Raw genomic sequence first — 104891 nt, 5'->3', positions numbered from 1 at the left:
ACCTCGAACCGGAGACTAAATTAGTAGATGCACCCTGATTAATTAACTCCCGACCAATTTTGGCCGGGTTTTTTTTGGCGATCGCACCCCAAACCACGAATTTCCCCAAATTTTCCCAAAATGTCCCGAACAGGTGCACCTCGAACCGGAGACTAAATTAGTAGATGCACCCTGATTAATTAACTCCCGACCAATTTTGGCCGGGTTTTTTTTTCGTATTGCAGTCAAAACCACAAAATTTCAATAAATCAATAATTATCCGCGTTAATCTGCGTACATCGGCGGTTAAAAATCAAATTGATCCCGAACATCGTCCTAGCCACTGGAAAGTAAATAAAGATGCACCCTGATTAATAAACCCCAGCCAATTTTGGCCGGGGTTTTTTTTGCTCGAAAGCTGGATTAGTCGATCGACCTACAACACATCAAAAGACTGCACCTCAAGCACCGGGCCGATCATAGCAAAAGTCATCACATCCTTGCGGACTTCACCTTTGACACTGACTTTCAAATCAGCTTTTTTCAACTCAGAAGGAGCATTCTTAAGTTCGTAAGTTTCCCCATCTTCGCCAACCAAAGCCCAAGTGCCCGGGCCTAATCCTTTGCGTTCAATTTTGCCTTTGACAGTAATACTCATGCCGATCGCACCTCTGTTTTAATTGCTAAACGCGCCAGTCCGAAACACAGAAAAGCATTGACAATCAAGAATGTTTGTGATAATAAACCTGTGCCCAATCCCCAGACTGCGGGAGACACAAAAGCATTCACCGCTAAACTGCTAGCAAAGCCGATCGAAATTGCGATCGCGATCCACTTCCACTGTTGATGTCCCAACAGCAAAGCAATCAAAAACCCAGGAATCAAAACGCTAGCAAAAAAGGGATTCAGCATACTGCTGCCATTAATTGCGCCGCCGAGTTCGGGAATAGAACTGCCCATCACCCGCAGCGGCCACTGCGGCAAGTCAAATACAAACAGATTTCGCAGCCCAAAGAACCCAGAACTGCCAGCAATCAAGCCGCCGGAAAAGCCCCAAGTCCACTGGAACGGAAAATAATTCCGCATAAAAAAAGCCAGCAGGTAAGAACCGAGCACCATTGCAATTTTAGGCAACAGGGCGACTGCACCGCCGTCAATCCAAAAGCGGGGGTTGAGATAGCCGTTATCGCGCAGCCAGCGGAAGAAATCGCGGAAGTTGATTTGTCCGCGCTGGGCTAGCTGAACTGCTGCGGCTGCGTCTAGGTGTCCTGAACCAAAATGGTTTAACGGATCTTCAGTGACACTTCGCGAGGATTGCAAGAGTACGCTGCGAATTTCGTCTGGTTCTGTGATGCCGGAAGCCTTGACAAGGGCTGCAACGGCTGCAACGTGGGGAGAAGCCATGCTAGTGCCTTGGTAGCCTTCAAAGACTTCGGCGCCGGTTTCCGGGTCGATCGTACTTTGCAGGATCTTGCCCATTTCAGAACCGCCGGGGGCTGCAATGTCAACCCCTGCGCCGAAATTGGAGTAAGAGGCTTTTTCGTCGTCGGGGCCGAGGGCGGAAACGCCGATGACGTGGGGATAGCGGGCGGGATAGGAAGCGGAACTGTCGCCGGAGTTGCCGGCGGCTGCGATGATGACAACGCCTTTAGAGTGGGCGTAGTCGATCGCCTCGGACATTAACTGACTTTCACCGCCGCCACCGAGACTCATGTTGATGACATCTGCGCCGTTGTCAGCAGCAAATTTAATTGCTTCGGCGATGTCGGAAACCGTGCCGCCACCGCTGCCGCTTAACACTTTTAGCGGCATTAAAGCTGCTTCGTAGGCGATGCCCGCAACGCCGTAATTGTTGTTAGTTGATTGGGCGACAGTACCAGCGACGTGAGTACCGTGGCCGTTGTCATCGTAGGCTTCGGCGCGATCGTTTACAAAGTCGTAGCCCGGTACAAATTTGGTTTCTTTTAAGTCAGCGACTGGAGTAATACCCGTGTCAATTATCGCTACTGTTGTGCCGCTGCCTTTGGTTTCGTTCCAGGCAGATTCTACATTGATACTGCGGAGATTCCACTGCTTGGTATACATGGGGTCGTTGGGAATCTCGAAAGCGCTGTAGACGTAGTTCGGTTCAATGTATTCGGTATCTTTAGCCAAATTTGATTTTCTCAGGGCGTTTAGCAAAGTGCGATCGCCCTTAACTACATATACATTGTCTGCCGCTGAGAATTCGCTGTTGAGTTGCGGTGCGACTTGGTACTGTTGGGCGATCGCATTTACTTCTTTCGCAATCTCAGCAGCACCCAAATCTTCGCGGAAATCCAGCACAATCGAGTCGTAAGTGCCTTGAGTAGCAAGTCCTGGGAAATTAGAAATCGCCCAGCCGAGCCCGATTAAAAATAAGCACAGAAGGAAAAACTTTTTCATTGCCGATCGTCCGTTTAGGGAAGGCGTGTTCACCACAATAACCCAATTTTCACTGCCCGCGCCAGTTTTCCTTGCTGTGGCTTGTGGATATCTCGCACGCGGGCGTTTGGTATTTTTCGGCTGTGGCTGTTGCTCGATCAAAAATTGCTCTAATTTCTAGTTTAAATTGCAGAGCAAGTTTTAGGAGTTCAATTAATTGTATCATTAGAGAAGATGAGAAACAGAACAAGCGAGTATTTTCAACAAGGGTATTGCATGGAAAGAGGTTTAATGTGGCTGCCCCTGCTGGCAATCTTTATCGGGCTGGCTTGGGCAGGGTGGAACGAGTATCAAAAGCTGGAAGCGTATCGCGTCTGGGCAGAACAATTCGCTAAAGCCAAGTACGATATTTATGCTGTACTCGGTCAGCAAGAAGACTGTTTAACTTGGGGAAAACCTACTCGCAGCGGGCCTGTAAATTTGCAAACTTTTTCTTTAAAAGACGTGCAGTCGCTGCGGTTGTTAGTCAACTCTCAGGCAGTTGATTTAGAGTCGCCGCCGAATTCGGGAAGTCCAATCGCCCTCGAATTTTTGTTGAAAGATGCTGCTGCGGTGCAGGTTCCTTTTACAGAAATTCCTCTAGCGACTAAATGGGGAAAACACTTACAGCAAGAATTGCAGCGCTTTAGGTAAAAACACTCTCCGGCGGGGCAGTGTATGGGGAGCATCTCAATGAAAGCAACCAAGCCCAAAATTGGAGTTTGGAGGCAGGAGTTTGGAGGCAGGAGGCAGAAGAAAACAGGAAGAAGGAAGGAGCCAGAAGAAGTATTTTTCCAAATATAAGATGCTCCCAGCGTATTAGATATGAACTCGGCTACTTGAAGTTACAAAAGTCTGTAAAACTGGTAGTAGAAATAGAAGTTACGCACCAAATCCTTTGAACTGCCATCTATAGGGGTAAAGTACGCACTGATCGCCCGGAGGACATGAGTTATTACAGTAAGTAGTAGGAGTAGTGTTCCCGTGCTTAGCCCGCTCGTGTTCCGTGCGTACCTTACAGTTCAAGTTATTGACCCCCTCGCATCCAGGATACCCGCCACGTGATTCATCCGTCCAGAAATAAAAAACCTGTATCCGATGAAAATTGGCGAACGTATTTATCTGTGGGGTCAATGCTTTAATCTAAAATCTAAAATCTAAAATCTAAAATCGATTGACCCGCGCGTCCTAAAACAGCTAAATTGCCAGCCCCCCAATCTGCGGAATGCAAACACAAGAATTTTTACAGCGCTATCAACAGGGAGAGCGCAACTTTGGTCACATTGACCTTAGCGGCGCTAGTTTAAGCGGTGTTAACCTGCGAGAAATAGACCTCACTGGTGCTAACTTGACCGGTGCTAATTTGAGCTGGTCTTTTTTGAGCAATGCCAAGTTGATAGGGGCTTGTTTGCGGCGCGCGGATCTCCGCAGTGTGGGGCTGGCTGGGGCGAATCTGAGCGGGGCAAATTTGAGCGGGGCAAATCTTGCTAAAGCGGATTTGCGCCTTGCTTGTTTGGAAGCCGCAGAACTCAATTGGGCCGCGTTCCCCGAAGCGGATTTGGGCGGTGCTAATCTTCAAGGAGTTAAATCTGACCAAATTAATTTGGCTGGGGCTAAACTCGACGGCGCGAAGTTGATGGAGGCGGAATTGATGGAGGCGAATCTCAACCGCGCCAGTCTTGTTGGTGCTAATTTAACGGGTGCTAATTTGCGGGAAGCGCATTTGGTGGAAGCGAATTTGCGATCGGCAATTTTGAGCGGTGTAAATTTGATTGAAGCTGACTTGAATGGCGCTCAAATGCGATCGGCAAATCTGACGGGCGCTGACTTGCACCGAGCTGTGCTGGCGGGGGCGGATTTGACTGAGGCGGTGCTGGATAACGCTGATTTGAGTCGAGCTAATCTGGCGGGTTCTTATTTATTGAAAGCGAGTTTTAAGAAGGCGCTTTTGCTGCGAGCTAACCTGCAAGGAGTGTATTTACTGCGAGCTGATTTGAGCGAAGCTAATTTGCGAAGTGCTGATTTGCGGAAAGCTGATTTGAGTGGCGCTTATTTGATGGATGCGATGTTGAGTGAGGCGGATTTAAGAGAAGCTTGTTTGATTGAGTGCCGTTTGATTCGGACGAATTTGGAGGGGGCGCAGCTTACGGGTTGCTGCATTCAAAATTGGCAAGTTCAAGATGTCGATCTGTCGAGAGTTGACTGCAGCTATGTTTTTACTGAGTTTGATTATACTGCCAAAGTTGCGGCCAATCGCTTTCCGGTCGATCGCGATTTTGAGTCGGGGGAATTGGGGCGGCAGCATCAAGAGGACAGTTCTATTGTCAAGGTGTGTTTTGATGAATCTCCTAATTGGGAGGCTTTGGTTTTTACGCTGCGTCGGGTGGAGTTGGAAAGCCACGAACTCAAATTCAACGTTCAATTTTTTGATTCTGCGGGAGAACAAAGTTTACTGCGGCTGAGCGCGAACCGTTTGGTAAACGGCAAGATTTTGGGCGATCGCATTTTGGAGCTTTATCCAGATATGTTGGAAAAGGTTTTAGCCAAAGGTGCTGAAATTTTGAGTTTGCTCGACTTGGCTGTTCCTAGTAACAATGCGGAGGCGAGTCACAAGGAGGCTTTGCTCAGAAGACAGGAAATCTACCAGCGAATGGTGCGCCAAATTTCGTTTATTTTGATGTCTCAGACGCCGGATAAATTCTCCGAAAGCGTGCAGCGGCTGTTGGATTATTTGAAGCAGCAAGGTATCCCGACAGAGCAGATTCAAAAGAAAGTCATCAGTCAGGCGATCGTGCAGCGCGCCAAGCAAGACCCAGTTTTTCGCGAACAGTTGCTCGCGTGGGAGAAAACGGCGTCCGATCGCGTTCGCGGTTCGATGATGGGGGAAGCGGTGCGGTTTGCGATCGCTCTTTTGCTCAATTATTAACAGTTAATTGTGAACACTTAAAGCCGGAGAGCGACTAATACCCGCACTTGCTCGTCGGTGTCGGAAACTGCCAGCGATCGTGCATTACTGCCAAGCAATACCAAGTTTTTCGGGAACATTTGCTCAGGTGGGAGAAAACGGCTTCGGAGTGCGATCGCTCTTCGGTAATGGGGGAAGCCGTGCGGTTTGGGATGCCCTTTTGTGGGCATGAATACACACAAAATCTTACCCCCATTAAAAATCCTCCAACCGGATCTCGATTTAACTGTCCGGTTGATTAGAATATAGTTCAGTTTCCTCCTTCAAAAGATTACACAACTCATTCAAATCTTTCTTACTGTGTTCAATCAGTTTTTCACCTCGCTCCTCAAGGTGATCGATATTACTGGGACTTGCGTTGTCCATTTGGTCTTGACCATTATCGCTACTCAATTGAAGTTGAAAACGATAGTAGTTTCGGTTATTATCTTTGTCTCCTTTACTCACCATTAGCTGCTGAAGCTGAAACGCAACAGATTCGCTTTGACCATCTAAAACAACGTTAAGTAAGGGAAGCGCCCATTTGATTTGTCCCCAATTTTTGGCGTCTCTATACTTATACCTCCTGGTGACTGAGCCAGTACCCAAAGAAACAACAAGGGTATCCTTACGGTGTAGTTCTTCATCAGTCTTTTTCTTGTAAGAAATCATTGCCTCCATCATTGCAATTGAAGCAGGATTATTTGCAAAAACTCCACCGTCTACCAAAGCGTAATGTCCCTCATCGGTAGTATGTGCCGTTTCGAGTTCGTAGGGTGGAAAGAATGTCGGTGCAGCAGAAGTTGCCATGGCTGCCTCCCACATTTTGAATCCACTACATAGTTTGCGGCTATGAATACTGTCGCATTCCTCTGCGTCCGGATTGCTTGTAAAAAAAACTGGTGCTCTCAGTTCGATATCATAGCTGGGGATGAAAATTTCTCGTAAGGCATCTTCAACCTTAGCTTCACCTAGAATATCCTTTAAAACTTGTTGCTTACCTTTTGGGTTGTGCTTGGGTTGTAGCAACTCGTCAAAAGACATTGGAATATTCTGATTAAAAACCTTTTGTCCATACTTGCGATAGAAATTTACAAGTTCGGCAGCGGTATACTCTGGCTCACGATTGATGCTAGAGTCTGAGTTCTTTCTAGTTAAACCCAGTGCTAAAATTCCTCCTGTTGAAGTGCCTGCAATAAAATCAAACATTGTTGCTATGCGTTTTCCTGTGCGCTCTTCAATGTAGTTGAGAACGATCGCAGGAATAATACCTCGGATACCGCCACCATCAATTGAGAGAATTCTTCTCTTGAATTTAGTAGCCATCACATTTACTCCTTTAGATATTGCTTAAGTTGTCAAGATAAATGAAACAAACTCAGGATCGCGAATTAAATAACTTACAATTTTAATTGTTATTGTGGGATGGGCGTCCCGCCCGTCCAAAAAGAATGGGCGTCCCGCCCATCCCACTTTCAAGAGTGGAAGTTATTTAATTCTCATTCCTCATACAGGATCAAAATACCAATAACCAACGTCATCTTATAGTTTGCGGTTGCCTCGAAATAAGAAAATCGAGTCAATAGTTAACACTCAAACATTGAGTTTTTGGCTTCCGACTAAACAGTCAACAGTCAACAATTCCGGAGGAGTGCAACCGGAATTGATATGAATCCAACCCGTTATTAGTGCGGTAACTTGCTGAGGGCGTGCCAAGTTCTATAGCCGACAATTCCATCTTGCGGTAAAGCCTTGCTCAGTTGCAATTGTCGCACGGCTACATCGGTCATCGGCCCGAAGAATCCGTCAATAAATCCGAAATAGTATCCATTGATTTTCAAGACATTCTGAACTATTTTAACAGCATTACCAGAACTGCCCTTCATGACGACCGGCATATTCACAGGTGCACCAGAGTATAGTGCTTCCCAAGTGATAGGGCCGACAATCCCATCTTCTTTTAAAAAGACGCGGTGTTGATAGCCTTTGACGGCGTTTTGAACTTGGACACCGAAGATACCGTCAATCGGGCCAAAATAATAACCCCAATGATATAGAAGCTGTTGTAGTTCCTTGACAGCTTGACCTGTTGAACCCATTTGTAAAGTGGGTTTGTTTACTCCCGTGGTTTCAGCAAATGCCAGAGTTGATTGAGCAGTATTATCGGCGACGAGAGCCATAGTTTCATTGTTCAAGCTTCTTTCTTCGGTGTACATAATGTGCTTCCTCTCAACAGTTAAGTTTTGGTGTTTGATATTTCAGGTATAACTGGTGGGATTTGTGGATGCACAGTCACTTTTTCGAGTGTCACTCATTTGAGTGTCACTCGTTTGAGTTAGTCCCAGTGTTAACTGTTAATATCTCTTCCGGCTGCGGCGGAATGATATACTGAAACAATGTTAAGAGTGCAACGAAGACAAGTTATGCACTAAACGCCTAAAGTTGGAGCCTCCTCAAACTCCAGAAAGAAGAGCAGGCATGATGAATTTTCCGAGGTGTCTAAAGGATTGTTTCTACTTACCAGTCTTGGCTGCGTAGCCGGCGACCCGCTAAGGCCCGCACTTGCTCTTCTGCGTCGGAAACTGCAAGCGATCGCAACAAGGGCACAACTCCCGGATTTTCGGGATAATGTTCGATAATAGCTTCGAGTGCTGTAAATCTGGGATTGTAAGGAAAAGAACCGTTTTGATTGTCAGGATCGCTCAAAGTTCGATCGCGCAAAAACTCAAACATTCCCGGCTCATCTTTCCATCCCCGCATTAACTCTACCAGGGCGATCGCCCGCACCTGCGAATCTTGATCTTTTTGAGCTCTAATTTTCAGCCACTCGAAAGTTTGAGACTGATTTGTCCACCCGCGCGCTAACTTTTGCAAAGCGATTTGCCTGACAGCGGGACTCTCATCGCCCTCTGCTTTAGCCTCCAGCAGCATCCAAGTTTCAGGATTGTCTGGCCAGTTGTAAGCGAGTTCAAGCACCGCCGCTTCCCGCACTAGCGCTTCCCCAGAATCGAGCTGAATTTTCAGCCAAGACAAGGTTTCCGGGGCGTCGGGCCACCCCCGCACGATCGATCGCACCAGCACGCTCAGCAGGTGAGAATCATGCTCATACTCGACCCGGCTTTTGAGGAAAGGCAGCGTCTCGCCCCGATGAGACCAGCGTTTTGCGATCTCTGCCACCGCAGTTTCTCGGACGTTCAGGTGTCTGTCAGACGCGGCGAGATTTTGCAACCAGCCAAAGATTTCGAGACTGCCTGATGCCAGTGCGGCGACAGCCTCCACTACTACTTGCCGCACAGTCCAGTAATCCTCGGAATCAGCTATTTTTTGCAGCAGGGGCAGGGTTTCTGGGTGATCGGGCCAACCTGCGGCTATCTGTTGTAGGGCTATTTCTCGCAGGTCGGCGTCGCGATCGCCCAATGCTATATTTTTCAAAAAAGTCAGAGTTTCGGGGTTCCCTGGCCAGCCAGAGGCTATTGCTTGCACTGCTGAGCGCCGGACGCTGGAACTCGCGTCGGACTCGGCTTTAGTCTTCAGCAGCGGGTAAATGTCTGGTTCGTCGGGCCAGTGCGAGGCCAATTCTTCTAAGGCTGCTGTCCGCACTTCTCTGCTGCTGTCGGATTCGGCTAGGGTTTTCAGCAGCAGGCAAAGGTCGGCTGCGGCGGGCCAGCCCGCTGCCAACTCCCGCACCGCTACGGTTCGCAGGATAGAACTTCCTGTCTGGGCAAGGTTTTTGAGCAGGGAGGCCGTGCCTAAAAGGCTGTGCCAACCTCTGGCTATTTCTTGCCACGCACAGACTCGCACTCCCAAATTTTCGTCGGATTCGGCGGCGGTTCTCAGCAGCAGCAAGGTATCTGTGCGATCGGGCCAATTAGAGGCCAACTGTTCGAGTGCTGCGGTGCGGACTGCGGGACTTTGATCTGACATAGCCAGGGCACTCAGCAGCGGCAAGGTATCGCTCGTGTCGGGCCAACCACAAGCCATTTCTCGCGCACAGGTCGATCGCACTGCCCAGCTTGGATCTGATTTGGCGAGGTTTTTGAGCATCAGGTAAATTTCTGGCTGATCTGGCCAACCACGGGCTATTGCTTCGACTGCTGTGGATCGGACTTCGCCACAGTCGGTGGAGTGAGCGAGTATTTTCAGCCAGGGCAGGGTTTGCGGGTCGTTTTTCCAAGTTTGGGCGATCGCGGCGATCGATCGATTGCGAATTTGATAAGTTTCCTGCAATTCTTGAGCGCTTTGATAAAGAATCAGGAAACCCGTGCCGTATTGCGATAACTTTTTTAAAGCGTTTAACAGTTTTTTTTCGGTTTTTTTATTAATATCATTTTCAACTTTTAACAAGCATTGCGCTGCTAAAAACAAATTAATAAATTTTTCTTGTTGACCGTTCTGATCTGTGAGATATTCTATAATTTGGCTCGCTGTTTCTTTGTCGAGCTTAGCTGCAATTTCTCTGAGGACTTCGTGCAAAGATTCGTCCCGCCAGTGCTGGCCGAAAACTTGTATGTTGAGTTCGCCCCAAGTCAGTTGACCGATTTGGAGTTGGGCATGGATTAACTCTGCTACAATCTGGGGATTATTTTCGGAAACAAGTTTTTTTAACAACATACCGATACCCTGCCCCTTAAGTTTGTTTGCATTGACCATCCTCGCATCAGCTCGGATATTAATTGAGATTTTTTTGAGCGAGCGTGGAGTATGGAGCCAATCGACTCTATTTTATACGAAAAATACTGAGTCGGGAGGGCCCTAATGCAAAATCCGCCAGCACCCACAGAAATGTTAGGTGGTGGCGGATGGCGATCGAACAATTAAGCCGCTGAATCTAACTAACAGCTACTTGGACGCGATCGGCTACAACCCGAACCGCAAAAGTAGGAATCTTTACCGTTTCATCATCCAGACATTGCCCGGTAGTCAGACTAAAGTTTTGTTTGTAAATGGGAGAAGCAACTTTGAGAGTGCCGTTGCGATCGCCCACAATTCCCCGCGACAAAACAAAAGCTTTGCTAAACGGGTCATAATTGCTAAGCGCATAAACTTCATCCCCGTTTCCCACTCGGAAAATCGCCACTTGTTCGCCTTTAACTAAAGCGCAAACTCCAGTATAAGGGGCGATCGCATCCAGAGAACACACATCTACCCAAGTAGTCACAGTATCCGAAACTTGTAATGATTGAACCATTTTCTTTTCCTGTTATTTTACTTCAATCTCGTTCCCAGTCTCCGGCTGGGAACGTAGGTTTCGAGGCTCTGCCTCGCCTCGCGGAAGGAGGCTCTGGCTTACGGTTAGAGGAGGCAGAGCCTCCGGGACTTCATTCCCAGGCTCTGCCTGGGAACGAGATTAATTTACTTCAATCTAGTGTTCTTGTTCCCCCCTTATTAAGGGGGGCTAGGGGGGATCTCCGGGTTTCCTAGGCTCTGCTTGGAAACCCGATTATATGGGTTATTCCGAAACTCCAGCCAGAGCCTTTTCATGTTCGTTAGCCGGCCGCGTTTGTCCCCGTTCCGCAACACGAACAATACTCGGATCGGGCAAATCGGAATTCACAAAATGCTGGAATCGCTGCACCTTTTGTGGGTCTTCAATCGTCGTTTTCCACTCACATTGATAAGTATTCACTAAATGTTCCATCTGCGCTTCTAATTCAGCACAAATGCCCAGAGAATCCTCAATTATTACCTGTTTCAAATATTCAATTCCGCCCTCAAGTTTGTTCAACCAAGTAGCAGTGCGTTCCAATCTGTCGGCGGTGCGGATGTAGAAAACCAAGAATCGATCGATATACTTAATCAGCGTTTCCTTATCGATATCCGTCGCCAGCAAAACCGCGTGCTGTGGCTTAATACCGCCGTTGCCACACACATACAAATTCCAACCATTCTCTGTCGCAATTATCCCAAAGTCCTTGCTTTGAGCTTCCGCGCATTCGCGAGTGCAACCAGAGACAGCAGATTTGAGCTTGTGGGGCGATCGCAAACCACGATACCGCAATTCAACTTCGATCGCCAAACTCGTTGAATCCTGCACCCCAAAGCGGCACCAAGTGCTACCAACACAAGATTTTACAGTACGCAGAGCCTTACCGTAAGCGTGTCCCGACTCAAATCCCGCATCAATCAACCGCCGCCAAATATGCGGCAATTGATCCACACGAGCTCCAAACAAATCAATCCGTTGCCCGCCAGTAATCTTAGTATAAAGCCCAAAATCCCTGGCAACTTCACCCAAAACAATCAACTTATCCGGCGTAATTTCTCCCCCCGGTATTCGTGGCACCACCGAATAAGTACCGTCGCGCTGAATGTTTGCCAAAAAGTAATCGTTCGTATCTTGCAAACCGACGTGAGACTTCTCTAAAATATGGTCATTCCAAGTAGAAGCCAGCATCGAACTAACAGCAGGCTTGCAAATTTCGCAGCCCTTACCTTTGCCGTGTCTTTCAATCAACTCCTCAAAGGTTTTAATCTCTTGAGAACGCACTAAATGGTACAATTCTTGACGAGAATATTCAAAATGTTCGCAGAGATTATTTTTGACTGCAAACCCAGCTTTCTTCATCTCCGCCTTGAAGATATCCGTCACCAAAGGCACGCAGCCGCCGCAGCCCGTCCCCGCTTGAGTGCATTTCTTGACGCTGGCAACATCGGTTAAATTATGCTCGCGAATCGCTGCACAAATCTGCCCTTTGGTAACATTATTGCAAGAACAAATTTGAGCAGAATCCGGCAAACTGTCAACTCCAAAACCCGCCGGTGCTCCCCCTTCTCGCGGTGGCATTAATAAATCTTCGGGATGCGGCGGCAGAGCAATTTCATTTTGCATGAATTGCAGCAAAGTGCCGTAACCCGAAGCATCTCCCACGAGAATTCCGCCTAAAATTCGGCTGCCGTCTTGATTTAAAACTAATTTTTTGTAAATGCCTTGGAATGTGTCAGTGACAACAATTTCTTTAGCATCGCCCGACTTGGGAAAAGGCTCTCCAAAACTAGCGACATCCACTCCCAATAATTTGAGTTTAGTGGACATATCCGCACCTGTAAAAGTGCTTGTGGGACGGGCATCTTGTCCGTCATCCGCTACACGGCTCAAAATATCTGCTGCTACGCTTGCCATTGTATACCCAGGCGCAACTAAGCCGTAGATGCGATTTTGATACAGGGCGCATTCTCCGATCGCATAAATGTCAGGATCGGAGGTTTGGCAGCTATCATTAATCAAAATGCCGCCGCGTTCACCTACTTCTATACCGCAACTTCTGGCAATTTCGTCGCGGGGCCGAATGCCAGCAGAAAACACAATCATATCTGTTGCTAATTCCGAACCGTCAGCAAACAGCATTTTAGTAACTTTGCCATCTTCACTGACAATTTCTGTGGTAGATTTGCTGATATGAACCGAAACCCCCAAATCTTCTATTTTGCTGCGGAGAATTGCCCCGCCAATTTCGTCAACTTGCACGGGCATCAGCCGCGAGGCAAACTCAACAACGTGAGTTTTCAAGCCCATATTTTGCAGAGCATTAGCACATTCTAGACCTAACAAACCGCCGCCAATTACTACACCTGTTTTGCAATTTTTAGCGTAATCGGACATCGCTTCCAGGTCGTCAATTGTCCGGTAAACAAAAGTTCCTGTAGCGTCTTTGCCTTGAATTGATGGCACAAATGGAGAGGAACCGGTCGCGAGAACAATTTTGTCGTAGGGAACTTCTAAACCGTTGGCTGAAGAGACTGTTTTTTGTTCCCGATTAATGGCGACTGCTTTGTCGCCAATGTGAATCTGGATGCCGTTTTGTTGATAAAATCCCGGTGCAACTAAAGATAAATCTCCCGCTGTTTTGCCAGAGAAAAATCCGCTGAGGTTTACGCGATCGTAAGCAACGCGCGGTTCTTCACAAAAAGTAATTAAATTCCAGTGTTTGGCAGCATCCGAGCTCACCATTAACTCCAGGAACTTGTGACCTACCATGCCATTGCCGATTACAATGAGGTTTTTTTTGGCTGTCATGAGAATCTATTTTATCCCGTTTATCAGTCGTTGGGTTAATTAATATAAGAATTTATTATAAACTTTTGTACTTATAGATACAAAAAATGGAGATTTATGCAATTGTCGAATACTTCCGATTGCATTTTTGCATGATATGTGCGATCGACCGATTTTAGATTTTAGATTTTAGATTTTAGATTTACTCCACAGTTAAGTGGGGTGCGTTAGTCGATTTTAGATTTTAGATTTTAGATTTACTCCACAGTTAAGTAGGGTGCGTCAAGTAAGTCTTTTTGACAAAACGATTAATATTTTTACTGTGACGCACCTTACAGTTTTCTAATTCTTAATTATTATTTAAGCGCCCATGCCCGAATACTGCTTCAAACCCTGCCGCCATAGCCAGCGATTCCACACAAAAAACACCGCACTCCAACCCAACATTACCAACAAACCGCGGCCTAAATCTACGGGTAATCCTATCAAGATAGAAGCGGGAAAATGAATCAAATAAGGAAACGGCGTCCACAAAACTACTTCGCGCACGGGTGCGGGAAACACTTCTAGTGGCGCGATAAGTCCCGATAAAAACAGGTAAATTAGAAACCAGAATTGCTCGATCGCACTTGCCCTTTCCAGCCAAAAAGCAAACAGCGCAAAGGTATACTGTATAATAAACCGCAAGCAAAAAGCCAAGACGATAACCAGCAAAAACAGCAAAAACCTGCCAAAACTTGGCAGCCAAAAAGCCTGCGGGTAAAGTGCAAAAAACAGCAGCACTAATCCCAATACAAACGGCAGCCTCGCAAACCTTTCGGAAATGTGAGATACGAAGTGGTGCCATACGGGATCGAGAGGCTGCAACAATTTATTAGATAGCCTGCCTTGGACTACTTCCTTTTCAAACTCCCAAATCACCCAAACTACATTTGTTTGCCTGACAATGAAAGCCGCTAGAAAATAACGAGCAAAGTCGATCGAATTCAGCCCAAATTGACCAGTTTCGGCCGCCTGCATCCAGACACCCATCAAGATAAACGGCAAAGCTCCCGACAGCGCCCACAAAAACAACTCCGCCCGGTATTCGAGCATATAAGCGTAGTAGGTAACTAGCAAAGTTTTAGCAATTCTCACAATTCTGTTCATATCAATTCTAGATTTAATTTTTCTGTTTTAGCAACGGGCAAGATGCCCGTTCCACAAAATATTGAAACTCTTGTGGAACAGGCATCTTGCCTGTTCAATTTTTCTGTTTTAGCAACGGTTTTAGCAACGGGCAAGATGCCCGTTCCACAAAATATTGAAACTCTCGTGGAACAGGCATCTTGCCTGTTCAATTTTTCTGTTTTAGCAACGGGCGAGATGCCCGTTCCACAAAACATTGAAAATCTAGTGGAACAGATATCTTGCCTGCTATGGAGAATCAACCCAGCCAAAAACATTACACTTTTCCCGTGCGAAAAACTCTACCAATTACCTCTTCAATTGGCGGATCGGTAACAGTCAAATCTATCACTTCTAACTCCGCCAAAATCTTCGCCACGCTCACCGTCAGCTCTTCCCTTTTCACCAAAAATCGTACCGATTGTCCCTCAATAGATTCTACCTCGCCGTAAGCAAAAGCACTATCTTTTTCCAGCGGCTTAGCTAATTTTACCTGAACTTCCCGATAAGGTGCAAACCTGTCGAGCAATCCGTCTAAACTGCCATCATAAACTAATTGCCCTTCATGGATTAACAAAACGCGCTTGCACAAAGCCGTAATGTCAGCCATGTAATGACTCGTCAACAGCACCGTTGCTTGATAGCGCTCGTTATATTCTCGCAGAAATTGCCTGACGCTAAACTGTGCGTTTATATCCAAACCTAAAGTCGGTTCATCTAAAAATAATACCTCCGGCTGGTGCAGCAGCGCCGCCATCAATTCAGCTTTCATGCGTTCGCCTAAAGAAAGCTTTCGTACAGGCTGATTTAACTTGCCTTCTAGTGACAGCATCTCTGTTAATTCTCCGACTCGCCGTCGATAATCTGCATCGGGAATGCCGTAGACAGCGGCATTGATTCGCAGAGAGTCAAGCACAGGTAAATCCCAAATTAACTGCTGTTTCTGCCCCATCACTAAGGTGATTTTTTGCAGAAAATCGGCTTCGCGACGGAAAGGAGTACGATCGCACACACTCACCGTACCCGCAGACGGATAAATCAAACCCGTCAGCATTTTCAGCGTAGTAGTTTTGCCCGCACCGTTAGCGCCGAGAAACCCCACGAATTCCCCCGGTTCAATACTGAAAGAGACGCCCTCAACTGCTTTGATATTGCGGTAAGTGCGACTAAAAAAGTGTCGCACTGTTCCTTTAAGTCCCGGTTCTTTAATCGCTACTGGATAAACTTTGCTCAAGTCTTCAACTAAGATAATTGGCATCGGCTCAAATTTTAACTTTTATTTTAATCTAGGGTATTTCCATCAGGCTTGTGTCAAGATGGAGCGATCGAGCTATCTAGTAGGGTGCGCCAGCCATTGCTCGATCGCGAGTCAGGAAGTAACTGTGTTCTGGCGCACCCTAATAAACTGTAGAATATTGCAAAATATCCATAATCACATCGCACAAAGTTTACAACTATGGTACTCACCCCAGATAATTCAGGCATCTCTCGTTTGGTAGGAGACAATTCTCCTGAAAATATTACACTTGCACCAGGACAACTTGCTAGTTTTCCTGGGGGACTTTGGATGGTGGGCGGCAATGATACTGTCAGGGGATCGTCAGATGCAGAACGGATTTTCGGCAACGATGGTAAAGACAGTCTGTTAGGCGGTGTCGGCAATGATTCTATTTACGCCGGCAAAGATGATGACGATGTTTTGGGAGAAACTGGCGACGATTTCTTGACAGGAGATAGAAATAGCGATTTCCTTGATGGGGGTGCGGGAAATGATTTGTTGCGCGGAGGACAAGGTGTTGATTTGTTAGTGGGCGGAGACGGTAATGATACTTTAATTGGCGACAGAGATGTGGATATTTACCAAGGTGGTGCAGGGAATGATGTATTTGTTTTTAGAGTCGATCAAGCGGGAATCCGAGTAGTTGGAATTGAAGTTCCTGACGCGGTAATTGTGGATTTTGATAAGTCTAGCGATTCGATTGGCATTAGTGTGGCATTTACCAGCAGCAATATATCATTGGAAGAGGTAAGCTATAGCTTGAACGATCCGAGACTGCTGCTGATCAATCCTGCAACTATAGCGGGGGGAACGAGTTTGTTAGCCAAGGGTGGCATTTCCCAGCGAAGTCTCGATCCCGATGGCAACGGCCGTGTGGAAGCTACTAATATTAGATTTGGTTTTACTAATGCGTTGTTGGGTACTGTTTTGAATGTGACCCCAGCCGATTTAAACGATCGTTTTATTAATGCTAATTCTTTGCTTTAATTCGTTGCTTATATATCTCTAGTAGGGTGCGACCGGGCGCACCTTACCCATTACCCATTATCTAACTCATCGTCAAAACTGCGCGATAGCGCACTTGATTGTCCCGGACTTTCTGCATTGCTTCATTCGCTTGTGCGATCGCAAAAACTTCAACAATTGGCTCAATCTCAAACTTCTCTGCAATTGCCAGCATTTCATTAATCATAGCGCGACCGCCGATGAGAGAACTCACAATTCGGCGTTGCTTTACCAGCAGCGAAAATAACGGAATGCTCAAAGGTTCGTCGGGAACTCCCACAAAAGCAAGCGCACCGTTAGAATCGAGAAAATCAATGTACGGAACCCAATCTAAAGAAGCAGGAACAGTGCTCAACAAAATATCTAATTTGCTGCTGGGGGCTTGAGGAACTTCGCCTTTTCCTACTACAATAGCTTCGTCCGCCCCCATTTTATGTGCAAATTCTGCCTTATCTTGGGAAGTAGTAAAAACTGTAACTCGGTTGCCTAATTTTTTGGCAAATTGCACCGCCATGTGTCCCAAACCGCCGATGCCAAGAATGCCAATTTCTTGCCCAGAACTCATCCCCGCATTTCGCAAACCGGCGTAAACCGTAATTCCGCCGCACAACAGCGGCCCCGCTACGTTGGAATCGATGCCTTTGGGAATAGGAAAAGCAAAGCGGGAATCTACCATCAAATAATCGGCAAAACCGCCCGGCCCTGTAACAATTAATCCCTGGTTTTCATCGCAGAGATTTTCGTTACCGCGCAAGCAGTCGTGGCACTGCAAACAAGACGACCTTTGCCAGCCGACACCAACGCGATCGCCCACTTTTAAATGAGTCACTTGCGGCCCTATTTCTGCCACTTCTCCGATAACTTCGTGGCCCGGAACGAGGGGATATTTTGATTGACCCCAGTCATTGTCAATCATGTGCAAGTCAGAGTGACAAATGCCGCAGGCTAAAACTTTGATAATACATTCATGTACTTTTGGAGGTTCGACATCGAATTTGTATTCTTCAAGCAATCCGCCTGTTTTTGTAACTGCAAGTGCTTTGATTTGCATGGTGTATTTCCTGGTTTGTTTGCCATTATAGTGCTCGATCGACTTTCACAGTCTCTTTCTTTAGTTGTATATATTCAGGTGAACATACCCCTAGAAATGATGCGCGTTACTAATAATTTGTCGGGTGCTTGTGGCGCACCTTACCAATTAGCAATTACCAATTATAGCAATCCTCGCATCAGTTGTAAAAATATTTAGGGGTAGTGCTAATAGTGCCTACCCCAGCCTGCATCGGGGCAACCACGGGGGGGTTGCCCCTACAAGAATTACACAAATCATTTAGGATTGCTATAGCAATTACCAATTAGTCTCATAACTTGCCATTTCCCATTGCCCACTGCATCAAACCGGGAAATAACCGATAAGCTTCCGATGCCAAAAAAGCAGGGCCGACGGTAACTTCTGCACGCTGATTTTTCAAAGCATCCCAGATAGCTTTAGCAATATCTTCTGGCTGAGTTGCCCACTCAGATTTCAGCATTTTGCTCATTTGCTGGCGGCGCGATTCGACTGCGGGTTCGTCTCGATCGCGAAATTGAGCTCTTTCTAAAAAATCGCTGTTAATCAGGCCCGGATGCACGGCGCAAACGTGAATACCTTGAGGCGCTAATTCCAATCGCAAAGTTTCTGTTAAACCTGTTACTGCATATTTGCTGGCACAATAAGCAGTCATTTGAGGCAAAGGCATTTTGCCACCAATTGAACCAACATTGACGATTGTCCCGGTTTTTCGTTCCAAAAAATGTGGCAACATTTCTTGAATTGTGTTAACGCATCCCCAAAAATTGGTATTCATTAATTGCTGCCAGTCTTCGGAGGTAGTGTGCTCGATCGCCCCGGTGAGACAAATGCCAGCATTGTTAACTAAAACATCGATGTTGCCGCAGGTATCTAGGGCTTTTTGGACGATCGCCCGCACTTGTTGAATGTCGCCAACATCCCCCGGAATAGCAACAGCGGAAGTGCCTTCTCGCTGCACTTGAGCCGCTGCTGCTGCCAATCTCTCTGGCTGGCGAGCTACCATAACTACATCGTAACCTTTACTTGCAAATAAAATTGCTGTTGCTTTGCCGCTTCCTTGAGAAGCGCCTGTAATCAAAACTGTAGGAGCCATAGATAGTTATAAATTGTAATATCAATTCCGGTTCAACCGGAATGACAGTTGACTGTTGACTGTTAGCTGTTGACTGTTGACTGTTAACAGTTAACTGTTTGGACATTTGAACAATACCGATGCAACCGGAAACGAGATGATTCGGACTTGTGTGATGTTAATTTTTGTAGGGGCGGGTTCGCCAACAATAATTGCCCATAATCTACAATCTCATAAACCCGCCCTGCCCATACTGCGATATTGAAACTATAACAGAGGTCAGGTAATTTTAGGCGCGCTCTAGGTTAATATTTCTTGAGTATAGCAATTTTTCATTTGGCGATCGGGCTTTTTTAACGAACCGCGAAGGCGCGTTAGCGATGCGGCGCGTTAGCGCTAAGACGCGAAGGAAGAGAGAAGAGGAGAGGAGAAGAAGAGAAGAGAAATTATTCATAATTTGTGCGAAAATTGCTTTGTAAATTTTCCCAATGCCCTGTTTAGCCAATGCCCAATGCCTAAAAAATGAATCTTCCGAAACAAACGCCTAATTGGTCGATCGCCCTAGTGTTAATTATCGGCGTTTTAGCCGTCTCAACTTCATCAATCTTAATTCGGCTGGCTAACTTTTCAGCAGGGGCGGGCGGTTTGGGTTTCAGTCTGGTACTCGCGGCCTCTCGTCTGACTTTATCTGCTTTAATTCTGCTTCCGGCTTGGCGAAAAATTCAGTGGAACACCCTGCAACCGGGAGCTCGGCGCTATGCTGCGGCTGCGGGTTTGTGTCTCGCCCTGCATTTTGCCCTCTGGATTACCTCACTTTCTTATACTTCGATCGCCGCCTCGACAGCCCTTGTCACCACTAATCCTGTCTGGGTAGCGCTTTTGTCGCGTTTCTGGTTCGGCGAAAAACTCAGCAAAATGTCGATCGCTGGTATTACTATAGCCCTGACTGGGGGAATGGCGATCGCCCTTGGAAGTGCGGGCGCAGCTAATGCTGGCAGCAGCCAACTGCTGGGCGATTTCCTGGCTCTGGCTGGTTCCTGGGCTGTCAGCTTGTATTTGCTGCTGGGCCGGGAAGCTCAGCGCCAGGGACTGGGAATTGGTGGCTATATCGCGATCGCCTATACTGTTGCTGCGATCGTCCTGCTGCCTCTCCCCTTCGCCTTCGGCACTACTTATACTAATTACCCCGACATTGTATATTTTTATATTTTGTTAACGGCAGCTTTGCCTCAGTTAGTCGGCCACACCATTTTGAACTGGGCTGTAATGCAGATTTCCCCAACTCTGGTAACTCTTGCCATCTTGTTTGAACCGGTGGCGGCGAGTTGGTTGGGTTATTTGCTGTTTGGGGAAATGCCGGCGCCGGCGGTACTCGCAGGTGCTGCGGTGCTGTTGTTGGGTGTAGCAACCGCTACCGTCGGAGCCAAAAAAATTACTGTCAACACTTAAGAGTTAAAAGTTTTCGACATTGCCACTACAGTTGCCGTGAGTCAGAATAAAACAAATCAGGGCTTAAAAACAAAAATAACTCGTCAGTTAAATATCAGTTCCAAACTATCAAATGTCTGACTAATGACTAATAATACTCGGTTGCCTTTAGGAGAATAAAATTATGCTGCCAGAACAACTACAGCGGATCATCGGCTACTTTATCGAAGAAGCCACAGAACAGATCCAAATTATCGAACCAGGCTTGCAAGATATCCAAAACACCCTGGCAGATCCCCAAAGAATACACCAGCTCATCCGAGCCTCGCACTCGATAAAAGGGGGAGCAGCTATGCTCGGATTTAGCAGCATTCAGCGCATGGCTCATCGGTTGGAGGACTATTTAAAGCTGCTGAGAGAATGTCCGATCGCCATTGATAGCAGGCTACAATCACTCTTAACCGAAGTCTTTGATATTTTAGCCGCCCTCGTGTCCAAGGTTTCTAAGGGTTTTGGGCTCAAGCACGAAGACGCAAACCAAATGCTATCCATCGCCGAACCAGTTTTTGACGAACTCGACGCTTACCTGAGATTGCGAATTCCCACTCGCCTGACGGTGAGAGCTACTACGGACGAACATATTCACGTTTTCTCCGGTTACTGCACCTCCCTGAGCGAATTTTCCTCGACTATTGCTTCGCGCGTCGGTTTGCTCGGCGGCACTATTACCCGCCACGATCGGGATAGCCAGGGCATACGCCTTTGTATTGACATTTACCTGCCGCCTTACACCAGGATCGAAAACATCCGCCAAGCTGTCGAACTCTCCGGCGCTATTATCGGGAATGTTCAGACGCAGCGGGACTTTTCGCTGCTGGCGACTGGAGATTATCCGCTTTACCAAAGTGCGATCGAACCTCCCGCAATTTGCATCGGATGCCGCTACTATTACGGCAGAAGCGACGGGGGCTACCTGCTCAACTGCACGATCCATCCCCGCGGCCCGGAAACAGATGATTGTCGCGATCGCGAACCGGAATAACCGCTGAAAACTCAGCCCTCGGAAGCACGATTTGCCTCTCGAAAAAATCTTCGGAAACCCATATTTTCCCTGATTTTTTTCACATTACCCCCTGCCATTTTTTTTAAGTTTTTAGACAACTACATCCTTCTTCCTTCGGAAATATCCCCTAACAACTGATACCGCAACTCGAATTAATTGCATCATGCTTGCAGGATGAGCGATCGCCCAGACATTGATTGTCAGACAAGTGATTGCCATAACTAGCAAGATGTATGTCGGAGGCATTACTACCCCGATCGCGAACCAGGTAAAAACGTGAAATATCATTGCTGTAGCCCAAAGGCTGGCGACAACCACAGACGCCCAAATTTGCATTCGAGGTCGGTTTAGTCCTGTCAAAATCGCTGTCTGCAAAGTAGTCAGCAAGTTTGCCGGAACTAAAAAGGCACAGATAGCTATGCAGTAGGTATGAGAAAATTCAGTAACTGTATTGAAGTCGAGCATCAGTCTAAATGTCTGGCCTGTTGGGTATACTTAAAGAGCTTAGCGTGACTTGACTTTCATATCTTGTCACCCTTACCTTAACTTAATATTTCAGTAAGTAGGCCGTTCTGGAGACGCATTTCTCTCCCCCTTTTCCAGCAGGGAAAATTTTACCACAAATATTAATTTTTTGGAAAATTATTAAACATACTTGAAGAATCGCAACAATTGCTATGATAATTAACATCGGGAAGCGATAGTATATAGGAGCCAAGTCGGTAAAATTTATAGAAAGCTGAGGCTGGTCTCACAGCAACAAATACTGCAGGCTGATTTTCGACTAAATCTTTTTTGATTCGCTGATGATCGGATGATTGATTCTTGATTGATTCTCAGTGTCCGTCCAGGGATCGATCCGTTATGCGATCGAACAATATGAGATTATCATAGAAAAGCCACTTGGCTCTCAAATCTCAAATCATTAGAACCCTCTCGACATTTTACAGCGGAAGACAAAGAAAATGGATCTACAAATCACAATTCCCGCACTCGAAGAAGTTGACTTGACAAACTGCGACAGAGAACAGATTCACATATCGGGGCTGATTCAGCCACACGGGGTGCTACTTGTTGTACGAGAACCTGAACTAGAAATACTGCAAGTCAGTGAAAATACGCAAGATTTGTTAGGAGTAGAGCCCGAAAGTGCGATCGGTCGAAATTTGAGCTTATTCTTCAATAGAGTTCAACTCAAAAAACTCAAGCTTTGTTTGTGTAATGAAAACTTAAAAACCGTTAATCCCATTAAACTCTCTGTCATAAACAAAGGTAAATATTTAGAATTTGACTGCATCCTCCACCGAGTAGAAGAAGTATTGATGGTCGAGTTGGAATTGGCCACCAGCCCAGAAAATCTTTCAGTTTTTAGTTTTTATCATTCAGTGAGATCTACTATCAGAAAAATTCAAAGCGCCAAAAATCTCAAAGAATTATCTCAAATAACTGTAGAAGAAGTCAGAAAAATATCGGGTTTTGATAGAGTTATGGTCTATCAATTTGACCACGAAGGCAACGGCGCTGTAATCGCTGAAGACAAAGCAGAAATGCTGAGTCCTTTCTTAGGATTAAACTACCCAAGTTCAGATATTCCCAAACAAGCCCGACAACTGTATGCGTTAAATTGGCTGAGGTTAATCCCAGATATTAATTATCAACCAGTCCCCCTTGTTTCAGGAAATAATGCTGTCACCACCCAGCCCACAGACCTGAGTTTCAGCGTATTGAGAAGCGTTTCTCCCATTCACATAGAATACCTGCAAAATATGGGCGTTGCAGCTTCGATGTCAATCTCGTTAATCAAAGACAAAAAACTGTGGGGATTGATTGCTTGCCACAACTATACACCAAAATACCTCAACTATGAATTGCGCGCCGCCTGCGAATTTATCGGGCAAGTAATGTCCTTAGAACTGCAATCAAAAGAAGGAAACGAAGACTACGACTACAAACTACACTTAAAATCCATTCAAACCAAGATTTTTGAAGACATATCCACGTCCGACAACTTGTCAGAAGTGTTAGTTAAATGTCAGCAGAATTTGCTAGAAGCAGTCAACGCCCAGGGAGCCGCAATAGTATTTGGAGACAAGTGCTATCAAGTAGGGCAAACACCTCAAGGAGAAGCGCTCAAATACTTAACTAATTGGGTGCAAAATAACCTCAAACAAGAAATTTTTTATACGGACTCGCTCACCAAATGCTATCCAGAAGCTGAGGAATTTAAAGACACAGCCAGCGGGTGTTTGGCCATAGCAATATCTCCGACTCAGAAAATATACGTTTTGTGGTTTCGCCCGGAAGTAATTAAGACCGTAAATTGGGCGGGCAACCCCAACAAACCAGTGGAAACCGATGAAGATGGCAACCCTCGACTGTCTCCTCGGAAATCCTTCGAGCTGTGGAAAGAAAATGTGAGGTACAAATCGTTGCCTTGGAAACAATGCGAAATAGAAGCTGCATTGGAACTGAAAAAAGCAATGATTAATATAGTGCTGTGTCAAGTCGATAAACTCGAAAAATTAAATACAGCACTAGAAGCATCAGTCGCCAGAGAACGGGAAAAAACTGCTCATTTAAAAACAGCGATGTCCGAGCTGAAGCGGGCGCAGACTCAATTGGTGCAAAGCGAAAGAATGTCAAGCTTGGGACAGTTGGTGGCGGCAGTAGCTTATGAAGTCACTAACCCGATTAACTTCATCTACGGCAATCTTAGCTATGCTAATGAATACAGTCAAAAAATGATCAATTTATTGCAGCTTTACAACCAGCACTATCCGTCGCCTTCGCCAGAAATTGAAGCACAAATAGAAGCAGTAGAATTAGAGTTCATAGTTGAAGACTTACCGAAATTGCTGGGTTCAATGAAAGTAGGAGCTAACCGCATCCGCGAGATAGTTCAGTCGCTGCGAAACTTCTCTAGAATTGACGAAGCAGAGATTAAACCAGTTGACATTCACGACGGATTGGATAGCGCTTTGTTGATTTTGAGTAATCGACTAAAACCGAAGCCCGATCGCCCCGCAATTCATCTCATCAAAGAATATGGTTCTCTGCCTTTTGTTGAGTGTTACCCAGTTCAAATCAACCAAGTATTTATGAATGTACTGGCAAATGCCATTGATGCTCTCGAAGATGCCTTTGTCAACAATAACTTATCGTCGCACGGCGGGGACAAAGAAGAGCCAGTTAAGTACGGACAAATTCGGATTGTGACTGAACTTTGTCCGGGGAAAAAAGCCGTAGCAGTTCGGATCGAGGACAACGGTTGGGGCATGGAAGAAAAAGTGCGCCAGAAAATTTTTGAGCCGTTTTTTACCACAAAACAGGTGGGCAAAGGTGCGGGGATAGGTTTGGCGATTAGCCACGAAATTGTGCTAGAACAACACGGTGGCAAATTGACTTGCATTTCTGCCCCCGGAGAGGGTACCGAGTTGATTATTGAGATTCCCTTGAGCCAAACTCACCCCACACCCATTGTCAAGTGAAAAAAAGTCCGCGCTAGCGAATCTATCCCAAAGGCTAGGAAATCGCCCCAATTCAAAAATCGAAAATTAGATTAAAATACAAAAGCAGCTAAGTAGATTTGAGCCAATTCAGAGGAAGCTAGTATGACTGAAAAAAAAACCGCCCAATGGGATGCCGGCCGGTTTCTCAAAACCTTGGCTTATTTCGGCGTCATTCCCTTCATTGGCAGCATTAGCTGGCTGCAACAACTCTTTGGAAGCAGCAGCAAAACTAAAAAAGACCAACCCAAACTGATACTGGTAGCCGGTGCTACCGGCGGCGTCGGGAAGCGAGTTGTCAAGCGGCTGCAACAGCGGGGATATAGAGTGCGAGCCCTCGTCAGAGATGCTAAAAGAGCAACAGAAATTCTCGGCAAAAATGTCGAATTAGTCGAAGGAGATATCACTCTCCCAGAAACCCTAACACCGCTAGTAACCGAGGGCATAGAAGCAGTTATCTGCTGTACTGGCACCAAAGTTCAACCAGTAGAAGGAGACACTCCAACGCGGGAAAAATATTATCAAGGCATCAAATTTTATATGCCGGAAGTTGTGGATGTTCCCGAAATAGTCGAATACAAAGGCCTCAATAATTTGGTGCAAGCTGTTCGCCGCCAGCTAATTAAAGCAGGCGAAAAAATAATTTTTGACTTCACAAAACCCAGCCAAGATTTAAAAGAAACTTGGGGTGCGCTAGACGATATCGTGATGGGCGGCACTAGCGAAAGTTCGATCGTACTTACAGACAATACAGCTATCTTCACAGGCAATGTTTCTACTGCCAACTCGGGCGGCTTTGCTTCGGTGCGTACCCGCAACTTCGATCCTCCCCTCAATCTCGCAGGATTTAGCGGTCTCCAACTACGTGTCAAAGGAGACGGCAAGCGCTACAAATTGATTGTTCGCAGCGAAGCTAAATGGGATGGAATTGGCTATTGCTATTCGTTTGATACTGTTTACAATATCTGGATTACTATCACTGTTCCCTTTGATGAGTTAATCCCAGTATTCCGCGCCAAAACTGTCAAAGATGGCTCTAAATTTGATGCCAGCACTATTTTTTCTTTTCAGTTAATGTTGAGCAAGTTTGAATATGATGGCGCGCTCAACCCGAAATTTACACCGGGTATTTTTCAACTGGAGTTAGAATCTATTAAAGCTGATGGGGGACAGACTTTGCCGCGATTTGTGATGGTGAGTTCGGCAGGAGTTACCCGCCCTGGCCGACCGGGAATTAACTTGGAAGAAGAACCGCCTGCTGTCAGGATGAATGATATGTTGGGGGGGATTTTGACTTGGAAGTTGAAAGGGGAGGATTGCGTGCGATCGAGCGGCATACCTTATACTGTTGTCAGACCTTGCGCTTTGACAGAAGAAGCGGGAGGCAAAGCTTTAATATTTGAGCAAGGAGACAATATTAGGGGCAAAGTCAGTCGGGAAGATATTGCAGAATTGTGCGTGGAGGCTTTGGAACAACCGCAAGCTTGCAACGTTACTTTTGAGGTGAAAGAGGGGGAAAATGGCAGTTCTCCCGGAGACTGGCAGGGTTTGTTTTCTGGAGTTAAATAAGTGTTAATCCCTTATTACTCGGCGGTTGAAACCGCGTCTACACAAACGAAGTCTGCCTCCGCAGACTAAGAGATAACTGGTTCCCAGGCTCGGCCTGGGAACGAGTAATAACTAATAACTAATAACTAATTTATGCCTTTGACTTTTTTGCGACGAAACCTGACTCCTTATTTGTTTTTGCTACCTGCTTTATTTATTTTGAGTTTGACTGTTTTGTGGCCTGCGGTACAAGCTTTTTATTTGAGTTTTACCAACTACGAATATGATTTAACTCAAATGCCGCAGTGGGTGGGTTTAAAGAATTTTGAGAGGTTGTGGGGCGATCGCACATTTTGGCAAACTTTGACGAATACGCTGCTGTATCTCACCTGCGTTGTGCCTGTATTGGTTGTTCTACCGTTGGGAATGGCGATTTTGTGCAACCAAAAACTTAAGGGGATGAACTGGTTTCGAGCCGCATACTACACGCCGGCGGTGATTTCAATGGTTGTCGCCGGGATTGCTTGGAAGTGGCTGTTTGCTGAGACTGGACTGCTGAATCAGTTGGGGGAATTGTTGGGTTTACCTCCTGTTTCTTGGCTGGCTAATCCGAAGTTAGCAATCTTTAGCGTCATGGCAGTTACTATCTGGAAAGGATTGGGCTATTACATGGTAATTTATTTGGCAGGGCTGCAAGCTATTCCGGCAGAACTTTATGAGGCGGCTGCTATTGATGGTTCTGATGGTTTGGGAAAGCACTGGGATATTACTGTGCCCCTGATGAAGCCTTATTTAGTTTTGGTAGCAGTGATTTCGGCGATTTCTGCTACTAAGGTTTTTGAAGAAGTTTATATTATGACTCAGGGCGGGCCTCGCAATAGTTCTAAGACTGTTGTTTATTATCTTTACGAACGGGCTTTTAAGGATTTGGAAATTGGCTATGCTTGTACGATCGGGCTGGTTTTGTTTTTGCTAATTTTGGGTTTGTCGATTTTGCAAGTTAGCCTTCAGGGTTTGGCTCGCAATGATTAAGATTGGTGACTGATTAGGAGTGACTGAGATATTGCACCATTCTGATCTCAAGAACAGGCAAGATGCCTGTTCCACAATACATCACATCTTAAAAACAGGCAAGATGCCTGTTCCACAATACATCACATCTTAAAAACAGGCAAGATGCCTGTTTCACAATACATGAAATTTCTTGTGGGGTGTCCCGCCCTTCTAATTTATACTAATTTTAGACTTGAATATCGAAGTAATGCGATCGCTCACGGTTTTGGGCAGGTCTTATTGGTGAAATCACAGGTATAAATATAGGGTTTCTGCCAGTTTAGAGGAATTTCTAATAAATCCCTGGTTCCGGTCATTCCCTGTCCCAGAAAGAGCAACACAGCGATCGAGTTCAAGATGACATGGATAGTGCGCCAGCGATTTGAACGGTCTTTGTAAATGTCTTCAATGATGGCAAGGGAGAAAACCATAATTAGCGCAGCGGCGATGCCAATGTAGTAGTGAGACCAGTACCATTCATTGGTTCGCCGATAAACGCCATCTTGAGTGCCAAGAATCACCAAACCAGTACCTGTTAGGGTCGCAAATATGCCGCGCCATAAAGCGGGTGTAGCTCGATATAGCATCACCAAAGAGGCGACAGTTGCAACAAACATCAGCACAATGAAAATGACCTGAAACGAGTTTTTGCTCCAAACATCCTTGCTCAAAATATGCTCAAAAATCGGGTAGGCTAGACCCACCAACGTCACTCCTACCACAGAACCTGACAGAATTCGACCTGCTTTGACGTGTTCTGAACCGACTACAGGTGGAATTTTGCTCTTGGTGTCGATCGCAATTTGCTTGCGACGCTGCATAGTTTGCCACGCCATATTGAGAACAACACCAAGCATAGGAAAAACAATCGCTACAGCTAAAATAGGATGCAGCAAACCCAGAAAATCTTTAAATTCCATAGATCACCTTTTTCTTGAGGAGAGTTGGCTTCATTAACCCGGTTTTTGCGATACATAATATCATATCCGGCGATCTAAGCACAGGAATTTGGTAGTCAGGACTAATAGTAATTGTTCATCGGCATAGATACAACTGAAGTCCTGACTACCAACACGCTTTATGAAGGATAAGTCACCCAATATTTTGCTCGCTCAGAAAATATAGCAGTTGTCAATTGTGTGAGGTACAGCTTGTTAAGGAATGAGAACTAAATAACTTCCACTCTTGAAAGTGGGATGGGCGTCCCGCCCGTCCAAAACGGACGGACGGGACGCCCATCCCACAAACTTGTGGAAGTTATTTAATTCTCATTCCTTAGCGGAACAGTTCTTTGTTATTCAGAATAGCAGGCCAATTTTTGTTTCCTGAAGCAATGTGACCAGGAATATCCCCCATCCACTGTGCTTGTACTTTCTTGTCGTAGTTGAGATAAAGCTTCCCATTAACGATTTTCCAGGCGTCAGGCTGAGTGACAACAAGATGCCCTTCACTGGTTCCCTGGGCGCAATATCCACCGTATTGAGGAGCATACTTTTCAGGATTTTTAGCAAACATATCACGGTTTGCTGCATTAGCAAACATCCAAGTTGTTCCACCCCAATTATGTTTAAATTGGCTAACTCCCATAACTAATTTGCTTTGGGTGAAATAGGCTACAACATCCTGACCATCAAGAGCCACACCTTTTTCGGTGTAAAATTCAGGATGAACGGTTGCTGTGCTGCTTTTGCCCGCACAAGGATTGGCTTTACCCGCACAAGGATTGGCTTTACCCGCACAAGGATTGGCTTTACCAGCACAAGGATTGGCTTTACCCGCACAAGGATTGGATTGTGCAACCTTGGATGAAACCGTTGTAGAGTTTGAGTTTGTTGATGCCTTGAAGTTGCCGTAGCTAACATTAGTTGTTACCAAACCGAGAATGGCGGCAATGGCGATCGTAGTAATGTATTTTACTTTCATGTGTCTAATTTCCAGATAAATTGTTAGTAATTCCACGCCAGATGTTTGCTTGAGAGTTCTTGCTCTCTGGGAATTATGCTGGCTTGTTGTTGTCCTCAAGCTTTGAGGTTATTTACATTAATGCTCAAGAAAATGAGTGCTAGATGAGGAAGAGATGGATGAGAGATAAAACTCTGAATACTTTATACGTCCCTTTATTCAGCAAAAATTCATCGGGAAATTAGGAACGCATCATCTAGTTACCCGGAATTTCTTATAGAGTGGAGATTAACCCTGACTATCCTTAAGAGTCCTTGATACACTCTTGGCTTAGCAACCGGGTTTCTTGCTAGATATCTGGTTTCTCAACCCAAGATTGCTGATGAGAAACTTAGTAGTGCAGTAATTTAATCGCGAGTTGAGAAATTATGACAGGAAAAGACTGGTTAGTGACTGATGATGGACAGTGCAGTATTTTTGAGGCTACAAGTCAAATTGAAGATTTGACTCATCCCTACCGACTTTACCGCTTTTTAACTGACTTGGAAGATGTATTAGAGCAAATTAGTGATGATTATTTACGACTCCAGGCAATTTGTCCCCTTGTCCGCAGGTTGTTAGATAGTTCTTCCTGGTTTCAAATTGCTCTCCTTGAGCCTGACTCTGAGACAGGCTGGGCCGTACAAACACTGTATGATGAACCATTTTTTCCTCTGACGGTGCAGTTGGTGGCTTGGGCTCCGGGTGCTGTTTCTCCGATTCACAATCATGCCAGTTGGGGACTGGTGGCGCTACTTGATGGACAGGAGAAAAATACTTTTTGGCAGCGATCGCCAACTCGCAAGTTTCCCGATAAAATCACAACAGTGGGCGATATTTTGCTTGCCCCTGGTGACGTTTTGTGCTTAATGCCAGATGCGATTCATCATGTGGAAGCACTGGGAGATCAACCAACCATTAGTTTTAATCTTTATGGTGTAACAGATTACGATCGACGATTTGAGTTTAACCAGATTAAAGGTACTGCGGAAAACTTTTAAGGGTGCATTCTAATGATTTTTTGGAGCTATAGTCCTAGACGCAATCATACCAAATAAACCGGGTTTTTTAGCGAATCTCCTGGCTATAACGAAGGATTTTCGTAAAAAAACCCGGTTTCTGACTGTACAGTGCGTCCAGGAACAATCTAGTTGGAATTTTTCCTAATTTTAATGCTTAAGTCTCCTCGCTACCTGACGATATAATGAAGCTCATTCCCCAATTTATAGTCGCTATCAACCCTCTCACTGGCAAGCGAATTTCCACCTCTTCGCTTCAGTTTCGCCTGACACTGGAATTGCTGGTACTCTCGATTATAGGACTTAGCAGTGTGGCATTTTGGGCCGGCTGGCAAAGGTCGCAAAATTTAGTCGGTGCCCATAAAAAAACCCTGGAATACATTGGAATACGCTTTCCCGAACAGGTTGAGCTTTATAGTGAAATGGGTTCACTAGAAATTGGCTTAACCCGAAGCGTCCATAAAGCTTCCACAGGAGGAATTATGGTGTGGGTGAAGCGAAATGATGGGATGCTTTTGGTGAATTCACCTGATATGGATCTGCAATCTTCTAAGATTACGAAGATGATCTCGTTGACCGAAGTACCTGCTGAGCCTACTTTTGTTCAGGTGGGCGATCGCTACTTGGTGATCTGTAGCAGAACTCTGAGGATTAAAAATGAGTTACTGGGTACGGTATATTTCTCTCAAGATATCACTGATGAGCAACGTCAATTAAATGATGGGATTCGCAGTCTAATTGTTGTCAGTGTTGTGGTAATCTTAGTGTTAATGTTGGCCATCGCCAGTCGCATTCGTCATGCTCTCCATCCTTTGGAACATATGAGTCAGGTAGCTAGCACTTTGTCTGCTGATAATTTGCAGGCGGCAAAACTCCAACTGCATCAGGCTCCTGATGAGATTTTAGGACTAGCACAAACCTTTAATGAGATGTTGTTTCGCTTATCTGGTTCCTGGGAGCAACAACGCCAATTTGTCGGTAATGTTTCCCACGAATTACGCACTCCTCTGACGGTTGTAGTTGGTTATTTACAAAGTTTGCTGCGACGCAGCACTAACTTAAGTGACTATCAGCAACAAGCACTGGAAACAGCCGTTGGGGAAACTGAACGCACGATTCGGATGTTAGAAGATTTGCTGGATTTGGCAAGGGCTGATAGTGGCAACTTGCACTTTCGTTTGAATCCGGTGATGCTGAATACTCTGGTGGCTGAGGTTGCCCAGATGAGTCAAAAAGTTAGCAATCGAAAAATTATTTTGGTGTCAAATGATGAGGATGTTGTAGCCTGTGCGGATCAGGATCGTTTACAACAGGTGTTAATTAACTTAGTCGATAATGCAATCAAGTATTCTGCTCCCGAACAACCAGTTGAGTTAGTATTAGAAAAGAGGGAACAGCAGGTGATGATTCATGTGGGCGATCGCGGAATTGGTATTTCTCTCCCCCATCAAAACCGGATTTTTGAGCGATTTTACCGGGTGGATGAGTCAATGACGCGCTCTAGAGACGGTACAGGGCTGGGATTGGCGATCGCCAAAAGCCTGATCGAAGGCATGGAAGGACGTATTACGCTCCGATCTAAACCGGGAGAAGGTAGTATTTTTACTATCACCTTACCTGTCTGGAATCCGCAGCTATGAGCGATCGCATACTCCTTGTTGAAGATGACCCTAAACTGGCAAAGTTCATCGAATCTGAACTTAGTCTTGAAGGATATCACGTCACTGTCGCCCCAAACGGATTGGATGGATTAACGATCGCTCGTGATGCTCAAGCGGATTTATTAATTTTAGATTGGATGCTTCCCGGCATCTCTGGATTAGACATCTGTTTAAGGTTGCGATCGACTGGTGTTCAAGTACCAATAATTATGCTGACAGCAAAAGATGAAGTACCCGATCGCGTGACGGGATTAAATGCTGGAGCCGATGATTATGTTACTAAGCCTTTCAGTATGGAAGAACTCCTCGCGAGAGTTAAAGCACGTCTGCGCCGATCTCAAGCAAATGACCCGGATAATTTACAATTTGAAGACCTAATATTGAACGGTTTAACCCGTGAAGTTTATCGAGGCAGTCAACTAATTGAACTCACTGCCAAAGAGTTTGATTTGTTAGAATTTATGCTGCAAAATTCCCGTCAAGTCATTACCCGTGACCGAATTTTAGAAAAAGTTTGGGGTTACGATTTTATGGGAGAGTCAAACATTATTGAAGTGTATATCCGTGCGTTACGGATTAAATTAGAAGCAAGTAACTCAAAACGCCTGCTGCATACGGTTCGGGGAGTTGGATATGTGTTGCGAGAGCAAAAGTGAGGAGGGGCGGATTTACAAATACTTCGGATATGAAGTATGGATACTGGTGAACCCGCTCCTATTATACTATCTATTTTTTTGTAAAAAATCGACCTAGAAATCCGGTCGTTCCTGATAATCTTCCGCAGAACTCGGGTCTAATTCCCACCGGCTTTCATCTCGATGTTCCAGCATATCTGTTGTGTGCAAAATAGCCCCATCCGGCATCTCTATGCCCGCAGCGGCTCCGAGTTCATCAACCATATCCAGGTCTGGAGTAGGCGCGGTTCCGCCCACAGATTGCTCGCCCGTGGCACTTTCTTGTTCCGCAGCCGGATCGCCGTCCTCGCCGCCGATTTGGGAAGTGGAAGAGTATTCCGAACTGCTGTCCTGCAGAGTTGTTATGTCGTCTTGGCTCACTCCCGGTTGATCGATGACGCCTGTACCGTAAGATTCGGTAATTTCTTGAGGCAATTCGCCCAAATTATCACCATCTCTTGTTGTTTTTGCGTTGCGTTCCTTTTGCTGTGCCACGAGACTTGCTCCTGTTTGTTTTTGAACTCAATTAAATTAAAAATGTCCGAATTTCGCTTGAGCTGAATTATTTTTAGTAATTGCCAATGGCTATCATTAAATGACATTGTAATTGCTATTTAAGCTTTTAGCTTCTATCCCAGGAAATATATTGATTCTGAGCAGCTATTTCATTGGGAATACAAAAAGCGATCGCCCGTTTGATAAGGGCGATCGCTTTTTAATGGGGATGTTAATTCTATTCGGGAAAATCAGGAATTACCCATTTGGGGGGTTCCGTCCGTTTCCTTCTCACCGCTTCCTCTGCTATTTCTAGCATTTTATCCAGAGAAGTATTTTCAATAAAGTTGGACGTTGCTTCTGCGTATTCCCGCTTCGGGCACTTGTCGCCCAGAATGCAGCCATTGACGCAAGCTACAGCACAATCGACAGTGTTCTCCACCATAACTTTTTTCCTTTCGCGGTTCCAACAATTAATAGGCAGGTACTCTGGGTGAATTTGTCAAGAGACTGCTCTATATCTTTATTTTACTTCACAAATTGTCATCAAAGGTCGATCGCCAGGGCAAAACTGTTATAAAATCAAAGCAACCTACCTAATCTGCCGATCGTGAACAATTTTCTGCGGCGCTTAAAACTTTTACCTTGGCGAGAAATGCTGCAAATTTCCGCCCTCGTCAACTCAATCGTGATTGGAGTGGAGCTATTTTTAGCCTGGGGTTTCACGCAATCGCGGCCAATCCGCAACGTCGTGACGCTTCTTTACGGCTCCTCCCTCGGGACATTGATACCTTTCGTTGCTGCACTGGGAATGGGAGCTTTAGCAGTGTACTTTTTAGAGTATTGGCAACAACAATTTTTGCTCAACCGAATTAGTTTGTGGGTTTTAGTTTTCTGCGTGCTCTTGGGTTTGGTGTTAAAGTCATTCCTACCCATCCCTCCTTTATTAGCAAGTTTATCGGAAGCTGCACTCATCGGAGTTACGGTGGGAGTTTTTTGGAAGGGCCGACCTTATTGGCGATAGTCATGCCATTTTAGATTTTAGTTTTTAGATTTTAGTTTTTAGATTTTAGTTTTTAGATTTTAGATTGGCTATGACTGATGAATATTCGGGTTTGGGGGTTGTCTATAGTTACATTTTTTTTGTAAATATAGTATGAGGTGCAAATAGCGGACACTAGCCAGAAAAATTGTGCGCTATTGGCACCTTACAGAAGATAAATTGTGCAGAATTACCGATCGACTAAAAACACAATTCTCAATTCCCCAATTTCATCGCATTTCAGGAACTCTCACAGTCTCTGTAGGAGGCATCATCGCTTCTTTAGCATTCAACTTTTGATTCAACTCCCGAATCCGGCGCGACAGCAAGCGAATAATATTCACCGCAATTCCCGGCGTTTCATCAATCGCATCGTATAGCTGCATTTGAGTCAGCATCAAACACTCGGATTGTTCGAGAGTAGAAATAGAAGCCGATCGAGGTTCTGCATCAAACAGCGACATTTCCCCGAAACAAGCCCCCGCTTTCAACTGTGCCAAATCCCGATCGCCTATATGCACCCGCACCGTTCCCGATACCAAAATATAGAGAGATCGACCTTCTTGTCCTTCCGTAAAAATCCTGTGCTTAGAAGGAAATGAAAGTTCATCCATTACCGATGCTAGACGCACGAGAAAATCATCCCGCAGTTCCTTAAAAATCGGAACCTCCCTCACAAACAATAGGCGTTCGACGCTTGTTAACATAATGAGATGCAATGATTAATTTAAACTTAAACAAAGGAAGAGGAAGAGGCATTGGGCATTGGGCATTGGGCATTGGGCATAGTTTCTTTTTGTTCCCTCATCCCTCTTCCTTCTTCCTTCTTTACCTTTTCCCCCCAGCACCCAACTCTGCCATCATTTCTTCAACTTGAGCGGATACCAAATTATCGGGGTCATTTTGCAGCCTGGGCAACAATTCGACCAAAGCCCGCGGCGAGGCTATTTTCAAATAGGCTAACACTGCTTCGCGGACAAAACCCGTCGGGTGCTGCAGACAGACAAGAGTTTGTTGAGCCGTAAGACTCCAGCGCGCTTGTCTCGCCAAGTGAAAGCAGCAGGCCAAGGCCCAATCGGAAAGGAAGTGGCGCAATTCTAGCAAGCGGCGCAAACGATCGCTAGGCGCTAGAGGTTTGTAAACCATCAATTCCGAGAGGTTGCTCAATTTTTCTCTTTCCGAGTGTTGGTCTAACAAATTGATGAGCGATCGCTTCCTAGCTATATCCACAGTATTATCGAGAATTTCCAATCCCCTCGCAACCAAAGAAGGTTGGCCAGAAGCGATGTTGAAAGCAGCGGCTTGTACCGTGTCCAGCGGATAAAGAAACTTCATCAGCAAAAAACACCGCTCCCTAGCATCAGCTTCCAATCCCGCCAGAGCCCGCTGCAACAATTGAGCCGTATCGTTCCCAGGTGCTCCGGTGCTGTTGGCTTCCCGATCCGAGAAATTGCCGTAGGTTGTTACCCCAGAAAAATCTACTAGAGCTGCATAAATTTGACCGATAAACATTAACTCCTGTTCGATAAGAGTTTCCAAGCCGCTACGGCCGATGCGGTCTAGAACCCCTTCTATCCCCGCTTCCGAAGGCATTTTCAACAGGATGCGGAGGATATTGCGCCTCGTCGTTCCCCAAGCCGTCATCAAATTGCTCACCAAAATGTCGATCGCCTCATTTGTCCCAATTTGACCCAGAGCCGTCCAAGCTTGCAACCTGACCAAATCCGACTTGTGGATATCCTCAGCCAAATAAACGAGCAAAGGAATGGCATCGTTGTGAAGTTTGACTATAGCCTGCAAAGCCGCTTCCCTAGTCGATTTGTAACCAAGTCCGCGCAACAGCGAAGGATAATATTCTTCCGAATGAGTAGACGAAATCACGTCTAACAGAGCGCAGCGCACTCGCAGAGATTCATCTTGCAACAGATTGGGGATATGCAGCCGCAGTCCTTGCAAATAATCAGCTTCTCCCAGAGCCCGCGTCCCCATAACACGTTCCCGCTCTTGTTTGTGCGTCAGCATTTGGCGCAGCGTATTAGTAGCCTCTGCCTTTTGCAGGCGATCGCCCCTTCTCATAATTAAAGCAGCAGCAGTCCCCCGCACCACCGGATCGACCGTCGGCTGCAAGTAAGGCCGCAAGCTCTCAATATTCGGTTCAGCTTCCGTCAGCCAGATGTAGCGCAAAGCCAAGGCCAGAACCTCCGGCGGCAAGGATTGCTGCGAGAGTGCGCGGACTGATTCTAAATAGGCGGGGTTCGGGTGTTGCAGCATCGTTTCCAAGCTCTGGCGCTGCAAACCAGGGGACAGCGAATCGAGGAGGGGAGCCAGAACTTCTCCGACATTTTTGGGGTCAATTTGCGTCAGGAGTTCTATGCAAGAGCGCTTTTCATCTTCGCCCCCCGGCTTTTGTAGAGTTTCCACCACTGCGCGCTTGAGAGCTTTGAGGTCAACGTCTGTGACGCCCAAGCGCCCCCGCTCCGCACTTTTGACCAACAAACCCACGTATTGAGAGCGGATCAACCATACGACAAACACCCACAACAGTGCCAATATGACGATCACGCCAATAAATATCAAGCTTTGCTGGTCGTGAAATACATTTTCGTCTTGCTGGGGGAGTATCTTGCCTGTCACCCACAGCATAATCAGGATGCCTACTCCTGTAGCTCCGCAGGACAAAGGTTCGCCCACACCGTTGACCAGAGTTTGAATGCCCGATCGAATATTGTCGGGAATCGGTTGAAATAAAACCGGGCTAACGGTTTCCAACAGGGTGTAGTGCAGCAGTTCGTCTAAAAATCTCAGCAATATTAGCCCGATGAACACAGATACTAGCTGGCCGAGCGATGCTCCTAGGGTCAGCACCCCGAGTATAGCGATACCCGCCGGCAAAATCATCGCCGTCACGAATACACCGATTCTTTCCACCAACCGGCTCGAAGCGAACCATTGAGTCGCCACTTGAAACAGGCCTTGTATGCCTTCATAAATGCCCAGGAAGCTAGCGATCCAGCTAGCTCCGTCCCCCGGGTTTTGGTATTCTAGCTGGCTGTAGAATTGGAAATCTACCAGCACGTAGACGACTTCTGCGAGGATGAAAAAACTGACTAGAGGTACGGCGTATTTTTGAAGTGGGCCTGTAACTTTGCGGGCGGTAAATTCTTCTTGGTCGTCGTCTTCATCATCATCATCCGTCCAGTGAGCCGTTTCCGGGAATGCTTGGCTGTATTTTTCCGTGAGGTAGTACAGCAACACCGAGCCGATCGCCACCATCAACCCCGATATGAGGGTAACGTTTTTGAGTCCGACTACGTACAGCAAAACAGGCAGAGAAAATCCGCTGACTACTCCCGCTACTAGATAGCCACTACTGACTAGCGGATAGGTGCGCTTGATTTCTCTAATATTAAACAGTTGGTTGGAAGTGATAGAAGTATTAAGGTCGTTGAGGACATAGCAAGCTTCTACCCACAGCCACATCAAAAAAATAGTAATAAAAGCGATGCTGACGCCAGCTATCTTAGTATTTTCGTAGCCGATCCCGAATCGAAATAAAAATAGCGGTATCGACATCATTGCCAGAACAACCACTACGGTGCGCCTTAGCGGCAGGATTTTTTGCAGCCACGAGTAGACAAATCCCAAGCCAGAACCGATAAACGCGCTGGCTATATAAATCCAGGGCATTTTGTCTGCACCAAATTCATCTAGAAAAAGACCTACTGTGCTGAGTTCCAGCCAGATCAGCCCGACGGAGGTTAGAGTGTAGACGAGGAACATCAGTACGGTTCGCTCTACTTCTTCCGATCGCAGGTTGAGCGATCGCAGCACTCCTTGTCTTACTCCCGCCGAACCGCTGATTTGAAAATTTTCCATGCAGCGTTGATTTCCCTGTGTGGTAGCTTATTCCTGACTAACTTCCGAAGTCATCAGCTATCAGTCACCAGTTTATGACTGATGACTGCTCACTAATGACTATCTATTTATACTTTCTTTGGCGACAGCAGCATCATCATACTGCGTCCTTCTTTTTTGGGGGCTTGCTGCACTTCTGCGATTTCCTGCAAATCTGTGGCCATGCGCTTAAGCAAGTCCTCTGCTAGGTTGCTGTGTTGGATTTCCCGACCTCTGAACATGATCGTGGCTTTTACTTTGTCCCCAGATTTGATAAAGCGGTCTGCTAGTTTGAGGCGCACTTGGTAGTCGTGTTCTTCAATTTTGTAGCGCATCTTCACTTCTTTAACATCGGCAGTGTGCTGCTTCCGCTTTGCTTCTCGCGCTTTCTTTTCCTGCTCGAATTTGTACTTCCCATAGTCCATTACCCGGCATACGGGCGGGTCAGCTTTGTCGCTGACAAGTACGAGATCGAGTTCTTTTTCTTCGGCGAGGCGCAGCGCTTCTGCAGGTGTCAATATCCCTAGTTGCGCGCCGTCGGTATCGATTACCCGGATTTTGGGGTATCGAATATTTTCGTTGATCTGGGGTAGGTTGCGATTTTGTCTTCTTTCAATCACAGGCATGAATGGTTTTACAAGCAGTAGTTTAATAGCGAAGCTTCTTGATAGTTACAGGTTTGAGCGGTCAATTTTTCACGATTGACGATCGAACTGTTTTATAAGGTGTTACCCTTACCGGACGTACTACCGCGCCCTGTGCCCCCTCCGCTAAAGCCTTGGGGAATATTTGGACGATCGTAAATGAATTCTTACAATACTTGCTATTCTACTCAGTCTGGCTGAGTTTCTGCCTAGTTTTATTTTAACTTCACACACGATCGCCCGCTCCCAGGCCCGATCGATGACAAAACCGTCAAAAATTCAGGGTAAAAGTTGAAGGATGAGGTACAACCGCTTTTGCTAGCCCATCTCCCCCGGTCTGGCAACTCCCCCAAGTCGCCTGATTTGCCTTGTAGAATAGGTATAACCAAGTGTAAATTTATGTTGCGAGCTGAGGCAAAATTGACAAATTCTCTGCTGTGGCACCAACGGGTGGGAACTCAACGAGACTGGATGTGGCGGGGCTGGCAAACTCGCTACACTTATTTGCGGCCCGATAGGGTACGAAATCAAGGCGCGCTGGAATTTCAAGATTCTGGGGCCAAACCAATGGCCCCGCGCGCATCGGGAACGCCGATTATTTTACTGCACGGGTTTGGAGCTTCGATCGGACACTGGCGACAAAATCTCGCCCAACTCGCCGAAAACCAAACGGTTTACGCCTTGGATTTGTTAGGGTTTGGCGCTTCCCAAAAAGCTCCGATCGACTACTCTGTCTCTTTGTGGGTCGATCAAGTTTATGATTTTTGGCTAACTTTTATCAGAGAGCCAGTAATATTGGCAGGAAACTCGATCGGCTCACTAATTTGTCTGGCCGTAGCGGCGGCTCACCCGGACATGGTGGCCGGCACGGTGATGATTAGCCTCCCAGACCCCTCTGTGCGAGCCGAGGCGGTGCCTGGATGGCTGCTTCCGGCGATCGAAACGGTTGAAAGTTTGTTTGTTTCTCCGATCGTACTCAGGCCTCTGTTTTATTTTGCCCGCAAGCCTTCCTTTGTCCGTCGCTGGGTTGGCTTTGCCTACTCCAACCCCGAAGCTGTCACCGACGAATTAGTTGAAATTCTAGCAGGGCCAGCGGGCGATCGGGGAGCAGCCCGCGCCTTCTGCGCTTTATTTAAAGCTGTAGGGAGTACACAATTTTGCCCCAGTGTCAAGATTGTGATGCGAAATTTAACAATCCCCATGCTGTTAATTTGGGGCAAACAAGACCGGATGATTCCCCCTCGGTTCGCCCGACCCCACCAATTTGTCGAATGCAACCCCAATTATTTAGAGCTAGTTGAATTAGACAATGCGGGCCACTGTCCCCAGGATGAATGCCCGGAACAAGTAAATCAAGCCATTTTGAACTGGATGAGCCGGAATTTTGCACCTATGGGCGAGAGCGAATTGCAGCACTGTTGATTAGACGTCAACTACCGCACACCAACCCGAAGGGTCTGGTGTGGGCTTGAAAAAGCCTGTTGACCAGACGGCTAGTTCTTGACTAGCAGGCGTTAAGACCAAGCGTTAAACTTCGTACCTTGAAATGCGTGCCAGTTTCAAGCTCTACAACCGAGCAATTAAACAGGTGATTAAGGGAAAGCCAGTGTTGCTCAGATAGTACCGAGTCTTAACATCGTCGAGGCAAACTTAACCAAGAAATTGAGTGATGCAGTAATGCGTACATTTGTCCTAGATAAAAACTTGAAACCTCTTGACCCATGCCACCGGGCACGGGCAAGAGAACTATTGAAAAAAGGGAGGGCTAAGGTTTTTAAACGCTATCCGTTTACCATTGTTTTACAGGATAGGATTCTCGAAGATTCGGTAACTCACTGTCACCGAATCAAAATTGACCCAGGTAGTAAAACTACGGGTATTGCCGTGGTTCAAGAGCAAACAGGTCGCGTCACGAACGCATTAGAAATTGCTCACCGAGGGCAACAAATTAAAGATACTCTCGAATCTCGCAGCTCGCTCAGAAGATGGCGTCGCAACAGAAAGACCCGTTACCGCCAACCCCGTTTTTTAAACAGAACCCGTAAAACAGGATGGTTGCCACCATCTCTTGATAGCCGTGTTGCCAATATTGAAACCTGGGTTAGGCGAATCAGAAAGGTCTGTCCCGTTACCGCCATTTCTCAAGAATTGGTGCGTTTCGATTTACAACAGTTCCAGAATCCTGAAATTTCTGGAATCGAATATCAAAGGGGCGAATTATTCGGTTTTGAAATTAAGGAATATTTACTGCAAAAATGGAATAGGAAGTGCGCTTATTGCGGTGCGACAAATGTTCCTTTCGAGGTTGAGCATATTCTCGCCAAGTCTAAGGGAGGAAGTAATCGGGTCAGCAATCTGTGTCTTAGTTGCCATTCCTGCAACCAAGCCAAGGGAAGTAAACCCGTTGAAGAATTTCTCAAGAAAAAACTTGAAATCCTTCAGCGGATACTAGCCCAAGCCAAGACACCTCTACTGGATGCAGCAGCCGTCAATGCTACTCGTTGGGAGCTATACAGAAGACTACAGTTAACCGGACTGCCCGTGGAATTGGGTTCAGGGGGACGAACAAAATTCAACCGCCAAACCAGGGGAATAGAAAAACAGCATTGGACTGATGCAGCTTGTGTCGGGGAATCAACTCCCGAAAGACTACTGCTAAATAGCGTGAAACCTTTGCTAATTAAGGCTAAGGGACACGGAAGAAGACAGCGCTGCGGAACCGACAGATTTGGGTTCCCCATTCGTCATGCACCGGCGCAAAAGTTATTCATGGGTTTTCAAACTGGGGACTTGGTGAAAGCTAACGTCCTCACTGGAAAATATGCAGGAAGCTACACAGGCAGAATTGCAATTCGGTTTAGACCAAGTTTTAAGCTAACCGCAAGAGACAAATGTTTTGACGTGCATCCAAAACATCTGACAACTATTCATAAGGCTGATGGCTATGAATATTAGTCCTAAAAACAAGGATGCCCTGTCGGGCAACTTATTTATTGGCGACAATTTCCCAGACGCTAATCCGTTGGCGGTACTCGCGGAGCTCGATATATCCGCCTCGGTTATAGCGTCCGCCCCCTTGTCGCATTTTAGGTGGACGACTCATGGAGCAAAGTAAGTCTCCGTCTTTCTGTGATGTCATGTATCTACTGTTATTGATGGTTGCTTCTTTGAGAAGCTCAGAGATTGACACAATCACCAAGATAGTGTATCTTCTCTAACTGGTAGTACAGATCCAAGTTATGCAGTTAGTCGAAAGGCAAGTCATTAAACCAAATCACAGGTTTTACCCAGAAGCCGATCGATTGTCTTTGCTGTCCAACAAACTTTACAACTGCGATAACTACTATATCTACGGTCAAAACTTTTTCTCAGGTCAACCAACCAATGCTCTGGCTGTCGATCGAACACTCAAAAAGAGTCTAAAGTACAAAGCATTGCCGGCCCAAGTAACACACAAAACTCTCCCGTTACTGCTGAAAACATGGACTAGCTATCATAGTGTTAAATTGGCGGGCGCGATCGCGATCGCCCCACTAAGTTTCAAGCAGCACCGAAAATCCCTGATTTAAAAAATCAGAAAAAAAAGAGTAGGGGCGATATGTAGTTGTATTTAACTGTCAATGTGTTAGCAAAAAAGTTAGCAAAAAAGCTTTTTCCAAAAAAAATGTTAGTTTGTCTGGGACTAACATTTGCCGGTATTGAAAAGTTACCTAAATCTTGGAAATCCGGATTGTTGTCGAGGTAAGTTGTTAAGTTATTGAGGTAGTTTAGGAAAAGTTAGAACAAAACGCAAGTGTAAAGCGGATTATAACCCTAGCCGTAACGATATTCGCCAACATTAAAGAGCTATGAAACCCCTCCCTGGAAGAAAGGTAAAATTCTACCTTCTAACTTGTACCTTCTAACTTCAAGAAACACCTTGTCTCTTGCTCCTAAAAATAAATACCTTCCCTTGTGTCCACAATCTTTCAGTCTGCTTATAACCGATCGCCCCCAAGTATACGGGAAAGTTCAAAAATGCCGGTATCTGGCATTTTGGAGCCTGTTAACGCATAAAAAAGTCAATTTAGCCAACAACTGACGGCCCCCGTGCCCCCGGTCTGCTGGCGGCTAACTGCTGAAAGCCTCTGAGGGCAAGCAGCGCCCTTCCAGCTTTTGGCAGTAACGCAAACGAGGAAAAAACTGTCGTGAAATTCCACTGGCTACTACCGAGTTTCTTAAGTGTATTTTTGCTCGCCGGAGCCGCCGAAGCAGCTAGACTGCAATCTTGGCGGTTTGATGCTTCAGAGAACCGGCTTTACATTACAACAGACGGGGGAGTACAACCCAAGGCTCAACTGATCTTCAACCCGATGCGGTTGGTAATCGACTTGCCGGGGACGAGTCTGGGTCGTCCCTCGGTCAGCAGACCGCTCTCAGGAGCGATCGAATCGGTGCGGGTAGGGCAGTTTGACAACGATACGACCAGAATTGTCGTCGAGATCAGAGACGGGTTTACCATAGACCCTCAGCAAGTAAAATTCCGGGGTATTTCTTCGAGCGAATGGACAGTGGATTTGCCAACGCCGGTGCGGGCAGAAACTCAAAATCCGATTTCAGAGCCAGGGGGAGAAAGGTTATCGGTTGAACCTTCAGCATCCCAAGCCGAGTCAGCCCAGGCGACTGTAGTTCAAAACGTTCAGGTGACGGCGGACGGTTTTTTAGTCCGCACCCAGGGCCGTCGCCCCCAAATTAATTTTGAACAAAGTCGCGCTGGGGACATCGCTACCCTCGATATTGAAGGAGCTACTTTAGCTCCGGCCCTAAGCAGCCAACAGCCTCAAACGAACGGTCAGCACGGGGTTGACAAGATTGAAGTCCGGCAACTGCCAACAGACCCGCCCGTTACCCGCGTGACTTTGCGGATGAAGAGTCCTAATACTCAGTGGCGGGCGTCTGTGAGCAATTTGGGCGGGGTTGTGCTATTGCCTGGAAGTGTAGTACGACAGCCCTCGGTTCCCCGCCGCCTGACTGTAGACCCTCCGGCTAGACAAGCTCAAGGAAATTTAGCGAGAGTTCAGTCAATTGATTTAGCCAGTAACGGCACCCAACTGGTGGTGAGAACTGACCGCCAAGTCTCCTATAGCAGCGGGTGGGCTCAGGGGTCGAGAGCTTACTGGATCAGGATCGCCTCTAGTTCCCTGGCGGGGGAAATTCCTCAGCTCGATGCCAACAGTCCTGTATCGTTTAGTGCCAGCCAAGAAGATGCGGAGACTGTGGTGATTTGGGTGCAGCCGCGATCGGGGGTAGAGGTAGGCAGGGTGACGAGGCCGAGTCCGCAGTTGCTGTCTTTGCAGTTGCGATCGTCGAATGCTAGCGCGCAGCCTTTGACTCGCACTCCCAATTTGCAGCCTTTGCCGAGAAGGACTTTCGGAACCGATGATTTGCCCCAAGCTTCTAACCGCCGCGCCGTAATAGTAATCGATCCCGGTCACGGTGGCCGCGATCCGGGGGCAGTCGGGATTCAGGGCATTCTGGAAAAGGAGATTGTTTTGGATATCTCGCTTCAGGTGGCGAGGCTGCTGGAACAGCAAGGGGTGCAGGCGGTGATGACTCGGACTGACGACAGGGAAATCGACCTGGATCCCAGAGTTTCTTTGGCGGAACGGGTGAATGCTACTTTGTTTGTCAGCATTCACGCTAATGCGATTAATATGAGTCGGCCGGATATCAATGGGATTGAGACTTATTATTTCAATAACGGCCAAGATTTGGCCAGGGTGATTCACGCCAGTATTTTGGAGGGGACGGGGGCGAATGACCGCCGAGTGCGGCAGGCGCGATTTTATGTTTTGAGGAAGACTTCTATGCCTTCTGTTTTGCTGGAGGTAGGTTTTGTGACGGGTGCTGAGGATGCTGCTAGGCTTTCTGACCCAGCTTACCGCAGTCAAATGGCGGCTTCGATCGCTCGCGGCATTTTGCTTTATCTTCAACAAAGATAATGGGCTGTTGACGGTTGACGGTTGACGGTTGACGGTTAACTGTTGACTAATACCAACTGCCAACTGCCAACTAACAACTGCCAACTGCCAACTGACAACTAACTATTGACAAATGACAACAGACTCTGGACAACAAAGAATCGGTATTTTTGACAGCGGCGTGGGCGGTTTGACTGTTTTGACCCAGTTGTACCAACAATTGCCCAACGAATCGATACTTTATTTTGGAGATACCGCGAGGCTGCCTTACGGCACTCGCACCCCGTCAGAAATTGTGGAGTTTGTCCGCGAAATTATGGCCTGGTTGGTGGAACAGGATGTGAAAATGGTCATTATGGCCTGCAACACCAGTTCTGCTTTGGCGATGGAGATGGTGCAGGCTGAATTTGATATCCCGGTGCTGGGAGTAATTCTGCCGGGGGCGCAGGCAGCAGTGCAGCAAGGCAAGCGGATCGGGGTCATCGCAACTCCTGCTACGGCTGCTAGCAATGCTTATCGAAATGCGATTTTGGAGATGGACGATTCTTGCCTGGTGTGGCAGGTTAGCTGTCCGGCTTTTGTGCCACTGGTGGAGCAAAACCGGATTCACGATCCTTATACTTGTGAGGTGGCTAGGGAATATTTGGCTCCTTTGATTCAGCAGCGCATCGATACGCTGATTTACGGCTGCACTCATTATCCGCTGTTGGCTCCTGTGGTTCGATCGCTTTTGCCTGCTGGGGTGACATTGATCGATCCTGCGGTACGGGTGGTGGCGGCTGCAGCCAGAGAATTGGAGCTTTTGGGGCTGCGAAATCCTGGTACGGCGCTACCGACTCGTTTTTGCGTGAGCGGCCCCCCGCAGCAGTTTGCTCAGTTGTCGGTGCAGTGGCTCGGTTGTACTCCTGCTGTTGAGAAAATATCCCTGCCGACAGTTGTACGTAGCGAAGCGGGGCGTAAGCCATCGCCCGTCCCACTGGAATCTGCCGAATAATCCGGAAAATTTATAGATGAATCTAACCCCCCAAAACTCAGGTAAAGCTGGCTCTGGGGGGTTTAATTATTGCGATGTAACCTAGCAATTACACATCAATAGGTAATATTATTGAACAAAAGCTTTGATGAACAATGCAAATAATGTCCTATACGTGCTGGAGCTCTTCAGCCTTGAACCATGTCACCCTATGTATCACAAGCAGTTTTACTTGTAGACGGCTATAACATAATTGGACTTTGGCCTCGACTCCGAGAGAAGCGCGATCGCGACGAACTCGAAACAGCTCGCCGCGAGTTGATTGAGGTTTTAGTTAACTACAGCGCCGTTCAAGATTTTGAGGCCAGGCTGGTGTTTGACGCCCACTATCGAGATACTCCCGGCGTTAAAGAAATTATTACTAAAAATTTATCAGTGCACTACACTGACTTCGGTCAGACAGCAGATACTTATATTGAAAAATCTTGTGCTAGTTTGCGCTACGAGTTGCGATCGGTCAAAGGCAAAGGCCGCATGATTGTCGCCACCTCAGACCGAGCGCAGCAATTGACCGTAGTCGGCTACGGTGCCGAATGGATGTCCGCCGAACAACTAGCGGCTGACGTAGAATCCACCGCCCGCCGCAGCGAGCGCCGACACAAATCCCGCAAACAAAATTCCAGTCGCTTTCTCGCCAGTTCCCTCGATCCAGAATCCCAGCAGCGCCTCGCCAAGTTGAGAATGGGGCTGCATTAGCTGCTGAAACCCGCTCCCTGTCTGACAAAAAAAAAGTTTCTCAAAGGCCTTGCCAAATCGAGGAAGTTCAGCTATTGTTAGTAAATGTGGGTAACAAAAACCCCCAATCCTCGGTAGCTCAGTGGCAGAGCGGTCGGCTGTAATGAATGCAAGCCTTTGGTATCAACCAAAAGCCCTAGTGACATAGCAGCTCTATCCGGTAACGGATACTGAAAAATCGGGTGAATTCAAGGAAACCGCAGCACTTCGGGTGGCGGCAATCTTGAGCCAAGTCTGGCGAAAGGCAGCGGTTACGATCGCAAGTAGCCGGAAAGGTGCAGAGACTAGAGATGAGGAGCCTAACCAATAAATCTCATAGCGCCCGACATCCGACGACAAATCACAAACATGATTTGTAGGGATGATGAAATAGTCCGCCCCCTTCGGAAACGTTGGGATAAGTGTAACCGATTGGTCGTAGGTTCAAATCCTACCCGGGGAGTTAGTAAAAGTCTGAAGTTGGAATTTTCCAGCTTCAGACTTTTTGTTTTTAAGACTTGAGATGGTTTGGGGTCAAGCTTTCTGGTAGCGCCTTAATTCACATCCCTGTGAGTGTGAATTAACTCACCTTCCATAGGTATGGAAATATTCAACTTAGACAACTCCGGGTTTAATATCGCCTTGACAATACCAGAACTCACCATCACCTCCAAACAACCAAGGGCTTGATGAAGAGCTACTCGTGCGTGTTGCACAGAAAAACGTTCCTTAAACAGCAGTACCAACTGCCGATAAATTTGTTCAATGTACTGAGTGCGGCCCAAAATGTCAATCAGCAAACCATATAAACCTGTAACAGGCAAGCGCTGACCGTTCTTCACATAACACTTGATCTTGCTAATTTGACCAGCATCATAAACAGCTACAAACTCGACTTCCGCATCCAATAAATCTAACTGAAACACATTGTATGCCGAAAGTAGCCACGGAACCTCCTGCTGCGAGAAGCGTTGCATCACCTGTTTCATAGAACCCAAATCAAATCCAGCAATCACAGCTTGACCCAAAATATCATTCGTGAATCCGCCTTGAGCCAACCACTGAAAAGCTTTTTCCGGGCTTAAATTCAACCCAGAATCCCGCGCGATTTCCCTAGAATGCTCTTGTAAATCAGTGAACTGACCGTTAGCAGCGTACCAGTAATCCGCGAACCGAATGTGCTTTTTAACTCGGCTGCGCTGATTGTGATCGTATTGAGTTTTCAGCCAGTTAGCCTCGTGCTTCTGCTGCTCTAGTTCCAAAATTGTGTAAGCGACTTCACGGGCACCTGTGTGAGCTAAAGTCATGCCAGCAGCTAAAATTGGATCGGCAAAACCAGCAGCTTCTCCGACCAAAAACCAGTTTTCTCCTACTGTTCTATCAGCCAAAAATGACCAATCTTTTGTAGTTTCAATCTTTCCGGTACTGGTAGCATTAGCGATTAACTTGCTGATGCGGGGTTCGCTGTTGAGTGCTTGAGAATATATCTCCTCTGGCCGCTGTTTCATCTGCTTGTAATGTTCCGCAGGGCAAATAAAGCCGATACTGGTGCGAGTGGGGCCCAAGGGAATAAACCAAATCCACCCGTGACTCAAACTCATTACCTGTACGCGGGTGCCACCAACGCCAATTTTATCGGCCCATTCAGCGTTTGTCCAGTAGTCCCAGATAGCGATATTTTGCAACCGCGTCGGGCAGTGTGTTTCAATTCCTAAAACTCGCCGCAGCACGCCGATGTGGCCGGAGGCGTCGATGTAGTAGCGGGCAGTTATTTGTTCTTGCCGCAGGTGCAGGGTGGTAATGCGATCGCCCTCTGTATCTACTTTAACAACGGGGGTTTCTTCTCTTACTAAACATCCCATTTCTTCCGCGTGACGCAGCAAAATTTCGTCATATTTTGCTCGATCGACTTGGAAAGCAGTTTGCCGTCTCTGTCCCTCAAATTTAGCAGGACGCCGCTCATCTTTAAACTGTTCAGGCTTGATAAAATTAAAATCCCAAGGATTTGGATCTGTTCCCCAGCGATAGGTAGCACCGATTTTAATTGGGAAGTCGGCTGCTTCTACTTTGTCCCAACATCCCATTTCTTGAAGCACATCACTAATTTGAGGCAATTGACTTTCCCCAACGTGATCGCGAGGGAATTTTTCTTTCTCTAGGATTAGCACGCTCAGATTGGGATTGTATTTCTTGATCAGAGTGCCAGCAGTGCTTCCAGCGGGGCCGCCGCCCACAATTACAACGTCGTAATGGCTCATATCACAGAGAAATAGTAGATGCGAATTTTGGGCATTTACGAGAAAAATGTCTAACTATTCAGCCTCCAAATGAGCTAGGCTGAATAGTTATTTTCAACAGGTTTTATCTGAGATGTTGCACCATTCCCAAGAACTTGTAGGGGCGGGTTCACCAACCGCGTTAAATGGTACAAACAGGTTAAGTAAACCCGCCCCCACCCACGAAAAAGCCCCAATTAACATTAGTGCAACCTTTCAGTTTCCAACAGATTTTATCCCACTACTTTCTCATCTTCAGCTATGGGAGAAGTGTGAGAAATATCCAAATTCTCAGTCCAAGTGTGAGCAATATCCAGATTCTCAGTCCAAGTGTGAGCAATATCCAGATTCTCAGTCCAAGTGTGGATCAAATTCGGTTCTAGTTCATTCACGATCGTAGAAGAATTGCTGTTAAGTTGTGACATGATAGGTCTCCTTGTAAGTAATAGACTTTGTCTAATTCTAAGATCGATCTGGTTCTAAAAGTACCAAATTTTACATCTCGTAAGCTACGCAGCTTTTAAAGGTTGCAAAATCTCGCGGGGTTCGGTAAAAGGTTGGTCAAAACTATGGGTTTTTGCATAAACCAGAAGTTGATCGATCTGTTTCGTGAAAATTTCAAACAAATTTTCAACTATCTCAAAAATCTCTTGACGGCTCTCAATAGTCAGTGGTATGTTTTTGATCGATTGCTCAACATCCGGCGTCCCTGTAGTATGACCTGTTTCCACATCCAAATGAAAACAGCCAAAATAGATAAGCTCCTTTTTAGTAATTGATTGGAGTTCTTCGGCAATTGATGCTGTCGCTGACAAGAACACGTTACCCGATGCTTCTACCACTTCCAGGATTGCTAGCTTAGTGATTGGACTGGCTCCAAAAGCGTATCGAAAAATTTGATATGTTACCAACCGTGAAGCTTTTAGTTGTTCGCTCCAGACAAAATTCAAAGCATCGCTGAACTTCAAGGATTTGTTATTAATACCCAGTGTTTCCATGTCGGCCAAAAACCACAACCAGTGATGATCGTCTTCGTAAGTATGATTGTTGATCATTGCCTGAAGAGGATCGTTGGTTGGTTCTTCTCGGAAAATAGACTGGTTCAATTCACCAAAACTCATTGCAAAGTGAGCAATGCAGGGAGCGAAAGCTAGGCGTTGTCTTGGGTCTATGCTTTTGTCTCGCATAAACTCAAATAGCTCTGCTTTAGCAAATTCTTGCTTCTTCTTTTCAATCAATTCTAGGACTTCTTCCATTGTGATGCACCTGATTAATGAATCTATAGGCTAGTAACTTAATCACGACGCAAATGTGATTTAAATCAATAATTGTTGTGTTTGACATCACGTTTAATTATGTTCTCGATCGCCTAAACCTGCGTTTTCGTCCTCCGGGCGTCCCCTTCGTTGTTGGTTAGCGGACTCAAACGTTGAGCAAAACCTTGAGTATATAAAAATTTGTCTGTCATGTGTGCGATCGGCATCACAGAATTTGTTACAATATGGCAATTAACTGGGTGAGGTGTCAGACCGTACATGATTAAGTCGGAGTTCAAACCAGATGTTTGGCTGTCCGCCCGTCCAGACACTTTCAAAGTTTAGGCATCTCGCTATCTAAAAAATCCCTGAGTAATTACTTAGGTTGTAAGGTATCCCCAGTTACCAAATTTACAAAAAATACTTAGGTATAGTTCGCCAGAGATTCGATCGATATCAAGCGCAATGTTTACTAAAAATTTCGTCACAGAATAAAAGCCATGAATACACTTCCCGGTTACAAAATCACAGAAGTTGTTCAACTTGGTGTGAAGTCCATCATTTATCGCGCTGTCAGGGAATCTGATCGAGCGTCAGTCATTATTAAAACACTCAATACCGAGTACCCTACAATAGAAGAAATTACCCGTTTGAGACATGAATACAAAATTAGCTCGAATCTCAAACTCGAAGGGATTGTCAAACCCCATAGCTTAGAAAAATATAACAACAGTTTCGCTCTGATCTTAGAAGATTGTGGCGGTCAATCTCTCAAGCACCATCAAGCGGGTAAAAGCATTAAACTTCAGAAATTTTTGCCACTAGCTATTCAAGTGGCTCAAACTCTCGGAGAAGTGCATCAAAATCAGATTATTCATAAAGATATAAAACCCTCAAATATTATCATAACACCAGATTTCAAACAAGTAAAAATTACCGACTTTAGCATGGCGACGCGCCTATCGAGAGAAGTCCACCAAAATAGCAATACTATGGTGCTAGAAGGCACTCTAGGCTATATATCCCCAGAGCAAACTGGTCGGATGAACCGAGACCTCGACTACCGGACTGACTTGTACTCTCTAGGCATCACCTTTTATGAAATGCTAACAGGAGAGTTGCCTTTTAATTCAACCGACCCCTTAGAATTAATTCACAGCCACATTGCGGTGACGCCAGTTCCTCCCCATCAACTAAACAATCAAGTCCCGCAGATAATTTCATCCCTTGTCATGAAACTACTAGCTAAAAATGCCGAAGACAGATATCAAAGTGCCTTTGGAGTAAAAGCAGACCTGGAAAATTGTCTAACTCAGCTACAAACTACTGGCAAAATTGAAAATTTCATTCCAGGGACACTTGACAAATCTGGTCAATTTTTGATTCCCCAAAAACTCTACGGTCGCACACAAGAAGTCGCTGATTTGATGGCATCATTCGAGCGAGTCAGCTTTGGGAATACAGAGATGGTGTTGGTAAGCGGTTACTCAGGCATCGGTAAAACATCAGTTGTCAGTGAAATCCACAAACCAATTGTCAGGCAGCGGGGTTATTTTATTGCTGGGAAATTTGACCAATTTAAGCGGGATATTCCTTATGCTGCAATAACTCAAGCGTTTGAGTCATTGATGCAGCAGTTATTCACAAAAAGCTCAGAAGATTTGGTAATTTGGAAAGAAAAGCTTTTGTCACGGCTGGGTAATAACGGTGCAATTATTATTGATGTTGTTCCTTCAGTCGAAATAATCATTGGTTCGCAGCCTTCTGTTCCCAAATTGGGGCCGACAGAATCTCAAAATCGCTTTAATCGATTGTTCAAAGAATTCATGAATATGTTTGCCCGATCCGAACATCCATTAGTTCTATTTTTGGATGATTTGCAGTGGGCAGATTTAGCTTCCTTAAAATTGATTCAGGAATTAGTTACTGACCTGGATAGCCGATATTTTTTACTGATAGGAGCCTATCGAGATAACGAAGTGAATTCGACTCATCCGTTAGTTCAAACTGTCGAAAATATTCAACAGACTGGTGCTGCAGTGCATCAAATTATCCTCCCATGTTTAGATTTGAGCAGCGTCAATGAGCTAGTATGCGATACTTTGGGTAATCAAACTGAAAACTTAAAGTCTTTGACGGAGTTAATTTTTAATAAAACTGGCGGAAATCCATTTTTTCTGACTCAACTTATTTCAACTATTCACTCTGAACAACTATTAGTTTTTGATTTCACTATTGGTGCATGGCAGTGGGACATCACGGAAATTGAAGTCGCTGGTATTGCAGATTACAGTGTCGTTGAATTAGTTGCTCGGAATCTGCAACAACTGCCGGGGGAGACGCAGCAAGTATTAAAATTAGCTGCTTGTATGGGCAACCATTTTAATTTAGAAAATTTGGCAATTGTTCGGGAAAAATCAGGCTCGGAAACGGCGGCAGATTTATGGGATGCACTTCAAGCTGGTTTAATTCTGCCAATGAGCGATGCTTACAAAATTCCGATGTTTGATGAGGAAATCGTGAAAACACACCGAAGGGGCGGGACGCCCATCCCACAAAACAATCAAAATCATCCCGCAATTATGCAACGCTCAATTGATTACAGGTTTTTGCACGATCGCGTACAGCAAGCCGCCTATTCTCTCATCCCTGACTCCGAGAAAAAACAAACTCACTTAAAAATCGGCTTCATGCTATTGCACGGCCGGCACGGGGGCACCGCCCCTACGGCATCGGAGATAGCAGAAAATATCTTTGATATTGTCAACCAACTCAATATCGGGGTGGAATTCATCACAAATCAGGAACAGCGAATTGAACTAGCTAAATTGAATCTCATAGCAGGTAAGAAAGCTAAGGCTTGTGCCGCCTATCAAGCAGCGCTAAAATATTTTAATGCAGGTCTAGAACTTCTACCCGATGGGGTTTGGCAGAGTCACTACGATTTAATCATGGAAATCCATTCCGAAGCACTGGAAGCTTCCTATATAAATACCGATTTTGAGCGCTCATTTTACCTATCAAATGTTATTATGTCCCGCGCCAAAAAATTGCTAGACAAACTCCCCGTTTATGAGCTAAAAGTTATTTTTCACTTCAATCAAAATCAAGCCCAAGCTTCGATAGATATAGCTCTAGAAGCTTTGAAAATGCTGGGAGTGTACATACCTAAAAATCCACAAAGACTCAATATTTTAATGGAGCTATTTCGCACAAAACTAGCTTTAAGAAATAAGCAGATTGAGGATTTATTACAACTGCCACCAATGACTGACCCTAATAAAATTGCGGCTATACGGATTTTAACGAATATGGTTCCGGCTGCTTTTATAGCATTACCCGATATGTTCCCACTGATCGCTTTTAAAATTGTTACTCTTTCTCTTAAGTACGGGAATACGCCACTATCTAGTGTTGGGTATTCAAACTATGCTTCGCTCCAGTGTGGGGTGTTAGGCGATATGGATTCTGGATACCGATACGGTCAAATGGCTCAGGCACTTTTAGAACGATTCCACACCAACTTGTACAACTCTCAAATTTCACTAATTTTTAATGGTTTTATCCGTCACTGGTCTGAACACGTCACGGAAAGTCTTAGCGGTTTACTTGAGGGTATTCAGAGTGGACTGGAAACGGGAGATGTCAACAATGCTTGTTATTGTGCTAGTTTTTACAGCAATTATATATTTTTGAGTGGGGAACCTCTGGAGTCGGTGGAGACTAAGCAGAGTCACTATATTCAAATGTTGGTGAATTATAAGAATGAATTTATGATTTATCAAGCCAGAGTTGGATCACAAGTTGTCTTAAACTTACAAGGTAAAACAGCCAATCCTTGCCTATTGACTGGCGACAATTTTAATGAAGAAACTATGCTACCAAGATTAAGAGATGGTCAAAATAATCTGGTAATATTTCTAGTACATTTGTCTAAGTTATGGCTAAATTACCTATTTAAAGATTATGCAATATCTGCTGAAAATGCCATTATGGCATCAAATTATTCTGAGGCTGTGATGGGCATGATGTATGTTCCCCTCCACAATTTTTACTATTCCCTAGCACTCTTAGCTTTGTATCCCACAGCTTCAAAATTTGAACAGAAAAAATACTTAAAAAAAGTTGCTTCGCTTCAGAAAAAAATGAAGCATTGGGCTGTGAAATCTCCGAGGAATTATCAGCATAAATATGACTTGGTAGAGGCAGAGAAAGCGCGAGTATTGGGACAATATGAAAAAGCTGCTCTGTATTACGATCGAGCAGTGAAAGGAGCTTCGGAAAATGAATACATCCACGAAGAAGCGCTAGCCAACGAACGCGCGGCAGAATTTTATCTGGCTCGCGGTCGAAACAAAGTGGCTCAGAGTTATCTAATAGATGCTTACTACGGCTATATTCATTGGGGAGCAACCGCCAAGGTCAAACATTTGGAGTCAGAATATCCGATTTCTTTACCCCCTGTATCGGCAGGAAGAGCCAGCGGAGATCGAACTATTACTAGCACTAATTATAGCACGAGCAGCAGTCACAGCAGTTTATTGGATTTGACAACTGTTGTTAAAGCATCTCAAGCACTAGCTAGTGAAATTGTGTTAGACAAGTTGTTAGAAAAATTAATGAAAATGGCGATCGAGAATGCTGGGGCACAAAAAGGTTTTCTGTTGATGCCCAAGGCAGGCAAATTGCTGATTCAAGCAGCGGCATCGGTGGAGTCTTCCGATGTTGCAGTTGAACAATGCCCTAGAGTATCTCCTGCAGATGTTTTGCCAATAACCGTGATTAATTATGTTGAAAAAACGCACTTAGATGTAGTTTTAAGTCAGGCTGCTAGAGAAGGTCTATTTACAGACGATCCCTATATTAAAAGGCAGCAAGTGAAATCTGCGCTTTGTACTCCTATTCTGAATCAAAGCAAACTCGTAGGTCTCCTTTATCTGGAAAATAATTTAGCTACTGAAGCGTTTTCTCCAACTAGGTTGGAAGTTTTGAAAATACTTTCTTCCCAAGCTGCCATCTCTCTAGAAAATGCGGTACTTGTTGCTAATTTGTCGGAGGCTAAGGAACAGTTGGAGGATTATTCCCGGACGCTGGAGGTGAGAGTGGAAGAGCGCACGCAGGAATTAAAGACTAAAGAAGCTAAGCTGCAAGAAGCTCAAAAACTGGCGCACCTAGGCAACTGGGAATTTGATTTGGAGGGGGATAAATTAACTTGGTCGGAGGAAGTATTCCGAATTTTTGGCCTTGACCCTAAACTACCAGAACCGACTATTTTAGAACAGAGGAAGCAAATTCATCCAGATGACCTAAAGTTGTGGTTAGAGGCAGTAGAGCAGATTAGTCTATTAGGAAATCCTTGCGATTATGAGATGAGAATTTTGCGCGCTGATGGAGCTGTCAGATATATTTATCTTAAGGCGCAAGCTATTTTTGATGGCGGTAAGGTGATTAAGTTATTTGGGACGATACAGGACATTACGGATCGCAAGTTAGCGGAGGATGCTTTGCGACTGTCTGAGGGGCAATTGAGAGAAAAAGCGACACAATTAGAAGTTACTTTGTCCCAATTACGCTCGACGCAGACTCAACTAATTCAAACTGAAAAAATGTCTTCTTTGGGACAGTTGGTGGCGGGGGTTGCTCACGAAATTAATAATCCGATTAATTTCATTTATGGCAATGTTCTCCATGCTAGCGATTATAGCTCGGAGCTGCTGGGATTGATTGAGCTGTACCAGGAGTCTTACCCGAATGCTAATCCTGAGATTGTTGCTAGAACAGAAGATATTGACCTGGCTTTTATTCAAGAAGATTTGCCTAAAATTCTAAAATCAATGCAGGTTGGGGTCGATCGCGTTCGCAATATTGTGCTGTCGCTGCGGAATTTCTCACGCCTGGATGAAGCCGAGATGAAACCAGTGGATGTTCACTCCGGGATTGATTCGACTCTGCTAATTTTGCAGCACAGGTTGAAAAAGGATGCACTCGGACATGGGGTTGAGGTAGTTAAAGAATACGGTCAACTGCCGAACGTAAATTGTTATGCTTCTGGGTTAAATCAGGTGTTTATGAATATTTTGAGCAATGCAATTGATGCAGTGGAGTTAGGAGTTGGGCGACCGGAGACAACTGCCCAACTAGAAAATCCTTTATCTCCAATTTTTGAGCGAAGGATTAAGATTCGGACTGAGGTATGCGACCTAAACTTGGTGAGAATTTATATTGCTGATAATGGTCGGGGGATGACGGAGGAAGTACGATCGCGAATATTTGACCCTTTCTTTACTACAAAAGCTGTGGGAAAAGGTACTGGTTTAGGGTTGAGTATAAGTTATCAGATTGTGGTAGAGAAACACGGCGGGAAGCTAATGTGCTTTTCCGCGCCCGGTGAGGGGGCTGAGTTTGTGATTGAAATTCCCGTGAAGCAGTGAACTTTTTGTAAGGATCGTCAATTAAATAATTTCCCTTTTTTCTTGTGGGATGGGCCTAAGAGCCCGTCCTTTCTGGGCGGGCTCTTAGGCCCATCCCACAACAGTCATGAAAAGTGGATTTTATTTAATTCTCATCCCTAAGTTTTTATATATGTTTTTTTAACCGCCGATAAACGCCGATGAACGCAGATACAATTATATCTGCGTTCATCTGTGTTTATCTGCTGATATCTGGGGTTAAAAATTCTCAATTTCAATATTAAACATCGCGTTCTGTCCGCACCCATTTAGTTTGCCGCTTCAGGAGAAAACCTAGATACAAAGGGATTTTCCAAAGGATGTAAAAAGGTACAGATAAGAGAGTTGAGCCAGAAATATCGGCACGCCCGAATTTTGCCCAAGCGCCGACAATTGAAACTAAAATCAGCAATCCTTGTACTGCTAACAAGACGGCGGGAATTGAGGATGTTCCCAAAATTGCTGCTAGTAAAGAGGTGGCAAAAGCAGCTAGCCAGATCGCGACTAAAAGCGATAGGGGAGGGACGGATAAGTCGAGGGCGATCGCCAATAAGTCAAAACGTTTTTGTTCGACTGAAGCTGCTGTCAGCCGGGGAGTTTGAGTTAACAATGTCTGTATGTGACCGTGTTCCCACCTGGTTCTTTGACTTTTAGCTGCTTGCTGCTGCTGTGGCAAACAGCCGGTGACGTTGGCTTCGGGGCAGAATACTGTTGGGTGTCCGGCGATCGCCAAATCCAAACTCATCTGCATATCTTCAACAATATTACTGCTTGCTAGGGACACCGATCGAATTATCGACCAGGGAAAAGCCATGCCAGTACCTGTTAGTAATGATGGGAATCCTAACTGTTTTAATCCGCTGGGACGGACTAAGTTTTTCACAAGAAATGCTAAAGCAGAAATGGAATCTTTGGGAGTAGGATTTGGTGGCTGTTCCATGAGATAAGTTGCTTGCACTGGTCTTTGTTGAGCAACTGCAACCCTGGCTAATTTTTCTATAGAGTCTGGCCCACAGATGCAGTCGGCGTCAACCATGATGACTACTTCTGGGGGGTCGGATTCGATCGACTGCAAGCCAAAATCCAGTGCGTATCCTTTGCCCTTGCGTTGTGTGTCTTGGCGCTCGATCGCACTTGCACCGCAGTTACGGGCGATTTCTGCCGTGGCGTCCGTACAGTTGTCCGCAATCACTAAGAGGCGGTCTTGAGGTGTTAGCTGTGGCAATATGGTGGAGATGGTGGCGGCAATTCCTGCTGCTTCGTTGTAAGCGGGAATTAAAACTGCTACTTTGGGGCGGGGCGCTTTAGTTTCCGCTGTCTCGCCCTCGCCGGACAAGAAAGCTGCACTGCATTCTAGAAATAGAACTGCAACGGGAATTAGAAGGATCAGGGCGATCGCCAATAGCACAACATCAATCAATAGGAACATTAGCTGATTAATTTCCACAATTCTAGTACCTTAATTTAATTTTATTTTTTGCGTTCATTGAGTGTATTTAATCTTATTGCATCTTTGTTAACTCACTGCGCCACGCTATCTAAAGTATGATTATATCATGCCCGCCAACAATCACCCTTCTCACATTTGTTGTGAGAACTTAAGTCCTCCTAAAAATATTAGGACTAGCCTCCTCACTAAAAATTAATTTGATTGCGGTTGTGCGGTTTCCAGTAAGATCATATCATGTCAATTCTGACAATGTTAAGTCACTCAATTTAATTAAACATCAAACAAGCCCAGACTGGAGAAACCCGGTTTCAAAAAGAAACCAGGTTTCTACGTGTTCTATTTTTAATCCACTAAACACTTAGTCGATGTTTAACATCAAATCCGGTTGCAGGGGAATAATAAAATCGAGTCAAGAGTTAACACTTAACCATTCAGTTTTTAGACCCATCCTTCAACAGTCAACAGTCAACAGTCAACAATCATTTCGCTCGTGCAACCGGAATTGATATAACTCATCCCCTGTGGGTGGGAACTCAGGAAGTAATCTCCCAACTCAAAACTATGTTCAAGCTACGCTGCATCGCGGATAGCAACAGGTTCAGATTTTTTGGTGGTGAACTGTGCGGGGGGTGCAAATTCTCTTAGATATCTCGATATCGATCGCAAATATCCCACTTCTGCTTGAATCGAATCCAGGGTAGAAAGACTCTCAACTAAGTCATCAAACTCATCTGCCGTAACTCCAGCATTGTGCAAGACTTCTTGGCTAAGTCGCCCGCAAATTCCTTGCAGGAGGAGTTCGATAATCTCGCTATAGTCAGCGATTTCTGTTCCGTAACCTTGCAATTTCTTGGGATTGATTCCCCACTGCAAAATCTTCAACAAGTCTTCAGGCGCACTCCACGCAAAAGAGGAAGCAATGACTTCTTTTTCCGCTGCGACAAGAGCGTGCTTGATTTGCACTTCGGGGAAATCTGGATCGATGATTAAGCTTTCCAGCTTTGAAACTTGTTTATCTAATACGGGCAAAGAAAAAGGAGCTAATTCTACACTCACCATGTCGCCAGCATCGTTAACACTTCTAAAAGGATCTTCCAAGACATTAATTAGGAGGTGAATGTCTGTAGGCTTTTTCCAGTCAAACTGTCCTAGGAAAAACGGTTCTTCATATCCCGGCAAAAGTCCTTGAAAATAAATCGGCAGATTTTTGCCTGATTCAAGAATTTTATAAAGAGCTACTTCCAAGGTTTCTGTCGGCCAACCGAGATTACTTACTGCGACAAACTTCAGTTTGCCGGGAACGGACACAACCAAAGAATTCAGCAATAAATGTACGGCTTCGACCAGATTTTGAGCAGTTACGTAACGGTGGGGAGCGTGAACGTTGACAGTTTTACCTTGCTCTACTTTTTTGGACATTTGCTCGCAGAACAAGCTATTTTCCAACATATGGGTAAAGCGAACCATCCCGTAAGTGACATCTCCTTCTTGAGCTGCTTTAGCAAATTGCCATTCGGCAAACTTTTTCGAGGCGGCGTAAACTTCGGTTGTAAAATATCGAGATGTTTTGCCTGTAGAAGAGAAGATGCAATGTTCTACGCCGTATTCTTCGCAGAGTTGGATGATGTGTTTACATCCTAACAGGCTGGTTGTAACTGTTTCTCGGATTTTGATTTCAGCTAGTCCGGGTTGGCGTTGGGCTGCTAGGTGAAAAACAATTGCTGGTTTTTCTACCTCAAATATGTGTTTGAGCGCGTCGAGGTTGCGAATGTCGGCGGCATAGAAAGTTACAGCACCTTCTCTGGTAAAAAGCGGGAGATTTTCTTCGGGGTTGTGACATCGGGCGTTGTCTGCGGAAATGATTTTAGTTGCGCCTAATTCGAAGAGTTTTGCGATTAAGAAACGACCGACACATCCTTCTCCACCGGTGATGAGGATGGTTTTTCCTTTGATTTGGCTGCTGCAGGCGGATGCGTATAGGTGAATAGTGCGATCGCGCACGTCGCTAAAAGGTTCGCTTTCTAATTGTCCGTCTGCTTGATAGGCGGAGATTAGCTGTGCGGTGAGAGTTTGTAAGGCCGCGAGGATTTCAGGATCTTGGGGTTCCGGGGAACCGGGGCGAACTAGCTGCTGGATGCGATCGATTATTTCCGCTTTGCTGGCACCTTCAAACACTTCTCTTTGGTTAAATGCACTCTTCACTTTTTTTTCTCCTTTAAATTCTAGAAATACCCTTGCTGATAAGCGCGTTGTTAAACAAATTTTCGAGGAACAGAATCTTTAAAATTCTGGTGGGTTTTAGGATTTTTTCGACGACGAAAAGCTAGTTAATGGGAAAGACACGCGATCGGCTCGGCTTGTAGTTTTATTAAGCCCTTTTGTAACCTGCTTACTTCTGCGAGCTGCAAATATCGGCTAAGTCGGAATGTTTTCTGTCGAAAATTTGTCACTACAACTATATACTTAAATTGCTGATTGCTGCCAATACTCTGAACATATCTTTACTATTTCTTTGCAATAACCTGTGAGTTTTCACGTAATTTTAAAGTTTATGTAAAGTAGGGTCTACATTTAAAAAACTTAACAATACACTAGACATTGATTCTAGCACTTTACTATTTAATTAAAATGTATTTTTTGTTACTAAATGAAAGTGAAGCTTAAGTAAAAATACGCACAAAAATCTTAATCAAATATTTCCGTCTGCTCAAAATCTTGTTACTTGAGGGGTGGGGTAGTCCTGCAGTGCCTACCCCTGTATGTGTGCTGCTACTAGGCGCGAACGGTGCGTTCTTTTTTGCTGCCTTCAAAGCCGCGAGCGTCGGCAACATCGTAGCCTCCTGTCCGCAAGCGGCGGTCTAAATCGCTGGCTTCAGGAGAAGTTTTTGCTGCTTCTTCGATCGTCACTCTGCCTTCTAGCACCAGTTTGTAAAGACCTTGGTTGATAATCTGCATTCCTTCGTAAGTATCATGTTCCATCAACCGGAAAGCTTCATCATCAGCACCTTTCATCAAGTAATCGTGCATAGCAGGTGTATTCACCAAAATATCGTGAACTGCTACCCGACGGTTGTCAACTGTTGGCAGCAAAAGTTGGGCAATTACCGCTACTAAAGAATCGCAAATTTGAAGCCGCATCGCCTGTTGTTCTTCAGGTGGGTAGAGGTTCAACAACCGATTAATAGCGTTAATGGCGCTGCGAGTGTGGAGAGTTCCCAATACTAAGTGACCAGTTTGAGCTGCTTGCAAAGCTGTATTGATGGTAACTCTGTCGCGCATTTCCCCGATCAGAATTACATCGGGATCTTCCCGCAAAACTGCGCGCAAAGCCTGCTGAAACTCGTGGGTATGCAAGCCGACTTCCCGCTGGCTGACCAAGCATTTTTTAGAAGGATGAATGAATTCGATCGGGTCTTCAATTGTAACTACGTGCTTTTGCTCCATCTGATTGAGGTGGTCGATCATCGCAGCTACGGTTGTGGATTTCCCCGAACCGGTAGGCCCTGTAACCAATATTAATCCCTGCGATCGCAAAATGATATTTTTGAGAACTTCTGGCAACCTCAAGGAATCGATAGTAGGTATTTCCAAACTAATCAACCGCAATACTATGGCACCGCCGCTGAGGGAATCAAAACAGTTTAGCCGACACCGCACGAAGCCAGGGTAAAAAATTGCTGAGTCTAATTCCTTGGTAGTTGCAAACTGTTTTCTCTGTTCGGGGGTGAGAATTTCGGCTAGGTAATTTTCAAAAATTTCTGGGGTTACTTTGGGGTGGTTAGTTGCTACTTGCATCACGCCCCGAATCCGAAATCGAGGTAGTTGGCCGACTCGAATGTGAATGTCGGAAGCGCTCGCTGCATGGGCATCTCTGACCATTTGTTCGATCGTACTGACGGGTGTCTCAACAGGCCGCTGCTGCTGGGCTGCGGGGGGCACACTCGGCGCTGGAGGCGGTGCGGGAGTTGCAGCCAAGGGCGGGGGCGGTGGCGGTGTTCGTCGGCGGCCTTGAGCCTCTGGTTGAACGGGTGTAGGATTGTTTAATGGGTTCATTTTTTGGTCTCCAGTCAATCGATTTTAGATTTTAGATTTTAGATTTTAGATTTACTCCACAGATTAATCTGGGAGCAGGAACTAGAGTCTAAAATTTGGGCATCGACCCTGACTGAGTGTACGTGGCAGGGTATCCGTTTTTGGGCGGGTCAATGTAGATTTATTGCGAAAAAATGCCCGATTTATAATCTAATCCCTCGCAGCTAATTCGGTGTTAAATGCTGAGAATATTTTACAATTAGGCTTGATTGGGCGATCGAGTAATTAACAATTTTAACTCCTATGAACATCGGTCACAAAATTGCCGACTGGCTCGAAAATCGTGCTGTTACCCCTGCCTACGCCGGTTGGCTGCTGTCGGGGATGACGGTTTTCTTTTTTGGGTCGGCGACTAATACAATGTCTGGGTGGCTGTACGTGCTCAGCGGTGGGGGTTTGGCGCTGTTGGCAGTAGCGGCGGTTTTGCCGGGAAAATCGCTCCGTGCCTTGGAAGTCCGTCGCCGCCCGATCGAACCGGTGAGTGCGGGCGATCGAATCACCGTCGAACTAGAAATCGAAAATCGCGCCCGCCAACCTAAGACTTTGTTGCAAGTGATAGACATCTTGCCGTTTGTATTGGGAGAACCGGTTGTCCGCCCGATCGAAGTCATAGACCCTAACAGTATATACAGGGATACATACTATCTAGAAGTCCGGCAGCGCGGCGTCTATCGTTGGCAAGAGGTAAACTTGAGGACGGCGGCACCTTTAGGGTTGTTTTGGTGCAGACGCAGTCGCGCAGTCAAAGCGGTGGCGGTTGTGTATCCAAAGGTTTTGCCGTTGAGCACTTGTCCTTTGATCGATCGCATCGGTCAAGAAGACAGCCCGCAATTTTACAATCGCAGTCGATCGCAAACTGCTACCGAAGGTCTCACCCGCAACCTGAGACCTTACCGCCACGGAGACCCCACCCGCCTGATTCACTGGCGCACCAGCGCCCGCTACGGAGAACTGCGGGTGAGAGAGTTAGAAGTTGCAGCCGGCGGTCAAGAAATTATTATTGCTCTCGACAGCGCTGCGGCGTGGCAGCCAGAAGAATTTGAACGAGCCGTGACAGTAGCTGCGTCTCTTTACTTCTATGCTAGCAAGCGCCTGTTAAACGTCAAACTTTGGACTGCCGGGACTGGACTTGTTTCGGGGAACCGGGTAGTTTTGGAAACTTTAGCGGCGGTTAATGCTGGGGAAGATGCGATCGATAATCGGTCGAAACTGCCGATAATTTGGCTGACTCAAAACTCTGCAAGTTTAAACACTCTTTCCCCTGGCAGTCGCTGGGTACTTTGGTCGAGTGCCACTGCTGAAACAGGCGAAAAAATGTTAGTCAAACATGAGTTACCCGGTTTAGAAATTCGCTCCGATCGAACCTTAGAACTTCAGTTACAAGATCCTCTGGAAAGAGCGATTAGTTATTAAGTAAGATAGTCCACGAAAAAACCTGTGAAAGAGCGATTAGTTATGAAAATTGACTTGATTAATCTAAAATCTCAAGAAACATGATAAACTACAGAAGTATAATCCATAAACTTGAGCGTCTTACAGGAGCCGGCAATTGCTTGGCAAGTTAAGAGCAGGTTAGATTACTCGGACTCCGGTCGCAAACATCATATCTCATTCACCAAATAGGAGAAAAAATGAGTTTCTGGGAGAAATTAAAGCAGAACGTATCGCAAATGAACGATTCTCTGCAAACCAACATTTCCAAGTTTAAAAATAATGAGTTTGCTGAAGCCTCAATGGCCATCTGTGCATTGATTGCTGCTGCTGATGGCACTATCAATACCGAGGAAAGACAAAAAACGGCGGCTCTAATAATTTCCAATGAAACACTCCAAATTTTTCCGGCGTCGGAGTTGAAGCAAAAATTTGATTTTTATTGTGAGAAGCTCTCACAGGACTTCGATTTTGGTAAAATTGAGGCTATCCAAGCCATAGGGAAACTTAATAAAAAACTAGACCAAGGTCGTGCAGTCATCCAAATTGGCATTATTATCGGTGGTGCGGATGGTAATTTTGACAAAGATGAAAAGAAGGTTGTCAAAGAAGCTTGCCATGCTGTAGGCATTAATCCAGGGGAATTCGATCTCTAAATTCAGCTATTTTATGGTTCTAGCCAATCAATTATTCAAGGCTTTATATCTGCGAATAGCATTGTTCATTGAGTTTATTTGCTCTGAATGAAATGAGGGAGGCATTAAACTATGAACAGTATGAAGGAGTCCATTGTGCATGACATCGGTCGGAAGTGCAGAATGATCGAGTCCTAGTGTATGTCCTATTTCATGGGCAATGGTATTTGCAATTAAGTTAGATAGTTGATTGAGACTAAGGCTGGCATTGTAAGAAGCATAGAATACTTGATCGATCCGAATAATCGCCCGATCTGTAACCATTCCCGATTTGAAGCTAGCCACGCCGAGATAGTCAACCGGCTGGCTATCCACGAATATATAAACATGGGTAAAATCTTCCCCCCACTCTTTGCGATCGGGGGGATCGGAGGTCAAAAATACCTTGATGCTTCTAAATGCGCCGTAGAGTTTGGAGAAAGCGTCCATCAGTAGGGAAAAGATCGCTTCTTTATTTTCGGGTGCGACATCCATTCCTGATACATCTACCCAAATACAACGGCGAAAATCGCTATCATTATCAATTAGAACTCTTCCACAGGAAGGGCAAAACTCCCACTGAGGGTGGATACGGGAACGACAGCCGTGACAGCGGAGTTTGGGGGTTCTAGTCAGGTTTAGCCGTTGAGAGAGGGGGAGTTTTAGCTTGCGATTGTGTTTGGTTAAGTCTAGGCGATCGTACAGCGACATTGACTGAGTGTAGGAATTTTTTCTCGTAACATAACGTATTTTTCATCTCATGTAAATTACGCTGATTACTTCAGGTATTTCAACAAAACAAAGGGTATTCATCGTTGTTGTCCACTTCTGATTCCAGCAAGTAAGGAGCATCTATGTACCGAAGGAGTTGTTAAGCATAGGTTTTCACAAGTTCCTGTAACCCATTAACCTTAACACCGTTACCGATGGCTGCCATTTTCCACTCATTATTATGCTTGTAGATTTCTGCCATCAGCATCCCCGTCATGCCTTTGTATTCAGAACCTGAGAGGTTGTATTTTGCAAGTTCTTGATTATTAGACGTATTAACCAAACGCACAAACGCATTTTGAACTTGTCCGAAGTCTTGCTTGCGTGCAATGCAATCGTAAATGTTAACTGTAAAAACCAGTTTGACAATTTGCGAGGGAATTCGAGATAAATCGACGAGAATTTGCTCGTCATCTCCCTCTCCCGCTCCAGTCAAATTATCACCTAGATGCGTAATAGCTCCTGAACGGTGGGAGAGATTGCCAAAATAAACGATATTGGTCATATCATTCACTTTGTCATTTCCATCTAAACAAATCACTGAGGCATCCAGGTCATAATCGGGAGCACTGCTAAAAGCCCCAAACAAACCTCCACCGGAGCGTTTCGCCACATCCCACCCTAATCCGCACATCAGTTTTGTTAGCCCGGGTGCTTCTTTGGAAAGCGAGATGCGCTGTCCTTTTTGTAGGTTAATTCCCATGTGTTTTACCTTTTAGCTATAGCGATCGAGTAATGCTTGTAAACCACCTTGATAACCTGAGCCCACTGCATTGAGACGCCACTCGCCGTCTTTCCGGTAGAGTTCAGCCATGATCAGTGCTGTCTCTATGGAATAATCTTCTACCAGGTCATAGCGAACAGCTTCCTGTTGTGTTTGGGCATTAACGAGCCGCACGAAGGCATTTTGCACCTGACCAAAATTTTGACGGCGTTGCTGTGCTTCATGGATGGTTACAGTTACAAGAATTTTTTGGACATCATTAGGCACTTTTTTGAGGTTGATTTTGATAACTTCATCATCCCCCTCGCCGGCCCCCGTGAGATTATCTCCCAGGTGCTGCACTGATTTGTCGGGATCTGGACTTGTGAGATTGTTGTAAAAAATGAAGTGGTTGTCAGAAATTAATTTTTCGTTAGCACCTAAGAGGAACAATGATGAGTCTAGGTCAAAGTCAGAGCCCGTGTCTGTAGCTTTAACGTCCCATCCCAGTCCTATGAATACTTCTGAGAGACCGGGTGAAATTTTCTCAAGCGATATCCGTTGTCCTTTGCTCAGAGATACTGCCATGATTCAATCTTCCTCTTTATTAGAAGTGGTTATGGAGGGAGGCGCGGACTTGAAAACTTTTTTAAGTTTTTGCTGGAAATAGTTGTAGAATTTTTAATCTTAAATAATAAGAATATTAGCTAACTGTGCAGATGTCAATAGGGATGACAACTCTTAATTATTTTTTGGGTCTGAGTACAAAGTAATCATGCCCTGCCTCCCACAGTTGTGTATTCTCAACTTGGGTTATTGTGCTTGTGTATTTTGAACTCTCGGAACTTGACTCTGTTTTGTGATGCAAGTGACCATTACCAGGCCGTTTCCACAAGGCCCTCCGCTTGGAAGTCTCCTGTGATGCAATACCATCGACTTGTGGCGTCGATGGTGTTGCGACGGAGGCCCAACTCTTGAGCAACTTCGATTTTTTTCATGCCATTTAACTCGATCGCTCGGATGACCTGATGAAGGATGTATAAATGTACAGTTTGGGCCCAAAAGTCGGCGCGCTCGCTCTGCAAAACTGGCCACTAATTGTAGTCTATTTTCTAACCGACGAAAGCGGTTGCTATAGTTTAATTTAAATGCCGATCGGCTCGAATCGAACTCTTTGCCTGACAATAAAATCTCAATCCCTATCACTCCGTAGTGTCGGGGAGAATTTCGACTACATACTCCGGTACATATTCGGGTCGATTTTCGGGCCGATTCGGGGGCAAATTCTTGGGCAAATTCTCCGGTGGATGCTCGATCCTGACTCGCCGGATCGGAAGATTTGCAATTAGTGCTGTGGCCCGCTGGTCGCTCTCCAGCGAGAACTCAGACCCAGTGGTATCGATTTCCACGTAGCGAGACACCACCTCTAGAATTTCTCGGCGCATCGACTCAACCATTTCTGGGCTGAGTTCTGAGCGATCGTGGGCTAGAACCAGTTTGAGGCGCCGTTTTACCTCGTCGCGGCTGTTGTCAGGGGTGCGCGGGAAAAGTCGTTCGAGAAGTGTGTGTATCATGGGTCAGGCTGATTTGTCAAGGGTTAGGCATAGAAAACGTTATACGATTTTCGATTTTCGATTGGGGAATCACTCATTCCCTAATGGTTTAAAGTTGACCTACAGTTTCATTCTTTTTGGGAACTGGTGTCACTGGGGGAAAATTTGGGCTAGTTTTTTTGATGAAGTCGCTGCTGTTAAAGATCGATCGCCCATATTGCAGCACATCACATAATTTTAGTATTTAAGAACTTGCGGAGGCGAGTAAAGAAGTTTTCTCGATGGGGATTGAGATCTAGAAAATCAACTTTTTCGCCTTCTAAGCGGCGGGCAATATTGTCGAAGGCAGTTCCAGCTAAAGAGGCCGTTTCCGACAATACTAATGGTTCGCCTCGGTTGGTGGAAACGATGACGCGCTCGTCGTCGGGAACCACGCCTAACAGCGGAATGGCGAGGATTTCCCGCACGTCTTGCACCGACATCATATCATTTGCCAGCACCATTGCGGGTCTGATCCGGTTGACGATCAGGTTGATTTTCTTGACGTTGTTGGCTTCCAGCAGGCCGATGACTCGATCGGCATCGCGGACAGCAGCGATTTCGGGAGTGGTGACAATTATCCCTTCTTGAGCCGGCGCGATCGCATTTTGAAAACCTTGTTCAATGCCAGCAGGAGAGTCGATCAAAATATAGTCGTATTTTGCTCCCAACATCCCCACAAGCTGCTTCATTTGCTGGGCGCTGATGGCATCTTTCATCCGAGTTTGGGCAGCCGGCAACAGCACCAAGCGCGGCTGCCGCTTATCTTTCACCAAAGCTTGCTCTAATCGGCACTCTCCAGCGAGAACTTCTAATGCCGTGTAAACAATCCGATTTTCTAAGCCTAGCAGCAAGTCTAAATTTCTGAGACCGAAATCGGCATCAATTACAGCAACGTTGCGCCCCCGCTTAGCTAAAGCCATGCCGAGATTGGCTGTGGAGGTGGTTTTTCCTACCCCGCCTTTCCCTGATGTAACAACAATAATGCGAGCCATAAGCGATTTTAGATTTATTGGGAATTGATGATTGGGAATTAGTAACTGGTAATTGGGAATTGGTAATTGGGAATTGGTAATTGATTTTATTATTGGTTGATAATTAGCAATTATTATTTGGGAAGTTGGCAGTAATTTGTTATTCAGTGAATTAACTTAACACTCAAAACTGTCCTTGTAATACTAATTCTATATGAAACTGCACTTAATTTTAAAATCGTCCTTTAGTGGCTGATTTAGCCAAGGGAAAAATTATCAAGTGCAGGCTTAAAAAGAAATAGTATTACAAATTACCCATTACCAATTCCCAATTACCAATTACCGATTACTCATTACCCCCGACTAACTGCGATTTGTCAAAATCAGAGGCTCTACCGATCCGAATCCCTTGGGGCGTCACATAGGCGACTTCCGGGAAAAACTGAGCGGGTGAGGTTTCTGGGCCTCTGGCAACATACTTAGCAATCCTAATCACCATCGGTTCCATCTGCAAGGTCATAATCACGCTTTTGGTGTTGCCACCGGCACCGGCGTGCACGACTCCCCGCAAACGGCCCCAAACTAGGATATCGCCTCCGGCGATGACTGAGCCGCCGGGATTTACGTCTCCCAAAAGTACGACGGTGCCCGGATGGCGAATTTCTACGCCCGATCGCACTGTCATCTGCAAATATAAAGGTTCCGCCAGCGATTGCGGTTTTTCAGCGGCGGCTTTATTCAGGGAAGAAACCGGAGGCTGCTGTTCTACACAATAGCCTGCTGTAGCTGCGGCAACGGCGGTTTGGCGGCGACTGGTGTGGACTCGTTTGAGTTGCAGTTCCACTTCGGAGAGGGCATCGGCGATTTCTTGCAGTTGGCGGATATCTAAAAGTCGATCGTTCCCCATCAATTGTACTTCTGCGTTTGGCTGCCAAAAGCGTTCTCCTGCGTTCAGTCTGACTTTTAGCTGCTGCCAAAGTTCAGTCCAAGTCGAGGCGGAGGCTGTTGCGGGTTCGCTATTGGTTTCTGGGGGGAGTAGCAACAGTAGCTGTCCATCTTCGGTTTTGAGTCTGACTTGCAGCTCCAAGCTGACTTCGGGTGTTGATTGAGGGGCGGCAGCGGCTCCGGCGGTGGCATCGGGTGTCATGGACAGGTCTGAGTTCAGGTAGGGACAGGTTAACATCAATATTAGCTCGATCGGTCTTTTGGCTCAGCTTCGTTTGTGAACAAGATTTTTTTTATTAACCGCAGAGGGCGCAGAGGACACAGAGAAAGAGAATAGAGAGGAGAAGAGAGAAATAGTTTTGACAAGCTATAGCAATCCTCGCATCATTTGTGAATTTCTTACTCCGTCCCCGCGAGTTCGGGGAGAGTTGGGGAGGGGTAAAAAATTCACGACTCCTGCAAGGATTGCTATATGATAATTCAATAATAACGGGCTTACTAATTATTGATTTTTAATTACGTTATGCAACAAATTGAACGTTATCGCGGCAGTCTCCTAGGTTTAGCAGTTGGCGATGCTTTGGGAACAACTTTAGAGTTCTGTCGCCCCGGAACTTTTACACCTATTAACGATATGATTGGCGGTGGCCCGTTTCGACTGCAACCGGGTGAGTGGACGGATGATACTTCGATGGCGCTTTGTTTGGCCCAAAGTTTGATTGAGAAGCAAGGTTTCGATCCAGTCCATCAGTTAGAAACTTATTTGCGGTGGTGGCGAGACGGACATTTGAGCAGTACGGGCGAGTGTTTTGATATTGGCAATACGGTTCAGCAAGCTCTTTGGAAGTTTGAAGATACAAGAAAACCTTACTGCGGTTTTACCGATGCTCAGACTGCTGGCAACGGTTCGATTATGCGCTTGGCTCCCGTGCCTTTGTTTTATGCTACAAATCCTTTGGAAGTCATAGAAAAATCTGGAGAAAGTTCGAGAACTACTCACGGTGCTGCTACTTGTGTGGATGCTTGCCGTTATTTGGGTGCTTTAATTGCGGGGGCGGTGAATGGAGTTGCTAAAGATGTGTTGCTGTCGGAAAGATATTGTCCTATTTCGGGATATTGGGCCGCAAATCCGCTGGTAGCAGAGATTGATGAGATTGCGGCGGGTTCTTTTAAATTGCGACAACCTCCTGAAATTAAAGGTACTGGTTATGTTGTCAAGTCTTTGGAGGCGGCACTTTGGGCGTTTTACAACAGTTCTTCTTTTGCCGAAGGCTGTTTGTTGGCTGTGAATTTGGGCGACGATGCGGATACAACTGGTGCGGTTTACGGACAGTTGGCGGGGGCTTTTTACGGAGAATCTGGTATACCGGAAAAATGGCTCTCGCAATTAGCCGATCGCACTTTAATTGTATCTTTTGGCGATCGGCTTTTCTCTTTATCTAGTTAAAATCGATGTTTTAAATCAAGGGTGACAATTCCCAGGCATAACATAAATAATTGTAGATACTGTCAGGACTTGTTTCATGACAATATTGTATTACGTATGGAAGAAATTCTGTTGTTTTTATAGATAATTTGTTCAGCTCTTGAGCCTCACGCGCATTCCTCCCGTCACTCACCGGAGTACCGTTAGACTGCGGGACTCCTGCTGTTTTAATTGAAAAAGCGTGCATTTCTCGGACGCAGATAATACCCTTTCTTCACTATTTCATCGGGACACAGCATTGTTGTGTCCCTACTGTATGCCAGCGCGATCTCATTTGAAAAATACCCTGTTAATAAGTCAACTTTTCTTCGCCCGTAATTGGCAGTTTCCCACCTTCTCAAGACTCTTCACTAGCTCTTAGCTGAGTAGGTTGGCTACCTTGTTTGAGGTTGATGGTAATTTTTTTAGCTCCTTTGTTTTCCAGGTCTCGGATGTAGCCGGTCGATTTGTCAGAAGCTTCCTCTCTGCTGTCATAGGGCCCAAAGTAATAGGTACGCTTTGGCGAATCTGTATCAACTTCTACCCACCATTCGTCGCGTCGAGTGCTGCTAGTAGGTTGACCTAGTAGCCAAAAAGCCGTGAAAAACATACCCAACATAGAGATTTCAAACATATTTACCTCTGGGAAGACTTAAGTAGTTTTTACTCTTCTCAATTTATCAACGCAATGGGAGCGATCGCCTCATCCTCAGTGCTGATTTGACGCAGGTAATTTTTGAGAGTAAGTGCTGCATCAAATCAGCATTTTGGTGGAGGAGAGTTTTAGGCTGGGTGGCTGTAAGTCACTGCTAGACATACAAAGTCCGCAAGGTAAGGACTAGAAGAAGAGTGTGTTTATATTATTGTTGAGGTTTGAGTTAAGTCAAAACTCAACTTTTTTAAATCTCTACAGTTGCTGATAATTCTTCTTCGCAAATGGTAAGATGCGAAGGCTGACAGCGTTTGATGCGGATACTAACCCTTTTAGCTCCCTCGCTTTCGAGGTCTTCGACGTAGCCGGGAATATTGCTGGAGGCTTCTTTGTCGGTGTCGAAGGGGCCAAAATAGTAGGTACAGTGGGGCAAATCGGTGACAATTTCTACCCACCATTTCTCAGACCCGCGGTGGTTCGGCCCGGCCAACACGGACAAGACTGCAACGTAGATACAAAATAAATAAAATCCGAGCATCTTTATTCTTGAGGGTGGTTTAATTTATTATTTAAATCTATCAAAATAATTTGCCAGATCGAATCAACCTCAGTGCTGATTTTGCGTCGATCGACTTTAGATGCGAGATTTTATATCTTAGATTTTTCCTCCCATCTAAAATCTAAAGCAAAACCCGCCGGTGCGGGTTGTTTGCTAACTAAAAAATGCTCTTTTTCCAAACTAGATGGCTGGGCAAACCTCAGCTTGCTGAGGTTTAGCGCTTGCCTTTGGGGAACTGTTCGATACCAGCCCAACCGTAGAAAACCAGCTCGTCGTTCTGAACTCGGCAGCGGTCTACTCGCAGTTGAGTGCCTTCTAAGGCAAATTTGTCTAAGTCTAGCAAGTTATTTACGTGGGCAATTATAGCTTGACCCAAGTCTACTGCTTGCTCGTCACCGCCGTAAGTAACGCTGACAAATTGGATTTTGCGTCTGTCTTCTACTTGCAACTGAGCTGTAATATCTATTTTGACCGGTTCGCTGGCCTCGCCTACGGTAATTTCGGACTGAAGCCGAATTGATTTGTCGGTTCCGAAGCTGACTTCAGTGTTTTGAAAGTGCAGAGATTGCTCTTGGTACTTCAGCTTCTGGAGTTTTTCAACTACAAAAGGTGTATTGAATGAGGTGGTTAAATCCGATCGACTTAAGACTACTCGCATATTTGCCTGGGTAGGCTGCCGTAATTTCACTTGACCTGCAAAAATCGCCCCAAAATCAATGGAGAGTGCTTGCAGATAGAGTTCCATCACTTCTATGCGAAGGCCGTTGTACATCAACATACCTTTGCCAACGAAGTCGAAACCGTCGATGCTTCCCTGCAAGAGTTTGGCTACTGGTTCGACTCGGATGTTGGCCTCGGCCTTTTCAGAACGCTTGAATAAGGCTGCGATCGCAGCTCCTGCTACTTTACTAACAAGGCGATCGCCACTTTGACCTTGAAAGGATGTACCGCTAAACAAAGCTGCTACCATTTATTCGTTTGCTCATCTACAGTCGCCATTATAACCTCATATTAAGAAATGTAAAAATTGCTTGTGCTTATTCACCTCATAAGCAGATCTTGTTTTTTGTCTGTCTTCAAAACAACATTGTTGAAATTTAAGGGCTCAGGGGGGTGCCTTGGAGACAGGCGCGATCGAGCAAAGCTCCATCCCAAAGGGTTTGTTCCATCATGGCGCAAAGCAAATTAGCCCCGGTCAAGTTAGCGCCGCGCAGTACGGCTCCATTCAGGATCGCTTCTTCCAAGTCAGCTCCCGATAAATCAGCGCCGGATAAATTGGCATGGCTCAAATCGGCACCAAGCAAAATTGCCCTAGCCAAAGCAGCGCCCCGCAAATCGGCGCCGCGCAAATCGACACCGCTCAAATCCAAATTGCCGATGGATGCCCCCGTCAAAAAAGCACCCCCAAAACTGGCGTCGCGGACTAAAGCGTTAGCGAAGGAAGCTCCCCGCAAATCGGCATTCCGAAAATCTGCCCCTCGCAGGTTGGCGCCGCTCAAGTCAGCGCCGCGGAGGTTGGCTCGCAATACTGCCCGCTGCAAGTTAGCGCCGGCGAGATTAGTTCCACTCAAGTTGGCTTGAGACAAGTTAGCACCGGCGAGATCCGCTCCCGCTAAGTCTTGGCCGGCTAAATCAGTGCCGGCCAACATCAAAATTTTGCCTTTGCGTATGGCTTCGAGGTCATTAGTCATTAGTCAGTTGTCAGTTGTTGGTTGTCAGTTGTTGGTTAACAGTCAACAGTCAACAGTCAACAGTCAACAGTCAACAGTCAACAGTCGAGTTATTTTATAATGCCGGAGCGGCCGAGGTCGTTCGATCGCCCTCCTCCAACCACACGTTAGGCAGTTGGCTTGGGCGAGTTGGTAACTCCATCAAACCAATTTCTGTCATTCTGACGACGTTGCTGAGAGTTTCCAGCAAAGCCGGATCGAAGCGAGTGCCCGACAGTTCGCGGCACTGTTCCAAAGCTTCGCTCAAACTCAAAGCCGGACGATCGCCACGTGGTTGAGTCAGTTCTTGAAAATAAGCGACTAACCCCAAAATCCGCGAAGTCATCGGTATCGCTTCGGCTCGCAAACCCTCTGGCCTGCCGCTGCCGTCCCAATATTCAAGTTTATGCTTGACAATTTCCGCTACAGGTGCTAGTTCCGGCATTGCTTGCAGCAGTTGGGAACCAATGAAACTGCGATCGCGCCAAAACGAGAAAGTTGCTTCGTCAAAAGCATCGGGAGTGCGATCGAACACCTCATTCGGGGCCGAAATTAAGCCGACTCGAAATAGCAATCCAGCCAGCCGCAGCCTCCGCAACTGCAAAGCCGGCAAATCCAGCAGTTGACCCAAAGTTTCCGACAAAGCCGCCACCTGCAAGGACGCTGTAGGATTTGAGGTATCGCGTTCGTCCACGCGCTGGGCCATTCGCAGAAAAGCTTGAAGTTTGTTAGCGTTCAAATTACGACTGACACGCAAAGCTTGACCTTCCAATTCCCACAACTCGCGGGTTTGGCGGTTAATTGCTACCATTTGCTGCTGAGAACTTTGCAGGTAAGTGACTATCCGCGATACCACGCCACTAATGTCGGCCAAGGGCGGGCCTTTGGTTGCCAGGATTTCGTGGTGCATTTCCAGCAAAGTGTCTGCCAGAGGAGAGTTGTAATGTCGCGTCTGTTCTATAAAAATTTCTGCTGCAGCCGACACCAAAGACTGGTCAAACGACCACAAACCGTAGAACTTTCGTTCTGTATCTACTTCTGGCTTGCCCTCGGGCAAGTATTCCCGATCTGAAAGTTCGCGACAAAGCACCATTGCTTTGTATGTCGGGGCGAGGATGATTAAATTCCATTCTTGGATTATGGGGTCGTTTTCATCGAGATTTATTAAAGATACATTTTCTAATTGCCCGGTTTTGTGGGTAGCGAAACCGCTGTCGGCTACTGCACCTATGACAACGCGCCTAGAGGCATTAGCAATATCTAGGTAGCGATCGGCTTCCTGTAAATACCATTTACCCTGCTGAAACGTTACCAAAACTAAGGGTTGGAGTTCGCTCTTGTCCCCGCCACTGGTTTGCAAGATGTGGTCTTCTAGGGCGTGACATAGGGCTACTAGGGTGTTTTTGAAGTATACCCCGTAGCTAGAAGGCAGTTTTCCGTCGGGAAGTGTAGCTTGTAGTCTAGCGAGAGTTGATTCTGGATTCATTGCAAATGGCGGTGCCGGCTCTTAACTTAATTGTACCGGGCGATCGAACTTCTCGAAAAGACTTTTGGCAAAAATCCGAGTTTTTGAGTTTTCACCGCTTTGCAACCGAGTCAATCGATTTTAGATTTTAGATTTTAGATTTTAGATTTTAGAATTGAAGCATTGACCCCACCGATAAATACGTTCGGCAAGTTTCATCGGATACAGGTTTCTTATTTCACCGGTCCTGAGTCTGCTTTCGGAATGAATCTGGGGGCTTGTATGCTGGATGCTTTCGGGCAATGTAGAGTGCGCCGAAGACTACCTGATTAATTTTAGCAATTTTCTGGAAACCCTCTGTCTTTGGCTAAGTTTTTTTCAGACGAGAAACCAGCCGAGAGGAAGACGGTAAATGACTTAGGTATTAACTACTATTTTGAAAACAATATTATTAGGAATTCTGAGCGTGCTTCAACAAAATAGAAGTTTAGGGGAACAGGCGATCGACAAAGTGGCAGAGATTGCTATTACGAGCAAATTAGACGAATCCGAAACTTTGTCTGTCACAGTCAACACCGATCCGATCCAGCTAGCCCAGGGCTCAGTAGAGGCCGTTGCCGTTGAGGGCACAGGGTTGGTAATGCAGCAAGATTTGCGCGTGGAAGAATTGCAAATTCACGTCAAGGATATTGCTGTCAATCCCCTCACCGCTATGTTTGGCAAAATTGAACTGAACGGGCCTGCCTTCGGTGGGGCGCGCGCAGTTTTAACAGAAAGCGATATCAACCGCGCTTTTAATTCCGAATACATCAGCAGGAAACTGAAAAACTTAAAAGTTACTGTTGACGGACAACTGCGGACAATAGACGTTAAAACTATTGAGTGCCAATTGCTAGCCGGAAAAATCGCTTTAAATGCTGAGATATGGGTGCAGGAAACTGCCTCCAATGAAAAAATTTATTTTACAGCAAAACCTGAGATCGCAGCGGGCGGTTGGGCAATTTCTCTTCAGGATGTCGAGTATCCCGAAAACAAGGAATTTTCGCCGGAGTTAACTGAAGCTTTGGCGGACAAAGCTGGTGAGGTTTTAAACTTGCGAAATTTTGAAATTGAGGGAATGTCCCTGCGAATTCAGCAGCTAAATGTGGAAGCTGGTGTGCTAACTTTGCAAGCTGAAGCGAAAGTCGAACAATTCCCTAATTAGGAGCTTGTAGGGTGGGTCAGAAACAAAAAACTCTTCAATTCCTCCAACTATTGGAACTGGCGCACCCTATGATTATGCTTGGCTTTGGAAAAATAGCCGCCGTTGATGAAATCCCTCTAAAGTTATAAAAAAGTCGATAGCAACTGGCACCAAAGTATCACCGCCGTTAGAGGCAGGGATGGGGACTTAACTTTTACTCTTAACAAGTAGTAGTAAAAATTTGGAAAAGTTTTGTGAACACTGTAACTGCTTTTTTTAAAAGACTGCGTATCGGTCAATTTTTGAGTCAATTGTTGACTGTATTTATGGCAGGTGTGCTGCTGTTTACCAGTACCGCTTGCAATGCGGGCGATGTTCGAGGAGCTCGGCCTGAGAATCCTCCCGTTCAAGCTGGAGGAATGAATAACCCTCACAAGGGTGGCGGTGATGGATACACGAATTATAAAACCTCCACAGATCCTAAAGTAAATCAGTCCCCTGCTCAAGCAGAAAAGAATCGGGCTGATTTGGCGATTATCGGCGATCGTCTCCTGGCTGCGACTACCGCTGAATCTAATTCCTCAAAGCTGCTTTATCCGGGTTCTGCACCGATGGAAACTGACAAGTTCGACCTCGAACTCGGCGGAGATAAAACTCTGTTAGAAGCGCCAGACGGACAGCCGGCTAAGGCTCAACCCGTATTCGATCGCAGCGATCCCGATGCCAATATTTTAGAGAGAGTAGGCGCCGCCTTTAAGGATGCTTCTGGTTTCCTCCAAGATAGCGCTGAAGATGCCAAGGAAAGCTCGGTTACGAAACTCAATCCGCTGCAAAAATAAGCTAGCATAACTGGCGCGGTATCGCCGATTTGTAGGGGTTTTTTCAGAATAGCCCCTACACTATATTCACAAGTATTTATCCAGAAATTCTATATCTGTCTTGGACGCAGAATCTCTAGGTGCGCTGGACGCACCTTACCCTATATTAATCCTCTAAAATTACTTTTTTCGTAAGTCCTGTATATCTATGGTGCTTATGGCGCACCTTACGTTATATGTATCATGTAAAACTACTTACTTTTTTCGTAAGCCCTGTATATTTAGGATGCTTAGGGCGCACATTACCGATATTTGATATTTTAGATGGGGATTTTAAATTTCTAGGACTTGTGCAAAAAATGGGAAAATGAACCATTGAAATTGCAGCGCTCCGGCTGGCAATGACAAACTCGCACTGACCGAGTTTTCTCATTAATTAATGCACAAGTCCTGCTTTTATTCCTCTAAAGAAACTTTGTTTTATTTACCTTTGGAGTCAGAAACATCAGCAATCAAATCGTCTTTATCAACTTTCGGTACAAAATCAGGGCGTTCTTTGGATTCCCAACCGGGTGGGCGCTTGGAGTTGTACCAGGCGATCGACCCGATCGTAACTGCGGCAACAAAGCCAACACCAAGAACTGCTATTGGAGCCGTCAAGCTGACACTTGATTCCGGCACTGGCTGCTGCATCAGCAGATCGATCGCTACTCGCTTGATGGGTGCAACAAGAACTCCCATAGGAGTTGTCAAGCTGATATCTATCATTAAGCTAAATCCTTATCTACTCTACTTTTACATTATCTTAAGTGCTAATGCCGTTTGGTTGATATATCGGAAGACAGAAAAATTGACAGAATTGAGGTCATAATGTTTAGAGGTTGAAAATAGGAGAGCAGATTTTATGCCGTTGGGGACAATAGCATTGCTGTTGGCTGCGAGTTTCAGCCTGGGTGCTTTACCGCTAACGGGATGGACGGTGCGAGTGTTTAGCCGCCGAGATTTGAGGGCGCTGGGCACGGGGAATGTTGGCGTGTCTGCTGCTTTCATTCACGGGGGGAAATTAGCGGGAATTGCGGCGGTGTTGGCGGAAATTGCCAGGGGTATTTTGCCGGTTTTGGCGGGGCGATTTTGCTTCCCGGATGCACCTGCGATCGCACTTGCCCTGTTAATTCCTCTAGTTGCGGGCAGATATGCGATCGCCGGAGGTGGAGGCGTGACCAATGCTGTTTGGGGTCTTTTGGTATTTTCGCCGCCGGTGGCTGTATCATCGGGCATTTGGGGGCTGCTGGTGTGGGGTTTGGCACAGCGGTGGTGGGGTGAGGGCGATCGGGCGAGACTCTTTGCTTCCCGTTGCGGGTGTCTGTGTACCCCAATCTGGGTTTGGGTGTGGCGACAATCAATGCCGGAATTTTTAGCAGCAGCAGGATTAGCTTTGTTGTTAGCAGCAATTAATTTCAGTCAAGGTGATGATATGGCTTTATCTAAATCAGAACAATTGTTTTCTCTTGATGACTCGTTAGATGCTGCAATCTGCGGTGATAAAGCGGCTAAATTGTCTCAACTCAAACGAGCCGGATTTAACGTACCTGCTGGTTGGATATTATCACAAGAAGCGGGCATCGGGCATGGGGCATCGGGCATCGGGTATCGAGGAAATAGTGATGAATTGTCAATTCCCCATGCTTTGATTCAAAATCTAAAATCCAAAATCCAAAATCGAATGATTGTGCGTTCTTCTGCTGCGGGAGAAGATGGCGATACGAGTTCAGCCGCCGGACAATATCAAACTATTGGCCCTGTTTTCACTGAAGCAGAATTACTCGACGGCATTAATCGCTGCCGCCAGTCTTATTGGACTTCCGAAGCTGTGGCTTACCGCCGACAGCGACAATTGCCAGACACCAAAATGGCTGTATTAATTCAGCCTTATATTGACAGCGAATTTGCGGGAGTGATGTTCAGTCGCAATCCTTTAGATGGCGGTTCCCAGGTAATTATAGAAGCTTTACCGGGAGGAGCAGAAGCTGTTGTCGGCGGACAATGTACTCCGGTTCATTTAGAAATTGATTTTAGTAAACCTGAATCATTAGAAAACAAATTAACTGAACTTCAAAGTAATTCAATTATTGCTCAACCCATTTTAGCAGAATTGGTGAAACAAGCCCAAGCGATTGAAGCATTTTTTCACGGAATCCCGCAGGATATTGAGTGGAGTTGGGACGGGGAAAAAGTTTGGATTTTGCAAAGCCGCCCAATTACAAATTTACAGCCGTTTTGGACGCGCACTATTGCAGCAGAAGTGATTCCCGGTGCAATTCGCCCCCTAACTTGGTCGATTAATCGGCCGCTGACTTGCGGGGTTTGGGGGGAGATTTTCAAGGTGGTTTTGGGCGATCGCGCCAGTGGCTTAAACTTTAATGAAACGGCAACTTTGCTGGGTTCTCATGCCTATTTTAATGCTACTTTGTTGGGCGAAATCTTTCGGATGATGGGATTGCCGGAGCAGGGTTTGGAATTTTTGCTGAGAGGGCAAAAGATGGGCAAGCCGCCTTTGGGGAAGATTTTGCCTTCTTTGCCTGGTTTGTGGCGTCTGGTGCAGCGAGAAAGGGCGCTCAATGCAGAATTTAAGGGCGATCGTAGTTCTATTTTCCTCCCGGCACTGCAAAGTCTGGAGAAGGAAGAAGGAAGAGGGAAGAAGGAAGAAGGAAGAGGTTGGAGCGAAGAAGAAATATTAATGCCCAATGCCCAATGCCCAAGGCTCGATTATCAATATTTGTTGGAATTGTTGGAGAGAGCGGAGCAAATTCAGGAGTGGCTGAAACCGATTACTTACTACAATATATTAGGGCCGATCGGGCTGGCTATTCGCAAGGCAATTTTTCGCGTTAATGATGACTGGCTGGCTAATGACAGCGCTCCTGAAATTGCTTCGGTGCGAGCTTTACAGCAGTTGGCTCAGAAATTGCGACAAGCTGGTGTTTCGCAGTCTGACGAAACTGGTTCAGTCGCAGATTTAGCACAGACATTTGCGGAAACTCCGGCTTTACAAGCAGATTTTGAAAAGTGGCTTGATATTTACGGATATTTGAGCGAGGTGGGAACGGATATTGCTGTTCCTACTTGGCGAGAACAACCGGAAGTTTATCAAAAGTTGCTAATAAATATGGCTCAAAAAGCCGAAAATAATTTAGTTGAAAAGCGTGAAACAAAATTGACTTTTTCGCAGAAGTGGCGATTAGATAAATGTCAAGAAAGAGCGCTTGTCAAAAACGAAATTAGCGAAATTTACGCGCGGTTGTTGGCTCATTTACGGTGGACTTTTTTGGAGATTGAAGCTTGCGGATTGGCAATGCAGGTGTTTCAGGAAAGCGGGGATATTTTTTATCTGGAATTTGGGGAAATTCAGCAGTGGATTCGCAGCGGCGCGAGTGTTTCTTTTCAGGATACAATTAGCCAAAGGCGCCAACAGTTAAAAGCCGATCGCGATCGCCCGATTCCCCCTGTAGTCTACGGCAATTTGCTGCCGAATTCTCAGACAAGGGCGATCGACTCCGCAACATCGGAAACTAATATCATCCAGGGAATTCCAGCAAGTATTGGTAGTGTCGAAGGCTTTGTCAAGATTTGCCGCACTGCGAGCACGGATTTAGGAGAAAATGCGATCGCAGTAGTTCCTTACACCGATGCAGGTTGGGCACCGCTGCTATTAGGAGCAACAGCAATTATCGCCGAAGTTGGCGGCCAACTATCTCACGGAGCAATAATCGCTCGCGAGTACAAAATTCCCGCAGTTATGAATATTGCTGAAGCTACAACTCGCTTCCGAGACGGTCAAAAAGTGCGAGTAGACGGGTATCTCGGCACTGTAGAACTGCTGGAATAATTAGGAACAGGCAAGATGCCTGTTCCACAAAGAGTTGATTTCTTGTGGAACAGGCATCTTGCCTGTTCCTAAAAAGATTATTGAAAATGGTGCAACATCTCAGCAATCTCGTAAACCCGTCCCAACTTTCCTAGGCTGTTAAGAAATTCTGGAGAACATAATTCCCCAGATTTCTACCCGCACTCAAACCATTTACGTTAGCACTCATGAAATGAATCCCTCCGTAAATTCGACTTATACCCGATTCGTCGGCCGCTTCGCTGAAGTTCTCGTAGGTTCGCAAAGTGTTGACAGATGGATCGCCTCGATCGGCAAAGCCGTAATCTGAACCAAATACAGCACTCATAACAGGATCGGCGGCACCACTAAAGGTACTGTGGCCCGAGGTATACTCAGGGAACGGCGGAGTAGTTAGCAGAGGCGTCCACAGGGGGTCGGCTGTCGTGTTGGGATTGTTGTCTGTGTCAGCTTGGCGGATAGCTGTCAGCGGCCGCCATAAATTGTACTGGTACTTGGCATCCCAGCAACTAATAGCTGCATCGGCGAGAGCAATATTCAGCAGGGCGAATAAGCGGGCGCTATCTTCTAAGGATTGACCAGTGAGAGTCGCTGTTTCTTCGGCGATTTGGTTCCAGTGACCCGGAGGGGTAAACGTCCCAGCGCCGTTGGCCCAGAATTTGGCGATGACTGTTTGGTCTGGGGTGCGTGTGAGGCTGTCACTTTTGCCGATTTCTTGGACGTAGTTAACTTCCTCTGCGTACTTCGCGCTGTCAAGGGCGGGCGGGCCGGGCGGGCGGAACTGAGAACCGCTAGTCATGGCAAAGGGAGTAACTTCTCCCCACTGTGGTGCCAGCGGGGCGGCAAGGGCGGGGGGAGTCGGAACCCAACTGCCAAGGTTGCTTGAGGGGTTGTACTCCACTACTTTGGCGATGCCGTCTGTATTCCGCAAACTGATAATTTGGTCGGCAACTTGCTGTCCGAGGGCAATCCCGTCTTCTTTAGCTTTGCCATCGGTAATTTTAGCTAAAGACGATGCGTATACTTCGTTGAATGTGGCTGCTTGCGCTGGGTAGACGCTGACTAAGACGCGATGGGCGGCTGCGGCGGTGGCAGCTTCTGCTGATGTGCCTGCTGGTGCATCTATGTTGACCTGGTAAGGGCTGTATTTTTTGCCGATCGAGTTAACAGCATCGTAAATGGCTGCGTGAACCATTGCCATGTTGCGGGAGGCCAGAGGAGGCGCACTGTTGGCTGTCCGCACTGCATTCAGCATGACTCCGTTCCACTCAATGACAGGGTTTCCCGATAGCTGATTGGTGAATTGGTCGCGGTTGATTGTGTTGCTGTTGACTCCCGGTAATACTACTAAATACTCGCCCGTGAGTTTGTCTTGAATTATGGTGCTGTTGCTGTTAGCGCCGGTGCCTTGCTGGATGTTTAAATCTTCAAAGCCCAGGCCGTCTAGCAATCGAATTTTGTCATTGCCGTTGCCGAAGTCGGCGATGTTATCGGCTGTGGCTAAAGTTGGGCCGCCGCTGCCTTTAGCAATGGCAAATATATCATCGCCTGTGCCGCCGCTCACGGTATCGCTACCGGCGCCCGCATAGATGATATCGTTGCCGGAATCGCCACCAATTAGGTCGCTGCCTTTGCCTCCCCAGAGGATGTCGTCGTCTGCACCGCCAATGATAGTATCGTTGCCTTGGTCGCCGCAGATTTTGTCTTTGCCGACATCGCCTTCGAGATAGTCGTCTCCGCTGTTGGCATAAATTATGTCGTTGCCATCCAAAGCGTTAAATCTGTCTGGTTGGGTGGTTCCTTCGAGATAGTCAAATTGAGGACTAGGGGTCAGGGATGCCATGTTGATTTATTGGATATTTTGATTAAATCGCAAAGGTTTCGTAAACTCTGTAGATGCTTAAGTCTGTTTACCCCAGATTTAATATTATTAAACTTTGTTGTTCGTAAGCAAACGCCACAATAAAGGTTTATTAAATCTTTAACATTTAATGGGTTTTTGATGAACTTTTGCGCTGTAAATGTAAGTCAAAATACTCTTTAAAAAAGTTCCTCAAACAGTCCCATTTTGTTAAATCTTTACAAAAAAACATTTTTTTTAAATTTTTATATAACCCCTATTCCCATATCATAAATGAGCGGATTGTGTAACGGACTAAGTAGATATTTATTAAGCACTCCTCAAAGCTGCGATCGGGTCGAGTTTGGCGGCTTGGCGGGCGGGGACAACGCCGAAGAAGAGGCCTACTGCACCGGATACACTGACAGCAAGGGCGATCGCCACGGGTGATATTCCAGCTTGCAAAGGCGTGAAATTACCTACAAGCAAGATACCACCGACACCTACGCAAGTACCGACTATCCCTCCGGCAGCGGATAAAATCACAGCTTCGACAATAAATTGAAACAAGATATCTTGTTGAGATGCGCCGATCGCCTTTCTGAGCCCAATTTCCTGAGTGCGTTCGCTAACGGACACAAGCATAATGTTCATAATCCCAATTCCGCCGACTAATAGGGAAATGCTGGCAACAGCAGTTAACATCAGAGTCAAAGCGCCGGAAATGGCCCCCATTCTTGCCATTAAATCTTTCTGATTTCTGACAGTAAAATCATCTTCGGTAGTAATTTTGTGCCGCAATCTCAGCAAGTTTTCTACCTGAAATTGCGCCGCGTCCATTTGCGATTCATCTTTAATCGAAATAAATATCGACGTGACAGCCAAACCGTAGGGAGATTTGCGCCCGACTATGCGATTGGCCATTGTGGTGATCGGCACAGCGGCGGAATTATCAAAATTCGTACCAAAAGATGTGCCTTTGGGCGCCAATACTCCAATTACTTTGACGCTGACATTTTTGATCCGCACTTGTTCGCCCAAGGGATTTGTATTGCCAAAAAGTTTCTCGGCCAATTCTGAACCGAGCACTACAACTTGGTTACTTTGCTTAACATCAAGTTCGGTCAAAAACCGCCCTTTTGCCATTTCAAAGCTTCTAACTTCTAGAAACTCTGGAATTGTGCCAAAAATTAGAGACGAAACATTTTTGTTGCTGTAGCGAACTATTTCAGAACTGTTAAGTTCTGCTGACACGCCTTGAACGGATGGGACTTGAGTTGCGATCGCCTTTGCGTCTGGCAGTACGAGAGTTTGAGGCGCACTTGAGATGGTACTTCGCCTCGCGTTGGGAACTCCAGGCCTCACGATTAATACATTTGTACCCAGGGATTGAACTTGTCCTGCTACAAATTTTTGAGCTCCTTCTCCAATTCCAATCATCGCAATTACTGAGGCATTGCCGACAATCATCCCGATCATTGTTAAACTGCTGCGAGTTTTGTTGGCTAGTAGCGTTTGACCCGCCATTTTGACGCTTTCAATAAAATTCATAATTTGGGAATTGGGAATTGGGAATTGGGAATTGGGCATCGGGCATCGGGCATCGGGCATCGGGCATTGGTAATTGAAACCAACAAATAACCAATGACTAATGACTAATGACTAATGACTAATAACTAATGACTTCTTAAGCACTTCTCAATGCCACAATCGGGTCGAGTTTAGCAGCTTGTTTTGCAGGTACGATGCCGAAAAATAAGCCGATACTGCCGGAAACACCGACTGCAAGTGCGATCGCCATTGGGGAAACACTAGCTTGCAGGGGAGTAAAAGCAGCGACTAAAAGCACGCCGCCGATACCGAATCCAGTGCCGATCGCCCCGCCTGCCGCTGACAAAATCACAGACTCGATCATAAACTGAATTAGGATATCTTGCTGAGAAGCTCCGATCGCCTTTCTCAATCCAATTTCCTTCGTGCGTTCGGTAACAGAAACCAGCATGATATTCATAATCCCGATGCCGCCTACAAACAGCGAAATTGCCGCCACGAAAGCCAGCATCAACGTCAAAGCACCAGTAATACTGCCCAAAGTATTCATTAAATCTTTCTGGTTGCGAACAGTAAAATCATCTTCTTTTGTAATTTTATGACGCAACCTGAGCAAATTTTCTATTTGAAATTGGGCTGCTTGCATCATACTTTCATCTTTAATGGAAACCGAAATAAATGTTACTTTTGTACCGTAGGGAGACGAGCGACCTACGATCCGATTTGCCATTGTTGTCAGCGGCAAATAAACATTCATATCTTGATTGTCGCCAAAACTTGAGCCTTTCGCCTGCATGACACCAATCACTTGAAAAGTCGAGTTTTTGATGCGGATGTATTGACCAAGTGGCGGTGTATTACCAAACAATTGTTCGGCTGCTTCCGATCCTAAAGCAACCACATTTTCCTGTCTTTCTAAATCTAATTTGTTTAAAAATCGACCTTGGGCAACATCAAAGCTTCTGACTGTCAGAAACTCTGGGGTAGTTCCGACAATGGAAGATGAGACATTTTTGTTGCGGTAGGTAACGAGTTGACTATCATTGAGAGTTGGTGCGACTTCTTCGACAGAAGCAACTTGAGATGCGATCGCCTCTGCATCTTCCACTACTAAAGTCTGGGGCGGAATCACCGGGCGGCTTTGTGCTTCAGGACTTCCGGGAATAATAAATAGCAAGTTTGAACCCAGAGAGTTAACCTGTCCTTCGATAAATGTTTGAGCTCCTTCGCCGATACCGATCATCGAAATGACAGAAGCATTGCCGATGATAATTCCTAACATCGTCAAGGTGCTGCGAAGCTTGTTTGCCATCAAAGTTGTGACAGCCATTTTGACGCTTTCAACAATATCCATAATTCGATTTTAGATTTTAGATTTTCGATTTTAGATTGGGGATTATTCGATTTTAGATTTTCGATTTTCGATTTGGGATTGGATTATTCGATTTTAGATTTTAGATTTTAGATTTGGGACTGGGATTATTGGTGTCAACTTAATATTTAAACCCATAATAAACTCGCTTGTAGCCGAGTCTAGATCCCCTAACTCCCCCTTATTAAGAGGGACTTTGACCAAGAATTTCTTGATGGTACAAGCCCCCGGATTTATCCGTGGAATCAATCCAAAATCTAAAATCTAAAATCCTTGCGTCCCCCGAATTTATCTCGCGCAAGTCAATCCAAAATCTAAAATCTAAAATCTAAAATCGAATGACTGCTCTTGTCCCCCCCTTAAGAAGGGGGGTTAGGGGGGATGTCCGGGGAAAGAAAACACCCTAGAGCGATCGAGATAAATAAGGCCCCCTGCCCTGTGGCCCATGCCCTATGCCCTATTTCTGATTCTTGATAATATCCTCCAGCTTTTTACCTTGAGGAAGTTCGGTAAAAACGCGATCGCCCGCTTTTGCACCCTCCAAAATCTGAATCTTGTTGCCAATAGTCGATCCAACCGTAACAGGCTTAAACTGCGGCTGTTGTTTCTCATCAGGAACCAGCACACCCGTTTGACCTTTATTAGTCACAATTGCCACCGTCGGCACAACTAAAGCATTGCTCAGCTTTTGACCAACAAATCTCAAATCTACATTCATCCCCGATTGCAGCGAATCTTTGCCCGTATCAATGGCAACTCGCACTTGAAATAGCGTCACATCCCGTTCCTTAACAGCTTCCGGCGCAATTAATTTAACGCGACCTTTAAACACTTTATCTGGATAAGCATCAGCCACTATTTCAACTTCTTGACCAGATTTAATTTGACTGATATCAGCCTCCGGGACTTTCGCCAAAACCTCCACATCTCTAGCTAGAGCGACAATCGATGTCGAAGTTGCCGAAGTAGCTTCCGATGCCGAAGTGGCCGGAGTTACAAAAGCTCCTTGAATGGCGTATCTTTGGGTAATAATTCCAGCAAAAGGAGCGCGAACTTTCGTATCTTCTAACTGCACTTCTTGAAAGCGTACTTGAGCTTGAGCTTCCTCTAATTCAGCTTGAGCTTGAGCTATTTCTTCCGGGCGAGAACCGTTTTCTTGTGCGGCCAATTGACTTTTGGCTTCAGCAACTGCTGCTTCGGCTTTGGCGATTTCTTCTGGACGGTTGCCGTTTTCTAGCTGCGCTAATTTGCTTCTAGCTTCGGCAACTTCTGCTTCGGCTCTCGCAATTTCTTCGGAGCGCGTGCCGTTTTGCAATTGGTTCAATGCTTGCTGCTCGACTTGCACAGCAGCTTGCAGTTGCTGAATTTGGGACTCCCGACTTTCTTGCAGTTGTTGCAGGCGTTTTTGAGATTCTATTAATTTAGCTTGGGCAGTGCGATTTTCTTTAATTAATTCATCCAGTTTATCTTTAGCCAGAGCACCTTCTTCAACTAAAGGTCGGTTGCGTTCCACCCGTTGAGCTGTTAGTTCGGCTTGGGCTTTACTCGAGTCAATTTGCGTTTGTGCTTGGGCAATTTCTTGTTTTACACTACCAGTTTGAGCGTCTGCTAAACGAGCTTGAGCTTGGGCTAAACGAGCTCGCCCTTGGCTGACTTCTTCAACGCGGCTGCCGGCTCGCAGTCGCTGTAAGCCAGCTTGAGTTTGCTGCAAGCGGGCTCTGGCTCCTGCAACTTCTTCAACGCGGCTACCGGCTTGGGCTTGCGCGAGACTGGCCTCGGCTTGCTCTAAGCGCGCTCGGGCGCTGGCGATGTCTTCCGATCGATTTCCTGCTTCGATTTTGGCCAGTCTAGCTCGCGCGCTGGCTTCGCGGGCTTTAGCTTGAGCGAGTTGAGCTTCTACATCGCGGCTTTCCATGCGGGCCACGATTTGTCCTGCTTCGACTTTATCGCCCTGTTCGACAAATAATTCTGCGATCCGGCCGGAGCCTTTGGGGCTGAGATTCACGCGCTGTACGGGCTGCACCGTGCCGCTAGACGTGATCCGCACCGTGAGGTTTTGCGCTTCCACCGGCACTGTCATAGTGGCGATCGCATCTACTTTCGGCTGCGATCGGCTTTTTGCTATATATATTGTGGTCGGTACAGCTAGCAACCCGGCTGCAACCAACCCAATCGCCCACCGCTGCGGTTTGCGCGCGGGTTTCTTCGGAGACTGCTTTTGGGCGGTTTTTTTATCTGCAATTTTGGTCTCTGCGGCCTTGGTGTCTACAGTCTGATTGGTGTCTACAGTCTGAGTATCTTCCACCTTGACCTGAGCAGTTTCCTTTTTAGGGCTAACGATCATACCGACTCACCTAATTTAATCTCAGGATTACCTTAAAGGTAAAATTTTTGCTGATGCTTGGCATCGTCTTTCAGACTCATCCGATCGGGTGATTTCAAAAAAGTTCCCCAACCCGCACCTGTAAACAATTATAGCTAATCTTTGCAAGTTATTAAAAAATGTTAAGTTTTTTCAGCCAAAAGAGGTGGATCTAAACAAAATCGCTCCCGGCTGCTGGCAAATAAAAATATATTTTAATAAATAATATCATTTTTGGGAGATCGGGGCGTGATCCTCAGCAGCAACAAAGGCCGATCGGGCAGCGGGCGATCGACTAAACTCGGTCATTGCCGACTCGTGAGCCCCTCGCTGCGGGATATATGCCAGTGCGAATCTCGCAACGGCACACTATGGACACACTTATTCTCATAAACCCGGTTTCACGGGTAGCGGTGCGTAAACCCTGAATCCATATCAGCCCTGTGCCCACAACAGGGTAAAATGTTTTCCAAATCCCCTTAAAAATGGAAAATAAACAAAAATGAATCGTCCTCAAAGCGTTACCGTTCTGGCAATTTTGCAGCTAATTAGCGGCATTTTCAGCCTCCTTGACGGCTTGTTCATCTTACTTTTTGCTGGCATTTTTGGTGGTCTCGGTGCGGCTTTCGGCGGGGCAAAAGTTGGCACTGTAATTGGCGGCTTCATTGCAATTTTTGCTGGAATTAGTTTTATTTTAGGTCTCCTCTCTTTACTCTTAACTTGGGGTTTGTTTCAACTCAAAAATTGGGCTTGGACGGGAACGTTAATTGTCCATATCATCGCCACCCTCGCGCAAATTGTCAAAATGTTTGGCAGCGGCGGTACAGCAGTCAATTTTTTAACTCTGGGTTTTGCAGTAGCTAGCATTTACTACTTGCTGCGGCCGGATGTTAAACAAGCATTTCGTGTCTGATATCCTTTTAATTAACGGTACTGAATTCTCGGATCTAAAAAAGCATAGGAAATATCAACCGCCAGATTAATCAGTACAAAAGTCACAGACACAAAAATTACTCCACCTTGGACTATTGGGTAATCCCGCGTCAGAATACCGCTATAAATCCAAGAACCAATTCCCGGCCACGAGAAAATCGTTTCCGTCAGAATAGCGCCGCCTAAAAGAGTGCCGAACTGCAAACCGATAGTTGTGACGATCGGCAAAAACGCATTTTTCAAAGCGTGTTTCAAAATCACCCAATATTCCGGCAATCCCTTCGCCCTCGCAGTGCGGATGTAATCTTGAGAAAGCACTTCCAGCATCGCAGAACGAGTGATGCGAGCTATAATAGCCAGAGGAATAGTTCCTAAAGTCAAAGCTGGCAGGATTAAATGGGCGATCGCATCCCGCAAAGCCACCAAATCCCATCTCAGCAACGCATCCAAAACATAAACACCCGTAATCGACTTAAAACCAAACCCTAAATCTACACTAATGCGCCCGCTAGGAGGTAGCCATTTCAGATAAACAGCAAACAAATAAATCAACATCAATCCCAACCAATACACCGGCAAAGATACGCCAATTAACGAACCACTCATCGCTAGATTGTCCAGCCAGCTATTTTTCCGAACAGCAGCCAAAATCCCCGCCGGAATTCCGATAACCAGTGCCACCAACATCGCCACCACAGACAGTTCAAAAGTAGCAGGCCAGCGACTTGTAATTTCATCAATTATGGGGATACCGCTAATAATGCTATTTCCCAAATCCAAGCACAGCAAACTCCATAAAAACGCAAAATATTGCAAAGGTAAAGGCTGATTTAAACCTAATCTCGCTCTCAAAATTTCCACCTGTTCGGGAGTTCCCCGTTCTCCCAAAAGCACTGTAGCTGGGTCTCCTGGTATCAAATGCAAAAAGATAAATACTAGCAGAGTGATTCCGAAAAGGACGGGCAATAGTCCTAGTAAACGTTTTACAATATAATTAATCATGTTTTTTATATAGATTCTATCGGCTCGGATTTTACGGCTTTTTCACATATTATTATGTGATTGGTAGGTTTTTTTTTATGAGCAATATTTGGCATGACTAAAAATATAGATAAACCCGCCCTTTTTTAGGGAACCACCAAGAGAAGAGGGCGGGTTTTTGAGATTGTCGGTATTAGGGCTATATTGTTGGTAAAACCCGCCCCTACACAATTAGATACAAGGAAAATCTGCCATATTCAAGACTTACTAACATCCTCAAAAGACTCAGACCCCAAAGGACTCGGAATCCAACCTTGAATATTCTTGCGTTTCCCTAAAAGCGGCTGTGAATGTACGATCGGCAAACGCACAGCTTCCCCATGCAAAATCTCGCTAACTTCCGCATAAATTTTCGCCCTAGCTGCTTTATCGCCACTCGCCCTCCCCCGATCCAAAAGTTCCAGAACTTTCGGATTTTTCCAATTTCCCAAATCCGCCGTCGAACCCGGCCCGAAGTGAGGATAATAAAAATTGTCTGGATCGCCATAATCTCCTGTCCAACCCAACATAAAAGCTTGAAAGCCGGGAGGTTTGAGCCGATCGGCTAAATAAGCAGACCAATCCTTTGTCAGCAATTTTACCCGAATCCCGATCGCGCTCAAATCCGCCGCCAAAGCCTCAGCAATCGGCTTCGGCGTGGGAAAATATGGACGGCTAACGGGCATATACCACAAATCCAAATCAAAACCGTTCGGATAACCGGCTTTCGCCAGCATTGCTTTAGCTTGCTGTGGGTTAAATTCATCATCTTTAACTCGATCGGACGCCGCCCAATTCAGCGCAGGCGGGATAAATTGCGAATCATGTTTTCCGAGTTCTCCCCAGAAAGCTTTGACTATTGCTGGCTTGTTAATTGTTTGGGCGATCGCCCGCCTGACTTCCGGTTTTGACAAAGGTTCGTAACTCGGATTTAATGCTAAATAACCGACATTAAAAGAAGGTCGCACAACAGCTTCTAAATTAGGATCTCCCTGAACTTCTTGCAATTGATCCGGCGTTAAATCCACAGTAAAATCAAGTTGTCCAGCTCGTAGCTGAGCCAGTCTCGCCGCCGGATCATCAACAAAACGAATTACCAATTGATTGACTTTTGGCGTACCCGTTTTCCAATAATTCGGATTTTTCTCCAAAACAATGCGATCGCCCGATCGCCATTCCCGAAACACAAAAGGCCCCGTACCCACCGCCAGCGACCCCGGAGTGCCGTATTTAGCACCCGCTTTTTTCACCGCCGCCGGACTCGCCATCCCGAAATAACCCGACCCAATCGCCGACGGAAAAGCAGCAAAAGGTCGATTTAAAACAAATTTAATTGTAAACTTATCAACAACCGTCACATCTTTTACTAAAGAATCTTTTTCTCCCTTAAAGCCGGCAAAAAGATTTTTCCAAATCGGATAATTCTTGCCCGCTTCTCGAAAACCGTTAGGATTTTTCGCATCCCACCAGCGATCCACATTAAACTTAACAGCTTCCGCGTCAAAATCCGTACCGTCGTGAAACTTTACCCCGGAACGCAACTTAAAAGTCCAAGTTTTACCATCTTTAGAACTTGACCATTCAGTAGCGAGACTCGGCTCAATTTCCACAGTTCCCGGTTTAAAATCAGTCAAGCGATTGTAAATTTGGTCGATAACAATCACCGAATTGCCATCAGTAATATTTCCCGGTTCCAGATTAATCGGCGGCCCGCCCGCACCGTAAACTAAAGCCCCAGCCGGAACCGGAGCAGGAGTTGTCGGACTTGGAGAATTATTGCTAACAGTGTTTGAAGGAGTGCCGCAATTTGATAAAATTACAGCCATCCCAAAAACTAGACCTAATAAAAATAAACGCCAGGGTTTTAACAATATCATTTCAATAGCTCCAGTTTAATAGAAAATTATACTCATATCAATAAATTATAATTTGCTCTTTCTCTCCCCTCTGTGGTCTCTGCGTTCTCTGCGGTTCATTTAGTAAATTTTCTATTAACAACCCATCTAAATTAACAAACCAAATAGAGCAGCCTGATGATATCATGCTGGAGGGGAAAATATCAAGACACACCTTTACATTAGGCGACGCAGCCAGCATGAGAGCTAACATTTCCGGCCCAGCTAGATGGGTCATTCGATTTTAGATTGTAGATTTTAGAGTTACTCCCTGAATCTAGGGGGAGCATAAACATTCCTTTCCTCACCCAAAAGATTTTTGAATATCTGCATATAACAACCCGATTCGGAATTCAAAAACATCAATATTTCTCTCTTTTCTCTTTTCTCTTTCTCTGCGCCCTCTGCGCCCTCTGCGGTTTAAAAAAAAATCTACTTTACTTCAAGCAATAGGATGGCTATAGGCGATCGCACCCACCCTACAAATCAAAACTCTCTTCACCAATACTTCCCAGTTCCCCGCTACCCAGAAACTCTTCCTCCTCTACTTCCTCACTCCCCGACTCGAAACTTTCCACCACAAACGGCAAACCCGCCGCCATCAAACCCCGTTGAACCAGTTCCGGCGTTTCCTCAAACAAAACAAATAGCGGATGAACAGCCTCAGCTTCATCGCTGTAAATATGTCTGTAGCGGTGTGGCATCACCCATTCGTAACCTTTATCCAGCCAAACCTGAGACTGCCGCCAGCGGCCGAGCAACTCAGAAAACTCTTCGCCCGGACGATGAATGAAAATCAAAATTTCCACTCCAATTTTAACTTTCCATTCAGGATCGCACATCAAAATCGCCAAATCGCAGGGCAAACAAACTGCCTGTCCGGGCGATATGCTAGTGCCGCTGCTTCCGGCATAAGAAACCCCGTCCCGCAAGCGCGCAATTGGCAAAGGAATTGTGATTAAACTCTCATGGGCGCGGCGGATACTCGGAATCATTTCCATGTAAACCCGATATTTTTTCAGCAGGGCGATCGCGGCAGAAGATTCGCTGTACTCTGCTAGTAAAGTCTCGTAATGTGATTGTTTAACAGACATATTCAAACCAAAGAATAAGTAATTACTAATTGCTGCTAATTGCTAATCTATCGCTTCTCGTTACTAGGAAGACCCCATTTGTGACAACTTAAGCTCAAGTTCCCCCCTTCGGAGAACTTGAGCTTGCCTCCAGGCCTTGCTGTGTAACGCGAACAGCGATTGAAGCATTTATGGCTATGGGCTACAAATGTCGGGAGAATGCTTACAGCCTTTTTATTTACAAGGTTTGAGCCATGTGCAGTCTCAAGATTAAGCCCCATACGATGCCTCTTTGTTATTTTATGCCGCTCGCCTGAACTTCATCAGAGCCAAAAAGGTAATCTGGTCTGTAATGTTTGACTCTGGGAGCAACATCAGACGTGAGAGTGTCAATTCCCCAAGCTCAAGATCGCCATCCGGCAATCTTAGCGATCATAAGATTGCTCATAAGTCAACATAAAACCTAAATTTTTACAAAAATCGGCTAATTTTAAAGACTTGCTAAAGCAATGAGGGGTTGTACCCCCCACAAGTTAGAGTCAGATATTATAGATGCACCCTGATGGCTTTCCCGTTCCACAAGAGCGGGATTTTTATTATTGGAAAGCCGGAGCGTTAAGTTTCACGCTACTACAGATAAAATGACGTGGGGATGCCAAGATTAAAGATATAGCAGAGCTAAAGCTCAAACTAGGGCGCCGATCGAACCTCACCCCTAACTCTGCGAAATAACCCAAAGGCGGTAGCATAGTTTGGGAAACGGCATCAACTGAAGATGAACTTAGCGCCAGCAACAGTCCTGCAACAGGGCAAATACACAATTAACGCGACTTTAGGGATAGGAGGGTTCGGCATCACTTACCGAGCTATCCACACCCATTTAAACCAAACCGTCGTACTCAAAACCCTCAACGAAAGTCTGCGCCAACACCCAGAATCTGCCCAATTTCAGCAGCAGTTTATTGCCGAAGCCCAACAGCGATCGCGGTGTCAGCATCCCAACATAGTCAGGGTAATCGACTTTTTTGAAGAAGCCGGACAGTCTTTTATTGCAATGGACTACATTCCGGGCCAAACTCTCGCCCAAATAGTCGAAACCGATGGGCCGCTCCCAGAAGCCCAGGCCCTGCACTATATTCGGCAAATAGCCTCAGCCTTAAGTACAGTTCACCACAGCGGATTGCTGCACGGAGATATCAAGCCAGAAAATATTATCCGGCGAGCCGATTCTCACGTAGTAATGTTAATAGATTTCGGAATTGCTCGCGGCTTTACCGCCGGCACCAAGCAAACCCACACCAACTTGCTCTCCCCTGGGTACGCGCCGATCGAACAATACCTCCATGACGGTAAATGTACATCGGCCACTGACATCTACGCGATCTCCGCCACCCTCTACTACTTACTCTCCGGCGTGGCGCCCGTAGCAGCACCCCTGCGCGATCGCATTCCCTTGACTGACTTACGGCAATTTCAGCCCAACCTCAGCCCAGGAATCGAGCGAGCCATCCTTCAGGGACTCGAAATCGACCCCCACAACCGCCCTCAGACAGTGGAAAATTGGCTCACCATGCTGCAAGAAACAGAGCGAGTATCAGTAAAAAGAAAAGGCAAGCAAAGTCTAAGATTGCCCGCACCTCCCCCGCCGCAGTTGACTTTTGTGGCATTTGTGGTAACGGCTGCAATTGCAGGCTGGATGGGTTTTGACCTAGCATCGCACTACAACAGCACCAGTCTCAGTAATAGTCCCAAAATTGAATCCTTCCCATCTCTCGAAGATTTGCTCAAATCCCGCGATTTATCAGAGCCGATGTTCGGACAGCCGTCTGTCGAAAGCACCCCTCTCTACCCCATCGAACTCAACAAGCTCCCCAAACCCCCCTTAGACAGCAGCAACATTCCCGAACAAATCGAGTCCTCAGAAACTAGCGCCGAACTTTCTGAGTCTCCAAACGAGGAAACTCCCGCCCCAGATCCCGAAGCGGAATCTGAGCCATCCCCGGCGCCAGAACCCGCAGAGGAGCCTTCTGAGTCCCTCATTCCAGAGCCTCAAACCGAAATCGAGCCAGAGCCCGAACCAGAAGCCGCACCGGTACCGGAAGTTGCGCCCCTGCCTCCAGAACCGCCCGCCCCACCCGCCCCACCTGCCCCTGAGAGTGCTAGCGCTGAAACCTGGCCGTCGTCGGAATCCCCGTCACCAGTAATAGCCTCGCCGATCGAGCGATCGCCTGAGCCTGCAATACCAAGCGGCAGTGACAACTATTCAGATAGTTCGATCGCACCTGATTCACCACCCCCTGTGGCAGATCCCACAATGCCTTTTCCCGAACCTGCGACAAATTAGTATGGTTTTTGTTGGTTAAAAGTGCGGACAAATACTTGGTTTTATGAGTCAGCAAATATCCGCTCAGTAGTTGAGATAATAAGGCCCTACCTAGCCAACGACTATCTTCCAAAAACTTCCGTCGAATCTGAAAATCCCAACAGTCGCCGTCTGAGTTTATCGAATATTTCCTATTCCCTCGGCAATCTAAATGCCCGCAAAAAATTGCAGGACTGTTTTCTATTTGGATTTAAATTATGTTATAATATGTGCGCGGCGCTGAGGTGGTGTGATGTCGCGTATTAATACTGCCAAGCTGCAAACATTTTGGTACAAAGCAACCCCAACCTCGAATTTGAGCCAGTGTAAGCGACGCTTTAGGGCTACGCCGTGGCGCGTTAGACTGTTCTAAATCTCAAGAATCCCATCTCCGACACTCGGGGTGGGAGTGTCAATTCCCCCAAAATTCCTTCCTTTGGGAGCAAGCATCATCGGGGACAAGCAAGTTATAATTTGTTGCGGAAGCGCACAGAGATTTTTTGTCAGGAACTCAGGGCTAAAGCCACTGAGCTTGTAATTTCTTACAAGCTGTTCTGACCAGACCCCTCTCAGGAGGAGACGTTATTCAGGTCACGACACTCCTTGAGTGCGACGCCAGTTTTCCGCTCTGTCATCTGCAATTAAACAGTTTTAAAGTCACGCTCGACAGTGTTGCAGGTCTAACAAGCCTTTATAACCAGGTCTGCACGAACATTACCCCGCAAGGGAGGAAGGAGACAACTGTATCTCCATTGGAGGGGCAACCATACCCCTCTAACCCCGAAAGGGGATTCAAGGCGGTTGAAACCGCCGAGTCGTTTTCCTCTCAGGTCTAAAGACTCTGAGTTTCCCACTTACCGAATATTTTTTATGAGTAAACCCCCAGTTCATGCTTTTTTTGTAGGCAGAGCACTTGCCGAAGCACTGTACGAGCAATTAGAAAGCGCGGCCACCAACGCTTTCTCTGAACTCGGCAAATTTGACGCAGAACAAAGAGAACGCCTGCGGCAGTTCACCGATCGAGTTGTGGAACGGGCCAATAGAGCTTCGGATGAGGCGATGCAGACCAGAACTGGCACCGATCGCACCACCACCATTCAAGACATCCATCCCGCTGATTTGCAAGCGACTATTGACGAGCTGCGCGCCGAAGTGGCTCTGGTGCGATCGGAATTGCAGCGTTACCGCAGCAGTTTGCCCTAGGGATCGACTCGACCACAACTATTATTTACAACGTGAGCGCACTGCTTTGCGCTCCTGCGCTCCTACTTTCAATCAAAGCAACAACATAAAATAAGCAATTTGGGAACCCAAGTGTCTGCTCTCCTTGATGACTCTGTTAATCGCCAGCGCTCCCCCAAGCACACTGGCGAAGCCGATGAGCAAAAAACTCCTAGTAAATCCTACAAAAGTAAAGCTTATCGCTGGAATCGCGAAAAATACTCCCGGAAGCGGCGCTTCTTCGACATTTGGGCCTTTGTCTTGCTCTGGCTGGCTTCGCTGTGGCTCGACAGCAAAAATTGGAGCTACTGGGGAGGCGTGACTGAAGAAAAGAAAGTTGCCAGACGGCGCTTTCAAGCTATCTGGGTTCGAGAAACACTCTTGGATTTGGGGCCAACTTTCATTAAAGTCGGCCAATTATTTTCCACCCGCGCCGACTTGTTCCCCGCAGAGTTTGTCGAGGAACTTTCTAAGCTGCAAGATAAAGTGCCTGCTTTCAGCTACGAGCAGTTAGAGGTAATTGTCGAGCAAGACTTGGGCAAGACTGTTCAAGAACTCTACCGCAGCTTTGACCCGGTGCCCCTGGCTGCTGCCAGTCTGGGTCAGGTACACAAAGCTCAACTGCATTCGGGCCCGGAAGTGGTGGTCAAGGTGCAGCGGCCGGGACTGCGGAAACTGTTCGAGATCGATTTGCAAATTCTTAAGGGAATAGCCCGCTACTTTCAAAACCATCCTAAGTGGGGCCGCGGCCGCGATTGGATGGGGATTTATGAGGAATGCTGTCGCATTCTGTGGCTGGAAATTGACTATCTCCATGAAGGCCGCAATGCTGATACTTTTCGCCGCAATTTTAGCAACTGTGACTGGGTGCGGGTGCCGAGGGTTTATTGGCGGTACGCGGCTCCGCGAGTGCTGACTTTGGAATACCTGCCGGGGATTAAAATCAGCCACTACGAAGCTTTGGAAGCGGCCGGTATCGATCGTAAATTAATCGCTCAGTTGGGCGCAAAAGCTTATTTGCGCCAGTTGCTCAACGACGGCTTTTTCCACGCTGACCCACACCCCGGCAACATCGCAGTTAGTGCTGACGGTTGTCTGATTTTCTACGATTTTGGCATGATGGGGCAAATCCAGTCGAACGTCCGCGAAGGACTGATGGAGACGCTCTACGGCATTGCTTCCAAGGATGGACAGCGGATTATGGATTCTCTGATCAATTTGGGAGCCTTGGTGCCTACGGGTGATATGAGTCCGGTGCGCCGCAGCATCCAGTATATGCTGGATAACTTCATGGACAAGCCTTTTGAAAATCAGTCTGTGAGCGCGATTACCGACGACCTTTACGATATTGCCTACAATCAACCTTTTCGCTTCCCAGCTACTTTTACTTTTGTAATGCGAGCTTTTTCCACCATCGAAGGGGTGGGCCGAGGTTTAGATCCCGAGTTCAACTTTATGGAGGTGGCACAACCTTTTGCCATGCAGCTTATGACTAATGGAAATGGCCATGATACAAGTAGCAGCATTTTTAATGAAATCGGCCGTCAGGCGGCTCAGGTGAGTTCGAGTGCTTTGGGTTTGCCCCGCCGGATTGAGGAGACTATTGATAAACTCGAACAGGGAGATTTGCGGATTCGCGTCCGTTCTGCCGAAACAGAGCGTTTGCTCCGCCGGATGAGCAGCGCTCAAATGGGCACGAATTATGCTTTGCTGATGAGTGCTTTTACTTTGTCGGCGACAATTTTGTTTGTCAGCAATCAGGTCTGGCCGGCTGTCGCTGTTGCCGTGCTGGCTGCGGGTGCAGGGTTGGCTCTTATGCGTTTGTTCAAGCGGATCGATCGTTTAGACAGGATGTCATAATGGGGCAATTTGGGATTTGAAATTTCAGGTTTGAGATTTCTCGCCAGCCAAAATTTGACCTCGAATGTTAAGTTTTGGCTGCCATACCACAGATTGCTAAAATTTACAACACTTACGCGCTTTGAGGCGAAAAACCCGGTTGCTGCCTAAGTTTTTCGCCAGCTAAACCTCTGATTTTGGGTATAAATCCTGTTTTTTTTGCAGGTGCTGCTTAATTTACTGGGTTTACCGAAATTTTAAGATGGGATTACCATCATACGATCTACAATTTGACATCCACCCCGCCCTATAAGGGCGAGGATTCCTAAGACTCACAACTTAGGTTTCTGCTTCTTTCCCTGACGGGGATTTCGCACCAGCCTTAACAGATTTACTCTGTTGGGGTCTTACAGTCGCTCCACAGACTGATACGGCAAGCCCTGCCGCCAAAATATTTTTCGCAGCGTTAATATCACGATCATGGTGAGTACCGCACTTAGGGCAATCCCATTCCCGGATATTTAACGGCAACTTGTCAACAATGTGGCCACAATTGCCACATCGCTTAGAACTCGGAAACCAGCGATCAATCTTAATTAAAGTGCGACCATACCAATCACACTTGTAATCAAGTTGTCTGACCAATTCCCCCCAGCTTGCGTCACTTATAGAAGCGGCGAGTTTCCGATTTTTAACCATATTCTTCACAGCTAAGTCTTCTACGGCGATGGTTTGGTTTTCACGCACCAACCGCGTCGTTAACTTGTGAAGATTATCTTTCCTTGCATCAGTGATCTCTTGATACACTTTCGCTACTTTAAGTCGTGCCTTGTAACGATTATTTGATCCCTTTTGCTTACGACTTAAAGCTTTCTGCGCTCTTCTAAGTTTGCGATACTTTGCTTTGAATCCTTTGGGATTGACAATCTTTTCGCCAGTGTTCAAGGTAAGCAAGCTGGTAATTCCCAAATCGATACCGACTTGATTACCTGTTTCGGGTAATTTTTCAATTTCTACATCTACCAGTAGAGAAACTGACCACCTGCCCGATGGTGCAAGCTTTACCGTAATAGTTGATGGTATGGCACCATCAGGTAATATACGGCTCCAGCGAATTGGCAATGCTTGTGTGTTTTTTGCTAAGTAAATTTGTCCATCTCTGAACTTAAATGCCGACTTAGTAAATTCTGCGCTGCCACCGTTACGTTTCTTTTTGTAGTTAGGGTATTTTGCTCGCCCATCAAAAAAATTGGTGTAAGCCGTCTGTAAATGTCTCAAGCATTGCTGCAAAGGCACGCAGCTAACTTCGTTAAGAAAATCTAGTTCTTCAGTTTTCTTCCATTCGGTTAACATTGAAGAAGTCTCAGCATATCCTACTCGTTTCTGTTCTGTGTACCAAGCTTCAGTCCTTGTGGCTAAAGCACGGTTGTAGACCAAACGAGCACAACCCAGAGTACGTCGCAACAAATTTTCCTGTTCCGGCGTTGGGTATAATCGATAGCTGAAGGCTTTTAGTGTCATGCTTACTTTAAATGTGCTGTTTTACATAGTAGCACCTCTTATGTAAGATGGTACGTCTTAACAAAAATCTATGTAAAGCCGTCCTACAAGGACGGGGTTTCAGACCCATTTTTTCTGATGAAACGCTCTTTCGCAGGTAAGACAGACACAGGGCTAGTTCGTTCCGTAAATCAGGATTCGTACTACATAGACTCTGACGGGCGATTTTTCATAGTGGCCGACGGAATGGGAGGACACGCCGGAGGTCAAGAAGCCAGCCGGATTGCGACTCAGGCGATTCAATCTTATTTGCTCGAACATTGGGAAGGGCCAGAGGATTCTCCCCTGTTGTTGGAAAAGGCTTTTTTAATTGCCAATCAAGCAATTTTGACGGATCAGCTCGACCACCCGGAGCGTGCTGATATGGGAACTACGGCTGTGGTTCTCATGTTTAGGGATGAGGGCCGACCCTGGTGCGCTAATATCGGGGACTCTCGCTTGTACCGACTGCACGGATCTCGCTTGGAACAGATTACTGAAGACCAGACTTGGGTGGCTCAGGCTGTGAAAAGAAAGGCCCTAACTCCTGACCAGGCTCGCTCTCATCCTTGGCGTCACGTTTTGTCCCAGTGTTTGGGCCGCGATGATTTGCGGGAGATAGATATTTTGCCGGTGGACGTGCAGCCTGGGGATCGCTTGCTGCTCTGCAGCGATGGCTTGACTGAAGAACTTTCCGATCCTTTGATAGCTTCGCCTCTGAAGTCGATTCGCGCCTGCGAGGGCGCTGCAAATGCTTTAATTCAAGCAGCGAAGGATAAAGGTGGACGCGATAATATTACTGTGGTGATCGTGACGATCGACCTCAAATAATATTCATCGCCCGATCGCACCCGACCATCTAAAATCGAAAAATCGAAAAATTGAACAATCTAAAATCTAAAATCTAAAATCTAAAATAGAATGACCCGCGTTATCGGTTTGATCAGCGGCACGTCGGTGGATGGCATAGATGCTGCTTTGGTGGATGTGGTCGGTTCCCAAACAGACTTGAAAGTGCAATTGGTGGCCGGCAACACTTTCCCTTATCCTGCTAATTTGCGATCGCAAATTCTCTCGGTTTGCAGTGGCTCAGCTTTGTCAATGGCTGAACTAGCCCAATTAGATGATGCCATCGCCCAAGAATTTGCCAGGGCAGCCTTGACAATTCAAGCAGAATATGATAAAGCCGAATTAATCGGCTCTCACGGTCAAACCGTCTACCACCGACCTGCTGGGAAAGCCCAGAAAGACAGCGCCGGTGCGTTAATGGGCTACAGCTTGCAAATCGGGCGGGGCGCGCTAATTGCGGAATTGACAGGAATTACTACGGTGAGTAACTTTCGATCGGCAGACATTGCGGCCGGGGGTCAAGGAGCACCCTTAGTGTCAATAGTTGATGCCTGCCTGCTGGCGGAACCCAACATCAGCCTCTGCATCCAAAATCTAGGGGGAATTGGCAATGTTACCTATCTTCCGGCCAGGGGAAAAGGGGGAAAGAATGACGAGTCTGAGATTTTCAGTCTTGGGGATGGCATATCGGGCTGGGATACAGGCCCGGCGAATTCCCTGTTAGATTTGGCAGTACAGCACTTCTCAGGCGGCACTAAGACGATCGACGAAGGTGGAGCTTGGGCGGCATCGGGCACTCCCTGTCAAGCTTTAGTCGAGGATTGGCTCGCATCAGAGTTCTTCCGCCAACCACCTCCGAAATCAACGGGGCGAGAGCTATTTGGTGTAGACTATTTTGACAGGTGTTTGGTCGAGGCCGAAGGTTACAACCTCAGTCCTGCTGACGTGCTGGCTACTCTGACAGAACTGACTGTTGCCTCGATCGTTCACAGTTACCAAACTTTTTTACCGGCTATGCCCGATCGAGTTTTACTATGCGGGGGCGGCAGCCACAACCTCTACTTAAAACGCCGATTGCAATCTCAATTGCATCCAGTGCAAGTGTTGACTACTTCAGAGGCAGGCTTGAATGTAGATTTTAAAGAGGCGATCGCGTTCGCGGTTTTAGCCGCATGGCGGGTTCGGGGCATTCCCGGCAATCTGCCTCAAGTTACTGGTGCCCGGACATCGGTACTTTTAGGAGAAATTAACTCTTGTTGGCACAGTTGGGCGTGATAGCATAGAGTCTGAGGGACAACGGCTGTGCGTTGTTGCACCAGCATTGTAGCCAGCAGGAAAAGCATAGGAACAGCACTGTGGCTCACACGTTTTTAATGGAATCTGGCCAATGGACGCTCGAAGGAAGCTGGATTGAGCGCAATGGCGTGCCAATTACGGTTAAAGGCAAAACTTTAGTGAGCTGGAACCGAACAGATTGGTTCAGTATGGTGACAAAGCTCGTATTTCCTGGAGGCGATCGCGAAGAGATTATTTTGCAGTACCGAGGACACCTCAACAGTGATGAACGGCAGTATACTTTTGTACTCCAACACAGCGAACTCGCCCGCGTCGAGGGCGAAGGTTGGATTGCTCCCCAGTCGATCGTCCAGCGTTATTGGGTATTGGGAGACGAACGCCAGCGGCGGACGGGTTTTGATACCCTTCACCGGGTTGATGAGAACCGCTACTACCAATCTAGCGGCATCATGTCTGGTCATTACTTGACAAGTACAATGGAGGCGACTCTGGAACGTCAGCCGGAATAACTCTTTCTAGAGGCCACAGTTGCCAGTTCTAGGGATTGTGATGTGAAAACTAAAGGTTTTGCTAGTCGGAGGTCGCGCTCAGATGTCCGACTAGCGCCATTGTTGTCAAACCTCATCCGCTGCAAATAAACAAAAATATATTGAATTTGTTAAAAATTTTAAGTGGTTAAAAAATTAACACTTTTTATTAATAGTTGTCCAATTTTCGAGTTGAGACGCGATAAATTATCTTTGCACTCTCCAGTGGTGTCGATCGACAAACTGCTGACATCGACTTCCACATTCAGTGAAATCCACAAAGGAATTGTCAAATTTTCCTCACGTCTTTACAGATGCGTTCTAGCTTCTGCCTTCGAGTGACGCCCCATCACCCCCAACTCCTTTCCGCTTGAGGGAACAGAGTAAGAGACGGAGGTCGCCGACTGCGACTCTTGGCTACTCAACACCTGGGTTAGGTTCTAAACCCCAGTGGTGTTTCAGAAAATGGCGGTACATGGTTTCTCGTAGCATCATTTGCTCGTAAAGCTTGACCAAAAACTCCTGAGCTTGTTCGCGGCTCATGTCACTTACCTGTGTTTTGAAGGAACACAGGCTAAATTGCTGTTCCAAAGACAATTCTGCTGGTTGGCTCATGACTTTGACTCCTCTGTAAGTAAAGGTGACTTAAAACTGAACACCTGGATTAACCAGATTTGTAAGTTGTTTCAGCGATCGACCGTTGGTTTCGGGATGCCCGATTTCCCATCTGGCTTTAGTATATATTACAAAAGGTAACAATGATTTGACAAAATTACCATCTGTCCTAGGAAATAACTTACTTAGGGATAGAGATGGCGAGATGTCTGCAAAAGTTCCTTCCGCAGGCATATACAAGTGTATCTACTTGTCAAGAGAAAAAAGGCTCAGTACGAACCAAAATAATTGAAGCCCTTTATACCAAATCCGGCGGATCTTCTCTCCGCGAGGGGGATAGCGGGAGATGAGGATAGCGGGAGATGAGGATAGCGGGAGATGAGGATAGCGGGAGATGAGGATAGCGGGAGATGGGGAGATGCGGAAAGGGGGAGATTGAAAGATGAGGAGATGAGGAGCGGAAGAGCGGGAGAGCGGGAGATGAGGAGATTGGGAAAATTTCTATTTCTGCTACACAAATACTAGACAAGTCTAGACATTTGCTTCTTACTTCATCGGGAGCATGGGAGCGGTTATCCCTCAGTAAGCTTTCACGGTTTAGCCAACCGCGATAACATAATTGCTGCGTTTAAATCTCTGTCCATCGAATGACCACAACTTCCACAGTTATAAGTCCTTTCTTTGAGTGGCATATCTTGGATGTGTCCACAGTTTGAACAGGTCTTGCTCGACGGGAACCATCGGTCGGCAACGATTATTTCACAGCCAAACTTTTTAGCCTTGTACTCTAACTGGCGTTTGAATTCATGGAATCCACAATCAGCTATTACTTGAGCTAGTTTATAATTTGCCAACATCCCGGAAACGTTCAAATTTTCTACTACTATTTTTGCGTGGTTTTTGCATAAGTAAGTAGTGATTTGATGCCGAGTATTTTTTCTAAGATTTGCTACCTTAGCGTGATGCTTTGCTAATTGAATTTTGGCTTTGTATCTATTCTCGGAACCCTTGACTTTTCTGGCAAGAACCCTTGACAACCTCTTGAGTTTTGCGAGATGTGCTTTGTAGTGCTTTGGGTTCGGAAATACTACGCCAGTTGAAAGTGTAGCTAACTCTTTGACTCCCAAATCAACTCCTACAACATCATGACTTTTGATTGTAGGTTCATGATGTTGTTCGTAGGCAAATGCGATAAACCAACTATCGGCAGTGCGCGAAATGGTAATTGACTTGCAAGTTGTATGAGGCAATCCCTCGTGAGTTTTTACCCAGCCGATTGTCGGCAACTTTATAGATGTACCGCCCACAGGGATAGGCTTACCACTCGCATCAATAGTGAAAGAATCGTGATGCCCCTTCTTCTTGAATTTGGGATAGCCACCTTTTTTTGAGAAGAATCTAGAGAAAGAATCCCCAAGGTTATCAAACGCATACTGGGTAATTTTTTGGCAAATACCTGCCTCTTTAATCCACGTAAACTCAGGTTTTACATGGTTGTTAAAGAATTTCTTGAGGAGGTATTTATTGGGAGCGTGTCACTTTTGCAATGAGTATAAATACCCAAAAATACTAGGGCAGAGGTTTTGAGCTATTTTTGGGCA

The 104891-nt window shown here is 46.1% G+C and carries 83 protein-coding genes and 1 pseudogene; 33 read left to right on the top strand and 51 right to left on the bottom strand.

Going from position 1 to position 104891, the window contains the following annotated elements; all coding sequences use genetic code 11:
* Positions 1-415 precede the first annotated feature (415 nt).
* Positions 416-637, bottom strand: coding sequence for a hypothetical protein (locus QUB39_RS08775; RefSeq protein ID WP_333057430.1), 222 nt, complete (start codon positions 635-637; stop codon positions 416-418).
* The gene (locus QUB39_RS08770; RefSeq protein ID WP_333209555.1) at positions 634-2403 is read right to left on the bottom strand and encodes a S8 family peptidase; all 1770 of its coding nucleotides are present in this window, start codon (positions 2401-2403) and stop codon (positions 634-636) included. The genes QUB39_RS08775 and QUB39_RS08770 overlap by 4 nt, the downstream gene beginning before the upstream one ends.
* 255 nt (positions 2404-2658) lie before the next feature.
* Between QUB39_RS08770 and QUB39_RS08765 the strand changes: the two genes are divergently transcribed.
* Positions 2659-3075: a hypothetical protein gene (locus QUB39_RS08765; RefSeq protein WP_333057452.1), complete on the top strand. Its 417-nt coding sequence runs from the start codon at positions 2659-2661 to the stop codon at positions 3073-3075.
* Between the two features lie 571 nt (positions 3076-3646).
* Positions 3647-5347 (top strand): pentapeptide repeat-containing protein, encoded by a 1701-nt coding sequence (locus QUB39_RS08760; RefSeq protein WP_333057429.1) that lies wholly within the window; start codon positions 3647-3649, stop codon positions 5345-5347.
* A gap of 34 nt (positions 5348-5381) precedes the next feature.
* On the opposite strand, the gene QUB39_RS08755 is transcribed toward QUB39_RS08760, so the two are convergent.
* From QUB39_RS08755 to QUB39_RS08720, 8 genes are all read right to left on the bottom strand, one after another.
* A complete protein-coding gene (locus tag QUB39_RS08755) occupies positions 5382-5582 on the bottom strand; it encodes a hypothetical protein (protein ID WP_333373815.1) in 201 nt (66 codons plus the stop codon).
* 26 nt (positions 5583-5608) lie between these two features.
* Positions 5609-6691 (bottom strand): patatin-like phospholipase family protein, encoded by a 1083-nt coding sequence (locus tag QUB39_RS08750; RefSeq protein WP_333209535.1) that lies wholly within the window; start codon positions 6689-6691, stop codon positions 5609-5611.
* Between the two features lie 359 nt (positions 6692-7050).
* Positions 7051-7581 carry a peptidoglycan-binding protein gene (locus QUB39_RS08745; RefSeq protein ID WP_333057426.1) on the bottom strand — a complete coding sequence of 177 codons (531 nt, stop codon included), beginning with the start codon at positions 7579-7581 and terminating at the stop codon, positions 7051-7053.
* Positions 7582-7882: 301 nt separating this feature from the next.
* Positions 7883-9976, bottom strand: coding sequence for a HEAT repeat domain-containing protein (locus QUB39_RS08740; RefSeq protein WP_333209532.1), 2094 nt, complete (start codon positions 9974-9976; stop codon positions 7883-7885).
* A 217-nt stretch (positions 9977-10193) separates the two neighbouring features.
* Entirely contained in the window at positions 10194-10553 is a 360-nt protein-coding gene (gene nirD / locus QUB39_RS08735) for a nitrite reductase small subunit NirD (protein ID WP_333057424.1), read from the bottom strand.
* 261 nt (positions 10554-10814) lie between these two features.
* Positions 10815-13379 (bottom strand): nitrite reductase large subunit NirB, encoded by a 2565-nt coding sequence (nirB, locus tag QUB39_RS08730; protein ID WP_333209531.1) that lies wholly within the window; start codon positions 13377-13379, stop codon positions 10815-10817.
* Between the two features lie 339 nt (positions 13380-13718).
* Positions 13719-14507, bottom strand: a complete 789-nt coding sequence (locus QUB39_RS08725) for an ABC-2 family transporter protein (RefSeq protein WP_333057421.1) — start codon at positions 14505-14507, stop codon at positions 13719-13721.
* 295 nt (positions 14508-14802) lie between these two features.
* Positions 14803-15783, bottom strand: coding sequence for an ATP-binding cassette domain-containing protein (locus QUB39_RS08720; protein WP_333057420.1), 981 nt, complete (start codon positions 15781-15783; stop codon positions 14803-14805).
* 198 nt (positions 15784-15981) lie between these two features.
* On the opposite strand from QUB39_RS08720, the gene QUB39_RS08715 reads away from it, so the two are divergent.
* On the top strand, positions 15982-16791 hold the full coding sequence (locus QUB39_RS08715) for a calcium-binding protein (RefSeq protein WP_333057419.1): 810 nt from the start codon (positions 15982-15984) through the stop codon (positions 16789-16791).
* Between the two features lie 61 nt (positions 16792-16852).
* Here the strand turns inward: QUB39_RS08715 and QUB39_RS08710 are convergent, their stop codons facing one another.
* Entirely contained in the window at positions 16853-17860 is a 1008-nt protein-coding gene (locus QUB39_RS08710) for an NAD(P)-dependent alcohol dehydrogenase (protein ID WP_333057417.1), read from the bottom strand.
* Between the two features lie 15 nt (positions 17861-17875).
* Between QUB39_RS08710 and QUB39_RS08705 the strand changes: the two genes are divergently transcribed.
* Entirely contained in the window at positions 17876-18058 is a 183-nt protein-coding gene (locus QUB39_RS08705) for a hypothetical protein (RefSeq protein ID WP_333057415.1), read from the top strand.
* Between the two features lie 112 nt (positions 18059-18170).
* Here QUB39_RS08705 and QUB39_RS08700 read toward each other — a convergent pair whose 3' ends face one another.
* Positions 18171-18974 carry an SDR family oxidoreductase gene (locus tag QUB39_RS08700; RefSeq protein ID WP_333209527.1) on the bottom strand — a complete coding sequence of 268 codons (804 nt, stop codon included), beginning with the start codon at positions 18972-18974 and terminating at the stop codon, positions 18171-18173.
* A gap of 501 nt (positions 18975-19475) precedes the next feature.
* Between QUB39_RS08700 and QUB39_RS08695 the strand changes: the two genes are divergently transcribed.
* Complete coding sequence (locus tag QUB39_RS08695; protein ID WP_333209525.1) at positions 19476-20402, top strand: DMT family transporter; 927 nt, start codon at positions 19476-19478, stop codon at positions 20400-20402.
* A gap of 163 nt (positions 20403-20565) precedes the next feature.
* Complete coding sequence (locus tag QUB39_RS08690; RefSeq protein ID WP_333209523.1) at positions 20566-21423, top strand: Hpt domain-containing protein; 858 nt, start codon at positions 20566-20568, stop codon at positions 21421-21423.
* Between the two features lie 111 nt (positions 21424-21534).
* Here QUB39_RS08690 and QUB39_RS08685 read toward each other — a convergent pair whose 3' ends face one another.
* A complete protein-coding gene (locus QUB39_RS08685) occupies positions 21535-21909 on the bottom strand; it encodes a hypothetical protein (RefSeq protein ID WP_333057411.1) in 375 nt (124 codons plus the stop codon).
* Positions 21910-22409: 500 nt separating this feature from the next.
* Between QUB39_RS08685 and QUB39_RS08680 the strand changes: the two genes are divergently transcribed.
* The 3 genes from QUB39_RS08680 (at position 22410) to QUB39_RS08670 (ending at position 27530) form a co-directional block, all read left to right on the top strand.
* Complete coding sequence (locus tag QUB39_RS08680; RefSeq protein ID WP_333209521.1) at positions 22410-24932, top strand: ATP-binding protein; 2523 nt, start codon at positions 22410-22412, stop codon at positions 24930-24932.
* 123 nt (positions 24933-25055) lie between these two features.
* Entirely contained in the window at positions 25056-26519 is a 1464-nt protein-coding gene (locus QUB39_RS08675; RefSeq protein ID WP_333057409.1) for a CIA30 family protein, read from the top strand.
* 132 nt (positions 26520-26651) lie between these two features.
* Complete coding sequence (locus QUB39_RS08670) at positions 26652-27530, top strand: sugar ABC transporter permease (RefSeq protein WP_333209518.1); 879 nt, start codon at positions 26652-26654, stop codon at positions 27528-27530.
* Positions 27531-27769: 239 nt separating this feature from the next.
* Here QUB39_RS08670 and QUB39_RS08665 read toward each other — a convergent pair whose 3' ends face one another.
* Positions 27770-28471, bottom strand: coding sequence for a DUF4079 domain-containing protein (locus tag QUB39_RS08665; RefSeq protein WP_333209516.1), 702 nt, complete (start codon positions 28469-28471; stop codon positions 27770-27772).
* A gap of 355 nt (positions 28472-28826) precedes the next feature.
* Positions 28827-29474, bottom strand: coding sequence for a YHS domain-containing (seleno)protein (locus tag QUB39_RS08660; protein WP_333232092.1), 648 nt, complete (start codon positions 29472-29474; stop codon positions 28827-28829).
* A 407-nt stretch (positions 29475-29881) separates the two neighbouring features.
* Here QUB39_RS08660 and QUB39_RS08655 point away from each other — a divergent pair, with 407 nt between their 5' ends.
* From QUB39_RS08655 to QUB39_RS08645, 3 genes are all read left to right on the top strand, one after another.
* Complete coding sequence (locus QUB39_RS08655) at positions 29882-30493, top strand: cupin (RefSeq protein WP_333056107.1); 612 nt, start codon at positions 29882-29884, stop codon at positions 30491-30493.
* 203 nt (positions 30494-30696) lie between these two features.
* Positions 30697-32151 (top strand): HAMP domain-containing sensor histidine kinase, encoded by a 1455-nt coding sequence (locus tag QUB39_RS08650; RefSeq protein WP_333209512.1) that lies wholly within the window; start codon positions 30697-30699, stop codon positions 32149-32151.
* Positions 32148-32828 carry a response regulator transcription factor gene (locus tag QUB39_RS08645; protein ID WP_333056104.1) on the top strand — a complete coding sequence of 227 codons (681 nt, stop codon included), beginning with the start codon at positions 32148-32150 and terminating at the stop codon, positions 32826-32828. Before QUB39_RS08650 ends, QUB39_RS08645 begins: the two co-directional genes overlap by 4 nt.
* A 93-nt stretch (positions 32829-32921) precedes the next feature.
* On the opposite strand, the gene QUB39_RS08640 is transcribed toward QUB39_RS08645, so the two are convergent.
* Both QUB39_RS08640 and QUB39_RS08635 read right to left on the bottom strand, forming a co-directional pair.
* On the bottom strand, positions 32922-33341 hold the full coding sequence (locus tag QUB39_RS08640) for a DUF6335 family protein (protein WP_333056103.1): 420 nt from the start codon (positions 33339-33341) through the stop codon (positions 32922-32924).
* Between the two features lie 238 nt (positions 33342-33579).
* On the bottom strand, positions 33580-33786 hold the full coding sequence (locus QUB39_RS08635) for a hypothetical protein (RefSeq protein WP_333056102.1): 207 nt from the start codon (positions 33784-33786) through the stop codon (positions 33580-33582).
* 165 nt (positions 33787-33951) lie between these two features.
* Between QUB39_RS08635 and QUB39_RS08630 the strand changes: the two genes are divergently transcribed.
* Positions 33952-34365 (top strand): peptide chain release factor 1, encoded by a 414-nt coding sequence (locus QUB39_RS08630; RefSeq protein WP_333056101.1) that lies wholly within the window; start codon positions 33952-33954, stop codon positions 34363-34365.
* Between the two features lie 248 nt (positions 34366-34613).
* Here the strand turns inward: QUB39_RS08630 and QUB39_RS08625 are convergent, their stop codons facing one another.
* From QUB39_RS08625 to infC, 3 genes are all read right to left on the bottom strand, one after another.
* Positions 34614-35090 (bottom strand): Crp/Fnr family transcriptional regulator, encoded by a 477-nt coding sequence (locus tag QUB39_RS08625; RefSeq protein ID WP_190660410.1) that lies wholly within the window; start codon positions 35088-35090, stop codon positions 34614-34616.
* Positions 35091-35211: 121 nt separating this feature from the next.
* Complete coding sequence (locus QUB39_RS08620) at positions 35212-38259, bottom strand: HEAT repeat domain-containing protein (RefSeq protein ID WP_333209509.1); 3048 nt, start codon at positions 38257-38259, stop codon at positions 35212-35214.
* Between the two features lie 107 nt (positions 38260-38366).
* Positions 38367-38903, bottom strand: a complete 537-nt coding sequence (gene infC / locus QUB39_RS08615; RefSeq protein WP_006635262.1) for a translation initiation factor IF-3 — start codon at positions 38901-38903, stop codon at positions 38367-38369.
* Between the two features lie 417 nt (positions 38904-39320).
* Here infC and QUB39_RS08610 point away from each other — a divergent pair, with 417 nt between their 5' ends.
* Together QUB39_RS08610 and iscB are read left to right on the top strand one after the other, a co-directional pair.
* Positions 39321-40343: an alpha/beta fold hydrolase gene (locus tag QUB39_RS08610; protein WP_333056099.1), complete on the top strand. Its 1023-nt coding sequence runs from the start codon at positions 39321-39323 to the stop codon at positions 40341-40343.
* Between the two features lie 255 nt (positions 40344-40598).
* Positions 40599-41876, top strand: coding sequence for an RNA-guided endonuclease IscB (gene iscB / locus QUB39_RS08605; RefSeq protein WP_333209507.1), 1278 nt, complete (start codon positions 40599-40601; stop codon positions 41874-41876).
* 31 nt (positions 41877-41907) lie between these two features.
* On the opposite strand, the gene QUB39_RS08600 is transcribed toward iscB, so the two are convergent.
* A complete protein-coding gene (locus QUB39_RS08600) occupies positions 41908-42111 on the bottom strand; it encodes a hypothetical protein (RefSeq protein WP_333056096.1) in 204 nt (67 codons plus the stop codon).
* Positions 42112-42160: 49 nt separating this feature from the next.
* Here QUB39_RS08600 and QUB39_RS08595 point away from each other — a divergent pair, with 49 nt between their 5' ends.
* The 4 genes from QUB39_RS08595 to QUB39_RS08580 all read left to right on the top strand — a co-directional run bounded on the left by QUB39_RS08595 (position 42161) and on the right by QUB39_RS08580 (position 46610).
* Positions 42161-42490, top strand: a complete 330-nt coding sequence (locus tag QUB39_RS08595; protein ID WP_333056095.1) for a hypothetical protein — start codon at positions 42161-42163, stop codon at positions 42488-42490.
* 618 nt (positions 42491-43108) lie between these two features.
* Positions 43109-44902: an N-acetylmuramoyl-L-alanine amidase gene (locus tag QUB39_RS08590; protein WP_333056094.1), complete on the top strand. Its 1794-nt coding sequence runs from the start codon at positions 43109-43111 to the stop codon at positions 44900-44902.
* Positions 44903-45014: 112 nt separating this feature from the next.
* Positions 45015-45875: a glutamate racemase gene (murI, locus tag QUB39_RS08585; RefSeq protein ID WP_333056093.1), complete on the top strand. Its 861-nt coding sequence runs from the start codon at positions 45015-45017 to the stop codon at positions 45873-45875.
* 180 nt (positions 45876-46055) lie between these two features.
* Entirely contained in the window at positions 46056-46610 is a 555-nt protein-coding gene (locus tag QUB39_RS08580; RefSeq protein WP_006635267.1) for an NYN domain-containing protein, read from the top strand.
* Between the two features lie 572 nt (positions 46611-47182).
* Here QUB39_RS08580 and QUB39_RS08575 read toward each other — a convergent pair.
* From QUB39_RS08575 to QUB39_RS08560, 4 genes are all read right to left on the bottom strand, one after another.
* Positions 47183-48886, bottom strand: a complete 1704-nt coding sequence (locus QUB39_RS08575) for an NAD(P)/FAD-dependent oxidoreductase (RefSeq protein WP_333209504.1) — start codon at positions 48884-48886, stop codon at positions 47183-47185.
* Positions 48887-49137: 251 nt separating this feature from the next.
* Positions 49138-49329 (bottom strand): hypothetical protein, encoded by a 192-nt coding sequence (locus QUB39_RS08570; protein ID WP_333209502.1) that lies wholly within the window; start codon positions 49327-49329, stop codon positions 49138-49140.
* An 84-nt stretch (positions 49330-49413) separates the two neighbouring features.
* On the bottom strand, positions 49414-50160 hold the full coding sequence (locus QUB39_RS08565) for a hypothetical protein (RefSeq protein ID WP_333209501.1): 747 nt from the start codon (positions 50158-50160) through the stop codon (positions 49414-49416).
* A gap of 113 nt (positions 50161-50273) precedes the next feature.
* Positions 50274-50492, bottom strand: a complete 219-nt coding sequence (locus QUB39_RS08560) for a hypothetical protein (RefSeq protein ID WP_333209499.1) — start codon at positions 50490-50492, stop codon at positions 50274-50276.
* Positions 50493-50660: 168 nt separating this feature from the next.
* Between QUB39_RS08560 and QUB39_RS08555 the strand changes: the two genes are divergently transcribed.
* A complete protein-coding gene (locus tag QUB39_RS08555) occupies positions 50661-56591 on the top strand; it encodes an AAA family ATPase (RefSeq protein WP_333056089.1) in 5931 nt (1976 codons plus the stop codon).
* 259 nt (positions 56592-56850) lie between these two features.
* Here the strand turns inward: QUB39_RS08555 and QUB39_RS08550 are convergent, their stop codons facing one another.
* The 3 genes from QUB39_RS08550 to QUB39_RS08540 all read right to left on the bottom strand — a co-directional run bounded on the left by QUB39_RS08550 (position 56851) and on the right by QUB39_RS08540 (position 62112).
* Positions 56851-58038: a glycosyltransferase family 2 protein gene (locus tag QUB39_RS08550; RefSeq protein WP_333056088.1), complete on the bottom strand. Its 1188-nt coding sequence runs from the start codon at positions 58036-58038 to the stop codon at positions 56851-56853.
* 591 nt (positions 58039-58629) lie between these two features.
* Positions 58630-60261 (bottom strand): polysaccharide biosynthesis protein, encoded by a 1632-nt coding sequence (locus tag QUB39_RS08545; protein WP_333056087.1) that lies wholly within the window; start codon positions 60259-60261, stop codon positions 58630-58632.
* Positions 60262-60831: 570 nt separating this feature from the next.
* Positions 60832-62112, bottom strand: coding sequence for a PilT/PilU family type 4a pilus ATPase (locus QUB39_RS08540; protein WP_333056086.1), 1281 nt, complete (start codon positions 62110-62112; stop codon positions 60832-60834).
* A 282-nt stretch (positions 62113-62394) separates the two neighbouring features.
* On the opposite strand from QUB39_RS08540, the gene QUB39_RS08535 reads away from it, so the two are divergent.
* A complete protein-coding gene (locus tag QUB39_RS08535) occupies positions 62395-63564 on the top strand; it encodes a DUF58 domain-containing protein (RefSeq protein WP_333209495.1) in 1170 nt (389 codons plus the stop codon).
* 218 nt (positions 63565-63782) lie between these two features.
* Positions 63783-64238: a TerB family tellurite resistance protein gene (locus QUB39_RS08530; RefSeq protein ID WP_333209493.1), complete on the top strand. Its 456-nt coding sequence runs from the start codon at positions 63783-63785 to the stop codon at positions 64236-64238.
* Positions 64239-64265: 27 nt separating this feature from the next.
* On the opposite strand, the gene QUB39_RS08525 is transcribed toward QUB39_RS08530, so the two are convergent.
* The 7 genes from QUB39_RS08525 to minC form a co-directional block, all read right to left on the bottom strand.
* Positions 64266-64967 carry a zinc-dependent metalloprotease family protein gene (locus QUB39_RS08525; protein WP_333209491.1) on the bottom strand — a complete coding sequence of 234 codons (702 nt, stop codon included), beginning with the start codon at positions 64965-64967 and terminating at the stop codon, positions 64266-64268.
* Positions 64968-65127: 160 nt separating this feature from the next.
* The gene (locus tag QUB39_RS08520) at positions 65128-65730 is read right to left on the bottom strand and encodes a TerD family protein (protein ID WP_333056081.1); all 603 of its coding nucleotides are present in this window, start codon (positions 65728-65730) and stop codon (positions 65128-65130) included.
* 12 nt (positions 65731-65742) lie between these two features.
* A complete protein-coding gene (locus QUB39_RS08515; protein WP_333056080.1) occupies positions 65743-66318 on the bottom strand; it encodes a TerD family protein in 576 nt (191 codons plus the stop codon).
* Positions 66319-66605: 287 nt separating this feature from the next.
* Positions 66606-66815, bottom strand: coding sequence for a hypothetical protein (locus QUB39_RS08510; RefSeq protein ID WP_333056078.1), 210 nt, complete (start codon positions 66813-66815; stop codon positions 66606-66608).
* Between the two features lie 117 nt (positions 66816-66932).
* Positions 66933-67304, bottom strand: a complete 372-nt coding sequence (gene minE / locus QUB39_RS08505) for a cell division topological specificity factor MinE (RefSeq protein ID WP_333056077.1) — start codon at positions 67302-67304, stop codon at positions 66933-66935.
* Between the two features lie 206 nt (positions 67305-67510).
* Positions 67511-68317 (bottom strand): septum site-determining protein MinD, encoded by an 807-nt coding sequence (gene minD, locus QUB39_RS08500; protein WP_333056075.1) that lies wholly within the window; start codon positions 68315-68317, stop codon positions 67511-67513.
* 325 nt (positions 68318-68642) lie between these two features.
* Complete coding sequence (minC, locus tag QUB39_RS08495) at positions 68643-69443, bottom strand: septum site-determining protein MinC (RefSeq protein WP_333056111.1); 801 nt, start codon at positions 69441-69443, stop codon at positions 68643-68645.
* Positions 69444-69764: 321 nt separating this feature from the next.
* Here minC and QUB39_RS08490 point away from each other — a divergent pair, with 321 nt between their 5' ends.
* Positions 69765-70688: an ADP-ribosylglycohydrolase family protein gene (locus QUB39_RS08490; RefSeq protein WP_333209488.1), complete on the top strand. Its 924-nt coding sequence runs from the start codon at positions 69765-69767 to the stop codon at positions 70686-70688.
* Between the two features lie 376 nt (positions 70689-71064).
* Here QUB39_RS08490 and QUB39_RS08485 read toward each other — a convergent pair whose 3' ends face one another.
* The 5 genes from QUB39_RS08485 to QUB39_RS08465 all read right to left on the bottom strand — a co-directional run bounded on the left by QUB39_RS08485 (position 71065) and on the right by QUB39_RS08465 (position 75112).
* Positions 71065-71340 (bottom strand): DUF1816 domain-containing protein, encoded by a 276-nt coding sequence (locus tag QUB39_RS08485; RefSeq protein WP_333056073.1) that lies wholly within the window; start codon positions 71338-71340, stop codon positions 71065-71067.
* A gap of 265 nt (positions 71341-71605) precedes the next feature.
* Positions 71606-71896: a DUF1816 domain-containing protein gene (locus QUB39_RS08480; RefSeq protein WP_333056072.1), complete on the bottom strand. Its 291-nt coding sequence runs from the start codon at positions 71894-71896 to the stop codon at positions 71606-71608.
* 235 nt (positions 71897-72131) lie between these two features.
* Positions 72132-72887: a DUF2993 domain-containing protein gene (locus QUB39_RS08475; protein WP_333056071.1), complete on the bottom strand. Its 756-nt coding sequence runs from the start codon at positions 72885-72887 to the stop codon at positions 72132-72134.
* A gap of 127 nt (positions 72888-73014) precedes the next feature.
* Positions 73015-73608, bottom strand: coding sequence for a pentapeptide repeat-containing protein (locus QUB39_RS08470; protein ID WP_333056070.1), 594 nt, complete (start codon positions 73606-73608; stop codon positions 73015-73017).
* A gap of 94 nt (positions 73609-73702) precedes the next feature.
* Positions 73703-75112: an HD domain-containing phosphohydrolase gene (locus QUB39_RS08465; RefSeq protein ID WP_333056069.1), complete on the bottom strand. Its 1410-nt coding sequence runs from the start codon at positions 75110-75112 to the stop codon at positions 73703-73705.
* A gap of 415 nt (positions 75113-75527) precedes the next feature.
* Between QUB39_RS08465 and QUB39_RS08460 the strand changes: the two genes are divergently transcribed.
* Together QUB39_RS08460 and QUB39_RS08455 are read left to right on the top strand one after the other, a co-directional pair.
* A complete protein-coding gene (locus tag QUB39_RS08460; RefSeq protein WP_333209484.1) occupies positions 75528-76295 on the top strand; it encodes a DUF2993 domain-containing protein in 768 nt (255 codons plus the stop codon).
* Positions 76296-76528: 233 nt separating this feature from the next.
* Positions 76529-77113, top strand: a complete 585-nt coding sequence (locus tag QUB39_RS08455) for a DUF6658 family protein (RefSeq protein WP_333056067.1) — start codon at positions 76529-76531, stop codon at positions 77111-77113.
* A gap of 459 nt (positions 77114-77572) precedes the next feature.
* Here QUB39_RS08455 and psb35 read toward each other — a convergent pair whose 3' ends face one another.
* Positions 77573-77785 carry a photosystem II assembly protein Psb35 gene (gene psb35, locus QUB39_RS08450; RefSeq protein WP_332981549.1) on the bottom strand — a complete coding sequence of 71 codons (213 nt, stop codon included), beginning with the start codon at positions 77783-77785 and terminating at the stop codon, positions 77573-77575.
* Between the two features lie 211 nt (positions 77786-77996).
* Here psb35 and QUB39_RS08445 point away from each other — a divergent pair, with 211 nt between their 5' ends.
* A complete protein-coding gene (locus QUB39_RS08445) occupies positions 77997-80978 on the top strand; it encodes a glycerol-3-phosphate acyltransferase (protein ID WP_333209482.1) in 2982 nt (993 codons plus the stop codon).
* A gap of 130 nt (positions 80979-81108) precedes the next feature.
* Here the strand turns inward: QUB39_RS08445 and QUB39_RS08440 are convergent, their stop codons facing one another.
* From QUB39_RS08440 to QUB39_RS08425, 4 genes are all read right to left on the bottom strand, one after another.
* Positions 81109-82839, bottom strand: coding sequence for a chemotaxis protein CheB (locus QUB39_RS08440; protein WP_333209480.1), 1731 nt, complete (start codon positions 82837-82839; stop codon positions 81109-81111).
* Between the two features lie 327 nt (positions 82840-83166).
* The gene (locus QUB39_RS08435) at positions 83167-84387 is read right to left on the bottom strand and encodes an ABC transporter permease (RefSeq protein ID WP_333056109.1); all 1221 of its coding nucleotides are present in this window, start codon (positions 84385-84387) and stop codon (positions 83167-83169) included.
* 136 nt (positions 84388-84523) lie between these two features.
* A complete protein-coding gene (locus QUB39_RS08430; protein ID WP_333056064.1) occupies positions 84524-85741 on the bottom strand; it encodes an ABC transporter permease in 1218 nt (405 codons plus the stop codon).
* A gap of 475 nt (positions 85742-86216) precedes the next feature.
* A complete protein-coding gene (locus QUB39_RS08425; protein ID WP_333056063.1) occupies positions 86217-88103 on the bottom strand; it encodes an efflux RND transporter periplasmic adaptor subunit in 1887 nt (628 codons plus the stop codon).
* Between the two features lie 520 nt (positions 88104-88623).
* Here QUB39_RS08425 and QUB39_RS08420 point away from each other — a divergent pair.
* Positions 88624-89034 (top strand): hypothetical protein, encoded by a 411-nt coding sequence (locus QUB39_RS08420; protein WP_333056062.1) that lies wholly within the window; start codon positions 88624-88626, stop codon positions 89032-89034.
* 11 nt (positions 89035-89045) lie between these two features.
* On the opposite strand, the gene QUB39_RS08415 is transcribed toward QUB39_RS08420, so the two are convergent.
* The 3 genes from QUB39_RS08415 to QUB39_RS08405 form a co-directional block, all read right to left on the bottom strand.
* Complete coding sequence (locus QUB39_RS08415; protein ID WP_333056061.1) at positions 89046-90056, bottom strand: ABC transporter permease; 1011 nt, start codon at positions 90054-90056, stop codon at positions 89046-89048.
* A 236-nt stretch (positions 90057-90292) separates the two neighbouring features.
* The gene (locus QUB39_RS08410) at positions 90293-91900 is read right to left on the bottom strand and encodes an ABC transporter substrate-binding protein (RefSeq protein WP_333240615.1); all 1608 of its coding nucleotides are present in this window, start codon (positions 91898-91900) and stop codon (positions 90293-90295) included.
* Between the two features lie 548 nt (positions 91901-92448).
* Positions 92449-93063, bottom strand: coding sequence for a hypothetical protein (locus QUB39_RS08405; RefSeq protein ID WP_333056059.1), 615 nt, complete (start codon positions 93061-93063; stop codon positions 92449-92451).
* A 754-nt stretch (positions 93064-93817) separates the two neighbouring features.
* On the opposite strand from QUB39_RS08405, the gene QUB39_RS08400 reads away from it, so the two are divergent.
* From QUB39_RS08400 to QUB39_RS08390, 3 genes are all read left to right on the top strand, one after another.
* Positions 93818-95386: a serine/threonine-protein kinase gene (locus QUB39_RS08400; RefSeq protein WP_333056058.1), complete on the top strand. Its 1569-nt coding sequence runs from the start codon at positions 93818-93820 to the stop codon at positions 95384-95386.
* 888 nt (positions 95387-96274) lie between these two features.
* The gene (locus QUB39_RS08395) at positions 96275-96607 is read left to right on the top strand and encodes a DUF6825 family protein (protein ID WP_333056057.1); all 333 of its coding nucleotides are present in this window, start codon (positions 96275-96277) and stop codon (positions 96605-96607) included.
* A 111-nt stretch (positions 96608-96718) separates the two neighbouring features.
* Positions 96719-98485: an AarF/ABC1/UbiB kinase family protein gene (locus QUB39_RS08390; RefSeq protein ID WP_333056056.1), complete on the top strand. Its 1767-nt coding sequence runs from the start codon at positions 96719-96721 to the stop codon at positions 98483-98485.
* A gap of 318 nt (positions 98486-98803) precedes the next feature.
* Here the strand turns inward: QUB39_RS08390 and QUB39_RS08385 are convergent, their stop codons facing one another.
* Complete coding sequence (locus tag QUB39_RS08385; RefSeq protein WP_333056055.1) at positions 98804-99985, bottom strand: RNA-guided endonuclease TnpB family protein; 1182 nt, start codon at positions 99983-99985, stop codon at positions 98804-98806.
* A 117-nt stretch (positions 99986-100102) separates the two neighbouring features.
* Between QUB39_RS08385 and QUB39_RS08380 the strand changes: the two genes are divergently transcribed.
* From QUB39_RS08380 to QUB39_RS08370, 3 genes are all read left to right on the top strand, one after another.
* On the top strand, positions 100103-100834 hold the full coding sequence (locus QUB39_RS08380; protein ID WP_333056054.1) for a PP2C family serine/threonine-protein phosphatase: 732 nt from the start codon (positions 100103-100105) through the stop codon (positions 100832-100834).
* 90 nt (positions 100835-100924) lie between these two features.
* Positions 100925-102127 carry an anhydro-N-acetylmuramic acid kinase gene (locus QUB39_RS08375; protein WP_333056053.1) on the top strand — a complete coding sequence of 401 codons (1203 nt, stop codon included), beginning with the start codon at positions 100925-100927 and terminating at the stop codon, positions 102125-102127.
* Between the two features lie 80 nt (positions 102128-102207).
* Positions 102208-102657 (top strand): hypothetical protein, encoded by a 450-nt coding sequence (locus QUB39_RS08370; protein WP_333056052.1) that lies wholly within the window; start codon positions 102208-102210, stop codon positions 102655-102657.
* 435 nt (positions 102658-103092) lie between these two features.
* On the opposite strand, the gene QUB39_RS08365 is transcribed toward QUB39_RS08370, so the two are convergent.
* Together QUB39_RS08365 and QUB39_RS08360 are read right to left on the bottom strand one after the other, a co-directional pair.
* Positions 103093-103290 (bottom strand): NblA/ycf18 family protein, encoded by a 198-nt coding sequence (locus QUB39_RS08365; protein ID WP_006635253.1) that lies wholly within the window; start codon positions 103288-103290, stop codon positions 103093-103095.
* Positions 103291-103880: 590 nt separating this feature from the next.
* Positions 103881-104783, bottom strand: a pseudogene (locus QUB39_RS08360) (RNA-guided endonuclease InsQ/TnpB family protein); the annotation flags it as partial.
* Positions 104784-104891: the final 108 nt, after the last annotated feature.

The sequence above is a fragment of the Microcoleus sp. AT8-B5 genome (assembly GCF_036705565.1).
Taxonomy (GTDB): domain Bacteria; phylum Cyanobacteriota; class Cyanobacteriia; order Cyanobacteriales; family Microcoleaceae; genus Microcoleus.
This window is presented reverse-complemented; position numbering and strand designations above follow the sequence as displayed.

What these genes read in the sequence shown, in the direction of transcription:
- QUB39_RS08365 (WP_006635253.1), bottom strand. Translation starts at nt 103,290, where the DNA reads ATGAGCCAACCAGCAGAATTGTCTTTGGAACAGCAATTTAGCCTGTGT.
- QUB39_RS08720 (WP_333057420.1), bottom strand. Translation starts at nt 15,783, where the DNA reads ATGCCAATTATCTTAGTTGAAGACTTGAGCAAAGTTTATCCAGTAGCG.
- QUB39_RS08430 (WP_333056064.1), bottom strand. Translation starts at nt 85,741, where the DNA reads ATGGATATTGTTGAAAGCGTCAAAATGGCTGTCACAACTTTGATGGCA.
- QUB39_RS08540 (WP_333056086.1), bottom strand. Translation starts at nt 62,112, where the DNA reads ATGAACCCATTAAACAATCCTACACCCGTTCAACCAGAGGCTCAAGGC.
- QUB39_RS08770 (WP_333209555.1), bottom strand. Translation starts at nt 2,403, where the DNA reads ATGAAAAAGTTTTTCCTTCTGTGCTTATTTTTAATCGGGCTCGGCTGG.
- QUB39_RS08550 (WP_333056088.1), bottom strand. Translation starts at nt 58,038, where the DNA reads ATGTTCCTATTGATTGATGTTGTGCTATTGGCGATCGCCCTGATCCTT.
- QUB39_RS08690 (WP_333209523.1), top strand. Translation starts at nt 20,566, where the DNA reads ATGCTGCCAGAACAACTACAGCGGATCATCGGCTACTTTATCGAAGAA.
- QUB39_RS08670 (WP_333209518.1), top strand. Translation starts at nt 26,652, where the DNA reads ATGCCTTTGACTTTTTTGCGACGAAACCTGACTCCTTATTTGTTTTTG.
- QUB39_RS08440 (WP_333209480.1), bottom strand. Translation starts at nt 82,839, where the DNA reads ATGGCATCCCTGACCCCTAGTCCTCAATTTGACTATCTCGAAGGAACC.
- QUB39_RS08675 (WP_333057409.1), top strand. Translation starts at nt 25,056, where the DNA reads ATGACTGAAAAAAAAACCGCCCAATGGGATGCCGGCCGGTTTCTCAAA.
- QUB39_RS08530 (WP_333209493.1), top strand. Translation starts at nt 63,783, where the DNA reads ATGAGTTTCTGGGAGAAATTAAAGCAGAACGTATCGCAAATGAACGAT.
- QUB39_RS08575 (WP_333209504.1), bottom strand. Translation starts at nt 48,886, where the DNA reads ATGAGCCATTACGACGTTGTAATTGTGGGCGGCGGCCCCGCTGGAAGC.
- QUB39_RS08435 (WP_333056109.1), bottom strand. Translation starts at nt 84,387, where the DNA reads ATGAATTTTATTGAAAGCGTCAAAATGGCGGGTCAAACGCTACTAGCC.
- QUB39_RS08570 (WP_333209502.1), bottom strand. Translation starts at nt 49,329, where the DNA reads ATGTCACAACTTAACAGCAATTCTTCTACGATCGTGAATGAACTAGAA.
- QUB39_RS08425 (WP_333056063.1), bottom strand. Translation starts at nt 88,103, where the DNA reads ATGATCGTTAGCCCTAAAAAGGAAACTGCTCAGGTCAAGGTGGAAGAT.
- QUB39_RS08380 (WP_333056054.1), top strand. Translation starts at nt 100,103, where the DNA reads ATGAAACGCTCTTTCGCAGGTAAGACAGACACAGGGCTAGTTCGTTCC.
- QUB39_RS08395 (WP_333056057.1), top strand. Translation starts at nt 96,275, where the DNA reads ATGAGTAAACCCCCAGTTCATGCTTTTTTTGTAGGCAGAGCACTTGCC.
- infC (WP_006635262.1), bottom strand. Translation starts at nt 38,903, where the DNA reads ATGCCTGTGATTGAAAGAAGACAAAATCGCAACCTACCCCAGATCAAC.
- QUB39_RS08650 (WP_333209512.1), top strand. Translation starts at nt 30,697, where the DNA reads ATGAAGCTCATTCCCCAATTTATAGTCGCTATCAACCCTCTCACTGGC.
- QUB39_RS08445 (WP_333209482.1), top strand. Translation starts at nt 77,997, where the DNA reads ATGCCGTTGGGGACAATAGCATTGCTGTTGGCTGCGAGTTTCAGCCTG.
- QUB39_RS08620 (WP_333209509.1), bottom strand. Translation starts at nt 38,259, where the DNA reads ATGGAAAATTTTCAAATCAGCGGTTCGGCGGGAGTAAGACAAGGAGTG.
- QUB39_RS08755 (WP_333373815.1), bottom strand. Translation starts at nt 5,582, where the DNA reads ATGGGGGTAAGATTTTGTGTGTATTCATGCCCACAAAAGGGCATCCCA.
- nirB (WP_333209531.1), bottom strand. Translation starts at nt 13,379, where the DNA reads ATGACAGCCAAAAAAAACCTCATTGTAATCGGCAATGGCATGGTAGGT.
- QUB39_RS08765 (WP_333057452.1), top strand. Translation starts at nt 2,659, where the DNA reads ATGGAAAGAGGTTTAATGTGGCTGCCCCTGCTGGCAATCTTTATCGGG.
- QUB39_RS08405 (WP_333056059.1), bottom strand. Translation starts at nt 93,063, where the DNA reads ATGTCTGTTAAACAATCACATTACGAGACTTTACTAGCAGAGTACAGC.
- minD (WP_333056075.1), bottom strand. Translation starts at nt 68,317, where the DNA reads ATGGCTCGCATTATTGTTGTTACATCAGGGAAAGGCGGGGTAGGAAAA.
- minE (WP_333056077.1), bottom strand. Translation starts at nt 67,304, where the DNA reads ATGATACACACACTTCTCGAACGACTTTTCCCGCGCACCCCTGACAAC.
- iscB (WP_333209507.1), top strand. Translation starts at nt 40,599, where the DNA reads ATGCGTACATTTGTCCTAGATAAAAACTTGAAACCTCTTGACCCATGC.
- murI (WP_333056093.1), top strand. Translation starts at nt 45,015, where the DNA reads ATGACAACAGACTCTGGACAACAAAGAATCGGTATTTTTGACAGCGGC.
- QUB39_RS08400 (WP_333056058.1), top strand. Translation starts at nt 93,818, where the DNA reads ATGAACTTAGCGCCAGCAACAGTCCTGCAACAGGGCAAATACACAATT.
- QUB39_RS08470 (WP_333056070.1), bottom strand. Translation starts at nt 73,608, where the DNA reads ATGACTAATGACCTCGAAGCCATACGCAAAGGCAAAATTTTGATGTTG.
- QUB39_RS08565 (WP_333209501.1), bottom strand. Translation starts at nt 50,160, where the DNA reads ATGGAAGAAGTCCTAGAATTGATTGAAAAGAAGAAGCAAGAATTTGCT.
- QUB39_RS08760 (WP_333057429.1), top strand. Translation starts at nt 3,647, where the DNA reads ATGCAAACACAAGAATTTTTACAGCGCTATCAACAGGGAGAGCGCAAC.
- QUB39_RS08480 (WP_333056072.1), bottom strand. Translation starts at nt 71,896, where the DNA reads ATGCTCGGATTTTATTTATTTTGTATCTACGTTGCAGTCTTGTCCGTG.
- psb35 (WP_332981549.1), bottom strand. Translation starts at nt 77,785, where the DNA reads ATGCAGCAGCCAGTGCCGGAATCAAGTGTCAGCTTGACGGCTCCAATA.
- QUB39_RS08385 (WP_333056055.1), bottom strand. Translation starts at nt 99,985, where the DNA reads ATGACACTAAAAGCCTTCAGCTATCGATTATACCCAACGCCGGAACAG.
- QUB39_RS08625 (WP_190660410.1), bottom strand. Translation starts at nt 35,090, where the DNA reads ATGTTAACAAGCGTCGAACGCCTATTGTTTGTGAGGGAGGTTCCGATT.
- QUB39_RS08475 (WP_333056071.1), bottom strand. Translation starts at nt 72,887, where the DNA reads ATGGTAGCAGCTTTGTTTAGCGGTACATCCTTTCAAGGTCAAAGTGGC.
- QUB39_RS08665 (WP_333209516.1), bottom strand. Translation starts at nt 28,471, where the DNA reads ATGGAATTTAAAGATTTTCTGGGTTTGCTGCATCCTATTTTAGCTGTA.
- QUB39_RS08465 (WP_333056069.1), bottom strand. Translation starts at nt 75,112, where the DNA reads ATGAATCCAGAATCAACTCTCGCTAGACTACAAGCTACACTTCCCGAC.
- QUB39_RS08685 (WP_333057411.1), bottom strand. Translation starts at nt 21,909, where the DNA reads ATGCTCGACTTCAATACAGTTACTGAATTTTCTCATACCTACTGCATA.
- QUB39_RS08515 (WP_333056080.1), bottom strand. Translation starts at nt 66,318, where the DNA reads ATGGCAGTATCTCTGAGCAAAGGACAACGGATATCGCTTGAGAAAATT.
- QUB39_RS08725 (WP_333057421.1), bottom strand. Translation starts at nt 14,507, where the DNA reads ATGAACAGAATTGTGAGAATTGCTAAAACTTTGCTAGTTACCTACTAC.
- QUB39_RS08525 (WP_333209491.1), bottom strand. Translation starts at nt 64,967, where the DNA reads ATGTCGCTGTACGATCGCCTAGACTTAACCAAACACAATCGCAAGCTA.
- QUB39_RS08415 (WP_333056061.1), bottom strand. Translation starts at nt 90,056, where the DNA reads ATGATTAATTATATTGTAAAACGTTTACTAGGACTATTGCCCGTCCTT.
- QUB39_RS08555 (WP_333056089.1), top strand. Translation starts at nt 50,661, where the DNA reads ATGAATACACTTCCCGGTTACAAAATCACAGAAGTTGTTCAACTTGGT.
- QUB39_RS08610 (WP_333056099.1), top strand. Translation starts at nt 39,321, where the DNA reads ATGTTGCGAGCTGAGGCAAAATTGACAAATTCTCTGCTGTGGCACCAA.
- QUB39_RS08775 (WP_333057430.1), bottom strand. Translation starts at nt 637, where the DNA reads ATGAGTATTACTGTCAAAGGCAAAATTGAACGCAAAGGATTAGGCCCG.
- QUB39_RS08420 (WP_333056062.1), top strand. Translation starts at nt 88,624, where the DNA reads ATGAATCGTCCTCAAAGCGTTACCGTTCTGGCAATTTTGCAGCTAATT.
- QUB39_RS08710 (WP_333057417.1), bottom strand. Translation starts at nt 17,860, where the DNA reads ATGCAAATCAAAGCACTTGCAGTTACAAAAACAGGCGGATTGCTTGAA.
- QUB39_RS08375 (WP_333056053.1), top strand. Translation starts at nt 100,925, where the DNA reads ATGACCCGCGTTATCGGTTTGATCAGCGGCACGTCGGTGGATGGCATA.
- minC (WP_333056111.1), bottom strand. Translation starts at nt 69,443, where the DNA reads ATGACACCCGATGCCACCGCCGGAGCCGCTGCCGCCCCTCAATCAACA.
- QUB39_RS08660 (WP_333232092.1), bottom strand. Translation starts at nt 29,474, where the DNA reads ATGAAAGTAAAATACATTACTACGATCGCCATTGCCGCCATTCTCGGT.
- QUB39_RS08700 (WP_333209527.1), bottom strand. Translation starts at nt 18,974, where the DNA reads ATGGCTCCTACAGTTTTGATTACAGGCGCTTCTCAAGGAAGCGGCAAA.
- QUB39_RS08645 (WP_333056104.1), top strand. Translation starts at nt 32,148, where the DNA reads ATGAGCGATCGCATACTCCTTGTTGAAGATGACCCTAAACTGGCAAAG.
- QUB39_RS08595 (WP_333056095.1), top strand. Translation starts at nt 42,161, where the DNA reads ATGCAGTTAGTCGAAAGGCAAGTCATTAAACCAAATCACAGGTTTTAC.
- QUB39_RS08635 (WP_333056102.1), bottom strand. Translation starts at nt 33,786, where the DNA reads ATGGTGGAGAACACTGTCGATTGTGCTGTAGCTTGCGTCAATGGCTGC.
- QUB39_RS08535 (WP_333209495.1), top strand. Translation starts at nt 62,395, where the DNA reads ATGAACATCGGTCACAAAATTGCCGACTGGCTCGAAAATCGTGCTGTT.
- QUB39_RS08745 (WP_333057426.1), bottom strand. Translation starts at nt 7,581, where the DNA reads ATGTACACCGAAGAAAGAAGCTTGAACAATGAAACTATGGCTCTCGTC.
- QUB39_RS08740 (WP_333209532.1), bottom strand. Translation starts at nt 9,976, where the DNA reads ATGTTGTTAAAAAAACTTGTTTCCGAAAATAATCCCCAGATTGTAGCA.
- QUB39_RS08410 (WP_333240615.1), bottom strand. Translation starts at nt 91,900, where the DNA reads ATGGCTGTAATTTTATCAAATTGCGGCACTCCTTCAAACACTGTTAGC.
- QUB39_RS08715 (WP_333057419.1), top strand. Translation starts at nt 15,982, where the DNA reads ATGGTACTCACCCCAGATAATTCAGGCATCTCTCGTTTGGTAGGAGAC.
- nirD (WP_333057424.1), bottom strand. Translation starts at nt 10,553, where the DNA reads ATGGTTCAATCATTACAAGTTTCGGATACTGTGACTACTTGGGTAGAT.
- QUB39_RS08580 (WP_006635267.1), top strand. Translation starts at nt 46,056, where the DNA reads ATGTCACCCTATGTATCACAAGCAGTTTTACTTGTAGACGGCTATAAC.
- QUB39_RS08695 (WP_333209525.1), top strand. Translation starts at nt 19,476, where the DNA reads ATGAATCTTCCGAAACAAACGCCTAATTGGTCGATCGCCCTAGTGTTA.
- QUB39_RS08750 (WP_333209535.1), bottom strand. Translation starts at nt 6,691, where the DNA reads ATGGCTACTAAATTCAAGAGAAGAATTCTCTCAATTGATGGTGGCGGT.
- QUB39_RS08520 (WP_333056081.1), bottom strand. Translation starts at nt 65,730, where the DNA reads ATGGGAATTAACCTACAAAAAGGACAGCGCATCTCGCTTTCCAAAGAA.
- QUB39_RS08485 (WP_333056073.1), bottom strand. Translation starts at nt 71,340, where the DNA reads ATGTTTGAAATCTCTATGTTGGGTATGTTTTTCACGGCTTTTTGGCTA.
- QUB39_RS08490 (WP_333209488.1), top strand. Translation starts at nt 69,765, where the DNA reads ATGCAACAAATTGAACGTTATCGCGGCAGTCTCCTAGGTTTAGCAGTT.
- QUB39_RS08655 (WP_333056107.1), top strand. Translation starts at nt 29,882, where the DNA reads ATGACAGGAAAAGACTGGTTAGTGACTGATGATGGACAGTGCAGTATT.
- QUB39_RS08680 (WP_333209521.1), top strand. Translation starts at nt 22,410, where the DNA reads ATGGATCTACAAATCACAATTCCCGCACTCGAAGAAGTTGACTTGACA.